At 66.7% G+C, this 84,393-nt stretch carries 79 protein-coding genes, 1 tRNA gene and 2 pseudogenes; 43 read left to right on the forward strand and 39 right to left on the reverse strand.

The features are described from left to right. The coding region (locus tag AC5P7I_RS20100) for a hypothetical protein (RefSeq protein WP_495222177.1) at positions 1 to 188 on the forward strand (188 nt) is incomplete at its 5' end. Between the two features lie 42 nt (positions 189 to 230). Here the strand turns inward: AC5P7I_RS20100 and AC5P7I_RS20105 are convergent. The 12 genes from AC5P7I_RS20105 to asnS all read right to left on the reverse strand — a co-directional run bounded on the left by AC5P7I_RS20105 (position 231) and on the right by asnS (position 10,739). After that, positions 231 to 782 (reverse strand): DUF2939 domain-containing protein, encoded by a 552-nt coding sequence (locus AC5P7I_RS20105; protein WP_014647672.1) that lies wholly within the window; start codon positions 780 to 782, stop codon positions 231 to 233. A gap of 42 nt (positions 783 to 824) precedes the next feature. Continuing rightward, a complete protein-coding gene (locus AC5P7I_RS20110; protein WP_046431551.1) occupies positions 825 to 1,805 on the reverse strand; it encodes an aldo/keto reductase in 981 nt (326 codons plus the stop codon). After that, positions 1,805 to 2,491: a DUF2461 domain-containing protein gene (locus AC5P7I_RS20115; RefSeq protein ID WP_262087095.1), complete on the reverse strand. Its 687-nt coding sequence runs from the start codon at positions 2,489 to 2,491 to the stop codon at positions 1,805 to 1,807. Before AC5P7I_RS20115 ends, AC5P7I_RS20110 begins: the two co-directional genes overlap by 1 nt. After that, positions 2,488 to 3,927 (reverse strand): exodeoxyribonuclease I, encoded by a 1,440-nt coding sequence (gene sbcB, locus AC5P7I_RS20120; protein WP_262087093.1) that lies wholly within the window; start codon positions 3,925 to 3,927, stop codon positions 2,488 to 2,490. The genes AC5P7I_RS20115 and sbcB overlap by 4 nt, the downstream gene beginning before the upstream one ends. After that, positions 3,927 to 5,294 (reverse strand): FAD-dependent oxidoreductase, encoded by a 1,368-nt coding sequence (locus tag AC5P7I_RS20125; RefSeq protein ID WP_014647668.1) that lies wholly within the window; start codon positions 5,292 to 5,294, stop codon positions 3,927 to 3,929. Before AC5P7I_RS20125 ends, sbcB begins: the two co-directional genes overlap by 1 nt. Positions 5,295 to 5,325: 31 nt before the next feature. Beyond that, a complete protein-coding gene (kynU, locus tag AC5P7I_RS20130; protein WP_262087090.1) occupies positions 5,326 to 6,600 on the reverse strand; it encodes a kynureninase in 1,275 nt (424 codons plus the stop codon). Between the two features lie 170 nt (positions 6,601 to 6,770). Next, a complete protein-coding gene (locus tag AC5P7I_RS20135) occupies positions 6,771 to 7,292 on the reverse strand; it encodes a 3-hydroxyanthranilate 3,4-dioxygenase (protein ID WP_164161242.1) in 522 nt (173 codons plus the stop codon). A gap of 19 nt (positions 7,293 to 7,311) precedes the next feature. Further along, positions 7,312 to 7,974 carry a carbonate dehydratase gene (can, locus tag AC5P7I_RS20140; RefSeq protein WP_010480460.1) on the reverse strand — a complete coding sequence of 221 codons (663 nt, stop codon included), beginning with the start codon at positions 7,972 to 7,974 and terminating at the stop codon, positions 7,312 to 7,314. Positions 7,975 to 8,046: 72 nt separating this feature from the next. After that, entirely contained in the window at positions 8,047 to 8,685 is a 639-nt protein-coding gene (locus AC5P7I_RS20145; RefSeq protein ID WP_262087082.1) for an FMN-binding negative transcriptional regulator, read from the reverse strand. Positions 8,686 to 8,692: 7 nt separating this feature from the next. After that, on the reverse strand, positions 8,693 to 9,007 hold the full coding sequence (locus AC5P7I_RS20150) for a hypothetical protein (RefSeq protein ID WP_006453002.1): 315 nt from the start codon (positions 9,005 to 9,007) through the stop codon (positions 8,693 to 8,695). A gap of 7 nt (positions 9,008 to 9,014) precedes the next feature. Beyond that, on the reverse strand, positions 9,015 to 9,314 hold the full coding sequence (locus AC5P7I_RS20155; RefSeq protein WP_005410232.1) for a hypothetical protein: 300 nt from the start codon (positions 9,312 to 9,314) through the stop codon (positions 9,015 to 9,017). A gap of 30 nt (positions 9,315 to 9,344) precedes the next feature. Beyond that, on the reverse strand, positions 9,345 to 10,739 hold the full coding sequence (gene asnS / locus AC5P7I_RS20160; RefSeq protein ID WP_111207034.1) for an asparagine--tRNA ligase: 1,395 nt from the start codon (positions 10,737 to 10,739) through the stop codon (positions 9,345 to 9,347). Between the two features lie 128 nt (positions 10,740 to 10,867). On the opposite strand from asnS, the gene AC5P7I_RS20165 reads away from it, so the two are divergent. The 5 genes from AC5P7I_RS20165 to rplI all read left to right on the forward strand — a co-directional run bounded on the left by AC5P7I_RS20165 (position 10,868) and on the right by rplI (position 13,259). After that, on the forward strand, positions 10,868 to 11,206 hold the full coding sequence (locus AC5P7I_RS20165; RefSeq protein WP_046431542.1) for a HesB/IscA family protein: 339 nt from the start codon (positions 10,868 to 10,870) through the stop codon (positions 11,204 to 11,206). Between the two features lie 90 nt (positions 11,207 to 11,296). Next, positions 11,297 to 11,839: a CbrC family protein gene (locus AC5P7I_RS20170; protein ID WP_046431540.1), complete on the forward strand. Its 543-nt coding sequence runs from the start codon at positions 11,297 to 11,299 to the stop codon at positions 11,837 to 11,839. 185 nt (positions 11,840 to 12,024) lie between these two features. Continuing rightward, complete coding sequence (gene rpsF, locus AC5P7I_RS20175) at positions 12,025 to 12,462, forward strand: 30S ribosomal protein S6 (protein ID WP_006452997.1); 438 nt, start codon at positions 12,025 to 12,027, stop codon at positions 12,460 to 12,462. Positions 12,463 to 12,473: 11 nt separating this feature from the next. After that, positions 12,474 to 12,704, forward strand: coding sequence for a 30S ribosomal protein S18 (gene rpsR / locus AC5P7I_RS20180; protein WP_002804494.1), 231 nt, complete (start codon positions 12,474 to 12,476; stop codon positions 12,702 to 12,704). Between the two features lie 105 nt (positions 12,705 to 12,809). Then, complete coding sequence (rplI, locus tag AC5P7I_RS20185; protein WP_014647660.1) at positions 12,810 to 13,259, forward strand: 50S ribosomal protein L9; 450 nt, start codon at positions 12,810 to 12,812, stop codon at positions 13,257 to 13,259. A 130-nt stretch (positions 13,260 to 13,389) separates the two neighbouring features. Here the strand turns inward: rplI and AC5P7I_RS20190 are convergent, their stop codons facing one another. The 3 genes from AC5P7I_RS20190 to AC5P7I_RS20200 form a co-directional block, all read right to left on the reverse strand. Beyond that, positions 13,390 to 13,824: a hypothetical protein gene (locus AC5P7I_RS20190; protein ID WP_262087076.1), complete on the reverse strand. Its 435-nt coding sequence runs from the start codon at positions 13,822 to 13,824 to the stop codon at positions 13,390 to 13,392. A 9-nt stretch (positions 13,825 to 13,833) separates the two neighbouring features. Continuing rightward, entirely contained in the window at positions 13,834 to 14,226 is a 393-nt protein-coding gene (locus AC5P7I_RS20195; RefSeq protein WP_262087132.1) for a hypothetical protein, read from the reverse strand. A 299-nt stretch (positions 14,227 to 14,525) separates the two neighbouring features. Continuing rightward, positions 14,526 to 15,113 carry a DUF1963 domain-containing protein gene (locus tag AC5P7I_RS20200; protein ID WP_262087074.1) on the reverse strand — a complete coding sequence of 196 codons (588 nt, stop codon included), beginning with the start codon at positions 15,111 to 15,113 and terminating at the stop codon, positions 14,526 to 14,528. A gap of 311 nt (positions 15,114 to 15,424) precedes the next feature. On the opposite strand from AC5P7I_RS20200, the gene smc reads away from it, so the two are divergent. Further along, positions 15,425 to 18,928: a chromosome segregation protein SMC gene (gene smc / locus AC5P7I_RS20205; RefSeq protein WP_049408591.1), complete on the forward strand. Its 3,504-nt coding sequence runs from the start codon at positions 15,425 to 15,427 to the stop codon at positions 18,926 to 18,928. 46 nt (positions 18,929 to 18,974) lie between these two features. Further along, positions 18,975 to 19,712, forward strand: coding sequence for a cell division protein ZipA (zipA, locus tag AC5P7I_RS20210; protein WP_014647658.1), 738 nt, complete (start codon positions 18,975 to 18,977; stop codon positions 19,710 to 19,712). A gap of 90 nt (positions 19,713 to 19,802) precedes the next feature. Here the strand turns inward: zipA and AC5P7I_RS20215 are convergent, their stop codons facing one another. Beyond that, entirely contained in the window at positions 19,803 to 20,927 is a 1,125-nt protein-coding gene (locus AC5P7I_RS20215; RefSeq protein ID WP_262087072.1) for a pyridoxal phosphate-dependent aminotransferase, read from the reverse strand. 224 nt (positions 20,928 to 21,151) lie between these two features. On the opposite strand from AC5P7I_RS20215, the gene ligA reads away from it, so the two are divergent. From ligA to AC5P7I_RS20260, 9 genes are all read left to right on the forward strand, one after another. After that, positions 21,152 to 23,623, forward strand: coding sequence for an NAD-dependent DNA ligase LigA (ligA, locus tag AC5P7I_RS20220; RefSeq protein ID WP_262087130.1), 2,472 nt, complete (start codon positions 21,152 to 21,154; stop codon positions 23,621 to 23,623). Between the two features lie 48 nt (positions 23,624 to 23,671). Further along, positions 23,672 to 24,157, forward strand: coding sequence for a GNAT family N-acetyltransferase (locus tag AC5P7I_RS20225; RefSeq protein WP_010480482.1), 486 nt, complete (start codon positions 23,672 to 23,674; stop codon positions 24,155 to 24,157). Next, entirely contained in the window at positions 24,154 to 25,110 is a 957-nt protein-coding gene (epmA, locus tag AC5P7I_RS20230; RefSeq protein ID WP_014647654.1) for an EF-P lysine aminoacylase EpmA, read from the forward strand. The genes AC5P7I_RS20225 and epmA overlap by 4 nt, the downstream gene beginning before the upstream one ends. A 138-nt stretch (positions 25,111 to 25,248) precedes the next feature. Then, entirely contained in the window at positions 25,249 to 25,980 is a 732-nt protein-coding gene (locus AC5P7I_RS20235; RefSeq protein ID WP_032962032.1) for a DUF3011 domain-containing protein, read from the forward strand. 47 nt (positions 25,981 to 26,027) lie between these two features. Further along, on the forward strand, positions 26,028 to 27,092 hold the full coding sequence (mtnA, locus tag AC5P7I_RS20240) for an S-methyl-5-thioribose-1-phosphate isomerase (RefSeq protein ID WP_014647652.1): 1,065 nt from the start codon (positions 26,028 to 26,030) through the stop codon (positions 27,090 to 27,092). A 297-nt stretch (positions 27,093 to 27,389) separates the two neighbouring features. Continuing rightward, positions 27,390 to 30,116 carry a DNA gyrase subunit A gene (gene gyrA, locus AC5P7I_RS20245; RefSeq protein ID WP_262087070.1) on the forward strand — a complete coding sequence of 909 codons (2,727 nt, stop codon included), beginning with the start codon at positions 27,390 to 27,392 and terminating at the stop codon, positions 30,114 to 30,116. A 131-nt stretch (positions 30,117 to 30,247) separates the two neighbouring features. Next, the gene (locus AC5P7I_RS20250) at positions 30,248 to 32,776 is read left to right on the forward strand and encodes a membrane-bound PQQ-dependent dehydrogenase, glucose/quinate/shikimate family (RefSeq protein ID WP_046431508.1); all 2,529 of its coding nucleotides are present in this window, start codon (positions 30,248 to 30,250) and stop codon (positions 32,774 to 32,776) included. A gap of 307 nt (positions 32,777 to 33,083) precedes the next feature. After that, positions 33,084 to 33,989, forward strand: a complete 906-nt coding sequence (locus AC5P7I_RS20255) for a lysozyme inhibitor LprI family protein (RefSeq protein WP_495222178.1) — start codon at positions 33,084 to 33,086, stop codon at positions 33,987 to 33,989. A gap of 47 nt (positions 33,990 to 34,036) precedes the next feature. After that, complete coding sequence (locus AC5P7I_RS20260; RefSeq protein WP_262087066.1) at positions 34,037 to 35,668, forward strand: peptidoglycan-binding domain-containing protein; 1,632 nt, start codon at positions 34,037 to 34,039, stop codon at positions 35,666 to 35,668. 51 nt (positions 35,669 to 35,719) lie between these two features. On the opposite strand, the gene AC5P7I_RS20265 is transcribed toward AC5P7I_RS20260, so the two are convergent. Continuing rightward, positions 35,720 to 36,709 (reverse strand): zinc-dependent alcohol dehydrogenase family protein, encoded by a 990-nt coding sequence (locus AC5P7I_RS20265; RefSeq protein ID WP_046431502.1) that lies wholly within the window; start codon positions 36,707 to 36,709, stop codon positions 35,720 to 35,722. Positions 36,710 to 36,828: 119 nt separating this feature from the next. On the opposite strand from AC5P7I_RS20265, the gene AC5P7I_RS20270 reads away from it, so the two are divergent. From AC5P7I_RS20270 to AC5P7I_RS20280, 3 genes are all read left to right on the forward strand, one after another. Further along, positions 36,829 to 37,734, forward strand: a complete 906-nt coding sequence (locus AC5P7I_RS20270; RefSeq protein ID WP_032962018.1) for a LysR family transcriptional regulator — start codon at positions 36,829 to 36,831, stop codon at positions 37,732 to 37,734. 62 nt (positions 37,735 to 37,796) lie between these two features. After that, a complete protein-coding gene (locus tag AC5P7I_RS20275) occupies positions 37,797 to 38,489 on the forward strand; it encodes a DUF4952 domain-containing protein (protein ID WP_329767613.1) in 693 nt (230 codons plus the stop codon). Then, positions 38,410 to 39,786: a serine hydrolase domain-containing protein gene (locus AC5P7I_RS20280; RefSeq protein ID WP_262087128.1), complete on the forward strand. Its 1,377-nt coding sequence runs from the start codon at positions 38,410 to 38,412 to the stop codon at positions 39,784 to 39,786. The genes AC5P7I_RS20275 and AC5P7I_RS20280 overlap by 80 nt, the downstream gene beginning before the upstream one ends. Positions 39,787 to 39,802: 16 nt before the next feature. On the opposite strand, the gene AC5P7I_RS20285 is transcribed toward AC5P7I_RS20280, so the two are convergent. Both AC5P7I_RS20285 and AC5P7I_RS20290 read right to left on the reverse strand, forming a co-directional pair. Then, on the reverse strand, positions 39,803 to 40,195 hold the full coding sequence (locus tag AC5P7I_RS20285; protein ID WP_014647643.1) for a DUF3037 domain-containing protein: 393 nt from the start codon (positions 40,193 to 40,195) through the stop codon (positions 39,803 to 39,805). Further along, a complete protein-coding gene (locus AC5P7I_RS20290) occupies positions 40,173 to 40,949 on the reverse strand; it encodes a HipA family kinase (protein ID WP_046431494.1) in 777 nt (258 codons plus the stop codon). Before AC5P7I_RS20290 ends, AC5P7I_RS20285 begins: the two co-directional genes overlap by 23 nt. A 466-nt stretch (positions 40,950 to 41,415) precedes the next feature. On the opposite strand from AC5P7I_RS20290, the gene AC5P7I_RS20295 reads away from it, so the two are divergent. The 3 genes from AC5P7I_RS20295 (at position 41,416) to AC5P7I_RS20305 (ending at position 44,895) form a co-directional block, all read left to right on the forward strand. Next, positions 41,416 to 41,745, forward strand: a complete 330-nt coding sequence (locus AC5P7I_RS20295) for a hypothetical protein (RefSeq protein ID WP_014647641.1) — start codon at positions 41,416 to 41,418, stop codon at positions 41,743 to 41,745. 168 nt (positions 41,746 to 41,913) lie between these two features. After that, positions 41,914 to 44,376 (forward strand): S9 family peptidase, encoded by a 2,463-nt coding sequence (locus tag AC5P7I_RS20300; protein ID WP_111207043.1) that lies wholly within the window; start codon positions 41,914 to 41,916, stop codon positions 44,374 to 44,376. Between the two features lie 198 nt (positions 44,377 to 44,574). Next, entirely contained in the window at positions 44,575 to 44,895 is a 321-nt protein-coding gene (locus AC5P7I_RS20305; RefSeq protein WP_041863592.1) for a hypothetical protein, read from the forward strand. Positions 44,896 to 44,908: 13 nt separating this feature from the next. On the opposite strand, the gene AC5P7I_RS20310 is transcribed toward AC5P7I_RS20305, so the two are convergent. Beyond that, complete coding sequence (locus AC5P7I_RS20310; protein ID WP_164166430.1) at positions 44,909 to 45,892, reverse strand: hypothetical protein; 984 nt, start codon at positions 45,890 to 45,892, stop codon at positions 44,909 to 44,911. Between the two features lie 138 nt (positions 45,893 to 46,030). Between AC5P7I_RS20310 and AC5P7I_RS20315 the strand changes: the two genes are divergently transcribed. The 3 genes from AC5P7I_RS20315 (at position 46,031) to AC5P7I_RS20325 (ending at position 48,647) form a co-directional block, all read left to right on the forward strand. Then, complete coding sequence (locus tag AC5P7I_RS20315; RefSeq protein WP_164077085.1) at positions 46,031 to 46,996, forward strand: DUF2268 domain-containing putative Zn-dependent protease; 966 nt, start codon at positions 46,031 to 46,033, stop codon at positions 46,994 to 46,996. A 49-nt stretch (positions 46,997 to 47,045) separates the two neighbouring features. Then, positions 47,046 to 47,828 carry an SGNH/GDSL hydrolase family protein gene (locus tag AC5P7I_RS20320; protein ID WP_401747323.1) on the forward strand — a complete coding sequence of 261 codons (783 nt, stop codon included), beginning with the start codon at positions 47,046 to 47,048 and terminating at the stop codon, positions 47,826 to 47,828. Positions 47,829 to 47,969: 141 nt separating this feature from the next. Next, complete coding sequence (locus AC5P7I_RS20325; protein WP_014647635.1) at positions 47,970 to 48,647, forward strand: hypothetical protein; 678 nt, start codon at positions 47,970 to 47,972, stop codon at positions 48,645 to 48,647. A 3-nt stretch (positions 48,648 to 48,650) separates the two neighbouring features. On the opposite strand, the gene AC5P7I_RS20330 is transcribed toward AC5P7I_RS20325, so the two are convergent. Next, positions 48,651 to 49,196, reverse strand: a complete 546-nt coding sequence (locus AC5P7I_RS20330; RefSeq protein WP_014647634.1) for a thioesterase family protein — start codon at positions 49,194 to 49,196, stop codon at positions 48,651 to 48,653. A 69-nt stretch (positions 49,197 to 49,265) separates the two neighbouring features. Between AC5P7I_RS20330 and AC5P7I_RS20335 the strand changes: the two genes are divergently transcribed. Continuing rightward, entirely contained in the window at positions 49,266 to 49,841 is a 576-nt protein-coding gene (locus tag AC5P7I_RS20335) for a TetR/AcrR family transcriptional regulator (RefSeq protein ID WP_032962001.1), read from the forward strand. 34 nt (positions 49,842 to 49,875) lie between these two features. On the opposite strand, the gene AC5P7I_RS20340 is transcribed toward AC5P7I_RS20335, so the two are convergent. Further along, positions 49,876 to 50,199, reverse strand: a complete 324-nt coding sequence (locus AC5P7I_RS20340) for a hypothetical protein (protein ID WP_014647632.1) — start codon at positions 50,197 to 50,199, stop codon at positions 49,876 to 49,878. A 456-nt stretch (positions 50,200 to 50,655) separates the two neighbouring features. On the opposite strand from AC5P7I_RS20340, the gene AC5P7I_RS20345 reads away from it, so the two are divergent. Both AC5P7I_RS20345 and AC5P7I_RS20350 read left to right on the forward strand, forming a co-directional pair. Beyond that, positions 50,656 to 50,961: a hypothetical protein gene (locus tag AC5P7I_RS20345; RefSeq protein ID WP_069118318.1), complete on the forward strand. Its 306-nt coding sequence runs from the start codon at positions 50,656 to 50,658 to the stop codon at positions 50,959 to 50,961. 128 nt (positions 50,962 to 51,089) lie between these two features. Beyond that, a complete protein-coding gene (locus tag AC5P7I_RS20350) occupies positions 51,090 to 51,608 on the forward strand; it encodes a hypothetical protein (protein WP_032961999.1) in 519 nt (172 codons plus the stop codon). 46 nt (positions 51,609 to 51,654) lie between these two features. Here AC5P7I_RS20350 and AC5P7I_RS20355 read toward each other — a convergent pair whose 3' ends face one another. The 6 genes from AC5P7I_RS20355 to hutI all read right to left on the reverse strand — a co-directional run bounded on the left by AC5P7I_RS20355 (position 51,655) and on the right by hutI (position 60,822). Then, positions 51,655 to 53,766, reverse strand: a complete 2,112-nt coding sequence (locus tag AC5P7I_RS20355) for a TonB-dependent receptor family protein (RefSeq protein WP_262087047.1) — start codon at positions 53,764 to 53,766, stop codon at positions 51,655 to 51,657. 194 nt (positions 53,767 to 53,960) lie between these two features. Next, positions 53,961 to 55,397 (reverse strand): serine hydrolase domain-containing protein, encoded by a 1,437-nt coding sequence (locus AC5P7I_RS20360; protein ID WP_262087046.1) that lies wholly within the window; start codon positions 55,395 to 55,397, stop codon positions 53,961 to 53,963. Positions 55,398 to 55,545: 148 nt separating this feature from the next. Next, positions 55,546 to 57,213, reverse strand: coding sequence for a urocanate hydratase (gene hutU / locus AC5P7I_RS20365; RefSeq protein ID WP_262087045.1), 1,668 nt, complete (start codon positions 57,211 to 57,213; stop codon positions 55,546 to 55,548). After that, positions 57,210 to 58,064: an N-formylglutamate deformylase gene (hutG, locus tag AC5P7I_RS20370; RefSeq protein WP_262087044.1), complete on the reverse strand. Its 855-nt coding sequence runs from the start codon at positions 58,062 to 58,064 to the stop codon at positions 57,210 to 57,212. The genes hutU and hutG overlap by 4 nt, the downstream gene beginning before the upstream one ends. Next, the gene (gene hutH, locus AC5P7I_RS20375; protein WP_075076618.1) at positions 58,061 to 59,602 is read right to left on the reverse strand and encodes a histidine ammonia-lyase; all 1,542 of its coding nucleotides are present in this window, start codon (positions 59,600 to 59,602) and stop codon (positions 58,061 to 58,063) included. Before hutH ends, hutG begins: the two co-directional genes overlap by 4 nt. Then, positions 59,599 to 60,822, reverse strand: a complete 1,224-nt coding sequence (hutI, locus tag AC5P7I_RS20380) for an imidazolonepropionase (protein WP_049407859.1) — start codon at positions 60,820 to 60,822, stop codon at positions 59,599 to 59,601. The genes hutH and hutI overlap by 4 nt, the downstream gene beginning before the upstream one ends. 67 nt (positions 60,823 to 60,889) lie before the next feature. On the opposite strand from hutI, the gene AC5P7I_RS20385 reads away from it, so the two are divergent. The 4 genes from AC5P7I_RS20385 (at position 60,890) to AC5P7I_RS20400 (ending at position 63,695) form a co-directional block, all read left to right on the forward strand. Beyond that, entirely contained in the window at positions 60,890 to 62,260 is a 1,371-nt protein-coding gene (locus AC5P7I_RS20385; RefSeq protein WP_262087042.1) for a formimidoylglutamate deiminase, read from the forward strand. A gap of 28 nt (positions 62,261 to 62,288) precedes the next feature. Then, complete coding sequence (gene hutC / locus AC5P7I_RS20390) at positions 62,289 to 63,017, forward strand: histidine utilization transcriptional repressor HutC (protein ID WP_032957259.1); 729 nt, start codon at positions 62,289 to 62,291, stop codon at positions 63,015 to 63,017. A 94-nt stretch (positions 63,018 to 63,111) separates the two neighbouring features. Continuing rightward, positions 63,112 to 63,294, forward strand: coding sequence for a type II toxin-antitoxin system HicA family toxin (locus AC5P7I_RS20395; RefSeq protein WP_080053039.1), 183 nt, complete (start codon positions 63,112 to 63,114; stop codon positions 63,292 to 63,294). 8 nt (positions 63,295 to 63,302) lie between these two features. Next, a complete protein-coding gene (locus tag AC5P7I_RS20400) occupies positions 63,303 to 63,695 on the forward strand; it encodes a type II toxin-antitoxin system HicB family antitoxin (RefSeq protein ID WP_041863589.1) in 393 nt (130 codons plus the stop codon). A gap of 146 nt (positions 63,696 to 63,841) precedes the next feature. On the opposite strand, the gene AC5P7I_RS20405 is transcribed toward AC5P7I_RS20400, so the two are convergent. From AC5P7I_RS20405 to AC5P7I_RS20415, 3 genes are all read right to left on the reverse strand, one after another. Next, entirely contained in the window at positions 63,842 to 64,846 is a 1,005-nt protein-coding gene (locus AC5P7I_RS20405) for a restriction endonuclease (protein WP_262087038.1), read from the reverse strand. A 236-nt stretch (positions 64,847 to 65,082) separates the two neighbouring features. Then, positions 65,083 to 65,574, reverse strand: coding sequence for a phasin family protein (locus AC5P7I_RS20410; RefSeq protein ID WP_032961659.1), 492 nt, complete (start codon positions 65,572 to 65,574; stop codon positions 65,083 to 65,085). A gap of 80 nt (positions 65,575 to 65,654) precedes the next feature. Further along, entirely contained in the window at positions 65,655 to 65,930 is a 276-nt protein-coding gene (locus AC5P7I_RS20415; protein ID WP_005417302.1) for a polyhydroxyalkanoic acid system family protein, read from the reverse strand. A gap of 125 nt (positions 65,931 to 66,055) precedes the next feature. On the opposite strand from AC5P7I_RS20415, the gene AC5P7I_RS20420 reads away from it, so the two are divergent. The 4 genes from AC5P7I_RS20420 to aroA all read left to right on the forward strand — a co-directional run bounded on the left by AC5P7I_RS20420 (position 66,056) and on the right by aroA (position 70,867). Continuing rightward, on the forward strand, positions 66,056 to 66,862 hold the full coding sequence (locus tag AC5P7I_RS20420) for an FHA domain-containing protein (RefSeq protein ID WP_032961655.1): 807 nt from the start codon (positions 66,056 to 66,058) through the stop codon (positions 66,860 to 66,862). 284 nt (positions 66,863 to 67,146) lie between these two features. Beyond that, the gene (gene serC, locus AC5P7I_RS20425) at positions 67,147 to 68,232 is read left to right on the forward strand and encodes a 3-phosphoserine/phosphohydroxythreonine transaminase (protein WP_014647617.1); all 1,086 of its coding nucleotides are present in this window, start codon (positions 67,147 to 67,149) and stop codon (positions 68,230 to 68,232) included. A 51-nt stretch (positions 68,233 to 68,283) separates the two neighbouring features. Then, on the forward strand, positions 68,284 to 69,483 hold the full coding sequence (gene pheA, locus AC5P7I_RS20430; protein ID WP_014647616.1) for a prephenate dehydratase: 1,200 nt from the start codon (positions 68,284 to 68,286) through the stop codon (positions 69,481 to 69,483). A 76-nt stretch (positions 69,484 to 69,559) separates the two neighbouring features. Further along, positions 69,560 to 70,867 (forward strand): 3-phosphoshikimate 1-carboxyvinyltransferase, encoded by a 1,308-nt coding sequence (gene aroA, locus AC5P7I_RS20435; protein WP_262087035.1) that lies wholly within the window; start codon positions 69,560 to 69,562, stop codon positions 70,865 to 70,867. 186 nt (positions 70,868 to 71,053) lie between these two features. Here aroA and AC5P7I_RS20440 read toward each other — a convergent pair whose 3' ends face one another. Both AC5P7I_RS20440 and AC5P7I_RS20445 read right to left on the reverse strand, forming a co-directional pair. After that, positions 71,054 to 71,626 carry an energy transducer TonB gene (locus tag AC5P7I_RS20440; RefSeq protein ID WP_046431429.1) on the reverse strand — a complete coding sequence of 191 codons (573 nt, stop codon included), beginning with the start codon at positions 71,624 to 71,626 and terminating at the stop codon, positions 71,054 to 71,056. A gap of 119 nt (positions 71,627 to 71,745) precedes the next feature. Continuing rightward, positions 71,746 to 72,384 carry an energy transducer TonB gene (locus AC5P7I_RS20445; protein WP_262087033.1) on the reverse strand — a complete coding sequence of 213 codons (639 nt, stop codon included), beginning with the start codon at positions 72,382 to 72,384 and terminating at the stop codon, positions 71,746 to 71,748. A gap of 113 nt (positions 72,385 to 72,497) precedes the next feature. Between AC5P7I_RS20445 and serS the strand changes: the two genes are divergently transcribed. Next, positions 72,498 to 73,898, forward strand: a complete 1,401-nt coding sequence (serS, locus tag AC5P7I_RS20450) for a serine--tRNA ligase (RefSeq protein ID WP_126411114.1) — start codon at positions 72,498 to 72,500, stop codon at positions 73,896 to 73,898. Between the two features lie 66 nt (positions 73,899 to 73,964). Here serS and AC5P7I_RS20455 read toward each other — a convergent pair whose 3' ends face one another. Further along, positions 73,965 to 74,327, reverse strand: coding sequence for an SH3 domain-containing protein (locus AC5P7I_RS20455; RefSeq protein WP_262087026.1), 363 nt, complete (start codon positions 74,325 to 74,327; stop codon positions 73,965 to 73,967). Positions 74,328 to 74,463: 136 nt separating this feature from the next. Further along, positions 74,464 to 75,051 carry an FMN-dependent NADH-azoreductase gene (locus AC5P7I_RS20460; RefSeq protein WP_014647610.1) on the reverse strand — a complete coding sequence of 196 codons (588 nt, stop codon included), beginning with the start codon at positions 75,049 to 75,051 and terminating at the stop codon, positions 74,464 to 74,466. Positions 75,052 to 75,178: 127 nt separating this feature from the next. On the opposite strand from AC5P7I_RS20460, the gene AC5P7I_RS20465 reads away from it, so the two are divergent. After that, positions 75,179 to 76,171 carry a LysR family transcriptional regulator gene (locus tag AC5P7I_RS20465; protein WP_005410175.1) on the forward strand — a complete coding sequence of 331 codons (993 nt, stop codon included), beginning with the start codon at positions 75,179 to 75,181 and terminating at the stop codon, positions 76,169 to 76,171. Between the two features lie 55 nt (positions 76,172 to 76,226). Here the strand turns inward: AC5P7I_RS20465 and AC5P7I_RS20470 are convergent. Further along, positions 76,227 to 77,300: pseudogene (locus AC5P7I_RS20470) on the reverse strand (DUF4241 domain-containing protein). Positions 77,301 to 77,424: 124 nt separating this feature from the next. On the opposite strand from AC5P7I_RS20470, the gene AC5P7I_RS20475 reads away from it, so the two are divergent. Then, positions 77,425 to 77,514 (forward strand) — tRNA-Ser (locus AC5P7I_RS20475). 638 nt (positions 77,515 to 78,152) lie between these two features. On the opposite strand, the gene AC5P7I_RS20480 is transcribed toward AC5P7I_RS20475, so the two are convergent. Both AC5P7I_RS20480 and acuI read right to left on the reverse strand, forming a co-directional pair. Beyond that, positions 78,153 to 80,906, reverse strand: a complete 2,754-nt coding sequence (locus AC5P7I_RS20480) for a UvrD-helicase domain-containing protein (RefSeq protein ID WP_262087024.1) — start codon at positions 80,904 to 80,906, stop codon at positions 78,153 to 78,155. Positions 80,907 to 81,056: 150 nt separating this feature from the next. Then, positions 81,057 to 82,046, reverse strand: a complete 990-nt coding sequence (gene acuI, locus AC5P7I_RS20485; protein ID WP_262087022.1) for an acrylyl-CoA reductase (NADPH) — start codon at positions 82,044 to 82,046, stop codon at positions 81,057 to 81,059. Between the two features lie 103 nt (positions 82,047 to 82,149). Here acuI and AC5P7I_RS20490 point away from each other — a divergent pair, with 103 nt between their 5' ends. After that, a complete protein-coding gene (locus tag AC5P7I_RS20490; protein WP_262087020.1) occupies positions 82,150 to 82,503 on the forward strand; it encodes a winged helix-turn-helix transcriptional regulator in 354 nt (117 codons plus the stop codon). 54 nt (positions 82,504 to 82,557) lie between these two features. On the opposite strand, the gene AC5P7I_RS20495 is transcribed toward AC5P7I_RS20490, so the two are convergent. After that, positions 82,558 to 83,013 (reverse strand): DUF3592 domain-containing protein, encoded by a 456-nt coding sequence (locus tag AC5P7I_RS20495; RefSeq protein ID WP_075076630.1) that lies wholly within the window; start codon positions 83,011 to 83,013, stop codon positions 82,558 to 82,560. 632 nt (positions 83,014 to 83,645) lie between these two features. On the opposite strand from AC5P7I_RS20495, the gene AC5P7I_RS20500 reads away from it, so the two are divergent. Both AC5P7I_RS20500 and AC5P7I_RS20505 read left to right on the forward strand, forming a co-directional pair. Further along, positions 83,646 to 84,053 carry a hypothetical protein gene (locus AC5P7I_RS20500; protein ID WP_014647606.1) on the forward strand — a complete coding sequence of 136 codons (408 nt, stop codon included), beginning with the start codon at positions 83,646 to 83,648 and terminating at the stop codon, positions 84,051 to 84,053. A 76-nt stretch (positions 84,054 to 84,129) separates the two neighbouring features. After that, positions 84,130 to 84,393, forward strand: a pseudogene (locus tag AC5P7I_RS20505) (hypothetical protein); the annotation flags it as partial.

Genomic DNA, 84,393 nt, shown 5'->3' on the forward strand with positions numbered 1-84,393 from the left:
ACCAGAGCCACATGCCCACCAAGGTGGGCATCTACCAGAGCCACATGCCCACCAAGGTGGGCATCTACCAGAGCCACATGCCCACCAAGGTGGGCATCTACCAGAGCCACATGCCCACCAAGGTGGGCATCTACCACAGCGACATGCCCACCAAGGTGGGCATCTACCAGAGCCACATGCCCCGGTAGTTGCCAACCTTGGTTGGCGCTGCCGTCAGGCCACGGGTCCGATCAAGGGCTGCCCGACATTCCCAGCTGCAGGTCCACCACCTTCCAGCGCAGGCCCTGCGGCTCCAGCACCACCTTCAACGGTGGCTGGCCGGGGCCGCGATCGACGTCGATCACGAATCGGTCCAGTGCTTCGAAATGATGCTCGGCATGCTTCAGCGGCCGCGCCGGTTCGGTCGCACCGAAGGCATCGCCGCCCTGCAGTTCATTGCGGCCACGCTTCCACAGCACGTGGCCCTGCAGCATCGCGCCGATCCCGGTCGGGGTCACCATGGTCTCCACTGCGGCACCGCCAAGCTGGTCGCCCAGCCCATAGAGCAGGGCGCCGAACGGGCTGGATGCCACGTCGGGGCCGGCCTGGCGCACCAGGTAGTCGTTGAGCTGCGCACGCAGGCTGCTGCGCACGCGCGGGAAGTCGACGTAACGCTCCAGTCGGGCGGTGTCGCGCTGCTCGATGGCCTTGGACAGGCCATTGACGGTCATGTAGGGGCCGCCGAACCACCAGGCGGCGACGGCCAGGACTAGCAGCACAATGAGTGCGGTGAGTTTCTTCATGTTGACCAGACTGCCGCAATGGCGGCAGTGCCGGGTGAAGACTCAATGACTGGGCGAGCCACGGCCGTCACCGAAGGCATCGACCAGCTGTTGCCGTTCGGCCGGGGTCAGCGCTTCCAGCCGCGTCGCCAGCACCTCGTCGAGGCTGCGGGTGCGGGTGGTGCCAAGGATGCCGCTGGCCACGCCGGGATGGCCCAGCGCATAGGCGAAGGCGGTCTGGGCCGGGCGTTGGCTGCGGATCGCGGCCACTGCCCGGCGCATCTGGCGGGCACTGCGCATCAGCTGCCGGCTGCTGGGCTTCAGCCAGGCGCGCGCCAGGTACCAGCCATCGGCCAGCCGTGGCAGGCGCGGGCGCGCGGGCAGCAGGTGGCCCTGCGCCAGCACGGTCCCGGCCAGCACGCCGATGCCCACCGCCTGCAACTGGTCGATCAGCGGTTCGCGGTCCTGCTGCAGGGCGTTGTAGTCCAGCAGCACCACATCGAAGGCGTCGGGATGGGCGATCATCCAGCGCAGGGTCGAGGCCGAGTGGGTATTGATGCCGGTGTGCCGGATCAACCCGCGTTCGCGCAGGCGCTGCAGCGCGGCCAGCAGGTCGTCGTTGATGTCGTGCTCGCTGGCGCCATGCAACTGGTAGATGTCCAGGTGATCCAGGCCGAGATTGCGCAGCGAAGCCTCGCAGCTGGCGATGATGGCTGCCGGCGAGAAATTGCGTTGCTCGGCGCCGCTGACGCCGGCCTGGCCGGTCAGCGTGCCGCCCTTGCTGGAAATCACCAGCGCGTCGCGCGGGTATTGTTTCAGCAACGTGCGCAGGATGCGGCCCAGCCGCGGCTCGGCGTGGAAACCGGAGTAGTTGTGGCCGGTGTCCAACAGGTTCACGCCCTGTGCCAGTGCATGCTCGACCACGTTCGCGGCCGATTGTTCCGGGAATCGGCGATGCCCCCAGAAGCCGGAACAGCCCAGGCCCACCGGCGAAACCGCCAGGCCGGTGCGGCCCAGCGTGCGGCGTTGCTGTGCCAATGGCATCAGAATTCCAGGTCCAGCGCCGCGCACAGGTAGTCGACGAACGGGCCGAGCGCGGCCAGATCCTTGCCCAGCGTGGACAGCAGGCGCGGACCGGTCATGGTGGCGTCGTCCAGCGAGCGCCACATCACCCAGTTGCGGTGCTTGAGGTCGTCGATGAACTCGAAGTCGGCGGGGAAGCCACGCGGCGGACGCACCAGCTTTTCGCTCTCCTCGAAATCGAAGCGCTTGCGCAGGCCCGGTGCGTGCGCGGCGGCCTTCCAGCTGCCCGGGTTGTCGAGGATGAAGTGGCGCACGCGGCGCTGGGTTTCCGGTTCCGGATGCCACAGGCCGGCACCGACGAAGCTCTCGCCCGGCTGCAGGTGCACGTAGAACGAAGGCGCGGCTACTTCACGGCGGCGCTCATGGAACAGGCGTGCGCCCTGCCAGGTCTTGTACGGTGACTTGTCGTTGGAGAAGCGCGCGTCGCGGTGGATGCGGAACAGCGAGCCGCCGACGCCGCGCGTATCGGCACGGAAGTGTTCGCTGACCTCGGCCAGGGCCGGTTGCAGGTCGCCCAGCAGGCGCAGGAACGGCTGCCGTACGTAGTCTTCATACTGCTGGCGGTGGTCGTTGAACCAGGCCTTGTCGTTGTGCCGCGCCAGGCTGCGCAGGAACCTGAAACTGGCGTCCGAGAAGTAGGTGCTCACAGTGTCTCCTGCAGGTGCTGGCCCCAGTCGCGCAGCGATTGCAGCAGGGCCTGGCGCCGCGCATCGTCGGGCGCTTCGGCGGCCAGTGCATCGAGCTGCTGCCGGTACTGGGGCAGGTTGAGTTCGCCCAGCCCGCCGTCGCCGAGCAGGCGCTGGCGGCGGTAATCCTGCCAGCGCTGGCGTTCCGCCGGCGCGAGGCTGTCGGGGTGGTTGCGCGCGCGGTAGCGGAACAGCAGCTCCGGCAGGCGCGGGTCGCGGAAACGGTCTTCCAGCGCGGCCAGCTGCTCGGGCGCGGTGGTGCGTGCCAGCGCAAGCAGCGGTTTGTCGCCGTTGCCGAGGAAACCGTCGTACAGCGAGGCATCGACGTCGGCCACGGTGGCGACGCGGGGCTGGTTGTAGACCTGGCGCGCCTTCTCGGCCAGCTGCGGGGCGAACGCGCGCAGCCGTTCCACCTTGGCCTCGATCGCGGCCACGTCCAGGCCGAGGCGCGCGTGGTCATCGGCGCGCAGGTGGTTCCAGGCGATCAGCGCTGGCACCTTGTTCAGATGCACTTCCTTCAGCGGCACCCGCGCCACGCCTTCGGGCAGCTCGCTGGCGCGCATGTACAGGCGCTGTGCGATCACCTCGGCCGGCAGTTCCAGCAGGTCGTCGATCTCGCCTTCCAGGTCGAACACGATCACCCGGTTGTTGATGGTGGGGTGCACGGCCAGCGGCAGTACTGGCGCCGCGCACAGGCGACTGGCCGGGTAGCGCATGGAAATGTGCAGTACCGGCTTCATCGCGGCCACGTCCAGCAGACCGCCGACGAAGCGCTTGTCACGTAGCTTCAGCGCGTACTCCCACAGGCGCGGCTGCGACTGCTTGAACAGGCGTGCCATGCCGATGGTGGCACGTACGTCGGACAGCGCTTCGTGCGCATCGCCCTCGCGCACGTTGTTGGCCTCGGCCAGGTGCTCGAGCTTGAACGAGGTGGCGCCGTCCTCGCGCAGCGGCCACTTGATGCCGTCCGGACGCATCGCGCGCATCAGGCGCAGCATGTCCAGCAGGTCCCAGCGCGAATTGCCGTTGCGCCACTCGCGCTCGTACGGGTCGTGGAAATTGCGGAACAGCCCGTAGCGGACGAATTCATCGTCAAAGCGCAGCGTGTTATAGCCCAGCGCGCAGGTGCCGGGGCGCGACAGCTGTTCGTTGATGCGGTCGAAGGCCTCGGCCTCGCTGATGCCCTCGGCCAGGGCCTGCTGCGGGGTGATGCCGGTAACCAGGGTGGCCATCGGTGAGGGCAGCAGGTCATCGGCCGGGCGCACGAAGAAGCTGACCGGCGTATCGATCTCGTTGAGGTCGGCATCGGTACGGATCGCGGCGTACTGCGATATGCGCGTGCGCCGCGGGTCCTGGCCGAAGGTTTCCAGGTCGTAGAACAGGAAGCTGTCGGCCATCAGTGCGCGCCCTCCAGGACCGGCAGCTGCGCGTGGATCTGCGCTTCCAGCGCGGCCCAGTCGATGTTGTCCAGTGAATCGTGACCGGTGGTGGCGGCCACCAGCATGTCGCGTTGCAGTTCGGTGCGGCGCAGCGCCTCGGCGTACGGTGTGTGCAGGAAGGTGACCATCGTGTAGTGCGGCACGAAGCGGGTCGGCCAGCGCCGCTGCAGTTCCTGCTCCAGTTCGCGCTGCAGCAGGAACGCAGGATCGGCGACACGGTCGCGCATCTCCAGGTAGTTCTCCAGCGCCATCTGCTGGATGGCACGTGCATTCGGCTTGCGCTCGGCTTCGAACGCGGCGAACGCGCCTTCCAGGTCATCCGCTTCCATCAGGTGGCGGGCCAGCGCAACGCAGTCCTCGAACGCGCAGTTCATGCCCTGGCCGTGGAACGGCACCATCGCATGCGCGGCATCACCGATCAGTACGGCGCGACCGTGCTGGTGCCAGCGCTCCAGGGTGAGCGTGCCGAGCAGCCCCGGCGGGTGCTGTTCCCAGTCCGCGCGCAGGTTCGGGATCAGCGGCAGGGTGTCGGCGAACTCCCGCGCGAACAGCGCCTCGGCCTGCGCGCCGGTGTTGACCGTGGCGAAGCTGGGATCGCCCTGGTTGGGAAGGAACAGGGTGACGGTGAAGGTGCCTTCGTGGTTGGGCAGGGCGATGCACATGTAATGACCGCGTGGCCAGATGTGCAGCGCATTGCGCTCGATTCGGAAGCTGCCGTCGGCGGCCGGTGGGATCTCCAGCTCCTTGTAGGAGTGGTCGAGGAAGGCGATGTCCTCGCCCAGCGGGGCACGGCGGTTCATCGCCGCGCGCAGGGCCGAACCGGCGCCGTCGGCACCGATCAGGGTGTCGAAGCGGATGTCGTGCGGGCTGTCGTCGCGGTCATCGATGAAACGCGCGTAACCGGCGTCGAAATCAACGGTGTGCAGGCGCCGATGGAAGTGCACGGTGGCGCCGGCCTGCTCGGCCAGTTCCAGCAACGTGGTGTTCAGATCGCTGCGGTGGATCGACCAGATCACTTCGCTGTCATCACGGCCATAGCGCTGCAGCTGCGGTTCGCCGTCGCGGGGGTGCACCATGCGGCCGCGCATCATCACCGCGCGTGCCATCACTTCGTCCTCCACACCCGCCTGGCGCAGCGCATTGCGCCCACGCTCGGCCAATGCCAGGTTGATCGAGCGGCCACTCTCGTAATCAGCCACGCGCGGATCACCGCGGCGTTCGTACAGGGTGATGCGCCAGCCTTGCCGCGACAGCAGGATGGCCAGCAGGGACCCGGCCAGGCCGGCACCGATAATGCTCAACGAGCGGGAAGCATGTGCGATCAACGAACTGTCCAGCAGCAGGGGAGGGACCGGCTCAAAGGCCGGCCCAGGCTTCCACTTCCTCGACGAAGTGGTGCACGTCCAGGTAGCGGTTGTAGAGCGGGGTGGGCGAGATGCGGATCACGTCGGGTTCGCGCCAGTCGCCGAGCACACCGATGCCGCGCAGGTGCTCGAACAGTGCGCGGCCACGCTCGCGGCCACCGATCACGCGCAGCGACAACTGGCAGCCGCGGCGCTGCGGATCGGCCGGGGTGATGATGTCCAGCACCTGCGGCAGGCGTGCGCGCACCAGTGCTTCGAGCATGCCGGTGAGCGCCAGCGATTTGCTGCGCAGCGCCTCCATGCCGGCGCGCTCGAACAGGTCCAGCGAGGCGCGCAGCGGTGCCAGGCCGAGGATCGGTGGATTGCTCAGCTGCCAACCCTCGGCGCCGATGGCCGGGGTGAACTGCGGCGCCATCTGGAAGCGGGTGGCTTCCTCATGGCCCCACCAGCCAGCAAAGCGCGGCAGGGTGGTATCGCGGTGGTGGCGCTCGTGCACGAAGGCGCCAGCCACTGCGCCCGGGCCGCTGTTGAGGTACTTGTAATGGCACCACACGGCGAAATCGGGGGCCACGTCATGCAGGCGCAGCGGCAGGTTGCCGACCGAGTGCGCCAGGTCGAAGCCGATGCGTGCGCCCTGCAGGCGGGCGGCGCGGGTGATCGCATCGAGGTCGAAGGCCTGGCCGGTGCGGTACTGCACGCCAGGCCACAGCACCAGCGCCAGGCGCGGGCCGTGTTCGGTCATGGCGCGCTCGATGGCGTTCAGTGAAATCGTGCCGTTGGCTTCGTCCGGCTGCACTTCCACCAGGCACTCGGCCGGGTCGAAGCCATGGAAGCGGATCTGGGCTTCCACCGCGTGGCGATCGGTCGGGAACGCGCCGGCTTCCATCAGGATCACCGGGCGCTGCGTGGTCGGCCGGTAGAAGCTGACCATCATCAGGTGCAGGTTTACGCTCAGCGTGTTCATCGCCACCACTTCGCTGGCCAGCGCGCCAACCACGCGGGCCAGCTGCGCGCTCACCAGGCGGTGGTAGGACAGCCACTGCGTCGGGCCGGTGAAGTGGCCTTCCACCGCCAGTTCGCCCCACTGCTTCATCACTTCCTGCACCGCTGCCTGCGCGCCGCGCGGCTGCAGGCCCAGCGAGTTGCCCACGAAGTAGGTCTGCTCGCCGCCCTCATGGCGCGGAATCAGGAATTCACTGCGCAGCGGGCGCAGCGGATCGGCGGCGTCCAAGGCGATGGCGTGGGTGCGGCTGAGCAGGTCGGACATGGTCGGGCAACAGGCTGCAACGGGACCGCCAGTGTAGCGCTTGGGATGGTGGGACCGACGCCCTGAACGCCTGCGCGCCGGTTGAACTGTAGAGCCGAGCCCATGCTCGGCTTCGCGGCCCGGCAGCCGAGCATGGGCTCGGCTCTACAAGGGCCATGCCCGGCGACCGTTCAGCCCACCGCCGGCGCGGGCAGCGGATCCACGTGCCCGCACTGGCTGCAGGTACGCAGCTCCAGGCTGGCGTGGTAGCGCGCAAACACCTTGGGCAGGTCGGTCTCGATGTTCTGCAGCGGGAAGAACTCTTCGTGCAGCTTGTGGTTGCAGCGCTCGCAGTGCCAGATCACGCCGTCCATCTCGTGCGGCAGGCGCTTGCGCTCGACCACCAGGCCGACGCCACCGGGCGGGCGCCGCGGCGAGTGCGGAACCTTTGCCGGCAGCAGGAAGATCTCGCCGGCGCGGATCGGGATGTCGCGCACCGCGCCGTCTTCCTGCACCTTCAGCACCATCTCGCCTTCGAGCTGGTAGAACCACTCGGGGCCTTCGTCGTAGTGATAGTCGGTGCGCGAATTCGGCCCGCCGACCACCATCACGATGAAATCGCCGTTGTCGATCATCTTGTTGCCCACCGGCGGCTTCAGCAGGTGGCGGTTCTCTTCGATCCAGGCGTGCAGGTTGATCGGCGAAGCGAGCATGATGGTCATCCGTAAGGGATCAGTCGCGCTTGCCCTTGCGCGGGATGTAGGACAGGGCCTTTTCATATGCAGGCTGCAGCTCTTCCTGCGAACCGACGTCGATGCCCATCTCGCGCACGCGTCCGTCCTTCAGGCTGTAGACCCAGCCATGCACCATCAGCTTCTGGCCGCGGGCCCACGCATCCTGCACGATGGTCGAGCGGCACAGGTTGGCCACCTGCTCGATCACGTTCAGTTCGCACAGGCGCGCGTGCTTGAGCTCATCGGTCTCGATCGCATCGAGGATGCCGGTGTGCTTCTGCATCACGTCACCGACGTGGCGCAGCCAGTTGTCGGCCAGGCCGACGCGGGTGTTGTGCAGGCAGGCATGCACACCGCCGCAGCCGTAGTGGCCAACGATCAGGATGTGTTTCACCTTCAGCTGGTCCACCGCGTACTGCACCACGCTCAGGCAGTTCAGGTCGGTGTGCGCGACCACGTTGGCGACGTTGCGGTGCACGAACACTTCGCCCGGGGCCATGCCGATGATCTGGTTGGCCGGCACGCGCGAATCGGAGCAGCCGATCCACAGGTATTCCGGGTGCTGCTGCTTGGCCAGCTGGTGGAAGAACTCGGGGTCTTCCTTCTCGATCCGGTCGGCCCAGTCGCGGTTGTTCTGCAGCAGCTTGTGGATGTCTTTCATGTTCGGGTCCCTGGCGTCGGGTGGGGGCGCGCCTCAGCCGTCCGGCTGCGTCGTCGCGGGAATCTGCGGCGTTCAGTCGCTGCGGGCGGCCTGTTCGCGGTGCCAGCGCATCCACTGCGCCAACTCGGTGGAAGAGGGGGTGCCCAGCTGTTCCAGTTCGGCGATCACCGCACGCTGGTTGGCGTCGGGATGGTTCTGGCTCAGCTTGAGCTTCATCTGCACATGTTCGACCTGGAAACGGAAGCCGACGATGGCGCGCAGCTCCGGGCCATGTTCGGCACGCGTGGCATCGAACTGCCAAGCCTGGCCGACGCTGGCTTCGAAGCGGTCGCTGATCGCGCCGACCAGCTCCGCCAGCGCGCCGGCATCGTCGAAGGTCTGCAGCTGGCCACGCAGCTCGGCAGCAGCGTAGTTCCAGGTCGGTACCCGCGCGGCGGGCTCCTTGTCCGGATACCAGCTGGCGGAGACGTAACCGTGCGGTCCATCGACCAGCACCTTGGCCGCGCCGCTGTGGCGCGACTGCGGGTTGGCGCGGGCCCAGTGGCCGCGCAGTTCGATCTGGTCGCCGTCACGCCGGTACAGCACCGGCATCCGGGTCAGCTCCGGCAGGCCATCGCTGCCGGGGGTGAGCACGGTAACGAACGGGTCGCGCGCCAGCAGGCGGTCCAGCCAGTGCAGGTCGGTCTCGGTGAAGGCGCGCGGGGTGAACATGCAGGGGTCAGGCGCGCCCGCCGAGTGACTGGATCATGCGGCCACGCAGGCCCTCGTCGCTGTCGGCCTGCGGCGGCTGCACTTCGTGCAGGCTGAAGCCGCGCACCAGTGCGTCCTCCTCGTCCAGGCCGTCGTACTCGACGAACTCGGCGTCGAACAACTGCGAACGGGCGGTGTCTTCGCTGTCGTAGCTCAGCGTGTTGCCATCGCTGTCGAGCACTTCGGCAGTGCCGGCCGGGCGAACGCGCAGGCGCGCCCAGATGAGGGTGTTGCCGAGGCTGGCCAGCCACCAGCTGTCGCGCGAGGCGGTGATGTCATTCATGAGCGTATTACCAGAGCGAGGCCAGCCAGAGCAGGGCGGCCATGCCCAGTCCGGCCAGCAGGGTCAGCAGCGATACCCAGGCCGGTGTCGCCAGCCCGGACAGCGAGCGGTCCGGTTGCTGCCGATAGTCGCGTCGCAGCAGCCAGGCCAGGGCATCGGGCTTGAGGAAGGCGCCGCTGCCGAAGCGCGCGGCGAGCGCCGGATGGCGGTCGCGCACGTGCACCAGGGTCAGCGGCCAGAAGATCACGAAGGCACTGAACCCGGCCACTGCAACGCCGACGAAACAGAGGGCGAAGAACAGGGTCATGGGGGCGGTACCTCCGTGGTCGTGTGGGGCTTAGAAGTCCGCGCTGCCCGGCGCACGCGGGTACGGGATCGCATCGCGGATGTTGGACAGCCCGCAGACGTATACCACCAGGCGTTCGAAGCCCAGGCCGAAGCCGGCGTGCGGCACCGAACCATAGCGGCGGAAATCGCGGTACCAGCTGTAGTGCTCGCGATCCAGGCCGAACTGGGCCATGCGCGCGTCCAGCACGTCCAGGCGCTCTTCGCGCTGGCTGCCGCCGATGATCTCGCCGATGCCCGGGGCCAGCACGTCCATCGCGGCAACGGTCTTGCCGTCGTCGTTCAGGCGCATGTAGAAGGCCTTGATGTGCTCCGGATAGTTGGTCACCACCACCGGGCGGCCGACGTGTTCCTCGGTCAGCCAGCGCTCGTGCTCGGTCTGCAGGTCCAGGCCCCATTCGACCGGGAAGTCGAACTTCCTGCCGGACTTCTGCAGCAGGCTGACCGCGTCGGTGTAGTCGATGCGCTCGAACGGTGCGTTGATGAAGTCTTCCAGCTTGGTGATCGCGTTCTTGTCCACGCGCTCGGCAATGAAGGCCAGGTCGTCGCTGCGTTCGTTCAGCACTGCGCGGAACAGGTACTTCAGGAACTCTTCGGCCAGGCGCGCGTCTTCGGCCAGGTCGGCGAAGGCGATTTCCGGCTCGATCATCCAGAACTCCGCCAGGTGGCGGGTGGTGTGGCTGTTCTCGGCGCGGAAGGTCGGGCCGAAGGTGTAGACCTTGCTCAGCGCCAGGCAGTAAGCCTCGACGTTCAGCTGGCCGGACACGGTCAGGAAGGTTTCCTTGCCGAAGAAGTCGCGGCTGAAATCGATCGCGCCCTTCTCGTCACGCGGCAGGTTCACCATGTCCAGGGTGGACACACGGAACATCTGCCCGGCGCCTTCGGCGTCGGAGGTGGTGATGATCGGGGTGCTGATCCAGTTGAAGCCGTTCTCGTGGAAGAAGCGGTGCACGGCCTGGGCCAGGCAGTTGCGGATGCGGGTGACCGCGCCGAACAGGTTGGTGCGCGGACGCAGGTGCGCCACTTCGCGCAGGAACTCCGGTGACATCGGCTTGGGCTGGATCGGGTAGGTGAGCGGGTCTTCGACCCAGCCGACCACGTCCAGCGTGCTGGCCTGGATCTCGAACGACTGGCCCTTGCCCTGCGACTTCACCAGCGTGCCGGTGGCGATGACCGAGCAGCCGCTGGTCAGGCGCTTGATCTCATCGAAGTTGGCCAGGCTGTCGCCGGCCACGACCTGGATCGGGGCGAAGCAGGAGCCGTCGCTCACATTCACGAAGGCCAGATTCGCTGAACCGCGCACCGTGCGCACCCATCCGCGTACCGTGACTTCGCCGCCTTCCGGGATCTTCCCGGCAAGCGCATGTTCAACGCTGACCACCGTCATGACTTGAATCCTCTGCTGATCGACTCGATCTGTGAACACGGGAGTTTACCGGTTGCAGCGTTCTGCTTGCGAGGCATTTTTCGTGGCAACGGCTCCTTATAATGTCCCCGTACCTCTGGAGTAGTCCCATGGCCGTCAGCCTGACCCCCATTGCCTTCGAGCGCGTGCAGCGCTTCGTCGCCCAGACCCCCGGCGCGCTGGGCCTGCGTTTCGGCGTGACCAAGACCGGCTGCTCCGGCTGGGGTCACGTGACCGACCTGGCCCGCGAAGAGCGCGAGGGCGACACGGTGTTCGAGCAGGAGGGCGTGAAGATCTACGTCGACGCCAAGAGCCTGGCCCTGGTGGACGGCACCGTGATCGACTTCGGCAAGCACGGCCTGAGCGAGACCTTCACGTTCAGCAACCCGAACGCCACCGCCGAGTGTGGCTGCGGCGAGAGCTTCACCACCGACGCCGACAAGGCCTGAGGGCCGGCCACCGGGCATGGCCCGGCGCTGACCGCGCTCTGGTGGGCGCCGACCTTGGTCGGCACGCTGGGCTCGGCAGGGACCCCACGGATGGAACGACCGCTTTTCACCTATCACCCCAACGCCTACGAGCTCTCCTTCGAAGAGGTCGAGGGGATCTGTGACTGCTGCGGCCAGGCGCGCGCACTGCGCTATCGCGGACCGTTCTACACCCGCCTGCGCCCGGATTACCTGTGCCCCTGGTGTATCGCCGATGGCAGGGCTGCGGCCAGTTACGAGGGCGAGTTCACCGGCTGGAGCGATATCGAGGGGGTATCCCCGGATCCGGCCGATCCGCCGCCGACCATCGCCCGTGAGCTGCTGCTGGAGGTCTGCGAGCGCACCCCGGGCTACTCCTCCTGGCAGCAATCGGTCTGGTTGAGCCATTGCGAACGGCCCTGCGCCTTCCTCGGCTACGCCGGCAGCGACGATCTGCTGCCGATCCTCGACCAGGTCCGGCCGGACGTGGCGGCGGTCAATCCGCGCGACGCCGACTGGGTGCTGGAGCATCTGAGCCGGGACGGGATGATGGTCGGTTGCCTGTTCCAATGCCTGGAATGCGGCCAGCATCGTCTTCACGTCGATCTGGAATGAGCACGTGCCGGACATGGGCCGGCGCTCCCGTTCAGGTTGCCCGGTTTGCGCCCGGTTGCCCGGTGGCGCCGCTTGCCGCATAATGCGCGGCTTCCTGCCTTCCCGGCGGGAATCCTTGCCCCACCGCGGTCTCAACGGCGGGGGGCTGTCCGGCCGCAAGGCCACATCCGAAAGGTAGAAAAAACATGAGTCGTCATTACGAAATCGTGTTCATGGTCCACCCGGACCAGAGCGAGCAGGTCCCGGCCATGATCGAGCGCTACAAGTCGCTGGTCGAGAACGGCAACGGCACCATCCACCGTCTGGAAGACTGGGGCCGCCGCCAGCTGGCGTACCCGATCCAGAACCTGGTGAAGGCCCACTACGTGCTGATGAACATCGAAGCCGACCAGGCCGTTCTGAACGAACTGACCGAAAGCTTCCGCTTCAACGACGCCGTGCTGCGCAACCTGGTCATCAAGCGTGACGAGGCTGACACCGAGCAGTCGCTGATCATGAAGAGCAAGGACGAGAAGGGTGACAAGCCGGAGCGCGGTGAGCGCCGTCGTCGTGACGACGAAGAAGGCGAGTCCACCACCACCGCTGACAACGAAGCCGGCGACGACGCCGCTTCCGCCGCCTAAGGAGCCTTCCCATGTCCAAGTTCTTCCGTCGCCGCAAGTTCTGCAAGTTCACGGCTGAAGGTGTGAAGGAGATCGACTACAAGGATCTCAACACCCTGCGCCAGTACCTGACCGAGAACGGCAAGATCGTGCCGAGCCGCGTCACCGGTACCAAGTCGAAGTACCAGCGCCAGCTGGCGACCGCCGTCAAGCGCGCTCGCTTCCTGGCCCTGATCCCGTACACCGACAACCACGACGTCTGATGCCCGGCGGGGCGGCCCGGTGCCGCCCCCGCTGTGCCAGCTATTCGGACAGCCTTTGTTGCGGGGCATCGCCTCGCTAACGAATAACTCATCTGGAGCAATACCATGCAGCTGATCCTCCTGCAGAAAGTCACCAACCTCGGCAACCTGGGCGACCTGGTCGACGTGAAGCCGGGCTACGGCCGTAACTTCCTCGTGCCGCAGGGCAAGGCCGTTCCGGCCACCGAGAGCAACAAGGCCGAGTTCGAAGCCAAGCGCGCCGAATACGAAGCCAAGGCCCAGGCCATCCACGCCGACGCTGACGCCCGCAAGGCCAAGCTGGACGGCGCGAGCGTGACCATCCCGGCCAACGCTTCGACCGAAGGCAAGCTGTACGGCTCGGTCGGCGCCCGCGAAATCGCCGATGCCTTCACCGCTGCCGGCCTGCCGGTCAGCAAGAGCGAAGTCATCCTGGGCGAAGGCGCCTTCCGCAACATCGGCGAATACGACGTGCTGATCCACCTGCACGCCGACGTCGAGACCACCGTCAAGGTCGTCGTCGTCGCCGAAGCCTGATCCCACGCCGCAAGGCCTGGCATCACCGCAGAACGGGCGCCCGCAAGGGTGCCCGTTTTGTTTTGGGCGAATGTCGGACATGTAGAGTCGAGCCATGCTCGACTTGCCAGCCGTCCTGCACCACTGCCTGCTAGACAGCCTCACCCAGGAATTGGCGTTCGAAATCTGCAAGCGCATTGGCAACGTCCATCCGTAGTTGATCGGGTTGCAGAAGTTCTCCTGCGCGATGTGCCCGTTCGATCATCATGCCGATACAGGTCGCCATATCTGCAGAAACAACGGACACGAGGGCGTTCCTGTCGACGGTTTTCCAAGGCTGGCAGGCGTAGACCATATCCATGGTCAGCAGCTGCCTTTTGAGAAACAGCATCAAGCGGTCTGGTCCATCCGGTTCGAATGTCCAGATCGTCCCGGAGACCCGAAGAACGATTCCGAATTTGGTGATGGATCGAAGATAGTTCCCCTTCACATGACGCTCGAAGCAGATATTCAGTTGTCTCTGGAGCGGGGCAAAAAGGGCGTCTGACGGCGAATCGCCATACTGGCCGCTGATCTGTATCTGCATGGGCGGCTCTCAAGTGGTCTGGATGACGAATCGACCGCAGTCCATCGAAGGTGAAGGAATGTTGCGATCAAGCAACAGATAACCCATTCCGCCGACCAGAATTCCTCGGTGGGTGGGTGCTGCCCGGTTCAATCGGGAGCCGTTGATCTGGAGGATGAATTCCCGTCCATCAGTGCAATCGTCCTGAAGCCAAGCGGGAATTCCGCCAATCTTGGCGATTCCGTTCTCGACGTCATCCGGGATGGAGGCTGTGGCAGTGGTGATCAGGCGTGGGTCAAAAGGGGGCGCTGCGCTGTCTGCGCCGGGTTCGTGGGGCGCGTAAGCGATGACACGTCCGCCAGTCAGTAGAGCGGTTTCGATGTAGGCATCATCAAGAACGTCATAAGGCGTGAAGATCGACACGCAGAGGTGAGCTCTGATTGCGATCTTCGGGTTGTGTGTTTGAATAAAGGGAGCAGGTAGGCTCGCAAGATGAAGCATTGGCTTCCCCTTGGCGTCGCAAGGCCAAGGAGTATCGGGGGGCAGGTATGGGGCGCCTCCCAAGAAAGCGCATCCCGGAGCTTGGCCATGATTTTCGAATACAAGTTCTCTATACATGGATGAGTCCGATGGCGTTGAGGGCCGAGCCAGCGATGACCTGTTCTTGTCCGGTCTGATGAGTCATGGCCGGCCGAGGTCGAGCAACTGACTTGGCCTGTCTCTCAAGTGGTTTGGATGACAAATCGACCGCAGTCCATCGAAGGTGAAGGAATGTTGCGATCAAGCAACAGATAGCCCATCCCGCCGATCAGGATTCCTTGATGTGTCGGGGCTGCCTTATCAAGATCGAAGTCGTCGAACTGAAGGACGAACGCCTGGTCTCCCGATTCGTCATCCTGCAGCCAGTAGGGCCGTCCACCAATTTTCGAAGTTCCGTGAGGTGTTTCGCCCTCCCTCAGCGCCATCCCGGCACAAATGCGGAGTGGCCCAATCGGCGCGCAGGGAGAGTCTCTTGGTTCATTCCCAGACCAGTGAACGACCACGCGACCGCCCTGGTCCATGGCTTCTTCGAATCTCTGCTCGCCCGAGGTGATATATGGCGTGAACACCGAAATGCTCAGCCCATGCGCGATGTACAGTCCGGCGACGTGGCTTCGAATGAATGCGGCTGGAAAACTGGCCAGGTGAAGCAGTGCGTGTCCATGGATGCTGGTTGGCCAAGGGGTACGAGCATCCAGCCAAGCGGTCCCGCCGAGCACGGGAGCGGCCATCGCGTCGTCGGCGTGGGTAAATAAAAGCGGTCGATGCATCCCCCCATCCTGCATGGCTTCTGATGTGCAGGGCTGTGCTTCGGTCCAACAATCAATAAATATCAATGACTTGCGATTTGATCGGTGGCTTGAAAGTCCGTCGCGCCACGCGCAAAGCGACATCTGGGCGCATTTCAAGCGCGCTCCGAGCCGGTCATCCCGCCCGTGGAACATTCGCGCCGTTATACTCATTCCATTGTGTCACCCTTGGCTTCATTGAATTCTTTTGAAATCAATGGCTTGAGGTGCTGGCTGACCTGACATCCACAATACGGACGCCCTCTGGGCGCCTGTTGGAACCCAATCACGCCATGCGTCTTTCCACGATCAAGCTGTCCGGCTTCAAGTCGTTCGTCGATCCGACCACCCTGCACCTGCCGACCAACATGACCGGCGTGGTGGGCCCCAATGGCTGCGGCAAGTCGAACATCATCGATGCCGTGCGCTGGGTCATGGGCGAGAGTTCGGCCAGCCGCCTGCGTGGCGACTCGCTGACCGACGTGATCTTCTCCGGGTCCAATGCCCGCAAGCCGGTCTCGCAGGCTACCGTCGAGCTGATCTTCGACAACTCCGACCACACGATCTCCGGCGAATACGCCTCGTTCAACGAAATCTCGGTCAAGCGCACGGTCAGCCGCGACGGCACCAGCAACTATTACCTCAACGGCACCAAGTGCCGCCGTCGCGACATCACCGACCTGTTCCTCGGCACCGGCCTGGGCCCGCGCAGCTACTCGATCATCGAGCAGGGCATGATCAGCCAGATCATCGAGGCGCGCCCGGAAGACCTGCGCGTGTACCTGGAAGAGGCAGCCGGCATCTCCAAGTACAAGGAGCGCCGCAAGGAGACCGAGACCCGCATCCGCCACACCCGCGAGAACCTGGACCGGCTGGGCGACCTGCGCGACGAGATCAGCAAGCAGCTCGAACACCTCAAGCGCCAGGCCAGGCAGGCCGAGCAGTACCAGGCCCTGCAGGAAGAGCGCCGGGTCAAGGATGCCGAGTGGAAGGCGCTGGAATTCCGTGGTCTCGACGGACGCCTGTCGAAGCTGCGCGAAGGCCTGTCGCAGGAAGAGACCAAGCTGCAGCAGCTGATCGCCGACCAGCGTGATGCCGAGGCCCGCATCGAGACCTCGCGCGCGCGGCGCGAAGAGGCCGCCGACGCGCTCAACACCGCGCAGGCCGCGGTCTACCAGGTCGGCAGCACGCTGGCGCGCCTGGAACAGCAGATCCAGCACCAGCGCGAGCTGTCGCAGCGCCTGCACAAGGCGCGCGATGAAACCCAGCAGGCCCTGGCCGAACTGGGCCAGCACATCAGCGGCGACGAGGCCAAACTGAGGGTGCTGCGCGAGGCAGTGGAGGCCGCCACCCCGCAGCTGGAAGCGCTGCAGGAAGAGAACGAGATCAAGCAGGAAAGCCTGCGCGAGGCCGAAGACCGGCTGGCCAGTTGGCAGCAGCGCTGGGAGCAGCACACCTCGCAGAGTTCGGAGGCGTCGCGCGCCGGTGATGTCGAGCGCACGCGCGTGGACTACCTGGACAAGCAGATCCTCGACGCCGACCGGCGTCGCGAGGCCCTGGCCGCCGAGCGCGCCGGGCTGGACGTGGACGCGCTGGAAGAAGCCTTCGAGCAGCTGCACCTGCAGCACGACACGCAGAAGGCCGCGCTGGATGAACTGAGCGAAGACGTCGAGCTGCGCAAGCAGGGCGTGGCGGCCGTGCAGGAACAGCAGCGCAATGGCCAGAACGAACTGGCCGAACTGCGCAAGCAGGCCAACGGCCTGCGCGGTCGCCTGGCCTCGCTGGAAACCCTGCAGCAGGCCGCGCTGGGCCAGGAGCAGGGCGCGGCCGTCGCGTGGCTGAAGGCGCGCGGGCTGGATTCGGCGGCACGTGTCGGCGAACGCCTGGACGTCGATGCCGGTTGGGAAAACGCGGTGGAAAGTGCGCTCGGCCAGCTGATCGAAGGCGTGCTGGTCGATGACCCGGGCAGCCTGGTCAACGCCCTCGGCGAACTCGGCGACGGCCACATTGCGCTGGTCGCCAGCGCGGATGCCGAGGTCAAGGCTGCACCGACGTCGCTGGCCGCACGCGTGCGTGGCCCGGCGGCGATCCGTCGCCTGCTGGCGCACCTGCATGGTGCCAAGGACCTGTCCGAGGCGAAGGCCCTGCAGGCCAGCCTTCCGGAAGGCGATTCGATCATCACCCAGAGCGGCGAGCGCCTGGGCCAGGGCTGGCTGCGCGTGTCGCGCTCCGGTGCAGCCCAGCAGGGCGCTCTGCTGCGCGAACGCGAGATCAACGAGCTGCGCGAGCAGATCGAGCAGCTGCAGGACCGCGAGGCCGAGCTGGAAGAACAGCTGGCCGGTTTCCGCGAGCAGCTGCAGGCCGCCGAACAGCAGCGCGAGGACGCGCAGCGCGCGCTGTACCAGGCCCACCGCGCGGTGTCCGAGCTGGCCGGCCAGCTGCAGGGGCAGCAGGGCAAGGTAGAGGCTGCACGCACGCGCATCGACCGCATCGAAGGCGAGCTGAAGCAACTGCAGGAAACGATTGAAGCCAACAACGCGCAGGCGCGCGAAGCGCGCTCGCGGTTGGAGAACGCGGTCAGCAGCATGGGTGACCTGGAGTCGACCCGGCAGCGGCTGGAGGGCGAGCGCCGCCAGCTGACCGAGGCGCGCGACCTGGCCCGCGATGCTGCCCGTGCAGTGCGCGAGCGCTCGCATTCGCTGGCCCTGACCCTGGAATCGCAGCGTGCGCAGCTGGCCTCGTTGAGCCAGGCGCTGGAGCGCATGGGCACCCAGCGTGGGCAGTTGGATTCGCGACTGGGCGAGCTGCACTCGCAGCTGGACGAAGGTGATTCGCCGGTCGAAGCGCTGCAGGCCGAACACCAGAACGCGCTGGAAGAGCGCGTGCGCGCCGATCGCGTGCTGACCGAGGCGCGGACGCTACTGGACGGCATCGACGCCGAGCTGCGCAATTACGAGCAGACCCGTCACCAGCGTGACGAACAGGCGCTGGCCCAGCGCGAGCGTATTTCGCAGCGCAAGCTGGACCAGCAGGCACTGGTGCTCAGCGCGGACACCCTGCAGGCGGCGGTGGAAAAGGCCGGCTTCGTGCTGCAGGACGTGCTCAACGCACTCCCCGAGGATGCGCGCCTGGGCGACTGGGAGCAGGCCGTGCATCAGATCGACGCACGCATGCGCCGGCTGGAGCCGGTCAACCTTGCGGCCATCCACGAGTACGGCGAGGCTTCGCAGCGCTCGGATTACCTGGATTCGCAGCACACCGACCTGACTACGGCGCTGGAAACCCTCGAGGATGCCATCCGCAAGATCGACCGCGAGACCCGCGGCCGTTTCAAGGACACCTTCGACCGCGTCAATGCTGGCGTGCAGGCGCTGTACCCGCGCCTGTTCGGTGGCGGCCACGCCTACCTGGAGCTGACCGGTGAAGACCTGCTCGACACCGGTGTGACCATCATGGCGCGCCCGCCGGGCAAGCGCGTGTCCAGCATCTCGCTGCTGTCCGGCGGCGAGAAGGCGATGACGGCAGTGGCGCTGGTGTTCGCCATCTTCCAGCTGAACCCCGCGCCGTTCTGCCTGCTGGACGAGGTGGACGCGCCGCTGGACGAAGCCAACGTCGGCCGGTTGGCCAACATGGTCAAGGAAATGAGCGAGAAGGTGCAGTTCCTGTTCGTCAGCCACAACAAGGCGACGATGGAGGCCGCGCACCAGCTCTCGGGCGTGACCATGCGCGAACCGGGCGTCAGCCGCCTGGTCAGCGTGGACCTGGAAGAAGCCGCGCGATTGGCGGGCGCGGCCTGACGTGCCATCCTAGTTACCTGAATGAACTAGCCGGAGAACCTATCGAATGTCCGACACGGCACTGTTGCGCATCGGCATCCTGGCCGCCGGCCTGCTGTTGATCGCCGCGATCTTCCTGTTTGGCCGTCCGAAGAAGAAGCCCCAGGGACGCCGCGTGGAAAGCGCGGAACCGGCCAGCGGCGAGCGCCGCGAACCGGTATTGGGCGAGGACGGCGTTGTCGTGGCCGATGGCCGCGTCGAACCGGGCATGGGCACGGAAGGCGAACAGGCCGAACTCGGCCTGGGCGATACCGACCCGGGCGCCAGCGATCTCGGCAAGCGCGCCACCCAGGATTTCGACAAGATCGTTTCGCTGTTCGTGGCCGCCCGGGCCGGCGAGCAGCTGCGCGGCGAAGACATCGTGGTAGCGGCGGAGAAGACCGGCCTGGTGTTCGGCCACATGAACGTGTTCCACCGTCTGGTGGAAGGCCATCCCGAGCGCGGGCCGATCTTCTCGATGGCCAGCATCATGAAGCCAGGCAGCTTCGACATGGCCAACATCCGTGCCATGGAAACCCCGGCCATCGCCTTCTTCCTGACCCTGCCGGCGCCGCTGACCGCGCTGGATGCCTGGGAGAAGATGCTGCCGACGGTGCAGCGCATGGCCGAACTGCTGGATGGCGTGGTGCTGGATGACAGCCGCAACGCCCTGGGTCGCCAGCGCATCGCGCACATCCGTGACGAGCTGCGCGCCTACGACCGCCAGCACCAGGCGCCGCCGCTGACCAAGACCCCGCGCTGGTGAGCGCCATGGCGTGCCGACCAACGGTCGGCACCCACCCCGACCAACTGTCGGCACCCACAACAGTAGATCCACGCCCTGCGTGGATGGGGTCTACGCCGGTACGCCGGCCACCTTGGCAAACGTGCGGCGGAACGCGGCCATCTCGTCCTCGCTGCCGACGGTCACGCGCACGTGCTGCGGCCAGATCGGCCAGCTGCGCCCGATCACCACACCGTTGTCGGCCATCGCCTTGGCGAACGTGCTGCCGTCGCGTTGCACGTCGACCACGAAGCAGTTCGCTTCCGACGGCAGGCAGCTGAAACCACGCTTGCCCAGCCATGCGATGGTGGCCTGGCGCACCTTGGCGTTCTGCAGGCGACGCTGCGGAATCAGCTGCGGATCCTGCAGGCTGGCCAGCGCCGCCGCCAGCGCGGGCACCGGTAGCGGGTTGTCGCCGGGGCTGGCCAGCTCGCGCAGACGCTCGGGATGTGCGGCCGCCAGGCCCAGGCGCAGGCCGGCCATGCCGTACAGCTTGGAGAAGGTACGCAGCACGATCAGATCGTCGCGCTGCGCCACCTGCGCGATCAGGCTGGGCTGCTCGCTGTATTGCAGGTAGGCCTCGTCGACCAGCACGCGGGTGGAAGCAGGCTTGTGGGCCAGCAGCCAGGCGAGCTCATCCGGTGGGCTGATCGAACCGGTCGGGTTGTTCGGATTGCACACGTACAGCAGCCCGGTCGGGCGCGCATGCGCGGCTGCGACCATCGCACGCAGGTCGTGTGCGCCGTCATTGCGCAGCGGCACCTTCTGCACGTGTGCACCATGTGCGGCAGCGACCTCGCCCAGGGTCTCGAAGGTGGGGTCGGCCACCACCAGTCCCGCCTGCGGGCCGGTCCACAACGTGGCGGCGCGGTTCAACGGTTCGCTGGAGCCCGGATAGAGGCGCACATGGTCGGCCGGGATACGGGCCTGCTCGATGAAGGCATCGCGTACCTGTGCCGCCAGGGCGAAGCGGTAGCGGCCGCAGCTGGCGATGCTGTCGCGCGCCGCCTGCTGGGCAGCGGGGGAGGGGCCGTAGGGGCATTCGTTGAAGTTCAGGAGTACCGCGCCTTCGGCAGGGGCCGCACCGACGGTGGCCGCGGATTGGGCCTGGCCACGCAGCGGCAGGCCGCTGCCGGCGACGGCAAGGCTGGCACCGGCCAGCTGCAGGAAGCGTCTACGGGAGTCAGGCAGGGTCATGGGCAGGATTCCGATGGGGCCGTCGCACGCTAGCGCCGGCGTGAGCGGGCGGCAAGGTGCTTTTTGTGGCGTCGAGCCATGCTCGACTACAGACGTGCCAACCAAGGTTGGCACCTACCGGAGCGGGGAGTGCCCGTCGAGCACGCTCGACGCTGCAAAGGCGGGGCGTTACAGGGCCTGACGGCCGGGCGCGGTAGAATCCCCGGCCATCCCAGAACCACCGGATCCCGATGAGCCCCAGCCCCGCCGAACGCGCCGAAGATCTCCGCCGGCAGATCGCCCAGGCCAACCGCGCCTACCACGAGCTGGACGCGCCGGAGATCCCCGACGTCGACTACGACCGGATGGTGCGCGAGCTGGAAGCGTTGGAGCGCGAGCACCCGGAACTGGCCCGTGCCGACAGCCCGACCCAACAGGTCGGTGCACGCCCGTCCGGCCGCTTCCCCGAAGTGCGCCATGCGGTGCCGATGCTGTCGCTGTCCAATGCCTTCAGCGATGAGGAAGTGGCCGACTTCGTGCGCCGCATCGATGAGCGCCTGGGCCGCCGCAGCCTGCAGTTCTCGGCCGAACCGAAGATGGATGGCCTGGCGATCAGCCTGCGCTACGAGGACGGTCATTTCGTACTCGGCGCAACCCGCGGTGATGGCAGTACCGGCGAGGACGTGACCGCCAACCTGCGTGAAATCGGCGATGTTCCCAAGCGCCTGCACGGCAAGGACTGGCCGGATGTGCTGGAGGTGCGTGGCGAGGTGTACATGGCCCGCGCCGATTTCGAGGCCTACAACGAACGTGCGCGCCAGCAGGGCGGCAAGGTGCTGGCCAACCCGCGCAACGCGGCAGCGGGTTCACTGCGCCAGCTCGATCCGAAGATCAGTGCGCAGCGCCGGCTGAGTTTCTTCGCCTACGGCACCGGTGAAGTGCAGGGCGGCGAGCTGCCGGACACCCATTCGGGCACACTGGCCCAGCTCGGCGCCTGGGGCTTCCCGGTCAGCGGGTTGTGCAAGGTGGTGCAAGGCGCCGACGGCCTGCTCGGCTACTACCGTGACATAGGCGAGCGTCGCGATGGCCTGCCGTTCGACATCGATGGTGTGGTCTACAAGCTGGATGACCGCGCCGGCCAGCAGGCCATGGGTTTTGTCTCGCGTGCACCGCGCTGGGCCATCGCGCACAAGTTCCCGGCGCAGGAACAGAGCACAACGGTGGAGGCGATCGAGATCCAGATCGGCCGCACCGGTGCCGCCACGCCGGTCGCGCGGCTGGCACCGGTGGCTGTGGCCGGCGTGATCGTGTCCAATGCCACGTTGCACAATGCCGATCAGATCGCGCGTCTCGATGTGCGTGTCGGTGACAGCGTGATCGTGCGACGTGCTGGCGACGTGATTCCGGAAGTGGTCAGCGTCATCCTCGACCGCCGTCCACAGGGCACCTCGCCCTGGCAGATGCCGACGCGCTGCCCGGTGTGCGGCTCGGAAATCGTGCGCGAGGAAGGTGCAGCTGCGTGGCGCTGTTCGGGCGAACTGTCCTGCCCTGCGCAGCGCAAGGAGGCCATTGCCCATTTCGCTTCGCGCCGTGCGATGGATATCGACGGCCTCGGCGACAAGTACATCGAAACCCTGGTCGACGCCAGCATTGTCAGGAGCGTGGCCGATCTGTACCGGCTCAACCGCGACCAGCTGCTGCACCTGAAGCTGGTGCTGGATGCCGAGGACCCTTCGGCACTGGCCGCCGCGCTGAAGCTGCACCTGCCGGCAGAAGGCAGCGGCGCGGTGCTCAATGCGGTGCTCAAGCTGGATGGCAACGATCCGGCGTGGCGCGCGCAGGCGCTGGCACAGCCGGCCAGCTTCGAATGGAACACGAAGAAGATCGCCACCAGATGGGCCGACAACCTGATCGCGGCAATCGACGCCAGTCGCGCAGCCACGCTGGAGCGCCTGCTGTTCGCGCTTGGCATCGAGCACGTCGGCGAGAGCACGGCCAAGGCGCTGGCGCAGTGGTTCGGTGACCTGGAACTGATCCGCCACCTGCCATGGCCGTTGTTCAAGCGCGTGCCGGACATCGGTGGCGAAGTGGCGCGTTCTCTCGGCCATTTCTTCGAGCAGCAGGGCAACCAGCAGGCCATCGACGACCTGCTGCAGGTCGGGCAGGTGCGCATCAGTGATGTGCACGCGCCCAGTGCCAAGCTGCGCGAAGGCATGGATCTGGCGCAACTGCTGGTCGAATCGGAAATCCCCGGCATCACCCGCCTGCGTGCGGAGAAGCTGGTGGCTGCCTTGCCGGGTGCCCAGGCGGTGCTGGATGCCGAGCATGGCCAGTTCGTCAACGCCGGCCTGCCGGACGACACTGCGCGCGGTCTGGCCGACTGGCTCGATGCCGATGGCCATGGCGCGATGCTGCTGGCAGCCGAGAAGGCGATGCAGCAGATCCTGGCCAAGGCGCCGGCGCTGGCCGAGATCGTGGCCGGCCCGCTGGATGGGCAGACCGTGGTGCTGACCGGCACCCTGGCCCAGCTCACCCGCGATGCCGCCAAGGAACGCCTGGAAGCGCTGGGTGCCAAGGTTTCCGGCAGCGTGTCGAAGAAGACCAGCTTCGTGGTCGCCGGCACCGAGGCCGGCTCCAAGCTGGACAAGGCGCAATCGCTGGGCGTGCCGGTGTGGGACGAAGACCGCCTGCTGGCCTACCTCGCCGAACACGAATGATGACCCGCCGGGTGCCTGGCGCCCGGCATGAAAGACAAAGGAACACCGATGCAGACCGCCCCGCTGGATTTCCGCCTGGCCACCCGTGCCGACGAAGAACTGTTGATCGCGTTGATGCGCGAGTTCTACGCCGAAGACAGGATCGACTTCGATGACGCGCGCGTGCGTCGCGGCGTGGACGCGCTGCTGGCCGATCCGCGCAATGGCGAAGTGCTGCTGTGGCTGGACGAGGCCGGCGAGGTGGTCGGCTACGCGGTGATCGCGATGGGCTTCAGCCTGGAGCAGGGCGGCCACTTCATGCTGCTGGACGAGCTGTACCTGAGCCATCGCGCGCGCGGTCGTGGTCGCGGCAAGCAGGCGCTGGCCATCTGTGAACAGCGCGCTCGCGGGCGTGGTGTCAGCCGTCTGCGCCTGGAGGTGAACCACCACAACGAACTGGCCCGCCGCCTGTACCTGGCCAGCGGCTACATCGACGACACCCGCGATCTGCTGACCCTGCCGCTCGACCATCCGCGCCCGGAGGGTATCCTGTGAGCGAGGCCCTGCTGCGCGCGCTGCAGCAGCGCGCCACGCTCAATGCACTGGTGCGCCGCTTCTTCGCCGAGCGCGATGTGCTGGAGGTGGAAACGCCGATCCTGTCGGTGGCAGGCAACACCGAGCCGAACATCGACAGCTTCCATACCGATTTCACCGGCCATGTCGATGCCGGTGGCCGTCGTCGCTGGCTGCGCACTTCGCCGGAATATCCGCTCAAGCGCCTGCTGGCGGCCGGTGTGGGCGACTGCTACGAACTGGGCCGGGTGTTCCGCAACGGCGAGGCCGGCGGCCGCCACAACCCGGAATTCACCATGCTGGAGTGGTATCGGGTCGGCTGGGACCACCACCGGTTGATGGAGGAAACCGCCGAGTTGGTCGGCCAGGCGCTGGCCCTGGTCGGACGCCGTGCAACGCTGCGTGTGTTGAGTTACCGCGAGCTGTTCCAGCAGCACGTGGGCCTGGATCCGTTCGAGGCCGATGAAGCCGCGCTGCGTGTTGCGCTTGGCGACGTGCACATCGACCCGGTCGGGTTGACCCGTGATGACTGGCTGGACCTGTTGATGACCCACCACATCCAGCCGCAGTTCGATGACGCGGTGATGACCGTGGTGCATGACTGGCCGGCCAGCCAGGCCGCGCTGGCCCGCATCCGTCCGGGCACGCCGCCGCTGGCCGAGCGTTTCGAGCTGTACCTGGGTGCAGTGGAGCTGGCCAACGGCTATCACGAACTGAACGACGCCCACGAGCAGCGCGCCCGGTTCCAGCGTGACCAGCAGCGCCGCCACGAACGTGGACAGGTGCAGCCGGCCGTGGACGAGGCACTGTTGTCGGCGTTGCCGTCGATGCCTGCCTGTGCCGGCGTGGCGGTGGGTGTCGATCGCCTGTTGATGGCGATGAACCGCACGCCACGCATCGCCGATGTGCTGGCCTACGACTTCGCCCACGCGTGATCCCCGCGTGTTGCTGAACATCGCAGGCTGAACGAAACGCGGGTTCGGTGCGCTTGCGTCGGTAAGCACGATGATGCTCTTATCACGGCCAATGCCGGACACTGGCATCCAGTTCATCCATTCCTGCTGGGGAAGGCTTTGGTCAAGTGGTTCGCGGTTGTCGCTGCACCGGTGTACTCCATTGCGCTCTGGGGTGCCTGGCTGCCGTCGCCGGCGTCGGCCCAGCAGGTGGGCTACGACGATGAAGTGGTGACCTGCGAATCACGCGACATGGGTTGGGTGCACTGCGATATCGAGGTTGCCAACGGCGTCGACCTGGTGCGCCAGCTGTCCAGCAACAGCTGCATCCGCGGCAGCGAGTGGGGCACTGACCGCAGTGGTGTGTGGGTCACCCTGGGCTGCCGTGCCGAGTTCCGCGCCCGGCGCGCAGCGGGCGCGGCGCCGCCGGCTGGCAGCTCGGGCAAGCGCCTGGTGCGCCGTGTGGTGCGCTGCGAATCCAATGGCCGTCCGCAGAGTTGCCCGGTACGACTCGATGGCGCGCCGGTGCGCCTGCTGCGCCAGTTGTCGGTGTTGCCGTGCCGCGAAGGGCAGGGCTGGGGCTACAAGCGCAATGAAGTCTGGACCAGCCGTGGCTGCCAGGGTGACTTCGAAGTGGCCGATGACGATGGCCGCTTCGTCGACATGCCGCGCCGCCTGACCTGCGAATCGAAGTCGAAGAAGCGGCGCTTCTGCGGTGCCAGCATCTCGGTTGGCGCCGTGGTCTCCGAGCAGCTGTCCAGCACGCCCTGCGAGGAAGGCAGTACCTGGGGCTGGAGCCGCAACGGGATCTGGGTGGACGGCGGCTGCCGCGCCGAATTCTCGGTGAATTGAGCCCGGGCAGGCTCCAACCCTGCGGGGCGTGGCCCTACAATGGGCCCATGAACACTGCCTCTGACATCGACTACGCCCGTTACGACCACATCCGCCCGATCCTGTGGACCGGCGATGCCCTGCAACTGCTGGACCAGCGCAAGCTGCCGTTCGTGGTCGAGCACGTGGTCTGCCATGACAGCGACGAGGTTGCCAGCGCGATCCACGCATTGACCGTGCGTGGCGCGCCGGCGATCGGCATTGCCGCTGCCTGGGGTGTCGTGCTGGCTGCACGCGAGGTGCAGGCCGCCGATGGTGCGCACGCCCTGCAGCAGCTGGAACCGGCCCTGCAGCGCCTCAATGCGTCGCGCCCGACTGCGGTCAACCTGGCCTGGGCGCTGGCGCGCATGCGCCGTTGCCTGAACGCCGCCGGCGCCGACTGGAAGGCGTTGCTGGAATCGGAAGCGCAGGCCATCGCCGAGGAAGACCTGGCCGCCAACCGCCACATGGGTGCACTGGGCGCGGGCCTGATCGAGGCTGGCAGCGGCGTGCTGACCCACTGCAATACCGGCTCGCTGGCCACTGCGGGGTTCGGTACCGCGCTGGGCGTGATCCGCGCCGGCATGGCCCAGCACCGCATCGCCCGCGTGTTCGCCGGCGAAACCCGGCCGTGGCTGCAGGGGGCACGCCTGACCGTGTGGGAACTGCAGCAGGACGGCATCGATGCCACCCTGATCGCCGATTCGGCTGCCTCGCACCTGATGAAGACCGGCGCCGTGCAATGGGTGATCGTGGGCGCGGACCGCATCTGCGCCAATGGCGATACCGCCAACAAGATCGGCACCTACCAGCTGGCCATCGCCGCCCGCCACCACGGCGTCAAGTTCATGGTGGTCGCTCCGTCCTCGACCGTGGACATGGAGACCGTGGACGGCAGCCAGATCGAGATCGAGCAGCGCGACCCGGGTGAGCTGTACGGCGTGGGGGGTACCCGTACCGTCGCCGAGGGCATTGCTGCCTGGAACCCGGTGTTCGACGTCACCCCGGGCGAGCTGATCGACGCCATCGTGACCGAGCGCGGGGTCATCCTGAACCCGACCGCCGGGAACATGCGCACCGCCTTCGGCGGCTGAGGCGGGCAGGAAGGTCCCGGGGTCGGATCCCTTTTCGCAGGAAAGGGCTCTGACCCCAGGCAGGCCTCATCCACGCACGGCGTGGATCTACTGATTTCGCGCAGCCGAGCATGGGCTCGGCTCTACAGGGGCGGTATGGGGCCCTAAGTTCCTGATTTGTGCCGGTAAAATCCCCGTAAAGGGAGGCGGAAAACGGCCTGTTGTGGTAGTATCCACAGGTTGAATCGAGGTTCCGGCGCGACCCCCTCCCGCAGAGGGCTGCGCCGGACTGGACCGCTACCAGACAACGGAACCCGAATGGCAGAAACCGCCAAGGAAATCATCCAGGTCAACCTGGAAGACGAGATGCGCAAGAGCTACCTCGATTACGCCATGAGCGTGATCGTGGGCCGCGCGCTGCCGGATGCGCGCGACGGCCTCAAGCCGGTGCATCGCCGCGTGCTGTACGCGATGAACGAACTCAACGCGCACAGCAACAAGCCCTACTTCAAGTCGGCGCGTATCGTCGGTGACGTCATCGGTAAGTACCACCCGCATGGCGATCAGTCGGTGTACGACACGCTGGTGCGCTTGGCACAGCCGTTCTCGCTGCGCTACATGCTGGTCGACGGCCAGGGTAACTTCGGTTCGATCGACGGCGACTCCGCTGCAGCAATGCGATACACCGAGGCGCGCATGTCGCGCCTGGCGCATGAGCTGATGGCGGACATCGACAAGGAAACCGTCGATTTCCAGCCCAACTACGATGAGAAGGAACTGGAGCCGACGGTCATGCCGACCCGGTTCCCGAACCTGCTGGTCAATGGTTCGGCTGGCATCGCGGTGGGCATGGCGACCAACATTCCGCCGCACAACCTGAGCGAATCGATCAACGCCTGCATCGCGCTGATCGACAACCCGGACATCGATGTCGACGGCCTGATGGAATACATCCCGGGCCCGGATTTCCCGACTGCCGGCATCATCAACGGCACTGCCGGCATCGTCGCCGGCTACCGCACCGGCCGTGGCCGCGTGCGCATCCGTGCCAAGGCCGATATCGAAGTGGCCGACAACGGCCGCGAATCGATCATCGTCACTGAAATTCCTTACCAGGTGAACAAGGCGCGTCTGATCGAGAAGATCGCCGAGCTGGTCAAGGAAAAGAAGATCGAAGGCATCAGCGAGCTGCGCGATGAGTCCGACAAGGACGGCATGCGCATCTACATCGAGATCAAGCGCGGTGAATCTGCCGAGGTTGTGCTGAACAACCTGTACCAGCAGACGCAGATGGAATCGGTGTTCGGCATCAACATGGTGGCGCTGGTCGATGGCCGCCCGCAGTTGATGAACCTCAAGCAGATGCTGGAGGCGTTCGTCCGCCACCGTCGCGAAGTGGTCACCCGCCGCACCGTGTTCGAGCTGCGCAAGGCGCGCGCCCGTGCCCACGTGCTGGAAGGCCTGACCGTTGCGTTGGCCAACATCGACGAGATGATCGAACTGATCAAGACCTCGCCGAACCCGAACGAAGCCCGCGAGCGCATGCTGGCCCGCGTGTGGGAGCCGGGCCTGGTCGGTGCGATGCTGGGTGCGGCCGGTGCCGAGGCCTCCCGTCCTGAAGACCTGCCCAAGGGCGTGGGCCTGATCGAGGGCGGCTACCAGCTGACCGAGATCCAGGCCACCCAGATCCTGGAGATGCGGCTGCACCGCCTGACCGGGCTGGAGCAGGACCGCCTGACCGACGAGTACAAGCAGCTGCTGGAAGTGATCGCCGGGCTGATCCACATCCTGGAAGATCCCGACCGCCTGCTGCAGGTGATCCGCGAGGAGCTGGTCAACGTCAAGGCCGAATTCGGCGACGAACGTCGTACCGAAATCCGCCACAGCGAAGAAGACCTGGACATCCTCGACCTGATCGCGCCGGAAGACGTGGTGGTTACCGTGTCGCATGCCGGTTACGTGAAGCGGCAGCCGGTGAGCGTGTACCGCGCACAGCGCCGTGGTGGCCGTGGCCGCAGCGCGGCGGCGACCAAGGAAGAGGATTTCATCGAACAGCTGTGGCTGGTCAACACGCACGACACGCTGCTGACCTTCACCAGCTCGGGCAAGGTGTTCTGGCTGCCGGTTTACCAGCTGCCCGAAGCCGGTTCCAACGCCCGCGGCCGTCCGATCATCAACTGGATCCCGCTGGAGCCGGGCGAACGCGTGCAGGCCGTGCTGCCGGTGCGCGAGTACGCCGATGGCCAGTTCGTGTTCTTCGCCACCAAGAACGGTACGGTCAAGAAGACCCCGCTGAGCGAGTTCGCCTTCCGCCTGGCCCGCGGCAAGATCGCGATCAACCTGGACGAGGGCGATGCGCTGGTCGGCGTCGGCTTGACCGACGGCCAGCGCGACATCCTGCTGTTCGCCTCCAACGGCAAGACCGTGCGCTTCGGTGAGGACAAGGTCCGCTCGATGGGCCGTACTGCCACCGGCGTGCGCGGCATCAAGATGCCGGCCGGCGAGGAAGTGGTCAGCCTGATCGTGGCCGAGAGTGCCGGTGGCAGCGAGGACGAGAACGAGGACGACAACGGTGTCGAGGAAGCTGTCGCCAATGGCGACGCGGTGATCGACGGCGCCGACGACGCCAGCGTTCAGTACATCCTTACCGCCACCGAGAACGGCTACGGCAAGCGCACCCCGCTGCCGGACTACCCGCGCAAGGGCCGTGGTACGCAGGGCGTGATCGGCATCCAGACCACCGAGCGCAACGGCAAGCTGGTCGCCGCAGTGCTGATGGGCTCCAGCGACGAAGTCCTGCTGATCTCCGATGGTGGCACCCTGGTGCGTACGCGTGGCTCGGAAATCAGCCGCGTCGGCCGCAACACCCAGGGCGTGACCCTGATCCGCCTGTCCAAGGACGAGAAGCTGCAGGCGGTGGAGCGCATGGATGCCTCGATCGACGAGGACGAGGATGAGATGGCAGTGCCTGGCCCGGCCCCGGCCGCGACCACGACCGATGGCGCCCCGGCGGCTTCCAGCAGCGAGGACGCCGCACAGGAGTGATCCTGCCGCAAGATTGAGCTACGCGACGACGCCGGCCCTGTGCCGGCGTCGTCGTATCAGGATGCCGCACATACGCGCGCGCTTCACGTCGGCGGTGGGATAACGGCGCATGCTGTCCCCGGAGATCGACGATGTCCGCCACGCCGCCGTCCGCTCCTGCTCCCGTCCGCGCCTCCCGGCATCCTCTCGTTACCGTGCTGTCGCTGCTGCTGGTCCTGCTCGGCCTGGTCATCGGCGGGCTCGGCGCATGGCTGCTCAGCCTGGGCGGCTCGGCGTACTACGCCATCGCCGGGGCCGGCCTGCTGGCCAGTGGCCTCCTGTTGTTCGGCAATCGCCGCAGCGGCGCGCTGCTGTATGCGCTGGTGTTCGCCGGTACGCTGTTGTGGACCTGGTGGGAGTCGGGCAGCGACTACTGGCGCTGGGTACCGCGGCTCGGCCTGGTGACCGCGCTTGGCATCGTGCTGGCGCTGCTGGCGCCCACCCTCCACCAACCGGTTTCCAGGCGCCTGTCGCGCAGCGTGGCCGGCGTGCTGATGCTGGTGTTCGTCGCTGCCTTCGGATTGGCGTTCGCGCCGCACGGCGAAGTGGACGGGCACCAGCCGTTCCCGGAAGGCGCGGCCAGCGTCGGGCTGGAACCGACCCGCGACACCACCGGCCTGCAGCCGGCCGACCAGCCTGCCGAAGGGGACTGGCCGGCGTGGGGGCGCAGCAATGCCGCCACCCGCTATTCGCCGCTGCAGCAGATCACCCCGGCCAACGTGGCCACGCTGCAGCTGGCCTGGCAGTTCCGCACCGGCGATATGCCGAAGAAGCGCTGGGGTGCGGAAACCACGCCACTGAAGATCGGCGACCGTCTGTACCTGTGCACCGCCCGCAACCGCCTGATCGCACTGGATGCGGCCAGCGGCAAGGAAGTGTGGCGGTTCGATCCGAAGGTAAAGGACGCTTCGATTCCATACACCGCCGCCTGCCGTGGCGTGAGTTATTACGAGCAACCGGCCACGCCGATCCTCGCCGATGCCGCATTGGCCGATGCCGCTGCTGATCTGGCGTTGCCGGAACCGCCGCCCAGTGCCACCCGCAGCGCTGCACCGGGCAGTCGTCCGGCATGCTGGGCGCGCATCATCGAGGGCACGCTGGACGGGCGCATCATCGCGGTGGATGCCGACAGTGGCCGCCCCTGTGCGAATTTCGGCAACAACGGCCAGGTCGACATCACTCTGGGCATGGGCGAGGTGCCACCGGGCTATGTGTCGATCACCTCGCCACCGGCCATCGTGCGCGGGGTGATCGTCACCGGCCACCAGGTGCTGGATGGTCAGCGCCGCGACGCGCCGTCGGGCGTGATCCAGGCCTACGATGCGATCACCGGCAAGCTGCGCTGGGCGTGGGACATGGACCAGCCCGAACGCAGCGGCCTGCCGCCGCATGAGCAGACCTACACGCGCGGCACGCCGAACATGTGGACCACCGCGACCGGTGATGAGGCGCTGGGGCTGGTCTATCTGCCGCTGGGCAATTCCGCTGGCGATTACTGGAGTGGCTCACGCACGGAAAACCAGAACCGCTACGCGACGTCGCTGGTGGCGATCAATGTGGCCACGGGCAAGCCGGCCTGGCATTTCCAGGCGGTGCGCAAGGATGTGTGGGACTACGACCTGGGTTCGCAGGCCAGCCTGATCGATTACCCGACGGCGGCTGGCAAGGTGCCGGCGCTCCTGCTGCCGACCAAGCAGGGTGATCTCTACATCCTTGACCGCCGCAACGGCCAGCTGCTGACCGCCGCCGAAGAGCGCAGGGTGCCGGTCGGCGGTGTCGAACCGGAACAACGCTCACCCACGCAGCTGTTCTCGCTGTATCACACGCTGCGCCGGCAGCATGACCTGACCGAGCGCGACATGTGGGGCATCACCCCGGTCGACCAGCTGATCTGCCGCATCCAGTTCCGCAAGGCGTACTACGAAGGCTTCTACACCCCGCCGAGCAGTGATCGCCATTCCATCGAATATCCCGGCTACAACGGCGGTTCGGATTGGGGAAGTGTGTCCATCGATACACGCCGCGGCGTGATCGTGGCCAACTACAACGACATGCCCAACTACAACCGGCTGGTGCCACGCGCCGAGGCCGACAGGCTGGGCTGGCTGCCACGCGAGAAGGTCCGGTTCGACAAGGGCGGCGCCGAAGGCGCGGGCGACCCACAGGTGGGCACGCCCTACGCCATCCAGGTGAACGCCGGTTGGCGCCTGCCGTTCACTGGTCTGCTGTGCAAGCAGCCACCCTATGGCGGCATCCGGGCCATCGACCTGCGCACCGGCAAGCTGCTGTGGGACCGTCCGTTCGGCAGTGCGCGCGGCAACGGACCATTCGGCATCCGTTCCGGCCTGCCCATCGAGATCGGCACGCCGAACAATGGCGGTTCGGTAGTCACCGCCAGCGGCCTGATCTTCATCGCCGCCGCCACCGACGACCTGCTGCGCGCCATCGACCTGAAGACCGGCAAGGAGCTGTGGCATGCCAAGCTGCCCGCGGGTGGCCAGGCCAATCCGATGGTGTACGCGCAGGGCGGGCGCCAGTACGTGGTGATCATGGCTGGCGGCCACCATTTCATGGAAACCCCGAATGGCGATTACGTGATGGCCTACGCACTGCCGAAATAGCGCTGCCGGCCTGAGTGCGGCCTACGGGCTGTGACCGCTGGTCGCTGAAGTTGCGCTGGCGACCGGGCAGCATCCATCATCGGAACAGGACGGGGCCGGCCAACGCCCCCAGGGAAGGAAACGCATGCTGAACTCCGAACGCCTGCCGGGGCGTGCCACCCGGTTGCTGGCAGGACTGCTTCTGCTTGGCCCTTGCCTGTGGACAAGCGCGCAGGCGTCGCCCCAGCCCGCGGCACGCAAGGTGCCCAGCGGTGCCGAACTGATCGCAGGCGATGCGCGCTCTCTGAGCCCCGCTCATGCGCCTTGCATGGCGGCCGCAGGCACCGCGCTGGACGCCCGTCGCCGTTGTGCCGACGCTGAACTCAAGGTGCACGACGATGCACTCAATGCCGCCTACAGCGCGGCGCGCTCCACACTGACCGCCCGTGATCAGCAGGTGCTGCGCGATCTGCAGCGGCAATGGCTGCGCCAGCGCGACAACCGGTGCCCGGAAGGCAGCACGGCCGTTGCCCAGCTGGATTCACAGCAGTGCCGCACGCACATGACCCTGCTGCGTGCCCGCCAGTTGCAGGGCGGCGGTGCGGCGGCGCTGGTGGCGGAAGCCAAGGCGGCCCCGGCGCCGGCGCAGGCCGCTGTGCATGCCGCCGATGCCGCGCCCGACAAGCAGGGCAGGATCGTCCTGCGGCCCGGCGAGGGCAGGCTCACACCGGCACTGCAGGTGGTCTTCCAGGTGACCGATTGCAGCGGCACCGACAACGTGACGACCTGCCAGGTGCGGAGCATGGGCGTGACCCGTGGTGGGCGCAACGTGGTGGTCACGGACGTGCAGCCGCGCCTGACCCGCGCCGGCACCGGTGCCCAGGGTGCGACCGCCGTGCTGCTGACCGTTTCGGATTTCAATGGTGATGGCGTGCCGGACCTGCAGGTGTGGCAGGACAACAGCGGTGTCTACAACGTTCCGGTGCATGCGTTCTACCTGTTCGATGCCAAGCGCAACCGCTATGTGCGTGCCAAGGCGTTGGAAGCGGCCATCGGTGGGCGCGACATCGACCATATCGACAATGGGCGGTTCGTGCTTCGCGCGAAGGTCAGCCCGTGCGAGCGCGAGGACAAGGTCATCCAGCTGCGCGGAACCGGCACGCGCACGTTGCTGCAGCGCCGCTATGACACCTGCAGGGGCGAGGCCCCTACCGAATCGGACCTGCTGAAGTAGGTCTTCCCCCGACGAATGGATGCGTTCCGGAACTGGAGAGCTGAAGGATGAGCGAAGGCTATGGAAAAGGTGGGTCGGGCTTCGGCCTGACCCGGGACCAGTCGGTCGAGATGATCGTGCGTACCTGCATCGACAACGGCATTACCGACCATCGGCAGATTGCCTATGTGCTGGCCACGGCGCAGCACGAATCGCGTGATTTCGCCGCGCCCGAGGAAGACTGGGGCAGGAAGCAGGCGGTGGATCTGCGCTACTTCGGCGGCGAGGAGTACTTCGGCCGGGGCTTTGCCCACCTCACCCACGTCAACAACTACGAGCGGCTGGGCGAGGCGCTGGGGATCGGCCGCGAGCTGGTCGAGCATCCGGAACGGGCTGCCCAGGCAGACATCGCCACCAAGGTGCTGGTGGTGGGGATGCGCGACGGCCTGTTTGGTGCGCGGCTGTCCGACAACGTCAACGCCAACCATGCCGACTACCGGCAGGCGCGGGCCTCGGTCAATGGCGGTGAGCTGAACAACGGCAGTCCCTATCCAGACGCCATCGCCACACGGGCCACTGAATGGGAATCCCAGGTTGCCGGCCTGGTCCAGCGTGTGCAGCAACCAGGCTTCCAGATGCCGGTGCCGACCCCCCAGGCGCCCACCGGGGCGATGGACCTGCACCGGGGTGACGCCAACCAGCACGTGCTGGAAGCGCAGCAGTACCTGCAGCGCTTGGACGTCCGCAACAACGCCAATGCCGCGATCAAGCCCGACGGTGATTTCGGCGCCTCCACCGAGCAGGCCGTGCGCCGCTTCCAGACCGAGCGGGGTATCAGCCCGGCCAATGGCCGCATCGACGCTGCGCTGCTGGAACGCATGCGCAGCGACACGCTGGCGGTCGATCCGGACTTCAAGCGCCGGACGGTGACCGACCTGACCGGGCCGCTGGCCGACGGCAACCTGGGCCCCGGTGAGAAGGGCGAGCCGGTGTTCGAAATGCGCCGGCAGCTGGAGGCGTTGGGGTACCTGACCGAACCGAACCCACGTGCCGAGCGCGATGCGCGCACGTTTGATGCCGGCATGCAGGCGGCCATGCGCAACTTCCAGCAGGACTATGGCCTGCCGCTGCGCCCCGGCGGCGTCATCGACACGGATGCGCGCCGGCAGTTGAACGATGCCGCCGTCGCTCGCGAGCATGCGCCGACCACCGAGTTCGACCGCGCGGAGAACTGGCCGCCGCAGCGTCCGCCCTATACGCGGGCGGAGTTCCAGCCGGAGCAGGTGCAGGCGCGGCAGCAGGCAGCGGCGAATGCACCGGTCGCTGGTCCGGCCGCGCCGGAGCCCGCACCGCAGCCCAATGGCATGGAATCGCTGTCGCCCAGGGACGCCGCGCTGTTCGAGCGCATCCGCCAGGGGGTACCTGGCACCATCGGCGACGAGCACGTCATGCAGGCAGTGCTGGAGTCCAAGCGCAACGGCATCGATGATGCCGCGCGCGTCGACCGGGTGATGATGGCCGGAGATCGCCTGTGGGTTGCCGGGTTGATTCCTGGTGAGCGCGCCAGTGTGGATACGGCACAGCCCGCGCGCTCGATGGAGGAAACGGTGAATGATCTGGCCGGTGACAACCGGCAGCGCGAGCACCAGCTCACCCTCGAAAGCCGCCAGCATGAGAACCGCGGGCCTTCAATGGCCTGAGCCTGCGGCAGCGACGTGCCCGCAGTGGGTCCGTCGCTGCCGGCAGGGTGTTTACAGCGTCACCACCACTTTGCCGATCTGTTCGTTCGATTCCAGGTAGCGGTGGGCGTCCTGGATCTGTGCGAAGGGGAACACCTTCGCGATCTTCGGCGCCAGCGTGCCCTTGTCCAGGCCGTCGACGATGAACGCTTTGGCACGTGCCAGCGCGGCATCGTCGGAGACGATTTCCGAGTACAGGTAGCCCTTCAGCGTCAGCGACTTGCCCAGCACGTTGAACAACGGGAACGGGGTGGGTTCGCTGCTCAGCGCGCCGTATTCCAGCAGGATGCCGCCACGGGCCATTGCCTCGGTCAGCGGCACGAACTGCGGGCCACCGATCGGGTCGAACACCACGCGGGCGCCGGCACCGCCGGTGATGCGCGCCACTTCGGCTGCCAGGTCCTGTTCCTGGGTGGCGATGACATGGGCGGCACCGGCATCGAGCAAGGCCTGGCGCTTGCCCGGGCCACGGGTCACCGCAATCGGCGTGGCACCCACTGCATTGGCGATCTGGATCGCGGCCAGGCCGACGCTGCTGCTGGCAGCGGTGATGATGACGGAATCCCCGGCGGCCAGCTGCGCCTGCTCCAACAGTGCGCCCCAGGCGGTGACGTACTGCATCCACACCGCAGCCGCCGTTTCGAAGCCCAGCGCCTGCGGGTGCTTGACCACCAGTCGTGCCGGCACGTTGGCCAGCTCGCCGTAGGTGCCCCAGCGGGCGATGTCCAGCGGCGGCACCACGCTCACCGCATCGCCAGCAGTGAATCCGCTCACCGCACTGCCGACCGCCTCGACCATGCCGGCCGCTTCATAGCCCAGCCGGCTGGGGAACTGCGCCTCCTGCAGATAGGCGCCGTTGCGGAACATCACCTCGGCACGGTTCAGGCCGATGGCCTTGACCCGGATCTGGACCTCGTCGGCGGCGGGGGCGGGAACATCGATGTCGTCGATGCGCAGCACATCGGCGCTGCCATATTCGTGGATGCGGACAACCTGGCTCATGGGGGGCTCCTGGGCAAGGCCGGCGCTGGGGCCGGCGGAAAGGTGGAGGCTACTGTGCGCGTGGCCTGCCTCCAGAATAAGGGGTAATCTGGCGTTTCATTGAAAACCAATTGTTTGCAATGGACCTGATCGCTCCCCTGCGGACCTTCGTCAAAGTGGCCGAGGTTGGCTCCTTCGCCGCTGCCGCCGACGCGCTGGGCCTGTCGCCGCAGCTGGTCGGCAAACACGTGCAGTCGCTGGAACAACACCTGGGCGTGCGCCTGCTCAACCGCACCACGCGCAAGCAGAGCCTGACCGACTTCGGCCAGGCCTATCTGGCGCGTGCGCGGGTGATCCTGGAGGAGGTGGAAGGCGCCGAGCAGCTGGCCGAAGTAGCGCGCGGGCGGCCGATGGGGCGCCTGCGCGTCAGCGCACCGGTCACCTTCGGCGTGCATGCACTGGGGCCGGCGGTGGTGGCCTACCTGCAGCAGTACCCGGACGTGCAGGTTGATCTGAACCTGTCCAACAGCCTGGTGGACATCGTCGAGGACGGCTTTGATCTGGTATTCCGCACCGGTGATCTGGCCGACAGTGGGCTGGTGGCGCGACGCCTGGGGCCGTATCCGCTGGTGCTGTGTGCATCGCCGGCGTACCTCGCATCGCGCCCGGCCATTGTCCATCCGGCCGATCTGAGTCGGCACGAGTGCCTGGGCTTCGCCCATTCGATCATCCGCACGCGCTGGAGTTTCCGCGATGCTGACGGCAGCGTGCTGAGCGTGCCGGTGTCCAGCCGCTTCATGGTCAACCAAGCCGAGCCGCTGCTGACCGCGGCAGTCGGAGGGCTGGGGTTGATCCTGCAGCCCCATGAAATGCTTGCCGCCGCGCTGGCGCGTGGTGAACTGGTGGAAGTGCTGCCGGACTACGTGCCGGTGTCGACGTGGATCAACCTGGTGTACCCGCGCGACCGCCAGCTGACGCCCAAGCTGCGCAGTTTCCTGGACTTCTGCGTGGCACGCTTCAGCGAGCAGACGATGGCACGGCGATAGCACGGCATCGGTTGGCATTCCTGTGACTACCTGCGAAGGATCGCCCTGAGACGATTGGCCGGTTGCCGCTGCGTAGCGCGCGCTTGCTGCTGGGGCTGGCGGCATTGCTGTTCGCCGCCAACGTGATTGCGCAGCAGACGCCTGCGCAGGCGCTGGCCGCATGGGAAGCGGAGGGGCATGCGGATGGCCTGGCGCGACCGGATATCGAATGCCAGGATTTCCTGCAGGCGATGGGCCGGAAGCCTGCGGGCCTGGAATACAGCGGCTGCAGCCAGGACGACGCGTCCTGCATCAAACCCATGCAGGCCCACTACCGCGTTCCAGGTACCCAGGCAGTGAAGGTGGAAGCCTATCTGCGCGAGACCTTTGCCATGCCTGCATTGCGCTACGCCTGTTGCGGCTGGAGCAATGGCGCGCCGTACTACTGGCGCGACGGCCCGGATGCGGTGAGGTACCAGATCGGCATGGGCGTGGAATCGCTGCCGCATGAGCGGGGCGATTGGCATCGCATCGAGGCGTTCATCGTCACGGCTGAGGTGCTGCGGCAGGGTCCCTGGCATGGATGCAGCGGGCGGTTCCATGATCTAGGATGCGCCCAGGGATACCCGCAAAGGAACTGCCATGAAGGCTGTTGGATGCCTGCTGCTCTGCAAAGTACTGGCCTGTTCGGTGCTGATGACGCTTTGGGCTGTTCCGGCAGTGGGCGCCGCCTCCAGCGTGCGTGCACATCCGCGTGCGCAGGACGCCATCGGTGACTGGCTTGCGGCCTTCAATGCGGGCAGCCTCGAGGGGTTGCAGGCATTCGCCGATAGATACGCGAAGAAGCAAGGCAGCGGTCCCAAGGACTATCTCGAATTCCGCGAATGCACAGGCCCCTTGCGCGTACTCGAATCAACCGAGAGTGCACCCGGCCAAGCGAAGCTGCTGGTGATGGGCCAGATGAACGAACGCGCGATGTGGGTGACCGCCGTCATGGACCCGGCCAATCCGTCGCACCTGATGCAGTTCCAGATCGAGGGCACTGAAACGCCGGACAAGCACAAGCCGGCACGGGTTGCATTGCCTGCCCTGATGGCCGACGTCACAGCAAAGCTGGAGGCGCTGCGGGCACAGGACGCGCTGTCGGGCGCGTTGCAGGTGGCACAGAATGGGAAGGTGCTGCTGGACTGGCGCGGTGGTGATGCCGATCGCAGCACTGGAATTGCAGTGGGCGTGGAGACGCAGTTCCGCCTTGCGTCCTCCAACAAGATGTTCACCGCCGTGGCCATCCTGCAGCTGGTGCAGGATGGCAGGCTCAGTCTCGATGACACGATCGGCAAGCACTTGCCGGACTATCCGAACAAGGCTGTCGCCAGCAGCGTGACCGTGCGCGAGTTGCTGTCACACACCAGTGGCCTGGGGGACTTCTTTGGCGATGGTTTCGAACAGTATTCCGCGTCCCTGAAGACGCTGGATGACTACGTGCAGCGGTTCGCCAGGGATGCGCCGCAGTTCACGCCCGGCAGCCAGGACAGCTACTCCAACTATGGCTTCATCGTATTGGGACGCATCATCGAGGCGGTATCGGGGCAGTCGTACTACGCATATGTGGAGGAGCACATCCTGCACCCGGTGGGCATGACCGGCACCGGCTTCGAGCCGGAAACAGCGAGCGTTCCAAAGCGTGCCGTCGCTTACACGAAGCACGATGGGCAATGGGTCCGTGAAACGAAGTCGCTGCCCTGGCGCGGCATGTCGGCCGGTGGTGGCTACAGCACAGTGGCCGATATGGTGAAATTCGCCGAGGCACTGCAAGGCGGGAAGCTGGTTTCACCTGCATTGCTGCAGCAGGCCACCACGGCGCAGAACCACAAGGGCTGGTATGGCTTTGGTTTCGTGGTTCAGGGCGAGGGCAGGGAGCATCAGTACGGCCACGAAGGCGGTGCGCCCGGATCGAACAGTGCCATCGTGGTGCTGCCGGCGCAGGGCTATGTGATCGTTGGCCTGGCCAATGTCGATCCGGATGCGATCGGTAATGTGGTCAACTACATCGCGCGAAGGTTGCCACTGTGAATGCGGCAGGTGCCGTTCATTCCGGTACCCGCACCATCTTCGTCATCAAGTGTTCCACCACACCCGCCGGGTCCGCAGTGCGGCCGACATGCGTGCTCGACATCTGTACAACCGAGCTGCGCTTGGCGGTGAGGAAATGAAAGCGGGCGCGCGCGGGCAGCTTTGCGATGGGTCCGGCGCTGGCGTCGCCACGGCAGATGGCCACGATTGCATCCAGCCATGGCTGCAGCGCGTCCTGGTCCAGCGCCGGCGCGAAGGCACGCAGGCGCTCAGGATCGATTTCGATGGCCGCCTCCAGATGGCGCGCGCCAGGGCAGGAGACGATCACCCCGACGTTGATGAATTCCTCGCGTTCCACCCGCGGCACGACGCGGATGACCGCATAGTCATACGTGTGCAGCGTGGGCACGGATGGCCTCCTGCACGAACACTGCACGCACTTTCAGGCGGTGCTTGAGATAGTCGATATAGCCCTGGCGATAGGCCTGTGGGCTGTCGAACGCCGGTTCGTCCACCAGCCAGCTGTCCGGCACCAGGCCAACGATGCGCTCGATTTCGGCATCGGTCAGGCACGCAGCCAGTTCTGCGTCCACCTCGGCAATGCGGCTGGCGAACGACAGCAGCACGTGGTCGCGGATCAGCACGAACGGCTTCTCGCAGGCATCGCCGGCGCTGGCCCAGTCGTGGTGGAAGTACATGGCCGCACCGTGGTCGATCAGGTACAGCTTGCGATGCCATACCATAAGGTTGGGGTTGCGGGTGGTGCGATCGACGTTGCTGGTGAATGCATCGAACCAGACGATGCGCGAGGCCAGCTCGGCATCCACCGGCATCGCGGCCGGGTCGTAATTGATCGCACCGGGCAGATAGTCCAGGCCCAGGTTCAGGCCCTCGCTGGCGCGGATCAGCTCCTGGATTTCCGGGTCGGGCTCGGTGCGGGCGAACTCGCGGTCCAGCTCGACGAACAGGATTTCCGGAATCGGCAGGCCCAGCGTGCGTGCCATCTCGCCGGCGATCAGCTCGGCGATCAACGCCTTCGGGCCTTGGCCGGCTCCACGGAATTTCAGCACGGCCATGCCGTCGTCGTCGGTCTCGACCACGGCGGGCAGGGAGCCGCCTTCCCGTAACGGGGTGATGTAGCGGAGGGCATGTACGGTGCGCATGGACGCATTCTAGCGTCCTGCCAGGGCAGGCGTGCCGCAGCAGAGCGGGGCGCCAGCTTAATGAACGGGTACCGCGCGAACCGCTTGTTGCAGGTCGCCTGCAATCTTCACTTGTTCCTTCCGCGTGGAGTGGCAGCATTCGTTCCAACGGAGCAACGCACCCGCGTGTGACCTTCAACAGGAGGCGCTCATGCCACTACAGTGCAGCTGTCACGCTTCACCGTGTATGCAACGCAACGCGTGGTGTTGATCTTGACCTGACACGGTCCCGCCATCGGCGCAGATGGCCATCCGCCGCAGTTCCAGCCAAGTTCCAGACACCTTTCACCCATCGCACCCCGCGTTGCCCGGTCGGGCCTGCGATCCAGCTACTTGCGCCCCGAGAGAGATTCCTGCGTTGCCGTCGACGCTGGCAGCGTGGGACCGCCGAACCCACGCTATCCCCACAGGCTTTGGAGGTGCACCGATGAACGACGAATTCAATGCCATGCTGCCCCCACTGGATGATGCCAAGGCCGAGGAAATGATCGGCAAGGTCGTGCTGGTGGGTGTCACCCGCTATGGTGGCGACGGCCAAGTGCAGGGTCTGGAGCAGTACGCGGGCACCGTGCTGCGCATCAGCGCCGACGAAGGCGTGGTGCTGGCCGACGAAGACGATGGCCATGAGCGCTACCTGCCGCCCATGCTCGACCAGTACCAGCGGGCCGAGCCAGGCGAATACCGCATGCGGAACAGTGGCATGATCGTGGTCGACCCCGATTACCTGACCGCCTGGGACCTGCACGCCCAGCAGTGACGACAGACCACGCCTGGCAGATGCCGGTCCATCGCCGGCCTCTCCGGGCGTGTCCCACTTTGCCCCATCCGGCCTCTAGCCCTTCCGGCCCATTCACCCCATCCCCTGCGGTGCTAGATTCGGGTCCATGCCCGATTCCGGGTACCCATTCACACCCAGGGGATAAGGATGCTGATCCGTCGAACCTCTCTGGCGGCGGCTGTTGCCGTTGCCACCGTCGGCCTGTTGGCCGCTGGCCCGGCCTTGGCCGACTACGCCAAGCCGCCGGAACACCTGCTCAAGGTGCTGAAGGCACCGCCACCGCCGGCGCCGAACGTGGCCCCGGGCGGCCAGCGCCTGCTGCTGACCACCGCGCAGACCTACCCCTCGATCAGCCGCGTGGCCCAGCCCTACCTGAAGCTGGCCGGCGTGCGGCTGGAGCCGAAGAACCGCAGCCGCCATGACACCCCGGGTGGCTATGGCATTCCGGCCTGCGTGGCCGACTTCACCCTGGTCGACATCGGCAGTGGCAAGGAGACCAAGGTCAACCTGCCGCAGGGCTGTGCCACCGGCGCGCTGTGGTCGGCCGATGGCAGCCATTTCGCCTTCCAGAATGCGGTCGATACCAGCGTGCAGCTGTGGGTGGGCGATGCGGCCACCGGGCAGGTGAAGCAGGTGCCGAACGTGCAGCTGAACCCGATCTTCGGCTACACCGTGCAGTGGCTGGGCGGCAGCCAGAATCTGCTGGTGAAACTGGTACCGGCCAACCAGGGCCCGGCACCTTCCAACGGCGGCGTACCGACCGGCCCGGATGCACAGGAGTCGCTGGGCAGCAGTGGCGAGAGCAGCACCTATGAGGCCCGCGACACGCTGACCAGCGTGCACGACGAAAAGCTGTTCGCTTACTACGGTGCCTCGCAGTTGGCCGTGGTAGATACCGCCGCAGGCAGCGTGCGCCCGGTCGGGCAGCCGGCACTGTTCAACGAAGTCAGTGCCGCGCCCGATGGCGTGCACGTGCTGACTGAATCGATCAAGGCACCGTATTCGCACGCGGTGACCTACCAGCGTTTCGCCAACGACGTGGCCGTGCTGGATATCAGCAGTGGCCGCAGCACGCCGATCGCCAGCCTCCCGCTGGCCGACCGCGTGCCGGTGCACGGCGTGCCGGAAGGCCCGCGCGGTTTCGACTGGCGCGCCACCGATCCGGCTACCCTGGTCTACGCCGAAGCGCTGGACAAGGGCGACTGGAAGGTCAACGTGCCGCATCGCGATCGCGTGCTGATGCTGAAGGCGCCGTTCAACGGCAAGCCGACCGAAATCACCCGCACCGCGCAGCGCTTCGAAGGCTTCGCGTGGACCGCCGATCCGGCCGTGGCCTTCCAGTACGAGAACGACGAGAATCGTCACTGGATGCAGACCCGCATCGTGGATGTGGACCAGCCGAAGAAGGAAGGCCGCCTGCTGTGGGACATGTCCAGCGATGAGCTGTACGGCAACCCTGGCAATCTGGTCTTCACCCGCCTGCCGAATGGCGCGCAGGTGGTGCGCCGTGAGGGCAACCATGTGTTCCTCAGCGGCCGCGGTGCCTCGCCGCAGGGCGACCGTCCGTTCCTCGACCGCCTCGACCTGGCCACGTTGAAGAGCGAGCGCCTGTTCCGCAGCAGTGCAGACGCCTACGAACAGTTCCTCGGTTTCAGCAACACGCCGGGCCGCTACCTGACCTGGCATCAGTCGGTGATCGATCCGCCGAATGCCTTCGTCCGCCAGCAGGGTGAGGCGGTGGCTGATGCGAAGGCCGGCGAGGCGCAGTTCGCGTCCACCGCGACCGCACTGACCAAGCTGGTCGACCCGACACCGGAAGTGCGCCAGATCAAGAAGCAGCTGGTGACCTACAAGCGCGCCGACGGCGTGGACCTGTCGTTCACCCTGTACACGCCGCCGGGCTACAAGGAAGGCCAGCGCGTGCCGGCGATCCTGTACGCCTATCCGGCCGACTTCGCCAACGCCGCGCAGGCGGGGCAGGTGTCCGGTTCGCAGCAGACCTTCACCCGCCTGCAGCCGTACCGCCTGATGCTGCTGGCCGGCTACGCGATCATCGACAACGCCTCGTTCCCGATCGTGGGCGATCCGAAGAACGCCTACGACACCTACCTGGAGCAGCTGGAAGCCGACGCCAAGGCGGCGGTGGACAAGGCCGTGGACATGGGCGTGGTTGACCGCAACCGCATCGGCGTGACCGGCCACAGCCACGGCGGCCTGATGACCGCCAACCTGATCGCGCACACCAAGCTGTTCAAGGCCGGCGTGGCGACCAGCGGTTCGTACAACAAGACCTTTACCCCGTTCGGCTTCCAGAACGAGCGTCGCTCGGTGTGGCAGGCGCAGGACGTGTACCTGAAGGCCTCGCCGTTCTTCTATGCCGACAAGATCAAGCTGCCGCTGCTGCTGGTCCACGGCGAGGACGACGCCAACCCGGGCACCGAGCCGTTCCAGTCGCGCAAGCTGTACCAGGCGATCCGAGGTAACGGCGGCACCACCCGGCTGGTGATGCTGCCGAACGAGCCGCACTGGTACACCGCGCTGGAATCGAACGAACAGTTGGTGGCGGAAATGCTGAACTGGTTCGATACCTACGTGAAGAACGCCAAGTGAAGGAACAGGAAGGCCGCCTCAGAGCGGCCTTCCTGCATCCTGTAGAGCCGAGCCCATGCTCGGCTGCCGCTGGCCTGTAAGCGGATTGAGGTGCTCTGCAATCAACTGTGGAGACACGGTAACGGCGTGTTACCGGCACATTCGCACGCCACGCAAATGATCTAGGCTGAACCTGATAGCTCGTTTCAGGTCACTGCGATGAAAGCCATTCTCCTTGCTGCAACGTTGTCGTTGGCCCTGGTTTCAACGGCCCATGCCCAGTCGTTTCCTGCTGAGCTGACGCAATTGGGCATCGTCGCCGGCATGCCCTATGCCAAGGCCAAGCGCCTGCTGGATGCGGCAGGTTGGCAGGCGAGTCCGGCACAGGGCGCCCCCGAGTCACTTGAGGGCTTTCCGGAAGTCGGATGCCAGAAGGGCGGAAAGCAGTGCGCGACAACCTTCGAGAAGGGCGGGCAGCAGATCGCGGTGCAGCTGGGCACTACCTTGGCAGGGCAGCCGTTCGTGCAGGGCGCTGATTGAGCGTCTGCCACTCTCACGCCAGCGGTAGGCGATCCTGCGCGCGTGACAGCCGGTCATGCAGGTCACGCACATGCTCGGCCTTGGCATGCACCCGGGTGGTATCACCGAAGCTGCGCAGGTAGGCGCAGGCGGCGAAGCCGGCACTCTTCTTTTCGTAATCGGCAATCCAGGCCAACCGGTCCGGGTTGTTGGCCTGTTCGGCTGACCACGCAGCCACCGGTGGCCTGATGCGATAACGCAGACCGACGCGCCACGGCTTCGGTGTCAGTCGCGCACGGAAGCAATGCTGCAGCCGGCACATGCGCGCGTACAGGGTGTCGGTGCCCAGTGCCTTGAAGAATGCCTGGAGCTGCTCGTCCTCGGGTGAGAACGTGGCATGCATCGCCAGCACGCGCAGCCCCGCCGGGGTGCGGTAGACGCGCAGATGCCAATCGGGATGCTGCTCGCTGAAGGCGTCCACGCGCTTCAGCGCAAGCCCTTCAGCACCGCCGGCAGCGGCCAGGCGCTGCTTCCGCCGCATCAGCAGTGCCGCGTTGACCAGCAGCACTGCCGCCACGCCCAGTACCAGGCCCACCAGCCAATGCCAGAGCAGGGTGCCGATGACGGCGCCGGCAAGCAGCACGACCGCCGCGACGATGGCCGGTATCACACATCCAGCCGGTGGCTGCGCATGGTCGATGTCGGCGAACAGCACGTCGGGGCTGTTGAGGCACAGCGCGCCATAGCTGTTGCGGGTGATGATGACATCGCCATCGCGCTGTACGATCTGCTCGCGGATCGGCACGCCCTCCACACCGTAGTTGCTGCGCACTTCGCGACGCGGCAGCACCTGCCCGGCGATGATGGCGTTGAGGGCTTCATGGGCACGTGCGTCGGCGTGGGCCTGGGCTTGGGCAGGCCCCTCGTCGGACCAGCCGAAGCGGCGCACGACCATCGGCCGGCCACGGAAACGGGCCTGCAGGCGGGCTTCGGCCCAGTACGCGGGAACGATCATCATCGTGCGGTGCTCCATCATCCATGGCAGGTGCCTGAGTGAGTCTGGCACAGCCCCGAAGGGCCTGCATGTGCCCGCTGCGGTGGCCGGGGCGGAGTGGTAGATTGCGCGCTTCGCATGCACTCCACCAAGGACGGAGCGATGTCCAGTTTCCTGCGTTGCCTGCTTGCCCTGGCCTGTGCCGGGGCGGTCGGCGTGGCGTCGGCGGGAACCCCGCCGGGGTCGCAGATCCTCACCACCGATGCCAGCCGCTTCTACGCGCTCTACGACAGCACCGGCGGCAAGCCCAGCATCGCCCAGCTGGCCGGTTACCTGGCCGAAGGCAGTCCGGGCCTGGGTGAACTGGCGAAGGCGCGCCGGGTCACGCCCGAGCGTATGGCCGAGGCCATTGCCAGCCAGCCCGGGGTGTATGCGCAGGGACGCGGTTGCCTTGCAGAGCTGCCGGCGGTGAAGCAGCGCCTGGTGCAGGTGTTCGGCAACCTGCAGGCGATCTATCCGCAGGCCGCGTTTCCGCCGGTGACCATCGCGGTCGGCCGCGGCCGACCGGTCGGGTTGACCTCCAAGAGCGGGGTGATCATCGGCCTGGAAGCGCTGTGCGCAGCCGATTTCATGAATCCCAATGTGCAGGACCGCTTCGTGCACGTGATCGCGCACGAGTACGTGCACATCCAGCAGACCGGCCTGACCGACGTCGAGCCGGGCGACCCGCATGCGACGGTGCTGCGTGTTTCACTGGGCGAAGGCATCGCCGAGTTCATCGGCGAGCTGATTTCCGGCAATGTCGGCAACGGTCGCCACGCGGCCTGGACCCGTGGCCGGGAAGTACATATCGAAAGCGCCTTCGCACTGGATGTGGACAGCACCGATCTGTCGCCGTGGCTGTACAACTACAGGCCCGGTTCGCAGGAACCCTATGATCTGGGCTACTGGGTGGGCTATCGCATCGCCAAGGCCTATTACCTGCAGGCCGAGGACAAGCGTGACGCGGTGCGTGCGCTGATCCAGCAGGACAACCCGAAGGCGATCCTGGCCGCCAGTGGCTGGACGCCAGGCATGTGGATGCCGGCCAAGGTGACCGGCGTGGCGGCGCGGTCGGCGGCACGCTGAGCGCGGGGCCGCGCGCTAGACTGGCGCAGACATTCAACGGAGAGACCCCATGCGTTCCTTGTCCGCTGGCCTGGCCGCGGTTGCCCTCGGTAGCGCGATGAGCGCCCATGGGATGGCGGCCGACGTGCCCGCCGTCAACCCGTTGTTGGTGGAACCTGCCGAGCGACTGCGCCCGGACGAGGTGCGCTTCATGCAGCAGCGCCTGGCCGATTGGCCGGAACTGCAGCGTTACCGCGATGCCAACGCGCGACTGCCTGCCGCCGTACCGGGGCAACCACGCGTGGTGCTCTTCGGTGACTCGATCACCGAAGGCTGGGGCAGGGAGGGCAGCGCGACGTTCTTTCCCGGCAAGGGTTGGCTCAATCGCGGGATCAGCGGCCAGACCACGGCGCAGATGCTGGTGCGTTTCCCGCAGGACGTGCTGGCACTCAAGCCGCAGGTGGTGGTGATCCTGGCTGGCACCAACGACATCGCCGGCAACACCGGCCCGTCCACGCAGGCGATGATCGAAGACAACCTGCACGCGATGGTGGACCTGGCTCGTGCACATGGCATTGCCGTGGTGCTGGCATCGGTGCTGCCGGTCAGCGATTACCCGTGGTTGCCGGGCACGGCACCTGCGCCCAAGGTGCGCGCATTGAACGCGGCATTGAAGCGCTATGCCGATGCGAAGCAGCTGGTCTATCTGGACTACTACACGCCGATGGCCAATGCCGCCGGAGGGCTGGATCCGCAGCTGGCCGACGACGGCGTGCATCCCACGGCGAAGGGCTATGCGGTGATGGCGCCGTTGGCCGAGGCGGCGGTCAAGCGCGCAATGGCGCTGGAGTAGGCACAGTACCCGCACTGCACAGGATCCAGCCCGCCAAGGTACAGTGGCGCCGAAGCTGGCCACGCCGCGTGGCCGCCAGGGACGATGGGGTGGGTGATGCGGAAGGGAATCCAGGGATGGCTTTGCCGCAGTGGCGCAACGATGGCCTTGCTGCTGGCCGCCGTGCCGGCGTTCAGTGCAGACACGGCGGTGCCTTCGCCGCTGACGCGTGAACCGGTGGGCGGCGTTTCGTTGGCCGAATGGACCGCCCGCTGGTGGCGCTGGGCCGACGGCCAGGGCGGCGCGCCCTATCTCGACCCGGATGGCCGTGTGTGTGATCTGGGCCAGGAAGGCCCGGTCTGGAACCTGGCCGGCACCAATGGCCGTTTCCGGCCACATCGCGAATGCGTGGTGCCGGCTGGCAAGTACCTGTTGCTGCCGATCATCAACATGGCGCACTACCAGGTGGATGAGGCTGTGTCCTGCAAGGAGCTGCAGGCGGGGGCGGCGGTCAACAACGATTACCTGATCAGCGCGGTGGTGCTGCTGGACGGCCAGCCACTGGGCGACATGCGCAGGCATCGGGTCCGCAGCGAAGGCTGCTTCCGCATGGATGCCGACGACGAACACTCTCGGCTGGCCGCCGCCGACGGCTACTGGGTAATGCTCAAGCCGTTGCCGCCGGGCCGGCATACCCTCAGCGTGGGTGCCAACTACGGCGTGCCGGATGGCGGCGCATACAGCCGCATGCGGCAGTCCTTCGAGTACGTGCTGCACGTGGGAGGGCGCACCCAGGTCGTGTCGCGCGAACCGCACGCGGTGCCGGTGGCGGCCCCCTGAAGCTCAGGCGTCGTCCTGCTTCAACGCCGCATCGGCGGCCAGCAACGCTTCGGCGGCCGCACTGAGCGGCGGCGACGGCGGGGCGACCACGCCGATCGCTTCCATCATCTTCGGCATGGCCAGGAACTGCCGCGCACGCCGGTCGTAGATGCCGGTGACCAGCAGCGCGCGCGTGGCGATCTTCTGCTCGGCGCCGATCAGCACGCGCTGCTCCATGATGCCGCGCGAGCCGACCCAGCCCACCAGGCGCGTTTCCAGGGTGAAGCGCTGGAACGGCTTCAGCTCGCGACGGAACTGGATGGTGCCGGCGCCTACGATGGGCGCCCACTTCTCGCGCAGCGCCACCCGGCCCAGGCCCATGCGCAGGATCAGGTCCAGCCGGCCCAGGTCGAAGATGTTCCAGTAGCGACCGTTGGTCATGTGCAGGTTGCTGTCCAGGTCGTTGGGCAGCACCCGGAACTGCAGGCGCGAGACCCCGAACGGCGCCTCCAGCTTTGGCCGGAACAGGCTGCACAGCAGCAGGTGGAGCAGGCGGAACCAGAGATTCATGGCTATGACGACTGTTATAGAATCGCCGGTACGCTAATCTATGACGACTGTCTTAGCAAGGAGCCCACCGTGAGCCCGCGTCCCTCTGATGCGCCACAACGCGTGATTGATGCTGCGGCACAGATGCTGGCGCGCGTGGGTCTCAATGCCACCAGCATCCGTGAGGTGACCAAGCTGGCCGAGGCACCGCTGGGCTCCACCTATCACCACTTTCCCGGCGGCAAGCAGGAGTTGCTGGCGCGCGCCACCCACATGGCTGGCGACAAGGTAGAAGCGCTGCTGGTGGAGCTGCTGAAGGGGGGTGCGGTGCAGGGCCTGCAGCAGTTCCTGGCGATGTGGCGTGAGCGCTTGCTGCGTTCCGGGTTCCGCGCGGGCTGTCCGGTGCTGGCCGCGGCAGTGGAAGAGCCGGTGGAGGCCGTGCCCAGCCAGCCACGTGTTGCTGCTGCCGAAGTGTTCGCGCGCTGGCAGGGGCACCTCGCCTCGGCGTTCGTCGCTGAAGGGCGCGCCCCCGCAGCGGCGGGCGAGCTGGCCAGCCTGGTGATTGCCAGCGTGGAAGGCGCAGTGGCGATGTGCCGCGCACTGCAGGACATCGCCCCGTTCGACCAGGTGACCGCGCAGTTGCTGAAGGCGGCCGCGCGTCCTTGATCCGGCTATCCGCGTGCGGAAGACGCGCAGCAGGTCATCGGAAGATCATCAGATAGCCCCAGCCGAGCCCGATGGGCAGGAAGGCAGCGATGGCCGACGCGCCCAACCAACGCAGGTAGCTGCGGGAGGCGGGGGATCCCTGCCGCTTGAGGGCCCAGGCATGCGTCGGGAGCACCAGCAACGCCTGCACCGCAAAGGTGGCCACGGCGGCAAGCCATGCCACCAGGACGCCGAGGCAGCCATCGCTGATGCAGCGGCTACCAAACCACGAACCCCAACCGGCGAGGCCAATCATTGGAACGAACATCACGAGGGCGGTGGAGCGGGTGAGCTGGGAGACGTGCATGCCGTAGAGCATACTTTTTCGTAGCGGAAAGTCATGATCCAGCCGCCGGCGCGCGGGTACAAGGCCGGCGCCAGTGCGGCCTGTGGGTGATGGACCCACGGCCCATCGCGCTGGAATCCGCCCACCACCGCCTACGCGTGCCCGGCAAGGATGTCCGCATGCAGCATCAGGTTCCCGAGGTCCCTTGCCGCGCTGCCTCCCGCCCCCTCGCGGCGGCATGAAGCGCTCGCGCCATTTTTCACGCAGTCCACTGAAATTGCCCGTAAACCACGGCAGCGAAGTCGTGCGTGCGCGCCGGTACCTGCAGCAGCGGGGTTGGCCACGCCTGCAGATGGCGCTGATCGTCGCCCTGACCGGTGCGGCCGGATTCCTTGCCTCGTACCTGCTGCGCCTGGCCGGCATCGACGCGATGTTGCTTCGCTACCCGATGGCCGTGTTGCTGGCCTATGGCGTGTTCCTGCTGCTGGTGTGGATCTGGATCCGCTGGCGCTGGGCAACGTACTGGAGGGACTGTCGCAGGATGTGGGCGGTGGCAGCCCATCGCCTCGCATGCAGGGCATGCAGGAACAGGGATGGTGGCGGGTATGCGTGTCGCATACGATCTGGCCGCTGCTCGGCCTGCTGCTGTTTTTCGCCGTACTGGGCTGGCTCGCGCAGGAATGCGTGCCGGGTGCGAGCCATCTGCTGCAGGTCATCCAGGGGGGGAGTGCGGTTGGCTCCTTCATATCGCCTGGACCCGCCCCGTTTTCAGCTGCACTGAACAGTGGGCTATGATCGCGGTCGGCCGGGATTCGTGTCCCGGCGGTGTCACCTATCGGGAGCTTGTCGTACTGCATCTGAAACAGGGGCGCTGGATGGCCGAACGCCCACTGGGACACACAACCACTGACGAGGAAGAGCGCATGGATGTCGCTGCACGCAGGAACAGGACGTTGTTTCGTTGGATCATGGTGACGCTGCTGGCGGCGTTGTTGCCGTTTGCAGCACTGGCGCAGCCCGCAGCCGGGCAGGCCGATGGTGCCGAAGCCGCCACCGCCGCGGAAGAGGCGCAGTGCCGCGCCTGTACCTATGAGCGCATTGGAACCAAGGTCGATATCGGCCTGGTGGCACTGGTGTCGCTGCTGGTGGTGGGCCTGCTGACCGCGGCGTCGCGGGAATGGGGCACTACCTCGCAGCGCTGGACCTGCCGCACGCTGGCCCTGCTGCTGGTGGGTGTCGGTGTGGCGTTGCTGTGGTGGGCTGGCAGCGTCGTCTACCTGGGCTACAACCCGTGGCAGGAAATGGCCGCCCCCGCCGATGGCTCGCTCACCTCGACACTGCTCAGTACCTCGCCGAAGTGGTTGGCGGCACTGGTGCTGATCGGCTTGGCGCCTTCCATCTGGAAGCGCAGCGAGCGCCTGCCGGCCTGGCGTATCGGCTGACACTGGAACGGCGGCGCCGGATCACACCCGGCGCCGCCTGCGGCAATCAGTCAAAGCGCCAGCGCATGCCCGCATAGACGCCACGACCTTCGCCCGGGGTCGAGCGCGCGACATCCTTGCCGGCGTCGTCGTAACCCGGCGTGACCGTAGCGGCGTAGTGGCGGTTGCCGATGTTGCGCATCTCCACCCAGGCCTGCCAGCGGCCACCGGGTGCGTCGTAGCCGATGCGGCTGCCGAAGATCACATGGCTGTCGGCCCAGTAGCTGTTGGCGTAGTCGACGGCGATGCGCGAGGCGTATTCGGTATTGAGCGCAGCGTACAGGCCGGATGCATGATCGAAGCGCAGCTCGGCCTGGTAGGCGTGGCGCGGCAGGCCGGGCAGGCGGTTGCTGCCGAAACGCGCGTCGTGGCGGTAGCGGAAATCGCTGAAGGTATAGGCCTGGCGAAGCGACAGCCGGCCCGGTGCAGCCTGCCACAGCGTGCTGTCCAATCCGGCCTCGATGCCGCGGTGAACGGTGGGGCTGGCGTTGTTCTCGGCGATGAACAGGTTCGGCACCGGTTGCAGTTCAACGCTCAGCAGTTCGTGGTTCACGTGCGCGTAGTAGCCGGTCAGTTCCCAGCGGCCCAGCGCCGCGTCACCGCGCGCGCCCAGTTCCAGCGTGGTGGCGGTCTGGTTCTGCATCGGCACCGGCGCGCGCTGGCGGCCGGTTGACGGGCCATTGCCTGGCCCGAAGTACTGGTTCGAGCCCCAGATCATCGACCACGGGTGCGGCGCCTCCACCGAGCGGCTGAGGTTGCCGAACCACTGGGTCCGGGCGCTGTGCTGCCAGGTGAAGCCCAGTCGCGGCGCATGGTCCCAGTCGTGGTCGCGCAGGCGGCCGCCGCTGCTCGGCCAGGTCACCTGCACATCGCGACGGGTGTTGATCAGTGCCAGCCCGGCCTGCATGCGCAGGCGGTCATTGAAGGTGAGGGTATTGCCGACGTGCAGCGTGCTGTCGGTGCCGTGGTGCCGGAAATCACGCGTGCGCGTGCCGGCGGCATAGCCGTTGCTGGCAAAGCGCAGCGACTCGCGCACATCGGCGTCCAGATCGTGGGTGACGCGCAGGCCGACCGTGGTTTCGCTGTCCAGGCCGAACAGCCGGTGGCGGCGGCGGTAGTCCAGCGTGGCGTTGAGGTTGGCGTAGTCCAGCTGCTGCCGGTACAGGCTCTCGTTCAAGTCCATCGGGTAGGTGTGATAGACCAGCCCGGCCTGCAACGAGGAGTCTTCATCGATCTGCAGCGTGGTGACGTTGCCCACCCAGGTGCTGCCCGGCTGCGGGCGACGCGCATCGATGGCCAGGTTGGCCGCATTCGCGGCACGCGGATCGTTACGGATCTGATCGCGGGTCAGGCGACCGGGCGTTTCATGATTGGTTTCGCGGTAGCGCACGAAGAAACGCGTCTGCAGGTCGGGCGTGATCTGCCAGCCGATGTTGGCCATCGCGCCCTTGCCGTCGCCGCGCGCATGACGCTGGTAACCGTCGAATTCGGTATCGGTGTAGGCCAGGAAGTAGTCGACATCACCACTGACGCCGCCCCAGCTGATGCCGCGCTTCTGGTAGCCACGGCTGCCGGCTTCGTAGTGCAGCTGCACGCCCGCCGAATCACGACCGCTGCGGCTGACGTAGTCGATGGCACCACCCAGCGCCAACGCACCGCGCTCGAAGCCGTTGGCGCCCCGCAGGACTTCCACGCGCGACAGCCACAGCGGTTCCAGCAGCTCGTAGGGCGTGCCGCCCGGGCCGGTCAGTGGCAGGCCGTCGATCGACACCGCAATGCCCGAGGCGTGCGCGCCCGGGCCCCGGTTGATGCCCGAGCCACGGATCGAGATCTTGGTGCCCTCATTACCCGGCGACTGCGCGCTGATACCCGGCTGGTAGGCCAGCACATCGGCGCTGGTGGATAGTCGGCTGTCGGCCTTGGCCACGTCGATGACGTTGCTGGCGCCGGGGATGCGCTTCAGGGCCTCGCGCGCCTGCGCGCTGGCATCGGCGGCAGCGGTGACCTGCACGGCATCGAGGGTGGTGGCCTGCGGGGCGGCGGCGGCGGTGGAAGCCAGGGCGAGGGAAACAGCCAGGAACAGCAGCGACGGGTGAGGGCGGTACGACGGAAGCGACATGCGGGAATGCTGTAAACCACGAAAGTGGCGCGCAAGTTAACAGGTCGACAGCGCCGCGTCACCCGCCGGCGGCGTATGGCCGCCCGCCGTGTTCCTGTAGAGCCGAGCCCACGCTCGGCTAATCGCGCGCAGCGCGGGTTGTCTGCCATCGCGGCGAAGATCAGCCGAGCACGGGCTCGGCTCTACAGCAGGGTTTATGGCGAGGGCTTCGCCAGCTTCTTGGCCTTCGCGTACAGCCGATCAGCCGCTTCCCTCTCCCCCAATGCAGCGTGGCACTCGGCCAGGCTGTCCCACGTGTTGGCGGACTGCGGATACAGCTCGGTGTTCAGCGCGAACACCTTCAGCGCCTTGCGTGCACCGAGGCTTTCGCGGATGGCATAGCCATCACTGTTGATCGCACGTTCCAGTTCGCCGTTGGGAACGCCATTGCTGTCGCGCAGCCAGCTACGCATCTGCGGTTTCGCATCGGTGCTGTCATCCAGCGCATAGCCGATCAGCCGCTCGGACAACACCGCATGCGGAAACTCCCCGGGCGCAACCACCGCCATCGTGCTCTCCACCAGCGTGCTGGACCAGACATTGCGGGCGCTGCCATTGGTCAGGTACACGAACACCCAGTAACCGTTGGCCAGCGTGCCCTTGTAGGCCAACCGCGCACGAACGCGGGTGCCGCCATCATGACCGACCCGGGTGTAGCCATCGCTGCGGGTGGTATCCCAACCGGTGGAGAAGAAATTGCTGCCGCCACCGCTCAGCTTCTGCGGCTGCCAGAGTTTTTCCAGGGTCGCCGTGCGCACCAGCTTGCCGGTCGCCAGCGCCTGCAGGAAACGGTTCATGTCGCCCACGGTGGTCTGCAGGTCGGCATGCCCCCAGCCGTAGTTGGGCCAGGGATCTTCATTGGCCGGTTGCAACGCGCCATCCTTGCCGATGTACGGCACCGCCGCGCGCTCGACCGGCACGTTGGCGATGCCCCATGACGTGCTGGTCATCTTCAATGGCTGCAGGATGCGTTCGCGCGCGATGGCCGGGTAGGGCGTGCGGTAGTGTGCTTCCAGCAGCGCTGTCAGCACCAGGTAGTTGGCCTGGGTGTACTGCACGCGGCTGCCGGTGGCGAACTGCATCGGTGCCGCACCGGCCACCTTCAGTGCCGCGCCAAGGTCAGGCGCTACACCGGGGTAGCCCTTGCTCACCCAGCGGTTATCCACCCGGTCGTAGTACTCGCCGATGCCGGAGCTGTGGTTGAGGAAATCACGCACGTGGATCGCCTGCCATGCAATCGGCAGGCCCGGCACGTAGCGGCTGGCCGGCGCATCCAGATCCACCTTGCCCTGATCGACCAGTTGCATCACCAGCGTGCTGGTCAGCAGCTTGGCCATCGACTGCGCGGCGAAGATGGTCTCGACGGTGGCAGGGGCATGGGCAGCGGGATCACGTTCACCGCTGGCGCCCTGGTAGAGCACCTGGCCGTTGTGTGTGACCAGTACCGCCTGGCCGGCAATGCCGTAGCGCTCGCGGTTGCTCTGCAGTTGGGCGTCGAGCTGAGTGGAGAGAGTGGTGGGGACGTCACGCGCCGAAGCGGGCGGGATCGCAAACAGCGTGCAGAGCAGTGCGGCAGCGAGCGTGCGGTACATCGCGGTGATCCATCAGCGGTGATGGCGCATGTTGGTCACGACCGACGAGCGGGTCAAGGCCGCCGATTCCCGCATCGGGGAGAGCCGGCCAGCGGCCGGCACTACCACACGTTTCGGTAGTGCCGGCCGCTGGCCGGCACCTCCGTGATCAGCCGAGGATTCCCGGCAGATCCAGTCCCTTTTCCTTCGCGCAGTCGATCGCGATGCCATACCCCGCATCGGCATGGCGCATCACGCCAGTGGCCGGGTCGTTCCACAGCACGCGGCCAATCCGCTTCGCCGCCGCTTCGGTGCCATCACAGACAATCACCATGCCGGCGTGCTGCGAGAAGCCCATGCCCACGCCGCCACCGTGGTGCAGCGACACCCACGTCGCGCCGCTGGCGGTGTTGAGCAGGGCGTTCAGCAGCGGCCAGTCGGACACCGCATCGGAACCGTCGGCCATCGCTTCGGTTTCGCGGTTCGGCGAAGCGACGCTGCCGCTGTCCAGATGGTCGCGACCGATCACCACCGGCGCCTTCAGTTCGCCGTTGGCGACCATCTCGTTGAACGCCAGGCCGAGTCGATCGCGATCACCCAGGCCGACCCAGCAGATGCGCGCCGGGAGGCCCTGGAACTTGATCTTCTCGGCGGCCATGTCCAGCCAGCGGTGCAGGTGCGGGTTGTCCGGAATCAGTTCCTTCACCTTGGCATCGGTCTTGGCGATGTCTTCCGGGTCGCCACTCAGTGCCGCCCAACGGAACGGGCCGATGCCACGGCAGAACAGCGGGCGGATGTAGGCCGGCACGAACCCCGGGAAATCGAAGGCATTGGACACACCTTCTTCCAGCGCCATCTGCCGCAGGTTGTTGCCGTAATCCACGGTGGGCACGCCCAGCGCATGGAAGCCGAGCATGGCGCGGATGTGGTTGGCCATCGATGCACGCGCGGCCTTCTCCACTTCCTTGGGGGCGGAAGCGCGCTTCTCATCCCACTGTTCGACCGTCCAGCCCTGCGGCAGGTAGCCGTTCACCGGGTCGTGCGCGGAGGTCTGGTCGGTCAGCAGGTCCGGCTTCACGCCGCGCTTGAGCAGTTCGGCCAGCACATCGGCAACGTTGCCGAGCAGGCCCACCGACTTCGGCGTGCCGGCCTTGCACGACTCGTCGATCAGGCGCAGCGCTTCGTCCAGGTTGTCGGTCCAGGTATCCAGGTAGCCGGTGCGCAGGCGCATGTCGATGCTGCTCTTGCGGCACTCGACGGCCAGGCAGGAGGCGCCGGCCATCACGGCAGCCAGCGGCTGTGCACCACCCATGCCGCCGAGGCCACCGGTGAACAGCCACTTGCCGCTCAGGTCGCCGCCGAAATGCTGGCGCCCCATTTCCACGAAGGTCTCGTAGGTGCCCTGCACGATGCCCTGCGCACCGATGTAGATCCAGCTGCCGGCGGTCATCTGGCCGTACATGGCCAGGCCTTTCCTATCCAGCTCGTTGAAGTGGTCCCAGTTGGACCAGCGCGGCACCAGGTTGGAATTTGCGATCAGCACGCGCGGCGCGTCGGCGTGGGTGCGGAACACGCCTACCGGCTTGCCCGACTGCACCAGCAGGGTCTGGTCGTCGTCCAGGCGCTTGAGCGTCTCGACGATGGCATCGAAGCTTTCCCAGTCGCGCGCGGCGCGGCCGATGCCGCCGTACACCACCAGTTCCTGCGGGCGCTCGGCCACGTCCGGGTGCAGGTTGTTCATCAGCATGCGCAGCGGTGCTTCGGTCAGCCAGCTCTTGGCATTGAGCGTGGTGCCGGTCGGCGCGGCGACGGTGCGGGATGGGTCGTTGCGGGTCATGCAGCGCTCCGGTTCGTAGCGAATTCAAGGCAGGCGTTGAGCACCTGCGCCAGGGTGTGGCGCAGTGGTGCGGCGTGGGCGGGGTCGAGCGGGGTGGGCCAGCTGTGTTCGTCCACCTGGTCGGGCAGCGGCTCGTGCATGTAGCCGCGGCAGGCAAGTTCCATCTGCAGGCTATGCACGCCGCCCGGGATGTTGCTGTAGTGGCGGGTGATCCAGCCGCCCTTGAAGCGGCCGTTGCGCACCTGGCTCATGCCACTGAGCGCCAGCAGGTTCTCCACCACATCGCTCAAGGCGTTGTCGCAGGAGGTGTCCGGTGCACCGGAGGGGCCGGCGGTACCCAGGTTGAACTGCGGCAGCTCGCCTTCGAACAGGTGCGGGATGTGTGAGCGGATCGAGTGCGCGTCGTACACCACCACGGTAGCGTGGCGTGCGCGCAGGCGCGTGATCTGCGCCGCCAGCGCATCGTGGTAAGGCAGGAAATACGTGTCGCGGCGACGGGCGATTTCCGCTTCGTCCGGTTCGCGCCCGGCGTGATACAGCGGCTGGTTGTCGAAGGTGGTCAGCGGGCACAGGCCGGTGGTGTTCTGGCCTGGGTACAGCGAGACGCCGCTGGGATCGCGGTTGAGGTCGATTACCGAACGCGAAATCGCCGAGCGCACCGAGGTCGCGCCCATGCCACGCACGAAGTCGTACAGTTCGTGTACCCACCAGTCTGCGTCGCGGCGGGCCAGCCACGGTGAGTGGTAGTCGCCGATCAGGTCGTGCGGCAGCTCGCTGCCGGTATGCGGAAAGCTGACGATGAGGGGGGCGTCGCCTTCGTGCACCGTCAGCCATTCGGGTTGGGTATTCATGCCTGCGGTTCCACGGTTGGCAGCAGGTCGGTCAGGCCCTGCGCCAGCGCGCCACTGCGCACCAGATTCGTGGCGGTCACCATGTCCGGATGGAAGTAGCGGTCTTCTTCCAGCGTCGGCACCTGCGCACGCAGGGTGGCGCGCACGGCTTCCAGCGCGGCGCTGGAGCGCAGCGGGGCGTGGAAGTCGCAGCCCTGCGCAGCGGCCAGCAGCTCGATGCCGATCACGTTGGCCGCGTTCTCGGCCATCTGCATCAGCCGGCGCGCGCCGTGCGCGGCCATCGACACATGGTCTTCCTGGTTGGCCGAGGTCGGGATCGAGTCAACGCTGGCGGGGTAGGCGCGCTGCTTGTTTTCCGAGACCAGCGCGGCGGCGGTCACCTGCGGAATCATGAAACCGGAATTCAAACCGGGACGCGGGGTCAGGAACGCCGGCAGGCCAGACAGTGCCGGGTCCACCAGCATCGCCAGGCGGCGCTCGCTGATCGAACCGATCTCGCACACGGCCATGGCCAGCATGTCGGCAGCGAAGGCCACCGGCTCGGCGTGGAAGTTGCCACCGGACAACGCTTCGCCGGTATCGGTGAACACCAGCGGATTGTCGGACACGCCGTTGGCTTCGATTTCCAGCGTAGTCGCGGCCTGGCGCAGGATGTCCAGCGCCGCGCCCATCACCTGCGGCTGGCAGCGCAGGCAGTAGGGATCCTGCACACGCACGTCGTTGTCACGGTGCGATTCACGGATGTCCGAGCCCTGCATCAGCGTGCGCAGGGTGGCGGCGGTGGCGATCTGCCCGCGCTGGCCGCGGATGGCGTGGATGCGGGGGTCGAAGGGCGTGTCGGAACCCTTGGCCGCTTCCACCGACAGCGCCCCGGTGACCAGCGCGGCCTGGAACACGGTCTCGATCTCGAACAGGCCCGCCAGCGCATAGGCGGTGGAGAACTGGGTGCCGTTGAGCAGCGCCAGGCCTTCCTTCGCGCCCAGCTCGATCGGTTGCAGGCCGGCACGTGCCAGTGCATCGACCGCCGGCAGGCGCTCGTCGCCAATGAAGGCTTCGCCCACGCCCAGCATCACGCTGGCCAGGTGCGAGAGCGGCGCCAGGTCACCCGAGGCACCCACCGAGCCCTGCGCGGGCACCACCGGCAGCACGCCCTTGACCAGCATCGCTTCCAGCAGCAGCAGGGTTTCCTCGCGGATGCCCGAAGCACCCTGCGCCAGGCTGACCAGCTTCAGCGCCATCATCAGGCGCACCACGCTGGCCGGCATCGGCTCGCCCACGCCGGCGGCATGCGAGAGCACGATGTTCCGCTGCAGGGTGGCCAGGTCTTCGCGCTCGATGCGCACGCTGGCCAGCTTGCCGAAGCCGGTATTGATGCCATACACCGGCGCGCCCTTGGCGACGATGGCGGCCACCGCCGCCGCACTGGCGCGCACCACCGGCAGCGCGGCCGGGTCCAGTGCGAGCGGCGCACCGCGATAGACCTGCCGCCACTGGGCGAGAGTGACATGGCCGGGGCGAAGAACCAGGGTGTTGCTCATGTGTTGCTCCAGGAGGCAGGCAGGTCGGGCTGTCCGCGCACCACGCGCGCGTGCAGCGGGTTGAATCCAATGCGATAGACCAGGTCGGCGGGGGCATCGATGTCCCAGATCGCCAGGTCGCAGTCCATGCCCACCGCCAGGCGGCCGATGCGCTCGCCATGGCCCAGTGCGCGCGCCGCTTCACGGGTGAAGCCGGCGATGCACTCGTCCACGGTCAGGCGGAACAGGGTGGCGCCCATGTTCATCGCCAGCAGTGGGCTGGTCAGCGGCGAAGTGCCCGGGTTGCTGTCGGTGGCCAGCGCCAGCGGTACGCCGGCCGCACGCAGCGCGGCGATCGGCGGCAGGGTGGTATCGCGGGTGAAATAGAAGGCACCGGGCAGCAGCACGGCGACGGTACCGGCAGCGGCCATCGCGGCGATGCCGGCATCGTCCAGATGTTCGATATGGTCGGCCGACAGTGCCCCGAAGCGGGCCGCCAGTTCGGCGCCATGCTGGTTGCTCAGCTGCTCGGCGTGGATCTTCACCGACAGCCCGTTGGCGCGCGCCGCTTCAAAGACCTGGCGCGCCTGCGCCGGCGAGAAGGCGATGTTCTCGCAGAACACATCCACCGCTTCGGCCAGGCCTTCGGCGGCGATGGCCGGAATCATCACGTTGCACACCTCGTCGGTGTATTCCTGTGCTTCGCGGCCTGGCGGAACCGCGTGGGCGCCGAGGAAGGTGGTCACCACGTTGACCCGGCATTCCTCGCCCAGCGCGCGTGCGACCTGCAGCTGCTTGCGTTCGTCGGGCAGGGTCAGGCCGTAGCCGGACTTGATCTCGATCGTGGTCACGCCTTCGGCACGCATCGCCAGCAGGCGCGGCCGGCTTTCGCTGGCCAGCTGTTCCGGGGTGGCAGCACGGGTGGCGCGCACGGTGGAGACGATGCCGCCGCCGGCACGGGCGATCTCGGCATAACTGACGCCCTGCAGGCGCTGCTCGAATTCATTGGCGCGGTTGCCGGCGTAGACCAGGTGGGTGTGGCAGTCGATCAGGCCGGGCGAGATCCAGCGGCCTTCGCCATCGATGCGGGTGGTCGGCTGCAGGTGGGCGTCGCTGCCGGCCGCGCCGACGTGGACGATGCGGCCGTCGGCGCAGGCCAGGACGCCATCGCGGATGACACCCAGCCCTTCGCCATCAAGGGTGATCAGGTGGACGTTGGACCAGAGGGTATCGACGTGCATGGCATCCACAACGCGGCTGTGCTTATATGTCTATACAATATAGGCGTCCATTTCGGGTTGTCCAGCCATGTCCGATTCGCGTTCCCCGCACAGTTTCCATGCCGCCCACGCCCTGCTGGCCGAGGGTTGGGTCCGCGATGTCCGCCTGCAGGTGCAGGACGGTCGCATCGCGGCCATCAGCACGGGGCAGGGCGCGCAGTCGGGCGACACCCGCGTCGGCATCCTGGTGCCGGGCCTGCCCAACCTGCACAGCCATGCTTTCCAGCGCGGCATGGCCGGGCTGACCGAGATCGGCGGCGGCGACGGTGACAGCTTCTGGAGCTGGCGCGAGCTGATGTACCGTTTCCTGGCCCACCTGCGCCCAGACGCGGTGCAGGCCATTGCCGCCCAGGCCTATATGGAAATGCTGGAAAGTGGCTTCACCCGCGTCGGCGAGTTCCATTACCTGCACCACGATGCCGACGGCCGGCCGTATACCAACCGCGCCGAGATGAGTGCGCGGATCGCCGCCGCCGCCGACCAGACCGGCATTGGCTTGACCCTGCTGCCGGTGTTCTATGCACATGCCGATTTCGGCGGGGCGGCGCCGAATCCAGCGCAGCGGCGCCTGATCCACGACGTGGACGGCTTCGCGCAGCTGCTGGAGGCCGCCAAGCCGGCATTGGCCGCGCTGCCCGACGCGGTGCTCGGCATCGCACCGCACAGCCTGCGTGCGGTCACCGGCGAGGAACTGAGTGCGTTGCTGCCGCTGACCGACGGCCCGGTCCACATCCACATCGCCGAGCAGGTGCGCGAAGTGGAGGCCTGCCTGGCTTGGAGCGGCCAGCGCCCGGTGCAGTGGCTGTACAACCATGCGCCGGTGGATGCGCGCTGGTGCCTGGTGCATGCCACCCACATCACCGATGACGAGCGCGCGGCCATTGTGGCCAGCCAAGCCGTGGCCGGCCTGTGCCCGATCACCGAGGCCAACCTGGGCGACGGCCTGTTCCCGATGCAGGCGTTCGCGCGCGAGGGCGGGCGCTTCGGCGTCGGTTCCGATTCCAATGTGCTGATCGACGCGGCCGAAGAACTGCGCCTGCTCGAATACGGCCAGCGTCTGACCCTGCGCGGTCGCAACGTACTGGCCCCGGATGCCACCCGCAGCACCGGCCGCTTCCTGTTCGAAGGCGCACTGCACGGTGGTGCACAGGCGCTGGGCGTGGCCGCTGGCCTGCAGGTGGGCGCCAGTGCCGACCTGGTTGAACTGGACGCCGCACACCCGGCGCTGCAGGCGCGACAGGATGACGCATGGCTTGACAGCTGGGTGTTCGCCGCACGTAATGGCGCGCTGCGATCGGTCTGGCGCCATGGCCGCCAGTGCGTGGCCGAGGGCCGCCACCTGCAGCGCGAGGCGATCACCAGCGCCTTCGCTGCCGCCCTGCGCGGCGTGCTGGGCTGATCGCCTCCCGCCACCGAGACCCCATTACGTGAAGGCCAGCAAGTCCGCCACGCTCAACCAGCGTATCCGCAGCGATCTGGAAAGCCGCATCCTCAGTGGAGAGTGGGCGCCGGGCTTCCGGATTCCGTACGAGCACGAGTTGATGGAGCAGTACGGATGCTCGCGGATGACGGTGAACAAGGTGCTGACCGCACTGGCCGAGAGCGGCATGATCGAGCGCCGCCGTCGCGCGGGTTCGTTCGTGGCGCGTCAGCCACCGCACCTGGAGCAGGTGGCGCTGGAGATTCCCGATATCGCGATGGAAGTCGGCTCGCGGGGACATCAGTACGCCTATCGACTGCTGCAGCGCGACCTGCGCCTGGCCGATGCCGGCAATGCCGGCGAAGTCGAGCTGGCCGGCAGCGAAATGCTGCTGGCGATGCGCTGCCTGCACCTGGCCGATGGCCGCCCGCTGGCGCTTGAGCACCGCCTGATCAGCCCGGTGGGCGTGCCCGAGGTGTTGGAGGTCGACTTCAGCACCACCGCCCCGGGCAGCTGGCTGCTGCAGAACGTGTCCTGGACCCGTGCCCAGCATCGCATCAGTGCCTGGGGCGCGGATACTGCCACCGCCAGGCTGCTGGATGTGAAGCCCGGTACCGCCTGCCTGGTGATCGAACGCCTGACCTGGCGTGGCGAACAGCCGATCACCCGCGTTCGCCAGGTGTTCCTGGGGGATGCCTGGGACCTGGTGGCGCGCTTCGCGCCGGGCGCGCGATAGGGATTCCATCCACGCATGGCGTGGATCTACTCTGCCGAAACGACTGTCGCCTTGAACTCTGTCGGGGCGTGTGTACGATGTGTATCGTCCCTGCATGAAGAGCAGGGACCTCATCCGGGAACTGGAAGCGGCAGGTTGGATCTGTCGTCGGATCCGCGGATCCCATCATGTATTCGTGCACTCGCAGCACCCTCACATCATCACCGTTCCTCACCCAAGGAAGGATCTGGGGAAAGGGCTGGTGCAGGCGTTGCGGAAGCTCGCAGGACTGACGTAGGAGGGCCCATGCGATATCCAGTCTTGATCGAGGCGGGCGATGAGCGCACCGCGTGGGGTGTGGTCGTTCCAGATCTGCCGGGGTGCTTCTCAGCGGCCGACACGCTTGATGATGCGCTCACTGCGGCGGAAGAGGCGGCGCTCGCCTGGATTGATGTGGCCCTGGATGAGGGGCGCTCGATTCCGACACCTTCAGCGCCGCAGAAGATCGCCGCCGAGGCATCCAAGGACATCTGTTGGATTCTTGCGTACATCTGCGTTGATCCGGCTCTGCTGGACGACACCATCGAGCGGGTCAATATCAGCCTGCCACGCCGGATCCTGGCGAGGCTGGATGCGCAGGCCAGAGCGGCGGGTGAATCGCGCTCCAGTTACATCGCCCATCTCGCGGCATTGGGCTGAGCAGGCGCCATGTGGAGCCGAGCCCATGCTCGGCTGCTGTTCGCGCGTGGCTCAACTCTGCAAAGGCATCCACGCGTGGCGTGGATCTACCAAGGGGTCGCGCATCGGGATTCAGTATATCCACGCCATGCGCGGATGCTGCGCCATCAATACGTAGCGCACTGCCGCCAGCGTACGGGCTCATCCACGCCGGGGCGGGCGTTGAGCTGGATGCGCACGTTGCGCAGCGCGGGGTAGTGCAGCACTTCCTCGCAGACCAGCGGCCACACCGCGTCCAGTTCGCCGGTGCGGTTGATCGCCAGCGTCTGCCGGGTCAGCCAGACACCGCTGGCGATGCCGGGCTTGCCGGCCAGGGCACGGGCCAGATCGGCCTGGAAGCGCTCCAGCGTGGCGGCATCCGGGTTGGGATTGCTGCGCGCGTCGGTCGCGGGGGCGACGGCAGGCGTGGGAGCGGGGGCGGCCGCAGGGACTGCTTCGATCGGGGCGGGTGCGGCTGAAGGCGCGGCCGAAGGCGTTGCCACCACCGGCGCCGCAGCGACCGGAGTGGCCTCTTCCACATGCAGGCCCTGCAGACCCAGGCCGACAATCAGCCCCAGCGTGGCCGCACCCAGTGCGGCAATGGCAATTCGGCGCAGCGCTTCGTGCCGGGCGCTGGCGCGCACGCGCGCTTCGATGTCGCCGGGCAGGTAGGGCTGCAGCAACGGCCACAGGCGCGGCCCGTCCAGCACTTCAACCGCCTGCTTCTCGGCGGCGCCACGGCCGTCGCGTTCGATACGGCCTTCGGTCAGCAGTACGCCACCCTTGGCGCCGGCCAGGCGCGCGGCCGCACCCAGTTCGTTCACCGCGGCGGTGCCGATGCGGTAGGCCAGGCCGTGCTTGCACGACACCAGCCATTGATTGGGGCCATCGCTGAGCAGAAAGTCGCTGCTCGGCTCGCGGGCATCTTCGGCCGGATCGATCAGCTCACGCAGGCCGCGCTGTTCGCGCAGCATGCGCTTGACCAGAACCGAGAATTCGCGCCAGTGCATGCCTGCCAGAGCCTGCAGGCCGAGTTGCATCTCCTTCTGCCGCCGCTTGATCCACCACAGATAGACAACGGCCAGGGAACAGGTAAGCAGGGCCGACAGCAGGGCCAGGATCCAGGGGAGCATGCAGGAGTAGGGCGGAAGGGGCGAAAGCGGAGAGCGACAGTGTAAAGGTCGCGGTGCCCGGCTGGGTCAGGATGTTCCTGACAGGAAGCGTGATGGAGCGCGCAGATCGGTATACGGCGGACACGAAAAACCCGCCAATCCTGAAGCCGTGAGGGGAGGGAACAAACGGCAGCCGAAGCGATTGGCGGGTTGCTCGCGATTGTCAATCAAAATTTATTGCATTGCAACAATTGCGCTCAGGGAATGCTGTCCGGCGATTGATGGCTGCCCGGGGCGGGGGCATCTGCACCCGAAGCTGCCCGGTTTTCCAGCCTGGCCAGGCGCGCGTGCAGGGCATCGATGCGGGCTTCCAGCGCGGTCACCTCGTCGGCAGTGGGTACATGCAGGCGCTTGAGCACGCCCTGTACCTGGTCATCAAAGGCCTTCTCGACCTTGTTCCAGGTGCCGGAGGCCTTCTCGCGGGCCTCGTCCAGTGAGGTTTCGACGTTGTCACGCCAGCCCGGGCCCTGTTCGCCGCTGCGTTCACGGCGGCGGGCTTCCCAGGCTTCGCCTTCCTTCACCAGGCCGTCGAAGAAGCGGCTGCCCTCGGCCTGCGCGCGCCCCAGCGCACCCAGCCCGGCCAGCCAGACCTGTTGCGCCGAATCGCTGAGCTTGCGCGAGAAGCGCTCGGCCTGGTCACCGAAAGAGGCGTCGTCGTTGCGGCGGTCGTCGTTCTCGTAGTGGTTCATCGCACTTCCCGTGGGAGTTGGGCCTGCCCCGAGAGTAGCGCGCGGTGGCGTTGCACGGCCGTGATGGCCGCCGCTGGGGTTCAGCCCAGCTTTTCCTTCAGCACGCGCTGGATCTCGCCTTCGACCATGCCCTTCATCGCCGACAGCAGGAAACCGAGCTTGGCGGTCACGCGCACGGCGCCCGGCTGCAGTTCGATCGCACCGTCCACACCGCTGCCGGAGAAGTTCAGGACGTCGGCGGTCCAGGACGACTTCAGGCCGAAGCGCTCGGACAGCTTGGCAGCGACCTGTTCGATCGCGGCGCGCGCCTGTGCGTCGGGCAGGGCGTGGGCGTGGCGGACATCGATGGTGGACATGCAGGCTCCTGGCGCAGGGCGGGGATGATCAAAGAGGGCGAGCATTGTGCGCATCAAGGGCCGCCGCGCCAAGCACTCATCGTGGGTTCTTCTTCGTTGGCGACCAACCTGCTAGGCTGCGCCGCGTGCAGAACCTGCTAGTTCACTTCAGTCAGCAACAACAGCCCGACCAGCCCCTGCGGCCCGGGGTGCAGCGCATCGTGCGCCAGGCCAACGGCAGCGTGCGGCTCGGTGATGCCGGCCACGGCGCCCTGCTGCTGGCCCAGTTCTGCATGGACGATCGCGGCCTCTGGCTGCAGGTCGGCAATGGCATCCGCGGCATCCACGTCAATGGTCGACCGGTGCGCCGGATGGCCCTGCTGCGCGCGGGCGATGCGGTATACGTGGATGGCGTGGAGATGGTGCTGCAGGGCGAAGTCGAGAGCCTGCTGCAGGCGCCTGCGCCGAAGAACGAGGATGGCAGCGACGAGCAGCAACGACTGCTGCGCGGTGTCGGTGGCCTGCACCATGGCCGCAGTTTCACCCTGTCGCAGGCCCGCCTGATCGGCCGCGGCAACGAGGCCGACATCGCCATCGATGACCCGGCCTTCGCCGAACAGCATGCCCGCGTGGAAGTGCACGGCGAGCGCGTGCTGCTGCGCGACCTGGGCAGCGCCGACGGTACCCGGGTCAACGGCGTGGCCGTGCGCCACTGCTGGCTGCAGGCCGGCGACCAGGTCGTGTTCGATGGCCAGCACCGGTTCGTGCTGGAAGTGCCGCACGATCCGCGCCGGCGGCCGCTGCCCGCCGAGGACGACGCCAGCCACGAGGCCGAGCAGGCGCCGGTGCTGCCGGCCGCGCCGCGCAGGGTCCGGCGCTGGCCGTGGCTGCTGGTGAGTGCGCTGCTGCTGGCCGCACTGCTCAGCCTGCTGCTCTGGTTCGGCGCGCGCTGATCTGAATCCGCTGGGTCCGCGCGCTGGTGGGTGCCGACCTTGATCGGCACGCTCCGTCGGCGGGCTTGACGCCTGGCAGCACACGGCTTTGGTAGGTGCCGACCTTGGTCGGCACGCTTTTTCGGCGGGCATGACGCCTGACGGCGTACGCCGACCAAGGTCGGCGACTACCAGCGCCACGCCGGCGGCGAATGGATTCCAATGAAACCAAATTTCCCTTGCCGCACTAGGCCGCAAGGCTGGTGCACTGCGGCATACTAGGGGTCTTGCCCCACAGGTGTGACATGACGCGCGCGTTCAACTTCAGTGCCGGCCCTGCGACCTTGCCGGAATCGGTCCTGCGCCAGGCGCAGGCGGAAATGCTGGACTGGCACGGTAGTGGTGCCTCGATCGTGGAAATGAGCCATCGCGGCGCGGAATTCATGTCCGTGGCCGCCGAGGCCGAGGCCGACCTGCGCCGCCTGCTCGATATCCCCGACGACTACGCGGTGCTGTTCCTGTCCGGTGGTGCCACCACCCAGCAGGCGCTGATCCCGCTCAACTTCGCCAGCCCCGGCCAGCGCGCCGACTACGTGGTCAGTGGCCATTGGGGAAAGACTGCGGTCAAGCAGGCCGGCGTCTACGTCGACGTCAACATTGCCGCCAGCAGCGAGCCCGACGGCTATCGCACGCTGCCGCCCCGCGCCGACTGGCAGCTCTCGCCCGACGCCGCCTATGTGCACATCACCGCCAACGAGACCATCCACGGCGTCGAGTTCCGTGATGTGCCGGATACCGGCGATGTGCCGCTGGTGGCGGACTTCAGCTCGTCCATCGCCAGCGAGCCGCTGGATGTACGCCGCTACGGTGTGATCTATGCCGGCGCGCAGAAGAACCTGGGCCCGGTCGGCATCGCAGTGATGATCGTCCGCCGCGATCTGCTCGAGCGTACTGGCCAGCCGCGCGCGGACATCTTCGATTACCGCTCGCATGTCGCCCGCGATTCGATGCTCAACACCCCGCCAACCTGGAACTGGTACCTGGCCGGCCTGGTGTTCAAGTGGATGCTGGCCGAAGGCGGCGTGGCCGAATTCGCCAGGCGCAATGCCGCCAAGGCGGCACTGGTGTACGGCGCCATCGATGGCTCCGGCGGCTTTTACCGCAACGAGGTCGCGCATGCGGCACGCTCGCGGATGAACATCCCGTTCTTCCTGCCCGATGCCGGGCTTGATGCCCGCTTCGTCGCCGAAGCCAAGGCCGCCGGCCTGCTGGCGCTGAAGGGACACAAGGTGGTCGGGGGCATCCGTGCCTCGCTGTACAACGCCATGCCGCTGGCCGGGGCCGAGGCGCTGGTCGCCTTCATGGCCGATTTCCAGCAGCGTCACGGCTGAGCAATGAACGGCGCGCACCGTCGGGTGCGGGTCCCGCAACAAGGAATTCCGATGGCAAGCAGCAAATCCAGCAAGAAGGCGCCGAAGAAGGCCGAACCGGCCAAGGACAGCGCGCCCAGCAAGGCGAAGGGCAAGGCCAAGGCCGCCTCGAACCCGGCACCCACCCTGGCACCGCTGGCGCTGGCCGATGTGCGCTCGAAGATCGACCAGATCGACCGTGACATCCAGAGCCTGATCGCCGAGCGCGCGCGCTTCGCCCACCAGGTCGGCAAGGCCAAGGGCAAGCTGGCCGCCGCTGTCGACTACTACCGCCCCGAGCGCGAAGCGCAGGTGCTGCGCATGGTGGTGGACCGCAATGAAGGCCCGCTCAGCGACGAGCTGCTGGTGCATGTCTATCGCGAGATCATGTCGGCCTGCCTGGCCCAGCAGGAGCCGCTGAAGATCGGCTACCTCGGCCCGGAAGGCACCTTCAGCCAGCAGGCCGTGCTCAAGCACTTCGGCCGCTCCGCGCTGGGCCTGCCGATGGCCAGCATCGAGGAAGTGTTCCAGGAAGTGGAAGCAGGCAACGCCGATTTCGGCGTGGTGCCGGTGGAGAATTCGGGACAGGGCACCATCCAGATCACCCTGGACATGTTCCTGACCTCCAACCTGAAGATCTGTGGCGAAGTGGAACTGCGCGTGCAGCAGTTCCTGATGTCGCGCAGCGGCCGCATCGAGGACATCGAGCGCATCTACGCGCATCCGCAGTCGTTCATGCAGACCTCGGCGTGGCTGCGCGCCAACCTGCCGAAGGCCGAGAAGATTCCGGTGTCGAGCAATGCCGAGGGTGCGCGTCGCGCGCGCAACGCCGACGACGCGGCGGCCATCGGCGGCGAGAGTGCCGGCCACGTGTACGGCCTGAAGAAGGTGGTCACCAAGCCGATCCAGAATGATGCCGACAACACCACCCGCTTCCTGGTGGTGGGCCGCAACATCTTCCCGACCTCCGGTCACGACCGCACCTCGGTGCTGGTGTTCATCCATGACAAGCCCGGTGCGCTGTTCGATGTGCTCAGCCCGTTCGCCCGCCACGGCATCAGCATGAACCGCATCGAGTCGCGGCCGTCGCACCACGGCAAGTGGGAATACGGCTTCTTCATCGACCTGGCCGGCCACATCGACGACGCGCCGATGCAGGCGGCGCTGGCCGAACTGGAAGCGCACTCGGCGCAGATCAAGGTGCTGGGCTCCTACCCGGTGGCCGTGCCCTGAGTGCTGCTGTGGCGGCCCTGGCCGCCGCTCCCTGATGCATCGCCGGCGCTGCCGGCGTTTACGGAACGATCGAACGATGAGCAACGCGCAACACTGGATCGCCCGCAAGGGCCAGCCGCTGCAGGGCAGCCTGACCATTCCCGGCGACAAGTCGGTCTCGCACCGCTCGGTGATGTTCGCCGCGCTGGCCGATGGTACTTCGCATATCGAAGGCTTCCTGGAAGGCGAGGACACCCGCGCCACCGCGCGCATCTTCAGCCAGCTGGGTGTGCGCATCGAAACCCCCAGCCCGTCGCAGCGCATCGTGCACGGCGTCGGTATCGACGGCCTGAAAGCGCCGGAGGCACCGCTGGACTGCGGCAATGCCGGCACCGGCATGCGCCTGCTGGCCGGCCTGCTGGCGGGCCAGGCGTTCGACTGCACGCTGATCGGCGATGAGTCGCTGTCCGGCCGCCCGATGCGCCGTGTCACCGGCCCGCTGTCGCAGATGGGCGCAAGGATCGATACCCAGGACGACGGCACGCCGCCGCTGCACGTGCATGGCGGCCAGACGCTGCATGGCATCGACTTCGCCTCGCCGGTGGCCAGCGCACAGATCAAGTCGGCCGTGCTGCTGGCCGGCCTGTACGCGCAGGGCGAAACCCGCGTGGTGGAACCCCACCCGACCCGCGACTACACCGAACGCATGCTGTCCGCGTTCGGCGTGGACATCGAATTCTCGCCGGGCAAGGCGCGCCTGCGGGGCGGCCAGCGCCTGCGCGCCACGGACATCGTAGTGCCGGCCGATTTTTCCTCGGCGGCGTTCTACCTGGTCGCCGCCAGCATCATTCCCGGCTCCGAGCTGCGCCTGAAGCAGGTCGGCCTGAACCCGCGTCGCACCGGCCTGCTGCACGCGCTGCGCCTGATGGGGGCGGATATCAGCGAAGAGAATCCGGCCGAGCAGGGCGGTGAGCCGGTGGCCGATCTGGTGGTGCGCTACGCTCCGCTGAAGGGCGCGCGTATTCCCGAAGCACTGGTGCCGGACATGATCGACGAGTTCCCGGCGCTGTTCGTGGCCGCCGCCGCCGCCGAAGGCCAGACCGTGGTGAGCGGTGCTGCCGAACTGCGGGTGAAGGAATCCGATCGTCTTGCGGCGATGGCCACTGGCCTGCGCGCGCTGGGCATGCAGGTGGACGAGACCGAGGATGGCGCCACCCTGCACGGCGGGGCTCGGCTGGGGAGTGGCACCATCGAAAGCCACGGCGACCATCGCATCGCCATGGCATTCACCATTGCCGGCCAGATCAGCGACGGCGAAGTGCGCATCAACGACATCGCCAACGTCGCCACGTCCTTCCCGGACTTCGATGGCCTGGCGCGCAGCGCCGGCTTCAACCTGGCCTGATCGGCGGATCGCGTTTTCCGGTAGGTGCCAACCTTGGTTGGCACGCTCACATCGCCCGGTAGGTGCCAACCCTGGTTGGCACGCTCACATCGCCCGGTAGGTGCCAACCCTGGTTGGCACGCCTCTCCAGATAAAAGGACGGAGGCCGAAGCCTCCGTCTAAACATCACGAACCCCTCGTCCGCGATCAACGCTGTTCGGTACGGAAATCCACCGGGACCCGCACCACACTGGCCACTGCACGGCCTTCATGCATCGCCGGCTGGAACTTCCAGTTCTGCACGGCGCTCAGCACCGCGCGATCCAGATCACGGCTGCGTTCGCCGCTGCGCGAAACAATCGCGGCATTGGTCACCTGGCCGCGGCTATCGACATTCAGGCTGGCGATCACGCTGCCCTGTACGCCATTACGCAGCGCGGCGGCGGGGTAGGTCGGCTTGATGTTGCCTGCCAGCGGGCGCGCCTCGCGATTGCGTACCGCAGGGGCGGCTTTGCGCTGGTTGCCGACCGGTGCGGCCTGGCGGGCCGCCGGCTCCTGCGCGTCGGCCACCGGCGCCTGCTCGGGGGCGGGCAGCATGCGCTCGCCGACCGGTGCCGGCGCCACGTCTTCCTGATTCGAGTGACGCAGCCAGAGCAGCGCGGCGGCAAACATCGCCACGATCAGCGCGATCCACATCCAGGGCGACGTGGGCTTGTGCTGTTCGCTGGCGTCCTGCTGCAGCTGCGGCGAATGAAGGTCTTCGTGGGTGGTGGCGGTCATCGCAAACTCCTTCCGTCAATGGACGACGGGGAGAGTGTTGCGCGGGCCAGTGGCGGGAAGTGTCAGCGTTGCGTCAACGTCACCGGCAGGGTTCAGGTTGCCTGCCGGGAAACGTTCAGTTACTGGGTCTTGAAGTCGAACGGCACTTCAATGCTGCCCGGTACGGCCTGGCCGTTGCTCTGCGCCGGGGTGAAACGCCAGCGGCGCACGGCGTCGGTGGCGGCACGGTCGAGCTCGCGTGAGCCGCTGCGCTGGATGACCGTGGCATTGTTCGGGTAGCCGGTGGCATCCACGTCCACGCGCACCACCACGCTGCCGGACTCGCCCGCGCGCAGGGCCGCGGCCGGGTAGGCCGGCGGCGGCGACTGGCCGGCAATCGGCATCGGTTGGCTGTTGCCGGTGGCGGCTGGCGCAGGGCTCGGCGTGGCCGGGGCCGGTTCAGCGATGGGCGCCGGCGGCGGCGGGGCGGTTTCGACCAGCTTCGGGGCGTCGTCCTCTACCGGGGCCGGCTTGGCATCGGGCATGTCGCTGGAGCCTGCGGCGGCGGCCAGCGGTTCCGGCAGCGGTTCCACCTGCGCGGTCTCCTGCGGGGTCTGCGCGGCCGGATCGGCACGGAAGAACTCCTTGTCGCGGCCGGTCAACCAGACCAGCACGAACAACAGCACGCCCACGCCGAAGGCGATGCCGGCGATCTTCAGGGCGTTGCGCGGGATATGCACAGTGAACGACTTGGCGGACGACGAGCGGGGTGCAGACATGGACCGGACCAGTACGGAATAGCCCGATTCTGCCACGCCAGGAATGAACCGGGCGGCAGAAATCCGTATAACAAGCGATAATCCCATCCCTGATACCCACCACGACACCTGCCATGCTTGATCCAGCCCTGCTCCGCCACCAGCCCGCCGACCTCGCCGAACGCCTGCGCACCAGCCGCGGCTTCGAGCTCGACGTGTCTGCCCTGGAGTCCCTGGAGGCGGATCGCAAGCGCATCCAGGTGCGGACCCAGGAGCTGCAGAGCCTGCGCAACAGCCGTTCCAAGGCCATCGGCCAGGCCAAGGCCAAGGGCGAGGACGTCTCGGCCATCATGGCCGAGGTCGCTGCCTTCGCCGACGAGCTGAAGGCTTCGGAAGTGGCGCTGGACGAGCTGCGCGAGAAGATCGAAGCGATCTCGATGGGCATTCCGAACCTGCCGGCCGACGACGTGCCGGCAGGTGCCGACGAGAACGACAACGTCGAGCAGGCGCGCTGGGGTACCCCGCGCCAGTTCGATTTCAAGGTGCTCGACCACGTCGAACTGGGCGCCCGCAACGGCTGGCTGGACGGCGAGACCGCGGCCAAGCTGTCCGGCTCGCGCTTCACCGTGCTGCGTGGCCCGATCGCGCGCCTGCACCGCGCCCTGGCCCAGTTCATGGTCGACCTGCACGTCGATGAACACGGCTACATGGAGTTGAACGTTCCAGTGATTGTGAATGCGGACTCGCTGCGTGGAACCGGTCAGCTGCCGAAGTTTGAGGACGATCTGTTTGCTACTTTTAAGCTCCCTGACGAGCATACGAAGGCTAAATTTGTTGCGGAATTCAGCGACTGGGAAGACTTGAAATCTGCTGCCCAGTCAAACGAATTGCGTGCGCTACACTCGCTGGATGGAATCATCCAGAGCCATAAGGATCGATATCTCATCCCCACTGCCGAAGTGCCGCTGACTAACACTGTGCGTGGTGAGATTCTCGACTTGGAGTGCTTGCCGCTGCGCATGACCGCGCACTCGCTGTGCTTCCGTTCCGAGGCTGGCAGCGGTGGCCGCGACGTGCGCGGCATGATCCGCCAGCATCAGTTCGAGAAGGTCGAGCTGGTCTCGATCAGCCGCCCGGAAGACAGCGACGCCGAACACCAGCGCATGACCCGCTGCGCCGAAGTGGTGCTGGAAAAGCTGGGCCTGCCGTACCGCAAGGTGCTGCTGTGCACCGGCGACATGGGCTTCTCGGCGGTGAAGACCTACGACCTGGAAGTCTGGCTGCCGTCGCAGGAAACTTACCGCGAGATTTCCTCGTGCTCGAACTGTGGTGACTTCCAGGCCCGCCGCATGCAGGCGCGCTGGCGCAACCCGGCCACCGGCAAGCCGGAGCTGGCGCACACGCTGAACGGCTCGGGCGTGGCCGTTGGCCGCGCGATGATCGCGGTGATGGAGAACTACCAGAACGCCGACGGCAGCATCACCGTGCCGGAGGCCCTGCGCCCGTACATGGGTGGCCTGGAAACCATTGGCTGATAGCCGGCGCTGCGCGCCGCCGCCCGAGCATGGGCTCGGGCGCTACAGATCTGTGTAGAGCCGAGCCTATGCTCGGCTCTCCTTTATGGCCCGCAGCTTCTCCAGCGGCACCCATCCCGGTTCGCCGTTCTCCGGCACGCACCATGCCCAGCCATTGAGCGTGCGCATCCAGCGCAGCGTCTGGCCGGGGTCCACATCCAGTTCGCGCGCGCAGTAATCCTGCGTGGCAAACGCGCCACCCTGCGCATCGCGGCCGATCACCGGCGCCGGCACGAATCCGGGCTGCTGCCCCTCGGCCTCGCAGAGGAACCAGTCGTCCCAGCCCTCCGGGCCTTCATAACGTTCGCCCACCACCAGCGCCTGGCCGCGGCGCAGGATGATCGGGTGCGGAAATTCGCTGCGGTGCGCAGCCGTCACGATGTAGTTCATGCCCCCAGCCTAGCGCGCCGCAAAAGAAAACGGCCCCGCACAGCGGGGCCGCCAGGGTGGGCCGGGAGGGGGAGGGGATCCCGGCCCGCGTTCAGCGCCCAGACGAGGAGGGAGGGGCGCCGAACGTTGGAACGCGTTACGCCGCGACGGCTTCGGCCGCTTCGTGCGACGGCAGCGCCGCCAGCGCACCGGCGATGGCGTCTTCACGGTGCTGCGGCGAGTAGGCGATGCCCTCGGCGCGCACGAACTCGACTTCGTTGATGCCCATGAAGGCGAACACCTGACGCAGGAACGGCTCCTGGAAGTCGGCCGGCGAGTCGGTATAGATGCCGCCACGGCTGCTGGCGATGATCACCCGCTTGCCACCGGCCAGGCCCACCGGGCCGTTCTCGGTGTACTTGAAGGTGCGGCCGGCCACGGCCACGCGGTCGATCCAGGCCTTCAACGTGGACGGGATGCTGAAGTTGTACATCGGCGCGCCGATCACCACGATGTCGGCCTCCAGGAACTGCTGCATCACCTGTTCAGCATCGGTCGCTTCAGCGGCGTCGGTCTTGGCCAGCGAGCTGCTGCGCAGGTGCGGTACCGGATTGGCGTCAAGATCGCGATAATCGACCTGCAGGCCGTCGATCTGGCTGGCGAGGCGGGCGACCACGGCGGCCGACAGCTGGCGCGAGACGGAGTTGTCGCCAAGCACGCTGGCGTCGAGATGCAGAAGCTTCATGGCAGTCACCTATGTTCTGGGAGGAAGGGGCGGGGTGGCCCCGCCGACGGAGAGAACGATAGGTTGTTGCAAAGGCGGAATAAAGGTGATTGAATGCCACGTATTGTTCTAGATATGGAACTCGGGCATGCATGACCTGAATGACCTGTACTACTTCGCGATGGTGGTCGACCACGGCGGATTTGCCGCCGCCGAGCGGGCGCTGGGTATTCCCAAGTCGCGACTGAGCCGCCGCATCAGCCAGCTCGAAACCGACCTGGGCGTGCGCCTGCTGCAGCGCTCCACGCGCCGTTTCGCGGTCACCGATGTCGGCACCAGCGTGCACCGCCATGCGCAGACGATGCTGGCCGAGGCCCAGGCCGCCCGCGAAGTGGTGGACCGCCTCAGCGCCGAACCGCGCGGCGTGGTGCGCGCCAGCGTGCCGGTGTCACTGGCGCAGATGCAGCTGCCCAAGCTGCTGCCCAAGTTCCTTGAGCAGTATCCGAAGGTGCGGCTGCAGCTGAACATCAGCAACCGCCGCGTGGACATCATCAACGAAGGCTACGATGTGGCCCTGCGCGTGCGTTCGCGCCTGGACGACGACGGCAGCCTGGTGATGCGCAGCTTCGGCCAGGTGCAGGAACTGCTGGTGGCCAGCCCGAAGTACCTCGACCGCGCCGGCCGCCCCAAGGACCCGGAAGAGCTGACCCAGCACGTGACCCTCAGCATCAGCGAAGACGAAGCCCGCCAGCGCTGGGAACTGCATGGCCCGGAAGGCGAAGTGCGCCGGGTCGACCTGCAGCCGCGCGTGGCCGGCTTCGACTTCCCGCTGCTGCAGAGCATGGTGAAGGACGGTTTCGGCATCACCATGCTGCCGGAAACCGTGTGCGCCGACGCCGTGCGTAATGGCGAGCTGGAAGTGGTGCTGCCGGACTGGTCGCTGCCGCAGGGCGTGTGCCACGCCGTGTTCGCCTCGCGCCGCGGCCTGCTGCCGGCGGTGCGCGTGTTCATCGACTTCCTGGCCGAGCACCTGCCGCCGCAGCTGGAGGCCTCGCGCCTGGATTGCGGTGGCGCCTGTGAAAAGGCCAAGGAGCGGATCAAGGCCAGTGCACTGGGTGCGCTGGCGGTGGATGCCGGCTGAGAAGGCGGGTAGGTAGCGCCGGGCCATGCCCGGCGTTGCTGTATTCCGGCGCCGATCAGTTCCGGCCGAACAGCCGGTCCCAGAAACTACGGCGTCGCGGTGCGGCCGGTGGCGGTCCGGCTGCAACGACGGGCGCTTCCAGCACCGCCATCAGCTCCGCGCTGCGCGGCTTCTTCAGGAATCGCGCATAGTCCAGATAGCTGGTCACCTTGCTCATGTGCAGGCGTTCGGGCATTGCCGGCAATGCGCCGCCCTGCAACAGCACCCGCAATGCCTGCGGACGGTCCAGGCGGATCGCCTCGTACAGGGCGGTGCCGCCACAGCCCGGTTCGATCAGGTTGGCGCGCTGCGGCGCATCCTCCAACAGGGTTTGCAATGCCTCCGCGTCGTCTCGTTCTACTGCAGCCACCAGCCGCGCCAGCGCCTCGGCTTCCGCAGCTGGCAGGTTGTCGCGATAGGCCTGGTCGGCAATCTCGCGCTCGTCGCGCCCGTCGCCGCCCTGGATGCACAGGAAATCGGTGACCAGGGCGACCGGAATGCCGGACGTATCCAGCGCCCAGTAGCTGGGATAGACACCGTCGCCCCAGCCGCTGGTGAACACCACCAGGCCGTGCGGCGAGTCCTCGCCCCAGGGGCGATATTCGGCGCCTTCATCCAGGCCATCGTGGTCGATCAGTGCATCCGACCATTCATTCTCTTCGTCGCCATCGGCCCGTTCGATCAGGGCCAGCAGCGCCTGCTGGGTGTCGGTGTCCATGAAGCAACCGATGCCAGCGTCGACCGGCTAGCCGATGAAGCTGTCCTCATCCAGTCCGGTCAGGTCCTGCGTGGTCCAGCGCGCCATCTGCCAGTGCAGGGCGGTCGCGGTGAGAGCTTCGCGTGGCTTGAACCAGACCACGGCCAACGCCGGGCGGCCGCTGTGCACGATGATCTCGACCGGATGCCGGCCCAGCGGGGCGGTGTAGTCGGCCAGCGCAGGCGCCTCGGCCTGCACCAGCGGATCGCAGACCACCACGTGCCCGCTGCTGACCGGCAGGTGCCCGGCGAAGGTGCGGTGCAGGGCCACAGCGGCCAGCTGGGTGTCGTCCAGCAGGCAGGTGCGCAGGTTGGCCAGATCGAGATGGGCCATGGCGGCTCCGAGTGCGGTGAAGGCCCCCACCGTGCCGGATGCGGAGGGCAGGGGCAAGGTGGTCTTGGGCAAATGCCCTTCACGTGCGAGAATACGGCGCTGCCCGGGCGACCGGGACCCGATTGGAGAGATGGCCGAGCGGTTTAAGGCACCGGTCTTGAAAACCGGCGAAGGGTTAAACCTTCCGTGGGTTCGAATCCCACTCTCTCCGCCAGTTGTTTCAAAGAGCCCCTGGGAACAGGGGCTTTTTTGTTGCTACGGCCCTTGCTGGCCAGCCATCCGGTCGCGAGGGTCAGTTGAACGAATAAACCGGTGCATTCCTCTGACAACAGGGAACTGCTTCATTCAAGGGCGGTAATCATTTCAAGTGCACAAACGTTCGCGCCGGGAAATTTGAATGCACCCGGCACCCGCGCTAGGCTTCGGATGCCCAAGGAGGGCGACCAACGGAGTCATGGCATGAAGATTGGATTCAAGCTTTCTGTTGCTGTTGCGGCCTGTGCGTTGACCTTTGGAATCGGTAGCGCCACGGCGAAAGCCCCCGGCCCTTGTTCCGTCTGCGAGGTCCAATACATTGCATGCGAGGCGTCAGGTACAAACTTGAGTATCTGCACCCGGAACTATATGCAATGCCTGCGTCTGAACGGCTGCATTATCCCGTAGCAGGGCGCGGCGGGGACGTGTGGGGACCTTGCGATACCCTGCAACCTTGCCACCCTCCAGACAAAAGCCTCGGTCCTGCCGGGGCTTTTTCGCTTCCGGAAACGCCATGGCGCGCATCGTGCCGGGGGCGAAACCGAGACGGTGCCTATGTGCCCTGATGCAGGCAGGCATATGTGGAGGGAGCGGCATTCAGCCCCGACGCCCACCTGTTGGCTTGTTGTGGCACAACGGGTAACTCGAGCACGACCGGAACGCCCCATGTGGCCCATTCCGGTCCACGAATACGCCCACCTTGCACACCGGGCAGCGCTCTTCGTGGATGGCCGCGCCTGAAATCGCGGTTACTTCCACTGCCCCGTCCTTCACCAGCTCATCCAGGAATGGCGAGTGCTTTCCCTGCAGGGTGAACATCGCGACCGACCGTCGCGCACGCGTCAGCGCGACATAGAACAGGCGCCGTTCTTCGCTCAGCGGATAGGTATCGCCGTCCGGCATTGCCAGCGAAAGCACCGGGTCATCCGCGCGCAGGCTCGGGAAGCTGCGGTTGATCATGCCCGGCAGGATCACGTAGTCCGCCTCGCGCCCCTTCGATCGATGTGCGGTAAGGAACTCGACGTCCATCGTGCTGCCGAAGGCCGTCTTCCAATCCGAAGGCATCGCACCGCGATCCGCGCGATACCGCCCCAGAACAAAGACCGTCACGCGCCCGGTGCGGCCCTGCGGCACTGCACCTGACAACAGTTGCTGGTGCAGCTTCGCAAGGTACTGGCGAACGCCATCCTGCACCTCCTCGCGCCGGTTCATCTGGAACGCCTGCAGCACCGGGCCCATTGCCGGCGCAGCAGAGCGAACGTTTTTGGCGATCTGCGCGGGGTTGCGGCTGATGAAGCGGCTGGACACATCACACAGTGCCTGTGGGCAGCGGAACGTCTGCTCCAGTTTCAGCACCTGGCCATGGCCCATCCATTCGCCGAATCCAGTCATCACCGCAACGTCGGCGCCAGCGAAGCGATTGATCGATTGCCAGTCATCGCCCACCGCAAACAGATGGCGGCCCGGTTGGCTGACCAGGGCACGGCAGAGGCGCGCGCGGGCGCGCGATGCGTCCTGGAATTCGTCGGCCATCACCAGTTCGTAGGGCGATTCATAGTGGCCCTGTTCCAGCAGCCCGGCCGCCATGTTGAGCATGTCTTCGAAGTCGATGCTGCGCTCGTCAGCCAGTGCGTTGTCCCAGGCCTGGAAAACCGGCCCGGCGATCTCCAGGAAGCGCCGGTAGCGTTCCTTGAACTGATCCTCGGGCATCTGCCGCAGGCGCGCCGCCATATCGTCCAGTGTCAGGCAGTTGCTCTTGGCATGGGCAATGAAGGTGCGCATCAGTCCGATCAGGTCAGCATCCGGCATCGGCTTGGCGCCTTGATCGGGCAGCTCGCGGTCGGGGTTCGGGTCAAGCTCGACATCAGACGCGCCAAGCCGCTCGGCAAGATGCTGCAGGGCCTGTCCACTGCGCAGGCCAAACGACGTCGTCTCGACCAGAGCGGTGCCGCGCGCCACATGCTGCTGGCGCTTCCAGTGCATCCCTTCGCTGTAGTTGGCAAAGTGCTTCGGCGGCTGGCCATCGGCATCCAGCGCAAAGTGCTCGTGATACAGCTGGGCGTCCGGATAGTAGAAGTCCGGGCGATACTGGCGATGGGTGTCTGTCGCGGTATCGAATTCGTAGCGCCGCTCGTAGTCGTACGCCACGCCGTTGTAGAACAGCCAATCGGCGATGACGCACTCCTCCAGGCTCTTCACCCGCTCACCCTTCAGGGTGCGGATGTAGGGCGTGCCATCGCGGTCGTAACCATCGGCCATCATGTCGGCACCGAACGGCGGCAGGTCGCGCCCGAACACCAGGCGGAACATGTCCCACTGGGTGCGGAAATGGGTCGAGCGGTCCTTCAGGTCGTCCACCAGTTCGGCCAGCTTGTTGAAGCCCAGCGTCGCGTCGACCGCCCATTCCGGGATATCCGGCTTGCGCCCTGTGGCTTTGGCGATGATGGACAGGCCCAGGGCGTGGAAAGTCCGGGCTTCCACCACGGTGTCGCCCATGCCGAGCCGGTCGAAGCATCGCTGCGCGCGCTCCTCCAGCTCCTGGGCGGCGTCCTTGTTGAAGGCGAGCATCACGATCCGTTCGGGTTCGACAAAGCCGCGGTCGATGGCATAAGCGGCCTTGGCGACCATTGTGGAGGTTTTCCCAGAGCCGGCCGCGGCCACGACCTGTACCCGGTTGTCGAAGCAGATGACGGCGTGGGCTTGTTCCTCGGTCAGGGGCTTGCTCTCGACCCGGTCCAGGAAGTCCTTGGCCAGCACCCGCTCGCGCTCTGCCATGGTCGCGTTGGCCTCGGCCCAGACGGCGGGCCAATCCAGCTGCCAGTCGTGCAGGGCGTCCAGCGCCATGCGGTGGCCGGGCGCGTGCAGGTCGTCGTGCACCTCCTCGTCGAGGAACAGCTGCTCCAGCTCGGCGGGCGGCAGGGGCAGGGCGGGGCGGTCGGCCAGCAACGCCTGCTGCTGTTCGTGGGTGATCCAGCGGCGTCCGGTGGTGCCTCGGTCGGTAAGCGCGTCTGCTTCGGCCAGCCACGCCTGGATCTCCGCCAGAGCGCGCTCAAACAGTGCTTTGCGCCCCCGCCTGGAGCGCGCGAAAAGCATATGCTGCACGGCAGCCGCAAGCCGGGAGCCCTGGCTGTTGGGCAGCCCATCCACGGACAGTGCTTCACCGTGCTCGGTCGTCAGTTCGACCCGGGACCAGAGCACGCCGCGAACGACCCGCACGCTGTGTTCGTTCGCCACCTGCTGGCGGTACTGCCTGCCGTCGATCAAAAGCGCGAGCTGTTCGCCATCCAGCCGCAACTGCCAGTCCGGCGAGCGGGTCACACGCTGGCCCCAGCCCGAGGGGCGCCATTCCATAGACATCCAGATACTGCCCTGCGTACGTCACTGGGCGTAAAGTGCCCTTGCCGCCCCATGATAAGGCGGCTTGGCATGGCGCGCTGGGTTTCCGGTCACTCGCGCACGCGCGCCAGCGATGGCATTGCACCCTCGCCGGCGCGGCAGGCGTCAGGCGTTCACATCCACGACAATGCGGCCGCGCACCTTGCCGGGGATGATCTGCTCATAGACATCCAGCACCTCGGCGAGGCCGATCTGCTGCACGGTGCTTTCCAGCTTCTGCGGGTCCAGGTCGGTCGCGAGCCGATCCCAGGCGCGCTGGCGAACCTCTTGTGGGGCATTCACCGAATCCACGCCCGCAAGGGTCACATTGCGCAGGATGAAGGGCAGCACCGAGCCGTGCAGTGCATCGCTCTGGGCCAGGCCACAGGCGGCCACGGCACCGCGGTACTTCGTTTCGGCGATGGCATTGACCAGCGTTGGGCCGCCGGCCACATCCACCACGCCGGCCCATCGCTCGGCACTCACCGGCCGCTCGCGCGGCTCCGAGAGCTGCGCACGATCGATGATCTCGGCCGCACCCAGGTTGTGCAGATACTCGGCGTGCTCCGGCCGCCCGGTGGCGGCCACCACGCGATAACCCAGCTTTGAAAGGATCGCCACCGCAATCGAGCCGACGCCGCCGTTGGCACCGGTAACCAGCACATCGCCCTGTGCAGGCGTCACCCCTGCATGCTCCAGGGCCAGCACGCACAGCATCGCGGTATAGCCAGCGGTGCCGATGGCCATGGCGTCGCGGGTGCTCAGGTTGCCGGGAATCCGGTTGAGCCATTCGCCGCGTACGCGGGCGCGCTGTGCCAGGCCGCCGTGGTGGCTCATGCTCAGGTCCCAGCCATTGAGCACGACGCGGTCGCCTGGCTTGAAGTCGGCCCTGCTGGATTCCAGCACCACGCCTGCCAGATCGATGCCGGGAATGAGCGGGAACGTCCGGATGACCGGACTCTTGCCGGTGAGGGCAAGCGCATCCTTGTAGTTGAGCGTGGAGTACTCGACCTGTACCAGGACGTCGCCGTCCACCAGGTCGGCTTCATTGAAATCGACGAGTTCCGTGGATACGCCGTCGTTCGTCTTGCGGGTCAGCAGTGCCTTGAAACTCATGGTTGGGGGCTCACGTTCAGTGGATGGCCCCATGCTAGGCTCCCACCGTTATCGCAACAAGAACGATGATTTTCCGTAGGTACTATGGTTTTCCGGAGTATGCATGCGTAGCAAGCGTTGGGATGGCAAGAGCGGGTGTGCCGTGGAGGTCACGCTGTCGGTGATGGGCGGCGTGTGGAAGCCGATCATTTTGTTTCACCTGATGACCGGCAAGCGGCGTTTCATGGAATTGACGCGACGGGTGCCTAATGCCACCCAGTCCATGCTCACCAGCCAGCTGCGTGAACTGGAAGCCGATGGCGTGGTGATCCGCCACGTGTACCCGGAAGTGCCGCCGAAAGTGGAATACGAGCTGTCCGAGTTCGGGCGCACGCTGGTGCCGGTGCTGCTGGCCATGCGCGAGTGGGGTGAAACCTATCGCGGCCATGGAAGCACGGAAGGCGATTGCCAGAGTTGAAGACACTTTTGGCTCTGCGCGAGCGCATTCTGGATGCGCCCGCGCCTGGATGGCTCAGGCCGGCTGCGCTTTCCGGCCCTGCACCACCCGGGTGGCCAGCAGTGCCAGGGTGACCAGCGCGGAGGCGATTGCCAGCCACAACAACAGCAGGGAGTTGTCCGCTTCGCCCGCGGCCACAGCCACAGCCACCGATGGATCCTCGGCGTTGTAGCGGATATCAATCTCTTCCGCCTCGTCGGTGGCACGCATCCGATTGCCAAGGTCGTTGGAGACCGCGATCTTCTCGACGCGTGATTGGCCGTCTTCGGTTTCGAACTCGACATTCAGGACGAAGTTGCTCTTTCTGCCCCTTTTCTCATCCCAATGCACCTCGGTGACGAGGCCCACTGCATCGCGCCCTTCGGCACCGTCAGTGAGGGCATGACGGTGATGGTCGTTGTAGGCGGCCACGGAAAGTGCGACCGCCACGCCAGCGGCAACAAGAATGTTGCGCCAGGAAGTGAATTCCATAATGAGCTCTTGATCCATTGAGGTCGGCGACTATAGTCCTCACCTCGCGGATCTCGTACGAAAATGGCGTGGCGCAGACATTTCGTTGTGATCAGATCGCGCTCGAATGTGCCTGTGGGCTCCTCCATGCAAGCGTTCCCGGTGTGCATCCAGCGCGGAACGTCTGTGCTCCAGCTGAAGGCGGAGGCCGTGCGTATTGCGAATTTCTGCGCGATCGCCATGGTCGGCGTGTCGCGTTCGGCTCGATGTGATCGTTGGGTAGTACGCGCAGGCAGGCGCGATGTATCAACGAAGCACGTCAGTCGGTGGACGGTTCGCCATCCTGTGACGCAACCAGCGTAGGAACGCGTCAGCGCGGACTTTTCCTACTTTGCTTCGGCGATGGAGTGCGCCCATCATCGCCGCGCCAAGGCACTCGCCCTGGCCGGGATTGGCGTCCCGAACTTACGTACCGCTACCGGTCGCGATTGCAGCCGAAGCTGCAACCGCGACAATGCACCGCCTACCGGCTCATGGTGGACGGTGCGTGGGGATCTTCCGATCCGCCGGCTTTAGCGGTACGTATCCGGCACGCCAACCCGCACCGTCCGCCACCTTGCATCTGCAGGTGGCCACATCGTGAGGTTGCCGTCATGCCCGAACGTCTTCCCGACCATCCCCGCCTGCACGCGCTGCTGGGTGCCGCTGTACTTGATCTTCCCGCTGCCTTGGCCGAAACGCTGGAGGACGCGCTCCGCGAATCAGCCGAGTTCGTCACCCCATCGGCATTCTTTGCACACCTGAAAGGCCACGGCAGGAACCTGCGCGCTGATGGCGAGGCCTGGAGTGAAATGTGCCTGAGCCCCGGCCGCGCCTTCGACATGGCCCTGGCGACCCGCAGCGTTTCGGGCATCACGGCGTTGACCGCGGTGCTGCATGCCGCGCATGTGGCACGGGAGAACGACGATCCTGCCTGCTGTCCCTCCGCCGCCGTGGTCGAAGGTCTGTTCAACGCCTGCCAGGCGCTGTCGCTGCAGGTGGAACGCTGCCTGGTGCCGTGAAGGGCTGCGACGCGGTTCCTGTTCCGTTGACGCCCGGTTCCCTATAGTGGCGCTGGAACCCTGCAATGGAATGCCCATGCACGTGATGTCCCCCGGCCGTTGCCTGACGCTTGCACTCGCCGTCGCAACGAGTGCCAGCGCGTGTGCACGGCCGCCGTCCACCGAACACGAAAGGAATCCCGCCATGTCCGGCGCACCCCAGACCGGCCGCACGATCAACGGCCACACCTATACCGATGCGCCCGTGGACGTGAAGCTCGGGCCGAACACTTTCCGCATTCCGGCCAACTACCTGGACAGCCAGATCGCACCGTGGCCCGGCGAGGGCGTGACGCTGGTC

The sequence above is a fragment of the Stenotrophomonas sp. YJH_SMC_138 genome, from assembly GCF_059369855.1.

Excerpts from the sequence above, each read along its gene's own strand:
- gyrA (WP_262087070.1), top strand. The coding sequence starts at position 27,390 with ATGGCAGAAACCGCCAAGGAAATCATCCAGGTCAACCTGGAAGACGAG.
- AC5P7I_RS20385 (WP_262087042.1), top strand. The coding sequence starts at position 60,890 with ATGTCCGATTCGCGTTCCCCGCACAGTTTCCATGCCGCCCACGCCCTG.
- AC5P7I_RS20355 (WP_262087047.1), bottom strand. The coding sequence starts at position 53,766 with ATGTCGCTTCCGTCGTACCGCCCTCACCCGTCGCTGCTGTTCCTGGCT.
- AC5P7I_RS20495 (WP_075076630.1), bottom strand. The coding sequence starts at position 83,013 with ATGGAATTCACTTCCTGGCGCAACATTCTTGTTGCCGCTGGCGTGGCG.
- AC5P7I_RS20255 (WP_495222178.1), top strand. The coding sequence starts at position 33,084 with ATGGCGGCCGCAGGCACCGCGCTGGACGCCCGTCGCCGTTGTGCCGAC.
- AC5P7I_RS20295 (WP_014647641.1), top strand. The coding sequence starts at position 41,416 with ATGAACGACGAATTCAATGCCATGCTGCCCCCACTGGATGATGCCAAG.
- pheA (WP_014647616.1), top strand. The coding sequence starts at position 68,284 with ATGGCAAGCAGCAAATCCAGCAAGAAGGCGCCGAAGAAGGCCGAACCG.
- rpsR (WP_002804494.1), top strand. The coding sequence starts at position 12,474 with ATGTCCAAGTTCTTCCGTCGCCGCAAGTTCTGCAAGTTCACGGCTGAA.
- AC5P7I_RS20460 (WP_014647610.1), bottom strand. The coding sequence starts at position 75,051 with ATGAAGCTTCTGCATCTCGACGCCAGCGTGCTTGGCGACAACTCCGTC.
- AC5P7I_RS20190 (WP_262087076.1), bottom strand. The coding sequence starts at position 13,824 with ATGCAGATACAGATCAGCGGCCAGTATGGCGATTCGCCGTCAGACGCC.
- asnS (WP_111207034.1), bottom strand. The coding sequence starts at position 10,739 with ATGACGGTGGTCAGCGTTGAACATGCGCTTGCCGGGAAGATCCCGGAA.
- serC (WP_014647617.1), top strand. The coding sequence starts at position 67,147 with ATGACGCGCGCGTTCAACTTCAGTGCCGGCCCTGCGACCTTGCCGGAA.
- AC5P7I_RS20165 (WP_046431542.1), top strand. The coding sequence starts at position 10,868 with ATGGCCGTCAGCCTGACCCCCATTGCCTTCGAGCGCGTGCAGCGCTTC.
- zipA (WP_014647658.1), top strand. The coding sequence starts at position 18,975 with ATGTCCGACACGGCACTGTTGCGCATCGGCATCCTGGCCGCCGGCCTG.
- AC5P7I_RS20260 (WP_262087066.1), top strand. The coding sequence starts at position 34,037 with ATGAGCGAAGGCTATGGAAAAGGTGGGTCGGGCTTCGGCCTGACCCGG.
- hutH (WP_075076618.1), bottom strand. The coding sequence starts at position 59,602 with ATGAGCAACACCCTGGTTCTTCGCCCCGGCCATGTCACTCTCGCCCAG.
- AC5P7I_RS20465 (WP_005410175.1), top strand. The coding sequence starts at position 75,179 with ATGCATGACCTGAATGACCTGTACTACTTCGCGATGGTGGTCGACCAC.
- AC5P7I_RS20325 (WP_014647635.1), top strand. The coding sequence starts at position 47,970 with ATGGCCTTGCTGCTGGCCGCCGTGCCGGCGTTCAGTGCAGACACGGCG.
- aroA (WP_262087035.1), top strand. The coding sequence starts at position 69,560 with ATGAGCAACGCGCAACACTGGATCGCCCGCAAGGGCCAGCCGCTGCAG.
- sbcB (WP_262087093.1), bottom strand. The coding sequence starts at position 3,927 with ATGGCCGACAGCTTCCTGTTCTACGACCTGGAAACCTTCGGCCAGGAC.
- AC5P7I_RS20265 (WP_046431502.1), bottom strand. The coding sequence starts at position 36,709 with ATGAGCCAGGTTGTCCGCATCCACGAATATGGCAGCGCCGATGTGCTG.
- AC5P7I_RS20200 (WP_262087074.1), bottom strand. The coding sequence starts at position 15,113 with ATGCATCGACCGCTTTTATTTACCCACGCCGACGACGCGATGGCCGCT.
- smc (WP_049408591.1), top strand. The coding sequence starts at position 15,425 with ATGCGTCTTTCCACGATCAAGCTGTCCGGCTTCAAGTCGTTCGTCGAT.
- mtnA (WP_014647652.1), top strand. The coding sequence starts at position 26,028 with ATGAACACTGCCTCTGACATCGACTACGCCCGTTACGACCACATCCGC.
- AC5P7I_RS20445 (WP_262087033.1), bottom strand. The coding sequence starts at position 72,384 with ATGTCTGCACCCCGCTCGTCGTCCGCCAAGTCGTTCACTGTGCATATC.
- AC5P7I_RS20150 (WP_006453002.1), bottom strand. The coding sequence starts at position 9,007 with ATGAATGACATCACCGCCTCGCGCGACAGCTGGTGGCTGGCCAGCCTC.
- AC5P7I_RS20400 (WP_041863589.1), top strand. The coding sequence starts at position 63,303 with ATGCGATATCCAGTCTTGATCGAGGCGGGCGATGAGCGCACCGCGTGG.
- AC5P7I_RS20350 (WP_032961999.1), top strand. The coding sequence starts at position 51,090 with ATGGATGTCGCTGCACGCAGGAACAGGACGTTGTTTCGTTGGATCATG.
- AC5P7I_RS20145 (WP_262087082.1), bottom strand. The coding sequence starts at position 8,685 with ATGTTCACCCCGCGCGCCTTCACCGAGACCGACCTGCACTGGCTGGAC.
- AC5P7I_RS20300 (WP_111207043.1), top strand. The coding sequence starts at position 41,914 with ATGCTGATCCGTCGAACCTCTCTGGCGGCGGCTGTTGCCGTTGCCACC.
- serS (WP_126411114.1), top strand. The coding sequence starts at position 72,498 with ATGCTTGATCCAGCCCTGCTCCGCCACCAGCCCGCCGACCTCGCCGAA.
- hutG (WP_262087044.1), bottom strand. The coding sequence starts at position 58,064 with ATGAATACCCAACCCGAATGGCTGACGGTGCACGAAGGCGACGCCCCC.
- AC5P7I_RS20250 (WP_046431508.1), top strand. The coding sequence starts at position 30,248 with ATGTCCGCCACGCCGCCGTCCGCTCCTGCTCCCGTCCGCGCCTCCCGG.
- AC5P7I_RS20290 (WP_046431494.1), bottom strand. The coding sequence starts at position 40,949 with ATGCGCACCGTACATGCCCTCCGCTACATCACCCCGTTACGGGAAGGC.
- acuI (WP_262087022.1), bottom strand. The coding sequence starts at position 82,046 with ATGAGTTTCAAGGCACTGCTGACCCGCAAGACGAACGACGGCGTATCC.
- AC5P7I_RS20215 (WP_262087072.1), bottom strand. The coding sequence starts at position 20,927 with ATGACCCTGCCTGACTCCCGTAGACGCTTCCTGCAGCTGGCCGGTGCC.
- AC5P7I_RS20480 (WP_262087024.1), bottom strand. The coding sequence starts at position 80,906 with ATGGAATGGCGCCCCTCGGGCTGGGGCCAGCGTGTGACCCGCTCGCCG.
- AC5P7I_RS20135 (WP_164161242.1), bottom strand. The coding sequence starts at position 7,292 with ATGCTCGCTTCGCCGATCAACCTGCACGCCTGGATCGAAGAGAACCGC.
- AC5P7I_RS20270 (WP_032962018.1), top strand. The coding sequence starts at position 36,829 with ATGGACCTGATCGCTCCCCTGCGGACCTTCGTCAAAGTGGCCGAGGTT.
- AC5P7I_RS20500 (WP_014647606.1), top strand. The coding sequence starts at position 83,646 with ATGCCCGAACGTCTTCCCGACCATCCCCGCCTGCACGCGCTGCTGGGT.
- AC5P7I_RS20490 (WP_262087020.1), top strand. The coding sequence starts at position 82,150 with ATGCGTAGCAAGCGTTGGGATGGCAAGAGCGGGTGTGCCGTGGAGGTC.
- AC5P7I_RS20310 (WP_164166430.1), bottom strand. The coding sequence starts at position 45,892 with ATGATGATCGTTCCCGCGTACTGGGCCGAAGCCCGCCTGCAGGCCCGT.
- AC5P7I_RS20320 (WP_401747323.1), top strand. The coding sequence starts at position 47,046 with ATGCGTTCCTTGTCCGCTGGCCTGGCCGCGGTTGCCCTCGGTAGCGCG.
- AC5P7I_RS20170 (WP_046431540.1), top strand. The coding sequence starts at position 11,297 with ATGGAACGACCGCTTTTCACCTATCACCCCAACGCCTACGAGCTCTCC.
- AC5P7I_RS20405 (WP_262087038.1), bottom strand. The coding sequence starts at position 64,846 with ATGCTCCCCTGGATCCTGGCCCTGCTGTCGGCCCTGCTTACCTGTTCC.
- AC5P7I_RS20415 (WP_005417302.1), bottom strand. The coding sequence starts at position 65,930 with ATGTCCACCATCGATGTCCGCCACGCCCACGCCCTGCCCGACGCACAG.
- AC5P7I_RS20395 (WP_080053039.1), top strand. The coding sequence starts at position 63,112 with ATGAAGAGCAGGGACCTCATCCGGGAACTGGAAGCGGCAGGTTGGATC.
- AC5P7I_RS20410 (WP_032961659.1), bottom strand. The coding sequence starts at position 65,574 with ATGAACCACTACGAGAACGACGACCGCCGCAACGACGACGCCTCTTTC.
- rpsF (WP_006452997.1), top strand. The coding sequence starts at position 12,025 with ATGAGTCGTCATTACGAAATCGTGTTCATGGTCCACCCGGACCAGAGC.
- AC5P7I_RS20315 (WP_164077085.1), top strand. The coding sequence starts at position 46,031 with ATGTCCAGTTTCCTGCGTTGCCTGCTTGCCCTGGCCTGTGCCGGGGCG.
- AC5P7I_RS20110 (WP_046431551.1), bottom strand. The coding sequence starts at position 1,805 with ATGCCATTGGCACAGCAACGCCGCACGCTGGGCCGCACCGGCCTGGCG.
- rplI (WP_014647660.1), top strand. The coding sequence starts at position 12,810 with ATGCAGCTGATCCTCCTGCAGAAAGTCACCAACCTCGGCAACCTGGGC.
- AC5P7I_RS20155 (WP_005410232.1), bottom strand. The coding sequence starts at position 9,314 with ATGACCCTGTTCTTCGCCCTCTGTTTCGTCGGCGTTGCAGTGGCCGGG.
- AC5P7I_RS20330 (WP_014647634.1), bottom strand. The coding sequence starts at position 49,196 with ATGAATCTCTGGTTCCGCCTGCTCCACCTGCTGCTGTGCAGCCTGTTC.
- AC5P7I_RS20280 (WP_262087128.1), top strand. The coding sequence starts at position 38,410 with ATGACGCTTTGGGCTGTTCCGGCAGTGGGCGCCGCCTCCAGCGTGCGT.
- AC5P7I_RS20440 (WP_046431429.1), bottom strand. The coding sequence starts at position 71,626 with ATGACCGCCACCACCCACGAAGACCTTCATTCGCCGCAGCTGCAGCAG.
- kynU (WP_262087090.1), bottom strand. The coding sequence starts at position 6,600 with ATGTCCGACCTGCTCAGCCGCACCCACGCCATCGCCTTGGACGCCGCC.
- AC5P7I_RS20225 (WP_010480482.1), top strand. The coding sequence starts at position 23,672 with ATGCAGACCGCCCCGCTGGATTTCCGCCTGGCCACCCGTGCCGACGAA.
- AC5P7I_RS20305 (WP_041863592.1), top strand. The coding sequence starts at position 44,575 with ATGAAAGCCATTCTCCTTGCTGCAACGTTGTCGTTGGCCCTGGTTTCA.
- AC5P7I_RS20455 (WP_262087026.1), bottom strand. The coding sequence starts at position 74,327 with ATGAACTACATCGTGACGGCTGCGCACCGCAGCGAATTTCCGCACCCG.
- AC5P7I_RS20105 (WP_014647672.1), bottom strand. The coding sequence starts at position 782 with ATGAAGAAACTCACCGCACTCATTGTGCTGCTAGTCCTGGCCGTCGCC.
- hutI (WP_049407859.1), bottom strand. The coding sequence starts at position 60,822 with ATGCACGTCGATACCCTCTGGTCCAACGTCCACCTGATCACCCTTGAT.
- hutU (WP_262087045.1), bottom strand. The coding sequence starts at position 57,213 with ATGACCCGCAACGACCCATCCCGCACCGTCGCCGCGCCGACCGGCACC.
- AC5P7I_RS20360 (WP_262087046.1), bottom strand. The coding sequence starts at position 55,397 with ATGTACCGCACGCTCGCTGCCGCACTGCTCTGCACGCTGTTTGCGATC.
- AC5P7I_RS20340 (WP_014647632.1), bottom strand. The coding sequence starts at position 50,199 with ATGCTCTACGGCATGCACGTCTCCCAGCTCACCCGCTCCACCGCCCTC.
- can (WP_010480460.1), bottom strand. The coding sequence starts at position 7,974 with ATGAAAGACATCCACAAGCTGCTGCAGAACAACCGCGACTGGGCCGAC.